This window comes from Aminivibrio pyruvatiphilus, assembly GCF_004366815.1.
Taxonomy (GTDB): Bacteria; Synergistota; Synergistia; order Synergistales; family Aminobacteriaceae; genus Aminivibrio; species Aminivibrio pyruvatiphilus.
In genome coordinates, this window is sequence record NZ_SORI01000002.1 from 1 (window position 1) to 115343 (window position 115343).

110 protein-coding genes, 1 CRISPR repeat array and 1 riboswitch (1 of these 112 running past the window's edge) are annotated in these 115343 nt (G+C 59.5%); of the genes, 36 read left to right on the forward strand and 74 right to left on the reverse strand.

What is annotated here, in order from left to right; all coding sequences use genetic code 11:
- Positions 1-227 precede the first annotated feature (227 nt).
- Positions 228-3026, forward strand: coding sequence for a UPF0182 family membrane protein (locus C8D99_RS01825; RefSeq protein ID WP_133955788.1), 2799 nt, complete (start codon positions 228-230; stop codon positions 3024-3026).
- Between the two features lie 164 nt (positions 3027-3190).
- Here the strand turns inward: C8D99_RS01825 and C8D99_RS01830 are convergent, their stop codons facing one another.
- The gene (locus C8D99_RS01830; RefSeq protein ID WP_133955790.1) at positions 3191-3655 is read right to left on the reverse strand and encodes a type II secretion system protein; all 465 of its coding nucleotides are present in this window, start codon (positions 3653-3655) and stop codon (positions 3191-3193) included.
- A gap of 377 nt (positions 3656-4032) precedes the next feature.
- Between C8D99_RS01830 and C8D99_RS01835 the strand changes: the two genes are divergently transcribed.
- Together C8D99_RS01835 and C8D99_RS01840 are read left to right on the forward strand one after the other, a co-directional pair.
- Complete coding sequence (locus C8D99_RS01835; RefSeq protein ID WP_243833819.1) at positions 4033-4734, forward strand: transglycosylase SLT domain-containing protein; 702 nt, start codon at positions 4033-4035, stop codon at positions 4732-4734.
- 111 nt (positions 4735-4845) lie between these two features.
- Positions 4846-5295, forward strand: a complete 450-nt coding sequence (locus C8D99_RS01840; RefSeq protein ID WP_133955794.1) for a hypothetical protein — start codon at positions 4846-4848, stop codon at positions 5293-5295.
- 64 nt (positions 5296-5359) lie between these two features.
- Here the strand turns inward: C8D99_RS01840 and C8D99_RS01845 are convergent, their stop codons facing one another.
- Positions 5360-6538: a M20 metallopeptidase family protein gene (locus C8D99_RS01845; protein WP_243833809.1), complete on the reverse strand. Its 1179-nt coding sequence runs from the start codon at positions 6536-6538 to the stop codon at positions 5360-5362.
- Positions 6539-6650: 112 nt separating this feature from the next.
- Positions 6651-7022, reverse strand: coding sequence for a DMT family transporter (locus C8D99_RS01850; protein WP_166669953.1), 372 nt, complete (start codon positions 7020-7022; stop codon positions 6651-6653).
- A gap of 154 nt (positions 7023-7176) precedes the next feature.
- Between C8D99_RS01850 and C8D99_RS01855 the strand changes: the two genes are divergently transcribed.
- The 7 genes from C8D99_RS01855 to C8D99_RS01885 all read left to right on the forward strand — a co-directional run bounded on the left by C8D99_RS01855 (position 7177) and on the right by C8D99_RS01885 (position 15000).
- Positions 7177-8829, forward strand: a complete 1653-nt coding sequence (locus C8D99_RS01855) for a glycosyltransferase family 39 protein (RefSeq protein WP_133955800.1) — start codon at positions 7177-7179, stop codon at positions 8827-8829.
- 97 nt (positions 8830-8926) lie between these two features.
- Positions 8927-9865, forward strand: coding sequence for a glycosyltransferase (locus C8D99_RS01860; protein ID WP_133955802.1), 939 nt, complete (start codon positions 8927-8929; stop codon positions 9863-9865).
- Complete coding sequence (locus C8D99_RS01865; protein ID WP_133955804.1) at positions 9858-10778, forward strand: formyltransferase; 921 nt, start codon at positions 9858-9860, stop codon at positions 10776-10778. Before C8D99_RS01860 ends, C8D99_RS01865 begins: the two co-directional genes overlap by 8 nt.
- Before the next feature lie 129 nt (positions 10779-10907).
- On the forward strand, positions 10908-11918 hold the full coding sequence (locus C8D99_RS01870; RefSeq protein WP_133955806.1) for a bifunctional UDP-4-keto-pentose/UDP-xylose synthase: 1011 nt from the start codon (positions 10908-10910) through the stop codon (positions 11916-11918).
- A gap of 13 nt (positions 11919-11931) precedes the next feature.
- Complete coding sequence (locus C8D99_RS01875; protein ID WP_133955808.1) at positions 11932-12858, forward strand: polysaccharide deacetylase family protein; 927 nt, start codon at positions 11932-11934, stop codon at positions 12856-12858.
- Positions 12855-14174 (forward strand): UDP-glucose dehydrogenase family protein, encoded by a 1320-nt coding sequence (locus C8D99_RS01880; RefSeq protein ID WP_133955810.1) that lies wholly within the window; start codon positions 12855-12857, stop codon positions 14172-14174. Before C8D99_RS01875 ends, C8D99_RS01880 begins: the two co-directional genes overlap by 4 nt.
- A gap of 61 nt (positions 14175-14235) precedes the next feature.
- A complete protein-coding gene (locus tag C8D99_RS01885; RefSeq protein ID WP_133955812.1) occupies positions 14236-15000 on the forward strand; it encodes an LmeA family phospholipid-binding protein in 765 nt (254 codons plus the stop codon).
- Here C8D99_RS01885 and truD read toward each other — a convergent pair.
- The 7 genes from truD to C8D99_RS01920 all read right to left on the reverse strand — a co-directional run bounded on the left by truD (position 14982) and on the right by C8D99_RS01920 (position 21497).
- Positions 14982-16160 (reverse strand): tRNA pseudouridine(13) synthase TruD, encoded by a 1179-nt coding sequence (gene truD, locus C8D99_RS01890; protein ID WP_166669954.1) that lies wholly within the window; start codon positions 16158-16160, stop codon positions 14982-14984. The genes C8D99_RS01885 and truD overlap by 19 nt on opposite strands.
- A gap of 2 nt (positions 16161-16162) precedes the next feature.
- Positions 16163-16663, reverse strand: a complete 501-nt coding sequence (locus C8D99_RS01895; protein WP_133955816.1) for a hypothetical protein — start codon at positions 16661-16663, stop codon at positions 16163-16165.
- 20 nt (positions 16664-16683) lie between these two features.
- The gene (locus C8D99_RS01900) at positions 16684-18060 is read right to left on the reverse strand and encodes an NAD(P)/FAD-dependent oxidoreductase (RefSeq protein ID WP_133955818.1); all 1377 of its coding nucleotides are present in this window, start codon (positions 18058-18060) and stop codon (positions 16684-16686) included.
- Positions 18061-18124: 64 nt separating this feature from the next.
- On the reverse strand, positions 18125-18478 hold the full coding sequence (locus C8D99_RS01905) for a hypothetical protein (protein ID WP_133955820.1): 354 nt from the start codon (positions 18476-18478) through the stop codon (positions 18125-18127).
- Between the two features lie 24 nt (positions 18479-18502).
- Positions 18503-19156, reverse strand: a complete 654-nt coding sequence (locus tag C8D99_RS01910) for a deoxynucleoside kinase (RefSeq protein ID WP_133955822.1) — start codon at positions 19154-19156, stop codon at positions 18503-18505.
- Between the two features lie 10 nt (positions 19157-19166).
- Positions 19167-20936 carry a sensor domain-containing diguanylate cyclase gene (locus tag C8D99_RS01915; protein WP_133955824.1) on the reverse strand — a complete coding sequence of 590 codons (1770 nt, stop codon included), beginning with the start codon at positions 20934-20936 and terminating at the stop codon, positions 19167-19169.
- A 42-nt stretch (positions 20937-20978) separates the two neighbouring features.
- On the reverse strand, positions 20979-21497 hold the full coding sequence (locus C8D99_RS01920) for a DUF2179 domain-containing protein (RefSeq protein WP_133955826.1): 519 nt from the start codon (positions 21495-21497) through the stop codon (positions 20979-20981).
- Between the two features lie 182 nt (positions 21498-21679).
- Between C8D99_RS01920 and C8D99_RS01925 the strand changes: the two genes are divergently transcribed.
- Positions 21680-22906 (forward strand): GGDEF domain-containing protein, encoded by a 1227-nt coding sequence (locus C8D99_RS01925; RefSeq protein ID WP_166669955.1) that lies wholly within the window; start codon positions 21680-21682, stop codon positions 22904-22906.
- Between the two features lie 67 nt (positions 22907-22973).
- On the opposite strand, the gene C8D99_RS01930 is transcribed toward C8D99_RS01925, so the two are convergent.
- On the reverse strand, positions 22974-23921 hold the full coding sequence (locus tag C8D99_RS01930; protein WP_166669956.1) for a peptidylprolyl isomerase: 948 nt from the start codon (positions 23919-23921) through the stop codon (positions 22974-22976).
- Between the two features lie 145 nt (positions 23922-24066).
- Positions 24067-24234 carry a hypothetical protein gene (locus C8D99_RS15115; RefSeq protein WP_166669957.1) on the reverse strand — a complete coding sequence of 56 codons (168 nt, stop codon included), beginning with the start codon at positions 24232-24234 and terminating at the stop codon, positions 24067-24069.
- A gap of 315 nt (positions 24235-24549) precedes the next feature.
- Here C8D99_RS15115 and C8D99_RS01935 point away from each other — a divergent pair, with 315 nt between their 5' ends.
- Both C8D99_RS01935 and C8D99_RS01940 read left to right on the forward strand, forming a co-directional pair.
- Positions 24550-25257 carry a response regulator gene (locus C8D99_RS01935; RefSeq protein WP_133955832.1) on the forward strand — a complete coding sequence of 236 codons (708 nt, stop codon included), beginning with the start codon at positions 24550-24552 and terminating at the stop codon, positions 25255-25257.
- Entirely contained in the window at positions 25254-26552 is a 1299-nt protein-coding gene (locus C8D99_RS01940) for a response regulator (protein ID WP_133955834.1), read from the forward strand. Before C8D99_RS01935 ends, C8D99_RS01940 begins: the two co-directional genes overlap by 4 nt.
- Before the next feature lie 10 nt (positions 26553-26562).
- Here C8D99_RS01940 and C8D99_RS01945 read toward each other — a convergent pair whose 3' ends face one another.
- On the reverse strand, positions 26563-27390 hold the full coding sequence (locus C8D99_RS01945; RefSeq protein WP_243833810.1) for a HesA/MoeB/ThiF family protein: 828 nt from the start codon (positions 27388-27390) through the stop codon (positions 26563-26565).
- 110 nt (positions 27391-27500) lie between these two features.
- Positions 27501-27611, forward strand: a riboswitch (molybdenum cofactor riboswitch).
- Positions 27612-27683: 72 nt separating this feature from the next.
- On the opposite strand from C8D99_RS01945, the gene C8D99_RS01950 reads away from it, so the two are divergent.
- The 3 genes from C8D99_RS01950 to C8D99_RS01960 all read left to right on the forward strand — a co-directional run bounded on the left by C8D99_RS01950 (position 27684) and on the right by C8D99_RS01960 (position 31854).
- Complete coding sequence (locus tag C8D99_RS01950) at positions 27684-29483, forward strand: aldehyde ferredoxin oxidoreductase family protein (RefSeq protein ID WP_133955836.1); 1800 nt, start codon at positions 27684-27686, stop codon at positions 29481-29483.
- A gap of 89 nt (positions 29484-29572) precedes the next feature.
- Positions 29573-29845 carry a MoaD/ThiS family protein gene (locus C8D99_RS01955; RefSeq protein ID WP_243833811.1) on the forward strand — a complete coding sequence of 91 codons (273 nt, stop codon included), beginning with the start codon at positions 29573-29575 and terminating at the stop codon, positions 29843-29845.
- Positions 29846-29904: 59 nt separating this feature from the next.
- Positions 29905-31854: a S9 family peptidase gene (locus C8D99_RS01960; RefSeq protein WP_133955838.1), complete on the forward strand. Its 1950-nt coding sequence runs from the start codon at positions 29905-29907 to the stop codon at positions 31852-31854.
- 56 nt (positions 31855-31910) lie between these two features.
- On the opposite strand, the gene C8D99_RS01965 is transcribed toward C8D99_RS01960, so the two are convergent.
- The 6 genes from C8D99_RS01965 to C8D99_RS01990 all read right to left on the reverse strand — a co-directional run bounded on the left by C8D99_RS01965 (position 31911) and on the right by C8D99_RS01990 (position 36307).
- Complete coding sequence (locus C8D99_RS01965) at positions 31911-32435, reverse strand: chromate transporter (protein ID WP_133955840.1); 525 nt, start codon at positions 32433-32435, stop codon at positions 31911-31913.
- A 60-nt stretch (positions 32436-32495) separates the two neighbouring features.
- On the reverse strand, positions 32496-33023 hold the full coding sequence (locus C8D99_RS01970; RefSeq protein WP_166669958.1) for a chromate transporter: 528 nt from the start codon (positions 33021-33023) through the stop codon (positions 32496-32498).
- Between the two features lie 374 nt (positions 33024-33397).
- On the reverse strand, positions 33398-34312 hold the full coding sequence (locus C8D99_RS01975; RefSeq protein WP_133955844.1) for an acetamidase/formamidase family protein: 915 nt from the start codon (positions 34310-34312) through the stop codon (positions 33398-33400).
- A 188-nt stretch (positions 34313-34500) separates the two neighbouring features.
- A complete protein-coding gene (locus C8D99_RS01980) occupies positions 34501-35067 on the reverse strand; it encodes an MBL fold metallo-hydrolase (RefSeq protein ID WP_133955846.1) in 567 nt (188 codons plus the stop codon).
- Positions 35068-35286: 219 nt separating this feature from the next.
- On the reverse strand, positions 35287-35856 hold the full coding sequence (locus tag C8D99_RS01985) for a nucleoside deaminase (RefSeq protein ID WP_243833812.1): 570 nt from the start codon (positions 35854-35856) through the stop codon (positions 35287-35289).
- 124 nt (positions 35857-35980) lie between these two features.
- Positions 35981-36307 carry a hypothetical protein gene (locus C8D99_RS01990; RefSeq protein WP_133955848.1) on the reverse strand — a complete coding sequence of 109 codons (327 nt, stop codon included), beginning with the start codon at positions 36305-36307 and terminating at the stop codon, positions 35981-35983.
- Between the two features lie 126 nt (positions 36308-36433).
- Here C8D99_RS01990 and C8D99_RS01995 point away from each other — a divergent pair, with 126 nt between their 5' ends.
- Positions 36434-36862, forward strand: a complete 429-nt coding sequence (locus C8D99_RS01995) for a 4Fe-4S dicluster domain-containing protein (protein WP_133955850.1) — start codon at positions 36434-36436, stop codon at positions 36860-36862.
- Positions 36859-38595 carry an aldehyde ferredoxin oxidoreductase N-terminal domain-containing protein gene (locus C8D99_RS02000; RefSeq protein ID WP_133955852.1) on the forward strand — a complete coding sequence of 579 codons (1737 nt, stop codon included), beginning with the start codon at positions 36859-36861 and terminating at the stop codon, positions 38593-38595. The genes C8D99_RS01995 and C8D99_RS02000 overlap by 4 nt, the downstream gene beginning before the upstream one ends.
- 97 nt (positions 38596-38692) lie before the next feature.
- Here C8D99_RS02000 and C8D99_RS02005 read toward each other — a convergent pair whose 3' ends face one another.
- From C8D99_RS02005 to C8D99_RS02060, 12 genes are all read right to left on the reverse strand, one after another.
- Positions 38693-39460, reverse strand: coding sequence for an SDR family NAD(P)-dependent oxidoreductase (locus C8D99_RS02005; protein WP_208321036.1), 768 nt, complete (start codon positions 39458-39460; stop codon positions 38693-38695).
- 40 nt (positions 39461-39500) lie between these two features.
- The gene (locus C8D99_RS02010; protein ID WP_133955857.1) at positions 39501-40163 is read right to left on the reverse strand and encodes an RraA family protein; all 663 of its coding nucleotides are present in this window, start codon (positions 40161-40163) and stop codon (positions 39501-39503) included.
- Between the two features lie 42 nt (positions 40164-40205).
- The gene (locus tag C8D99_RS02015; RefSeq protein ID WP_133955859.1) at positions 40206-41330 is read right to left on the reverse strand and encodes an enolase C-terminal domain-like protein; all 1125 of its coding nucleotides are present in this window, start codon (positions 41328-41330) and stop codon (positions 40206-40208) included.
- A gap of 73 nt (positions 41331-41403) precedes the next feature.
- A complete protein-coding gene (locus tag C8D99_RS02020; protein WP_133955861.1) occupies positions 41404-42450 on the reverse strand; it encodes a substrate-binding domain-containing protein in 1047 nt (348 codons plus the stop codon).
- Between the two features lie 43 nt (positions 42451-42493).
- The gene (locus C8D99_RS02025; RefSeq protein ID WP_133955863.1) at positions 42494-43567 is read right to left on the reverse strand and encodes a mandelate racemase/muconate lactonizing enzyme family protein; all 1074 of its coding nucleotides are present in this window, start codon (positions 43565-43567) and stop codon (positions 42494-42496) included.
- Positions 43568-43641: 74 nt separating this feature from the next.
- Positions 43642-44661, reverse strand: coding sequence for a zinc-binding alcohol dehydrogenase family protein (locus tag C8D99_RS02030; RefSeq protein ID WP_133955865.1), 1020 nt, complete (start codon positions 44659-44661; stop codon positions 43642-43644).
- Positions 44662-44710: 49 nt separating this feature from the next.
- Complete coding sequence (locus C8D99_RS02035) at positions 44711-45997, reverse strand: TRAP transporter large permease (RefSeq protein ID WP_133955867.1); 1287 nt, start codon at positions 45995-45997, stop codon at positions 44711-44713.
- Positions 45994-46527, reverse strand: a complete 534-nt coding sequence (locus C8D99_RS02040) for a TRAP transporter small permease (RefSeq protein ID WP_208321037.1) — start codon at positions 46525-46527, stop codon at positions 45994-45996. The genes C8D99_RS02035 and C8D99_RS02040 overlap by 4 nt, the downstream gene beginning before the upstream one ends.
- Before the next feature lie 102 nt (positions 46528-46629).
- The gene (locus C8D99_RS02045; protein ID WP_133955872.1) at positions 46630-47613 is read right to left on the reverse strand and encodes a C4-dicarboxylate TRAP transporter substrate-binding protein; all 984 of its coding nucleotides are present in this window, start codon (positions 47611-47613) and stop codon (positions 46630-46632) included.
- Between the two features lie 135 nt (positions 47614-47748).
- A complete protein-coding gene (locus C8D99_RS02050; protein ID WP_133955874.1) occupies positions 47749-48939 on the reverse strand; it encodes a UxaA family hydrolase in 1191 nt (396 codons plus the stop codon).
- Complete coding sequence (locus tag C8D99_RS02055) at positions 48936-49307, reverse strand: UxaA family hydrolase (RefSeq protein ID WP_133955877.1); 372 nt, start codon at positions 49305-49307, stop codon at positions 48936-48938. The genes C8D99_RS02050 and C8D99_RS02055 overlap by 4 nt, the downstream gene beginning before the upstream one ends.
- A gap of 171 nt (positions 49308-49478) precedes the next feature.
- Complete coding sequence (locus C8D99_RS02060; protein WP_133955879.1) at positions 49479-50786, reverse strand: acetamidase/formamidase family protein; 1308 nt, start codon at positions 50784-50786, stop codon at positions 49479-49481.
- Between the two features lie 183 nt (positions 50787-50969).
- Between C8D99_RS02060 and C8D99_RS02065 the strand changes: the two genes are divergently transcribed.
- From C8D99_RS02065 to C8D99_RS02085, 5 genes are all read left to right on the forward strand, one after another.
- Positions 50970-51527, forward strand: coding sequence for a nitroreductase family protein (locus tag C8D99_RS02065; RefSeq protein ID WP_133955881.1), 558 nt, complete (start codon positions 50970-50972; stop codon positions 51525-51527).
- 164 nt (positions 51528-51691) lie between these two features.
- Positions 51692-52087: a type VII toxin-antitoxin system MntA family adenylyltransferase antitoxin gene (mntA, locus tag C8D99_RS02070; RefSeq protein ID WP_166669959.1), complete on the forward strand. Its 396-nt coding sequence runs from the start codon at positions 51692-51694 to the stop codon at positions 52085-52087.
- Positions 52080-52502: a type VII toxin-antitoxin system HepT family RNase toxin gene (gene hepT, locus C8D99_RS02075; RefSeq protein ID WP_133955885.1), complete on the forward strand. Its 423-nt coding sequence runs from the start codon at positions 52080-52082 to the stop codon at positions 52500-52502. The genes mntA and hepT overlap by 8 nt, the downstream gene beginning before the upstream one ends.
- 202 nt (positions 52503-52704) lie before the next feature.
- Positions 52705-54189 (forward strand): MocR-like pyridoxine biosynthesis transcription factor PdxR, encoded by a 1485-nt coding sequence (gene pdxR, locus C8D99_RS02080; RefSeq protein WP_133955887.1) that lies wholly within the window; start codon positions 52705-52707, stop codon positions 54187-54189.
- A 4-nt stretch (positions 54190-54193) separates the two neighbouring features.
- On the forward strand, positions 54194-55411 hold the full coding sequence (locus tag C8D99_RS02085; protein WP_133955889.1) for a class-III pyridoxal-phosphate-dependent aminotransferase: 1218 nt from the start codon (positions 54194-54196) through the stop codon (positions 55409-55411).
- A gap of 67 nt (positions 55412-55478) precedes the next feature.
- Here the strand turns inward: C8D99_RS02085 and C8D99_RS02090 are convergent, their stop codons facing one another.
- From C8D99_RS02090 to C8D99_RS02130, 9 genes are all read right to left on the reverse strand, one after another.
- Entirely contained in the window at positions 55479-56402 is a 924-nt protein-coding gene (locus C8D99_RS02090; RefSeq protein WP_133955891.1) for a ketopantoate reductase family protein, read from the reverse strand.
- 111 nt (positions 56403-56513) lie between these two features.
- Positions 56514-57848: a hypothetical protein gene (locus C8D99_RS02095; RefSeq protein ID WP_133955893.1), complete on the reverse strand. Its 1335-nt coding sequence runs from the start codon at positions 57846-57848 to the stop codon at positions 56514-56516.
- Between the two features lie 40 nt (positions 57849-57888).
- Positions 57889-58623, reverse strand: a complete 735-nt coding sequence (locus C8D99_RS02100) for an ABC transporter ATP-binding protein (protein ID WP_133955895.1) — start codon at positions 58621-58623, stop codon at positions 57889-57891.
- Complete coding sequence (locus C8D99_RS02105; protein ID WP_133955897.1) at positions 58611-59390, reverse strand: ABC transporter ATP-binding protein; 780 nt, start codon at positions 59388-59390, stop codon at positions 58611-58613. Before C8D99_RS02105 ends, C8D99_RS02100 begins: the two co-directional genes overlap by 13 nt.
- Positions 59387-60250 carry a branched-chain amino acid ABC transporter permease gene (locus C8D99_RS02110; RefSeq protein ID WP_133955899.1) on the reverse strand — a complete coding sequence of 288 codons (864 nt, stop codon included), beginning with the start codon at positions 60248-60250 and terminating at the stop codon, positions 59387-59389. The genes C8D99_RS02105 and C8D99_RS02110 overlap by 4 nt, the downstream gene beginning before the upstream one ends.
- Positions 60251-60260: 10 nt before the next feature.
- Positions 60261-61154 (reverse strand): branched-chain amino acid ABC transporter permease, encoded by an 894-nt coding sequence (locus tag C8D99_RS02115; protein WP_133955901.1) that lies wholly within the window; start codon positions 61152-61154, stop codon positions 60261-60263.
- A gap of 154 nt (positions 61155-61308) precedes the next feature.
- Positions 61309-62472 carry an ABC transporter substrate-binding protein gene (locus C8D99_RS02120; protein ID WP_133955903.1) on the reverse strand — a complete coding sequence of 388 codons (1164 nt, stop codon included), beginning with the start codon at positions 62470-62472 and terminating at the stop codon, positions 61309-61311.
- Positions 62473-62502: 30 nt separating this feature from the next.
- The gene (locus tag C8D99_RS02125; RefSeq protein WP_133955905.1) at positions 62503-63858 is read right to left on the reverse strand and encodes an oxidoreductase; all 1356 of its coding nucleotides are present in this window, start codon (positions 63856-63858) and stop codon (positions 62503-62505) included.
- A gap of 157 nt (positions 63859-64015) precedes the next feature.
- Entirely contained in the window at positions 64016-64759 is a 744-nt protein-coding gene (locus tag C8D99_RS02130) for a FadR/GntR family transcriptional regulator (protein ID WP_133955907.1), read from the reverse strand.
- Between the two features lie 145 nt (positions 64760-64904).
- Here C8D99_RS02130 and C8D99_RS02135 point away from each other — a divergent pair, with 145 nt between their 5' ends.
- Genes C8D99_RS02135 through C8D99_RS02145 form a run of 3 tightly spaced genes read left to right on the forward strand, consistent with a single transcriptional unit; the run spans position 64905 to position 68138 of the window.
- On the forward strand, positions 64905-65279 hold the full coding sequence (locus C8D99_RS02135) for a cupin domain-containing protein (RefSeq protein ID WP_133955909.1): 375 nt from the start codon (positions 64905-64907) through the stop codon (positions 65277-65279).
- A gap of 38 nt (positions 65280-65317) precedes the next feature.
- Positions 65318-66097, forward strand: coding sequence for a 3-ketoacyl-ACP reductase (locus C8D99_RS02140; RefSeq protein WP_133955911.1), 780 nt, complete (start codon positions 65318-65320; stop codon positions 66095-66097).
- Positions 66098-66101: 4 nt separating this feature from the next.
- Positions 66102-68138, forward strand: a complete 2037-nt coding sequence (locus tag C8D99_RS02145) for an FAD-dependent oxidoreductase (protein ID WP_133955913.1) — start codon at positions 66102-66104, stop codon at positions 68136-68138.
- Between the two features lie 190 nt (positions 68139-68328).
- On the opposite strand, the gene C8D99_RS02150 is transcribed toward C8D99_RS02145, so the two are convergent.
- From C8D99_RS02150 to C8D99_RS02180, 7 genes are all read right to left on the reverse strand, one after another.
- A complete protein-coding gene (locus C8D99_RS02150) occupies positions 68329-69306 on the reverse strand; it encodes a 2-hydroxyacid dehydrogenase (protein ID WP_133955915.1) in 978 nt (325 codons plus the stop codon).
- Between the two features lie 30 nt (positions 69307-69336).
- Positions 69337-70326, reverse strand: a complete 990-nt coding sequence (locus tag C8D99_RS02155) for a beta/alpha barrel domain-containing protein (protein ID WP_133955917.1) — start codon at positions 70324-70326, stop codon at positions 69337-69339.
- A 60-nt stretch (positions 70327-70386) separates the two neighbouring features.
- Positions 70387-71430 (reverse strand): Ldh family oxidoreductase, encoded by a 1044-nt coding sequence (locus C8D99_RS02160; protein WP_133955919.1) that lies wholly within the window; start codon positions 71428-71430, stop codon positions 70387-70389.
- A 40-nt stretch (positions 71431-71470) separates the two neighbouring features.
- Positions 71471-72985, reverse strand: a complete 1515-nt coding sequence (locus C8D99_RS02165; protein ID WP_133955921.1) for a tripartite tricarboxylate transporter permease — start codon at positions 72983-72985, stop codon at positions 71471-71473.
- Between the two features lie 15 nt (positions 72986-73000).
- Complete coding sequence (locus C8D99_RS02170; RefSeq protein ID WP_133955923.1) at positions 73001-73444, reverse strand: tripartite tricarboxylate transporter TctB family protein; 444 nt, start codon at positions 73442-73444, stop codon at positions 73001-73003.
- Positions 73445-73521: 77 nt separating this feature from the next.
- Positions 73522-74490, reverse strand: a complete 969-nt coding sequence (locus C8D99_RS02175; RefSeq protein ID WP_208321038.1) for a tripartite tricarboxylate transporter substrate binding protein — start codon at positions 74488-74490, stop codon at positions 73522-73524.
- A 181-nt stretch (positions 74491-74671) separates the two neighbouring features.
- Positions 74672-75553: a MurR/RpiR family transcriptional regulator gene (locus C8D99_RS02180; RefSeq protein ID WP_133955927.1), complete on the reverse strand. Its 882-nt coding sequence runs from the start codon at positions 75551-75553 to the stop codon at positions 74672-74674.
- 430 nt (positions 75554-75983) lie between these two features.
- On the opposite strand from C8D99_RS02180, the gene C8D99_RS02185 reads away from it, so the two are divergent.
- Positions 75984-76253, forward strand: a complete 270-nt coding sequence (locus C8D99_RS02185; protein WP_208321039.1) for a tellurite resistance TerB family protein — start codon at positions 75984-75986, stop codon at positions 76251-76253.
- A 74-nt stretch (positions 76254-76327) separates the two neighbouring features.
- On the opposite strand, the gene C8D99_RS02190 is transcribed toward C8D99_RS02185, so the two are convergent.
- Positions 76328-76750, reverse strand: coding sequence for a type II toxin-antitoxin system HicB family antitoxin (locus tag C8D99_RS02190; RefSeq protein ID WP_133955932.1), 423 nt, complete (start codon positions 76748-76750; stop codon positions 76328-76330).
- 48 nt (positions 76751-76798) lie between these two features.
- Complete coding sequence (locus tag C8D99_RS02195) at positions 76799-76990, reverse strand: type II toxin-antitoxin system HicA family toxin (RefSeq protein WP_133955934.1); 192 nt, start codon at positions 76988-76990, stop codon at positions 76799-76801.
- Positions 76991-77596: 606 nt separating this feature from the next.
- On the opposite strand from C8D99_RS02195, the gene cas9 reads away from it, so the two are divergent.
- From cas9 to cas2, 3 genes are read left to right on the forward strand one after another with little or no spacing between them, the layout of a single operon-like run.
- Positions 77597-80800: a type II CRISPR RNA-guided endonuclease Cas9 gene (cas9, locus tag C8D99_RS02200; RefSeq protein ID WP_133955936.1), complete on the forward strand. Its 3204-nt coding sequence runs from the start codon at positions 77597-77599 to the stop codon at positions 80798-80800.
- Complete coding sequence (gene cas1, locus C8D99_RS02205; RefSeq protein ID WP_133955938.1) at positions 80787-81686, forward strand: type II CRISPR-associated endonuclease Cas1; 900 nt, start codon at positions 80787-80789, stop codon at positions 81684-81686. Before cas9 ends, cas1 begins: the two co-directional genes overlap by 14 nt.
- A gap of 10 nt (positions 81687-81696) precedes the next feature.
- The gene (gene cas2, locus C8D99_RS02210; protein ID WP_208321040.1) at positions 81697-82005 is read left to right on the forward strand and encodes a CRISPR-associated endonuclease Cas2; all 309 of its coding nucleotides are present in this window, start codon (positions 81697-81699) and stop codon (positions 82003-82005) included.
- Positions 82006-82068: 63 nt separating this feature from the next.
- A CRISPR array of direct repeats spans positions 82069-83424; the repeat unit is 36 nt; unit sequence ATTGTAGCATTTCGGAGTGCGGCAGGGAGCTATAAC.
- 165 nt (positions 83425-83589) lie between these two features.
- Here cas2 and C8D99_RS02215 read toward each other — a convergent pair.
- From C8D99_RS02215 to C8D99_RS02250, 8 genes are all read right to left on the reverse strand, one after another.
- Positions 83590-84417 (reverse strand): cycloisomerase, encoded by an 828-nt coding sequence (locus tag C8D99_RS02215; RefSeq protein WP_133955942.1) that lies wholly within the window; start codon positions 84415-84417, stop codon positions 83590-83592.
- A 98-nt stretch (positions 84418-84515) separates the two neighbouring features.
- The gene (locus C8D99_RS02220; RefSeq protein ID WP_133955944.1) at positions 84516-85463 is read right to left on the reverse strand and encodes an aminopeptidase; all 948 of its coding nucleotides are present in this window, start codon (positions 85461-85463) and stop codon (positions 84516-84518) included.
- A gap of 36 nt (positions 85464-85499) precedes the next feature.
- The gene (locus tag C8D99_RS02225; protein WP_133955946.1) at positions 85500-86174 is read right to left on the reverse strand and encodes an AroM family protein; all 675 of its coding nucleotides are present in this window, start codon (positions 86172-86174) and stop codon (positions 85500-85502) included.
- Positions 86125-87018 carry a sugar phosphate isomerase family gene (locus C8D99_RS02230; protein WP_133955949.1) on the reverse strand — a complete coding sequence of 298 codons (894 nt, stop codon included), beginning with the start codon at positions 87016-87018 and terminating at the stop codon, positions 86125-86127. The genes C8D99_RS02225 and C8D99_RS02230 overlap by 50 nt, the downstream gene beginning before the upstream one ends.
- A 5-nt stretch (positions 87019-87023) precedes the next feature.
- Positions 87024-87971: a DUF1177 domain-containing protein gene (locus C8D99_RS02235; protein ID WP_133955951.1), complete on the reverse strand. Its 948-nt coding sequence runs from the start codon at positions 87969-87971 to the stop codon at positions 87024-87026.
- A gap of 14 nt (positions 87972-87985) precedes the next feature.
- Positions 87986-89059 carry an S-methyl thiohydantoin desulfurase domain-containing protein gene (locus tag C8D99_RS02240; RefSeq protein WP_133955953.1) on the reverse strand — a complete coding sequence of 358 codons (1074 nt, stop codon included), beginning with the start codon at positions 89057-89059 and terminating at the stop codon, positions 87986-87988.
- Between the two features lie 17 nt (positions 89060-89076).
- Entirely contained in the window at positions 89077-89724 is a 648-nt protein-coding gene (locus tag C8D99_RS02245; protein ID WP_133955954.1) for an aspartate/glutamate racemase family protein, read from the reverse strand.
- Positions 89724-91376 (reverse strand): OPT/YSL family transporter, encoded by a 1653-nt coding sequence (locus C8D99_RS02250; RefSeq protein ID WP_133955956.1) that lies wholly within the window; start codon positions 91374-91376, stop codon positions 89724-89726. The genes C8D99_RS02245 and C8D99_RS02250 overlap by 1 nt, the downstream gene beginning before the upstream one ends.
- A gap of 307 nt (positions 91377-91683) precedes the next feature.
- On the opposite strand from C8D99_RS02250, the gene C8D99_RS02255 reads away from it, so the two are divergent.
- From C8D99_RS02255 to C8D99_RS02275, 5 genes are all read left to right on the forward strand, one after another.
- Complete coding sequence (locus C8D99_RS02255; RefSeq protein WP_133955958.1) at positions 91684-92238, forward strand: hypothetical protein; 555 nt, start codon at positions 91684-91686, stop codon at positions 92236-92238.
- Positions 92239-92710: 472 nt separating this feature from the next.
- On the forward strand, positions 92711-93601 hold the full coding sequence (locus C8D99_RS02260; RefSeq protein WP_133955960.1) for an NAD(P)-dependent oxidoreductase: 891 nt from the start codon (positions 92711-92713) through the stop codon (positions 93599-93601).
- A complete protein-coding gene (gene serC / locus C8D99_RS02265) occupies positions 93598-94677 on the forward strand; it encodes a 3-phosphoserine/phosphohydroxythreonine transaminase (protein ID WP_133955962.1) in 1080 nt (359 codons plus the stop codon). The genes C8D99_RS02260 and serC overlap by 4 nt, the downstream gene beginning before the upstream one ends.
- 76 nt (positions 94678-94753) lie before the next feature.
- Entirely contained in the window at positions 94754-95728 is a 975-nt protein-coding gene (locus tag C8D99_RS02270; protein WP_133955964.1) for a TAXI family TRAP transporter solute-binding subunit, read from the forward strand.
- Positions 95729-95828: 100 nt separating this feature from the next.
- Positions 95829-97772 carry a TRAP transporter permease gene (locus C8D99_RS02275; RefSeq protein WP_133955966.1) on the forward strand — a complete coding sequence of 648 codons (1944 nt, stop codon included), beginning with the start codon at positions 95829-95831 and terminating at the stop codon, positions 97770-97772.
- A gap of 63 nt (positions 97773-97835) precedes the next feature.
- Here the strand turns inward: C8D99_RS02275 and C8D99_RS02280 are convergent, their stop codons facing one another.
- From C8D99_RS02280 to C8D99_RS02355, 16 genes are all read right to left on the reverse strand, one after another.
- Complete coding sequence (locus tag C8D99_RS02280; protein ID WP_208321041.1) at positions 97836-98717, reverse strand: DMT family transporter; 882 nt, start codon at positions 98715-98717, stop codon at positions 97836-97838.
- 99 nt (positions 98718-98816) lie between these two features.
- Positions 98817-100268, reverse strand: coding sequence for a decarboxylating NADP(+)-dependent phosphogluconate dehydrogenase (gene gnd, locus C8D99_RS02285; protein ID WP_133955968.1), 1452 nt, complete (start codon positions 100266-100268; stop codon positions 98817-98819).
- A 46-nt stretch (positions 100269-100314) separates the two neighbouring features.
- Positions 100315-101394 carry a sugar kinase gene (locus tag C8D99_RS02290; protein WP_133955970.1) on the reverse strand — a complete coding sequence of 360 codons (1080 nt, stop codon included), beginning with the start codon at positions 101392-101394 and terminating at the stop codon, positions 100315-100317.
- A gap of 198 nt (positions 101395-101592) precedes the next feature.
- A complete protein-coding gene (locus C8D99_RS02295; protein ID WP_133955972.1) occupies positions 101593-102354 on the reverse strand; it encodes an SDR family NAD(P)-dependent oxidoreductase in 762 nt (253 codons plus the stop codon).
- 70 nt (positions 102355-102424) lie between these two features.
- A complete protein-coding gene (locus C8D99_RS02300; protein WP_133955974.1) occupies positions 102425-103228 on the reverse strand; it encodes a 5-deoxy-glucuronate isomerase in 804 nt (267 codons plus the stop codon).
- A gap of 90 nt (positions 103229-103318) precedes the next feature.
- Positions 103319-104083 (reverse strand): SDR family oxidoreductase, encoded by a 765-nt coding sequence (locus C8D99_RS02305; protein ID WP_133955976.1) that lies wholly within the window; start codon positions 104081-104083, stop codon positions 103319-103321.
- A 39-nt stretch (positions 104084-104122) separates the two neighbouring features.
- The gene (locus C8D99_RS02310) at positions 104123-105370 is read right to left on the reverse strand and encodes an enolase C-terminal domain-like protein (RefSeq protein WP_133955978.1); all 1248 of its coding nucleotides are present in this window, start codon (positions 105368-105370) and stop codon (positions 104123-104125) included.
- Between the two features lie 95 nt (positions 105371-105465).
- Positions 105466-106743, reverse strand: a complete 1278-nt coding sequence (locus C8D99_RS02315) for a TRAP transporter large permease (RefSeq protein ID WP_133955980.1) — start codon at positions 106741-106743, stop codon at positions 105466-105468.
- A complete protein-coding gene (locus C8D99_RS02320; protein ID WP_243833813.1) occupies positions 106740-107225 on the reverse strand; it encodes a TRAP transporter small permease in 486 nt (161 codons plus the stop codon). Before C8D99_RS02320 ends, C8D99_RS02315 begins: the two co-directional genes overlap by 4 nt.
- A 151-nt stretch (positions 107226-107376) precedes the next feature.
- Positions 107377-108378 carry a TRAP transporter substrate-binding protein gene (locus C8D99_RS02325; protein WP_133955984.1) on the reverse strand — a complete coding sequence of 334 codons (1002 nt, stop codon included), beginning with the start codon at positions 108376-108378 and terminating at the stop codon, positions 107377-107379.
- A 178-nt stretch (positions 108379-108556) separates the two neighbouring features.
- Positions 108557-109219 carry a FadR/GntR family transcriptional regulator gene (locus tag C8D99_RS02330; protein ID WP_208321042.1) on the reverse strand — a complete coding sequence of 221 codons (663 nt, stop codon included), beginning with the start codon at positions 109217-109219 and terminating at the stop codon, positions 108557-108559.
- Between the two features lie 203 nt (positions 109220-109422).
- Entirely contained in the window at positions 109423-110070 is a 648-nt protein-coding gene (locus C8D99_RS02335) for an RraA family protein (protein WP_133955988.1), read from the reverse strand.
- Positions 110071-110120: 50 nt separating this feature from the next.
- Positions 110121-111395 carry a TRAP transporter large permease gene (locus tag C8D99_RS02340; protein WP_133955990.1) on the reverse strand — a complete coding sequence of 425 codons (1275 nt, stop codon included), beginning with the start codon at positions 111393-111395 and terminating at the stop codon, positions 110121-110123.
- A complete protein-coding gene (locus tag C8D99_RS02345) occupies positions 111392-111895 on the reverse strand; it encodes a TRAP transporter small permease (RefSeq protein WP_133955992.1) in 504 nt (167 codons plus the stop codon). Before C8D99_RS02345 ends, C8D99_RS02340 begins: the two co-directional genes overlap by 4 nt.
- 112 nt (positions 111896-112007) lie before the next feature.
- Positions 112008-112988, reverse strand: coding sequence for a TRAP transporter substrate-binding protein (locus tag C8D99_RS02350; protein WP_166669961.1), 981 nt, complete (start codon positions 112986-112988; stop codon positions 112008-112010).
- A 105-nt stretch (positions 112989-113093) separates the two neighbouring features.
- Positions 113094-113762: an RraA family protein gene (locus C8D99_RS02355; RefSeq protein ID WP_133955996.1), complete on the reverse strand. Its 669-nt coding sequence runs from the start codon at positions 113760-113762 to the stop codon at positions 113094-113096.
- Between the two features lie 155 nt (positions 113763-113917).
- Here C8D99_RS02355 and C8D99_RS02360 point away from each other — a divergent pair, with 155 nt between their 5' ends.
- On the forward strand, positions 113918-114805 hold the full coding sequence (locus C8D99_RS02360; RefSeq protein ID WP_133955998.1) for a LysR family transcriptional regulator: 888 nt from the start codon (positions 113918-113920) through the stop codon (positions 114803-114805).
- Positions 114806-114819: 14 nt separating this feature from the next.
- On the opposite strand, the gene C8D99_RS02365 is transcribed toward C8D99_RS02360, so the two are convergent.
- Positions 114820-115343, reverse strand: the 3' end of a protein-coding gene (locus C8D99_RS02365) for an ATP-binding protein (RefSeq protein ID WP_133956000.1). Its footprint extends 2368 nt past the window's final position; only the last 524 of its 2892 coding nucleotides appear in the window; its start codon lies beyond the right edge, outside the window — the gene reads right to left on this strand; it ends in the stop codon at positions 114820-114822.

Genomic DNA, 115343 nt, shown 5'->3' on the forward strand with positions numbered 1-115343 from the left:
GCGAAGGATGTTATGCCGCTTTCACCGCTCTTCAGTTCGATATGGATTTTCTTCGCCTTTTCCGTCATAATGAACGCACCTCTCTGGTGAAGGGTTGTGTCGTCGTAAACACTACCTTAACACTGTTCTCCGAACAGTCCAGAGAGGTTTTTTATTTTTCAGGGTGCGGATTTAGGTCCGCCATCTTTATTTTGACATCCCGGGAAAGTACTATAGAATGAAGTATTATGACAAAAAACGACTGGTTTCCCAACAACGAATGGTTTCCCGGGGAGGACTCCTCCCCGAAGCGCCCGTTCCCTCCCTTTCCGTTCCGCATCAACAAGGGGCTTCTGCTGGCGGGAGGAGCCGCTCTCCTGTTCTTTGTGCTTCTGCCTGTCCTTGCGGAATTCTATACGGATTATCTCTGGTACGACACCGAAGGATACAGCTCCGTCTTCTGGACCCGTCTCCTTGCCCGCCTTCCCCTCTTCGGGGCCGGGTTCCTGCTCTACGCCGCCTTCCTCTGGCTGAATCTCTCCGCAGCCAGGAGAAACCTGCGGGCCCTCTATCCCGAACAGGAGGGGCTTCTGGGAGCCAGGGCGGCAGGATTCGCCGTCGCTGCGGCCGCGCTGTTCCTGGGCTTCAGCAACGGTGCGGCCATGACCGGGGAGTGGACCATGGTCCTCCGGTATTTTCACGGCACACCCTTCGGCGAGGCCGACCCCATTTTCGGTCAGGACATCGGCTTCTATGTCTTCGGCCTTCCATTCTGGAGATTTCTCCACGCGAAAGCGCTGAACATCGTCTTCCTGTGCCTTGTGACGGCAGGCGGCGCCTATGCGGCCTTCCTTCTGCCGAGGAACAGGGACCTGGCCTCCCTTGTGGTGCCGGCAAAAATGCGGAACCACCTTGCCCTCATCGCCTCCGCGGGAGCGTTCCTCTGGTCCGCCGGCTATCTTCTGGACAGATACGACCTGCTGTTCTCCCCCACGGGAGTGGTTTTCGGCGCAGGCTATACGGACGTCCATGCAGAACTCCTCGCCCTGAACGTTCTCGCGGTTCTCTCGGCGCTTCTCGGACTCTCCCTTCTCGTGAGCCTTCTCCGGAAAACCTGGAAATTCTCCCTGGGCCTGGCAGGGCTCGTCCTGGTCACCGGAGTCCTGCTCCGGGGCGTCTACCCTGCCGTGGTGCAGAAGTACTTCGTGGAACCCAACGAGTTCGACCGGGAGAAGCGGTTCATCGAGTACAACATCGAAGCGACCCTCAAGGCCTACGGCCTCTCGGACATCACCCTGAGAACGGTCACCCCGGACGATTCCATCACCTGGGAAAACGTGGAACAGAACAGGGACACTATCGACAACATCCGCCTCTGGGACCACGCCCCCCTTCTCAGGAGCTACAAGCAGCTCCAGGAGATCAGGACATACTATGACTTCTCCAACGTGGACATCGACCGATACACCTTCGACGGGAAGTACCGGCAGGTCATGCTCTCCCCGAGGGAGCTGGACCTCAAGGGCATGCAGAACCCCACCTGGATCAACACCCGCCTCGAGTTCACCCACGGTTACGGCATCGTCATGAACCCCGTCAACGAAGTCGCCGGCTCGGGACTGCCCAGGCTCTGGGTCCGGGATCTTCCCCCGAGGACGGAGGTACCCCTCTCCATCACCAGGCCGGAAATCTACTACGGAGAGAAGCCGAGTTCCTACATTTTCGTGGGCACCACCGTGAGGGAGTTCGATTATCCCATGGGAGACTCCAACGTGCGCACCACTTATGAAGGCAAGGGCGGCGTCCCCATGGGCACCCTGTTCCGGAGGATTCTCTACGCGATCAGGTTCGCCGACTTCAAGATCCTCTTTTCCGATGTCTTCACCGAAAACAGCCGGGTGAAATACCATCAGAACATCCGTGAGAGACTCACACGGGTGGCGCCTTTTCTCTATTTCGACAGGGATCCCTACCTCGTGGTCTCCGAAGGACGCCTGGTTTGGATGCAGGACGCCTACACGGCCGCCGACAGGTACCCTTACTCCCAGCCCGTCTCCCTGGGCCGGGGACAGGGGATCAACTATATCCGGAACAGCGTGAAAGCTACGGTGGACGCCTATGACGGCACCATGAAGTTTTTCGTATCCGACCCCGACGACCCGGTGCTGAAGGCATGGAGCGGCGTTTTTCCGGGCCTCTTCCGCCCCCTGTCGGAGATGCCTTCGGGGCTGAAGGCCCACCTCCGGTACCCCCAGGATCTTTTCAGCATCCAGAGCGAGATCTACAGGATCTACCACATGTCCGACGCCAACACCTTCTACAACAAGGAGGACGTGTGGGACCGCAGCAGCAGCGGCGATAAAAAAGGCATCCTCGAGGCCTACTACGTGAACATGCGCCTCGTCGGGGAGGAGAAATCCGAGTTCGTCCTCATCACCCCCTTCATGCCCGTGAACCGGGACAACATGATCGCGTGGATGGCGGGACGGTCCGACGGAGACAATTACGGTCAGCTGCTTGTCTACCAGTTCCCGAAGCAGAAGCTCATCTACGGCCCGTCCCAGGTGGAGGCCCTTACGAACCAGAATTCCGAGATTTCCGCCCAGCTCTCCCTGTGGAGCCAGAGAGGATCCGCCGTCATACGGGGCAACATGACCGTCGTGCCGGTGGGCAACGGCATCCTCTACGTCCAGCCCCTGTACCTCAGGGCCGAGAACAGCGAGCTTCCCGAACTGCGCCGGGTCATCACGTCCACCGGAGGCAGGGTCGTCTGGGGAGAAACGCTGGAAGAATCTCTGCTCCGCCTTATCGGCTCATCTGACGGCCGGCCTTCGCTGCCCCAGCCCCCGGCGGGCATGGCAACGCCCCGTCCCGCCCGCCCCGAAGGAGAATCCCCCGCCCTCTCCCTTCTTGCCAGGGAGGCTTCTGATGCCTGGGATGCGGCAAGGAAGGCCCTCCGGGAGGACGACTGGGAGAAATACGGACGGGAAATGAAAAAGCTGGAGTCGGTTCTGAAGGAAATGCTGGAGATTTCGGCACAGAACTGAGGAAGCAAAAAAGAGAAGGTGAGTTATGCCGGGCCGGTGCTGTCGGGGACAATCCTCCCGAAAAAGCGCCGGCCCGGATTCTATCTCAAGGCCGAAAAAACAGGAGGAGAAAGACCTCTGTCCCTCTCCCCCCTGACGAACCGAATTCCAAAAATCCCCCGGAATCAGTGGACCTTCATCTCCACAATGGTACCACCGGTGTAGGGCTGGGGGGTTGCAGGAGGTTTTGAGGTGTTTTCCTGAAGCAGACCTGACGAATCGGCCATGAGGGCCAGCTTTTTCTTTACGCCGGCCGACTTGCCTTTGTTTTTCGTCAGGTCGTAAAGGACATAAGCGTATGCGTCTCCGCTGGAGACGAGGTCGAAACCTTCCAGGGAGGCGCCCCCGAAGAGTTTTTTGATCTCCGTTTCATCGGATGCCAGATCCGGCCACCGCCCCTTTTCCAGCTTGAAAATGACCATGGCGGATTTCATGGACCGCATGTCGCTGAGTATGGCGGTCGCCTCCGCCTTGTCCTCGGCCGAGCCCATGAGAAGGAGCATGGCTGAGGTGAGAATCCCGACGATGATAATGACAATAAGAAGCTCCACCAGGGTAAATCCTTTTCTCTTCCTTGCGTATTCTGCCACGAAGACCCCTCCAGAGAAATGGGATAAAAAGCTGTCCGGTTTCCTATTCTAAAGATTCGCATCTAATTTGACAACACAAAAAGGGGCTAATCCTCTTTGTTGTTTTTTTATTTAATTGCATTCAATGCTAACGCGAGTTCAGGAAGATCTTCAGAAATGATAAATCAGGGGGGATTTTCCACTTTTCGTACACAATTTTGCTGTTATTTTTCAGATACCCTTTTCCAGTATGAACTTTTCCGAGGTGATGGTTAACTTTTTCGGACAATAATTGCCAGAAAACACCTTTGAGTTATAATCAAAAACCCTTCCGGCAGGTTCTTTTCCTGCGGAAGGAACTCTTTTCTCCTGAAAAGGGAGGGAGCTCCGTGAAACACATGATACGAAAAAGCATGGCCGCCCTTCTGATCCTTTCCGCGGCAGGCTTTCTAGTGACAGTCGCCAGGGGACAGCACGGCACCCCTCTCTTCACTGCACGGCACCGGCACGTGTCGGGGAATTGGAGCGATGATCCTGAAACAGCGGCTCTCGTGCGGGGAACGGTATCCGCCGCGGCTTCTTCAGCCCTGACGGCAGCCGGAGCCGCTCTGGATGCCCACGGGGCGGCATGCACAACCTTTGCGACAGCCACGGAAAGCATTGGTTCCCTGTCCCGGTTCATCCAGTCCCAGAACGGCGACGTGAGCCGCGAATCCGCACTTCTGCAGGCCAACGCCTTCTGGAAGTACTCCCTGAAGTACAATGTTCCCCTGGACCTGATTGTGGCAGTGGCCAACACGGAAAGCCATTTCCGGCCCGAGGCCCGGAGCCCCGCCGGGGCGGCGGGTGTGATGCAGGTCATGTGGAAGGTCCATGCGGGACTCCTCCAGGCAAACGGCATCATGACGGAAGAGGACCTCCACGACCCGGAGATGGGCATCGCGGCGGGAAGCCTTCTCCTCTCGCGCTATCTCAAGGCCTACGGCGACACGAAAGCGGCATTGGGACGCTACTACGGCGGGTCGGCGACAGTGTACTGGAACCGGATCTCAAGGAACCTGGCGAAGGTGAAGAACGCAAAGGTGGTTGCCGCTTTTTGACCGGTGAATGGACTGAGTATGACCGGTTTTTAATTTTTTTATGCCCCTGCTGTGATAGAATCCCTCCAGGATAGCTTCCGGAGGGATTCTATAATTTAAGGGGGAACGGAAATGAGAGGTCGGAAGGCCATTGTTGTGGGGGCGCTGTTTGCGCTGCTCTGCTGCCTGGCATCCGCGGCGGCGGCCGCGGAAACCGGGGGTACGGCGCCTCTTCCCGAAAACGCGCACGTGGTTGACGGTCACATGACATCCGCGATGAAGGACGGGAAACCTCTTGACAGGCTCATTGCCTACACGCAGGAGTCACCGGCGTTCTATGCCGTGGGAACGCTGCTCTCGGCACCGCCCCACACAAAAATCCGTTTTTCGTGGTTTTTCGTCACGCAGAACCAGCATATCACCGATGTGGATCTGAACACTGAAGACCACGGTTCGGACATCTTCGTCTACAGCACCCTCAACAACGGCGGGGATCCCTGGCCGAAAGGCGCTTTCAGGGTGGAGATTTTCGTTGATGACAGAACCGACCCCGACCAGATCATAGACTTCGAGGTCGAATAGGACTGCAGCCTTCACACCGTGGCACCAGGGGAATTCCCCTGGTGCCACGGTGTTTTCGTCGCCGCTAGACGGAACGTTCGTTCATCCGGAAGGCGAAGGCCGCAAGGATGGCTGCACCGGAGGGAAGGACGTCGTCGTTCACGTTGAATCTGGGATTGTGGTGCTGGTTGCCCGTTCCCTTCGTCTCGTCCGCTATGCCCAGGAAGACGTAGGCGGCGGGGACCTTTTCGCCGTAGTAGCTGAAATCCTCGGACCCCATGGCCACGGGGACTTCCTCGATGTTTTCCTCTCCGAGCATCTCGACGGCGGCGGAGCGCATCACCGCCGTCACTTCCGGGTCGTTCACCGTGACAGGGTAGATAGGCGTATAGGTCAGTTCCGCGGTGCATCTCATGGCGGCGCAGATGCCGTCTGCTACCCGTTTCATGATGCCCTCCATCTGGGCCCGCACTTCCCGGCTGGTGGTCCGCACGTTTCCGGCCACTCTCGCCGTATCGGGGATGATGTTGACCGCCGTACCCGCTTCCATTTTGCCCACGCTGAGAACCACCGTCTCCTGGGGATCCATCTCCCTGCTCACCACCGTCTGGAGGGTCGAGATCACCGTGGCGGCCGTCACTGTGGGGTCAACGGCCTTGTGGGGCATGGCCCCGTGGCCGCCCTTCCCCTGGATCTTGAGGTCCCAGATGTCGGCGGAGGCCATGACGGGCCCCACCCGGCAGCCCAGCGTCCCCGCCGGGAGCAGGGACCAGACATGGAGCCCTCCCACTGCGTCGACGCCATCCAGGGCGCCTTCCTCGATCATTTTCGGGGCGCCCGAGTTGTACCCCGCCTCCTCGGCGGGCTGGAAGAGAAAGCGGACCGTGCCGGAGAGCTCGTCCTTCATGGAGGCGAGAATCTCCGCCGCGCCCAGGAGGATGGCGGTATGGGCGTCGTGGCCGCAGGCGTGCATGACGCCAGGACGGGTGGAGCGGTAGGGAAGGTCGTTTTCTTCCTCGAGGGGAAGGGCGTCCATGTCGCCCCTCAGGGCAACGCACGGCCCCGGCTTCGCACCCCGGAGGTCCGCAGCTACGCCGCATTCCGTGCCGCCGAAGCCTCTCCGGATGTTCTCAAGGCCAAGGTCCCGGAGGTATTTCTCCACGAAGAGAGATGTCTCCTTTTCCTGCCAGGGGAGTTCGGGGTTGGCGTGGAATTTCCGCCTCAATTCCGTGAGCTTCCCGGAAAGGGAAGCAGCTTTTTCCATGATCGGTGAAACAGTCATAATGACGGTTCTCTCCTTTCTCATTGTACCGTTCGCTGTTTTCATCCCTTCGTTCAGGCGGAGAGGCTCCTCCGCCGAATTTCTCCCTTGCTGTTCAGCCCTTCACCGAAATGAGCCAGATTCCCGCCAGGATAGCCGCCATGCCCGCAAGGCGCCAGAGGGTAACCTGTTCCGAAAAGAAGATCACGGACACGCCCAGGACCAGCAGGAACACCAGCCCGGCCATAAAGGGATAGGCCAGGGAAAGGTCGGTCCTCGTCAGCGCCGCGCTGAGAAAGATGAAGGATATGCCGAAACATCCCACCCCCGCCACAGCCCAGGGATTGAAGACGATGCGGAGCACCGCGTTCACCGCCCCGCCGTCGAGAAGGTCCTTCTGGTGGCCGAAAGCCAGCTTCATGAGGGTATTCGCCGAGGCGTTGAAGACCGCCGATCCGGCAAGGAGCAAAAACGTCAGCCTGTCCATGGACATACCTCTCTTTCCGGTGCATTGAAGGATTATACTCCATGATGCTTCCAAAAACGGAGGGACTTCGTGTAGAATTCTTCCACATCGGGAAGAGTATCATGTAGAATTGAAAAATTCCCAGCTTCAACTTATTCTCCGGAAGGATGGTTCGATGAATTTCTCTCGCCCCGGCGCCGCCGCAAAGCTCCTGCTTCTCGTTCTCCTGTCTGTTTCTCTCTATTTCTGGGGGCTCGGCAATCACGGCCTCCTCGAGCCCGACGAGGGACGGTACTCTGAAATCCCCCGGGAGATGCGGGAGACAGGGGACTTCATCACCCCAAGGCTTAACTATATCAAATACTTCGAAAAACCGGTGCTTCACTACTGGCTCACCGCTTCCGCCCAGGCCGTTTTCGGAGAAAACGAGTTTTCAGGCCGCTTCTGGCCCGCTCTGCTCGCCCTCGGGGGCGTTATGTTCACCTACCTGCTGGCACGGTCCATGTTCGGCCGCGAAACGGCCCTCTACTCGTCGGCCATTCTGACCACGAGCCTGGTCTATTTCGCCATCTCCCGGATCAACATCACCGACATGCCTCTCTCCTTCTTCCTCACCGCGGCCATGGCGGGATTCTGGTTCGGCCTGGAAAAGGACAGGCGCTTTTACCTGCTTTTCTATGCGGGAGCGGCCCTCGCCCTTCTCACCAAGGGCCTGATCGGCATCGTCCTGCCCGGCGGGATTATCTTCTGGTACATGATCCTCACCAGGCGGTGGGACATCGTCCGGTCCGCCCTCTACCTTCCGGGCATCATCCTCTTCTCAGCCCTCTCCCTGCCGTGGTTCATCGCAGTCTGCGCGGTCAACGGCGATTTCTTCTACTTCTTCTTCATCCAGGAGCATTTCCTGCGGTACGCGACCACCATGCACGGCCGGTACGAGCCGGCGTGGTTCTTCATTCCCATTCTGCTCGCCGGACTTTTCCCGTGGACGGGCCTGCTGCCCGGAGCGGTCAGGTCAGCCCTGCCCTCCCGTATCCGCGCCCTCGGAAATGAAAAGAGGGAGGAACTCTTCCTCTTTCTCTGGTTTGCCGTGATCTTTCTCTTTTTCTCCCTTTCGAGCTCCAAGCTCATCCCCTACATCATTCCCGTCTTCCCTCCCCTCGCCGTTCTCATGGGACGGGTCTTCCAGAAGATCGTCTCCGAAAGCGACGGCCGGGGGATGAAACGGTTCCTCCTCTGGAACAGCGCTTTTCTGGTCCCCTTCATCCTGGCTCTCCTGGTGTATCCCTTCTTCAACAGCCGGATTTCCGCAGGAAGGCTGCTGCCCTACGCCCTTCCGGTAGCCCTCGCCCTCTCGGCCTTCGTCGCCGCGGGGTGGTACTTCTACAGGAAGAGCCGGTTCCGTCTTCTGGCCCTCTCCCTGTGCCTTCTCGCCTTCCTCTCCATGTTCTCCTTCAGGCGGGTGTTCACCCTCTATGACGGCCTCATTTCCGCCAGGGACCTGGCCGGGATCGTGGCCGAACTCCGCCGCCCCGGGGACGTGATCGCCCAGTACGGAAACTACGACCAGGGACTCCCCTTCTACCTGAAGCAGCGCATCGTCCTCGTCAACTATCTCGGCGAGCTCGAGTTCGGGGCGAAGCAGGAAGAGGATCCCTTCTGGTTCATAGGTACGGAGCAGCTCCTGGAACTCTGGAAGAGCGACCGGAGGGTGATCCTGGTGATCAACACGGGCCACGAGGAGACCATTTTCTCCCTGCTCGATCCCAACGTCTCATCCGTCGCGGCGAAGACGGAACGGCGGATCATCCTGGTGAACCGCCCGTAGGAACCGCCAATTTTTTCGAATGCGCCGGCGGCCGGTCCGCCTGACACAAATTTAACTGCGTTCCGGGGAAGCGCCCCGGAAAAAGGAGATGTCCGTCATGCCTGAACCAGGCCTCGTTTCAGTGGTCATTCCTGTGTACAACGAGGAAGAATGCCTGCCCCACCTATTTCCCCGCCTCCGTTCCGCCCTGGAGGGGATGAACCGGCCCTATGAAATCATCTTCGTGAACGACGGAAGCAGGGACAGGTCCCTCCAGCTTCTGTACGAATTCTACAAAGCGAACCCGAAAAGAGTCCGCATCATCGACTTCAACGGCAATTTCGGCCAGCACATGGCCATCATGGCCGGTTTCGACCACTCCAGGGGGGATATCATCATCACCCTCGACGCCGACCTCCAGAACCCGCCGGAGGAAATCCCCCGGATCGTTTTGAAGATCGACGAGGGGCACGACGTGGTGGGAACGGTCAGGCAGAACAGGCAGGACCCGAAATTCCGCAAGATGGCCTCCAGGATCGTCAACTCCATCACCAACAGGATCACCGGCCTGCGCCTGAACGATTACGGCTGCATGCTCCGGGGCTACAGGCGGGACATCGTCAACATCATCAACCAGAGCTGCGAGAGCACCACCTTCATACCCGCCCTGGCCCAGAAATTCGCCGTGAATCCCGTGGAGATCCCCGTGGGGCACAACGAGCGGGAGCACGGCACGTCAAAGTACAGTTTTTTCCGGCTCATCCGCCTCAATTTCGATCTCATGACGGGATTCTCCCTCTTTCCCCTCCAGGCCGTCACCATGATCGGCATGGCCGTGTCGGCCCTGAGCTTCCTTTTCGTCCTCTTCCTTCTCCTCCGCCGCCTCATCGTCGGCCCCGAGGCGGAAGGAGTCTTTACCCTGCTGAACATCAACTTCTTCCTCATGGGGATCACCATGTCCTGCGTGGGCATCATCGGTGAATACATCGGCCGGATCTACTCCGAGGTGCGCAAGCGTCCACGGTACGTCATCCGGCGGGAATGGGACCATGACTGATCTCCGGACGGCGGTCTTCGCCTACAGCGAAGTGGGGTACGTCTGCCTGGAGGAGCTGCTCCGCCGGGGCGTGACGGTGGTTGCCCTTTTCACCTGCGAGGACGACCCCGGCGAGGAGATCTGGTTCCCCTCCGTGGCGAAGCTGGGCCGCGAGGCAGGAATTCCGGTCCATACCCCCGCTTCCCTGGGGGACGCCGAATACGAGCTTCTTCTCTCTCTCCGCCCCGACGTGATCTTCTCCTTTTACTACAGGTCCATGATTCCGGAACGGTTCCTGCAGATCCCGCCCCTGGGGGCCTTCAACATGCACGGCTCCCTGCTGCCGAAATACAGGGGCAGGGCCTGCATCAACTGGGCCGTCCTCAGGGGAGAGCGGGAGACGGGAGCAACCCTGCACCGGATGGTCAGGCGCGCCGACGCCGGGGACATGGTGGACCGGGAGCGGGTGCCCATTCTCTTCGAGGACACCGCCTTTGACGTGGGAAAGAAGGTTGCCGGGGCCGCCAGGCTCCTGATCGCCAGAAATCTTGACGCCATCGCCGCCGGAACGGCGCCCCGCATCCCCCAGAACGAGGCGGAGGCCACCCTCTTCGGACGGCGGACCCCAGCCGACGGAAAAATCGACTGGAGCGGGAGCGCTCCGGAGATTTACAACCTTGTGCGGGCCGTGACCCACCCCTTTCCCGGGGCCTTCGCCTTCCGGGAAGGGAGAAAGCTCTTCATCTGGGAAGCCCTGCCGGAGGAGTGCCTTGATGACGGGACACCCCCGGGCACGGTCCTCTCACGGTCACCCCTGAGGGTGAAAGCCGGAACAGGCTGTCTCCGTATCCTCCGCGCCCAGTTCGACGGAGAACCGGAGCAGGACGGCGGATCTCTCGGAGAAACTTTCGGCGAAGGTTCCCTGCTGGAATAGCCGGAGGAAGCCGCCAGGCGGGGTAAGATTTCCCCCGGCCCCAAGGGGCGGGGGAACGTGATATACTGCACGGGGCGAAGTCTGCCCTTCGTTCACGGAACGAAAGAACAGCGTTGGGAGGTTTCAATAGTGAACATACTGATTCTCGGGGCCAACGGCTTCATCGGATCCCACCTCATCGAAGGCATTCTGTACAGCACGGACTGGAAGGTGAACGCCTTCGACCTTTCAGGAATGAACCTCGAAAAATATGAAGGACACCCGAACTTCTCCTTCACCCAGGGGGACATCTTCACCGCCGACGACTGGATGAGAAAGGCCATCGCGGAAAGCGGCGCGGTCCTCCCCCTCGCGGGAATCGCCAAGCCGGCCTACTACCTCAGCAAGCCCCTCTGGACTTTCGAGCTCGACTTCGAACAGAACCTGAAGATCGTCCGCATGTGCGCCGACGCGAAAAAGCGGGTCATCTTTCCCTCCACCTCCGAAGTCTACGGCATGAGCACCGACACCGTCCTCAAGGAAGACGAAAGCCCCCTCATCGTGGGACCCATCTGCAAGATGCGCTGGATCTACAGCTGCGGCAAGCAGATGATGGACAGGGTCATCGCCGCCTACGGCCAGGAAAGGGGTCTCCGGTACACCCTCTTCCGCCCCTTCAACTGGATCGGCCCCAGGCTCGACACCTTCAGGGACGCCGAGGAGCGGACCGCCAGGTCCATCACCCAGATGGTCTTCGACGTTCTGTCCGGCCGCCCCATCACCCTCGTCAACGGCGGCGAGCAGCACCGGAGCTTCACCTACGTCTCCGACGGCATCGACGCCCTCCTGGCCATTCTCGCGGACGAAAAGGCCAGCGACGGAAAAATCTTCAATATCGGCAACCCGGGCAACAACGCATCCATAAAGGAACTGGCCCACCTGGTCATCGACATCATGAAGGAGATACCCTCCTTCCGGGAAGCCGCCGAAAACGCGCAGGTCACCGTCATGCCGGCGGAACAGTACTACGGCAACGGCTACGACGACATGCAGAACAGGGTTCCCTCTATCGAGGCCATCGGGAGAGCCCTGGGCTGGGCTCCGAAAATTCCCCTCCGGGAGGCCGTGGAGCAGACCATTCTCAGCTACGTCGAAGGATAGGAGGGATTATTCCGTGGCGGAAACCATTCTCGTTCTCAAGACGGACGTGGACACCCTCAAAGGGTACCGGGAGGGTGTCCCCAGGCTGCTCGAAATCTTCCGGGCCAGGAAGATCAAAGCATCCTTTTTCTTTTCCTTCGGCCCTGACAACTCAGGCAGGGCCATCCGGCGCATCTTCCGGAAAGGCTTCCTGAAGAAGATGCTCCGGACCAAGGCGCCGTCCACCTACGGATTCCGCACCCTTCTCTACGGCACCCTGCTTCCGGCCCCCCTCATCGTCCAGCCCGAACCCGGCGTCTTCATCCGGGCGGTGGAGGAAGGTCACGACTGCGGCATCCACTGCTGGGACCACGTGAAGTGGCAGGACCGGCTTCCCCGTCTCACCCCTGAGCAGATCCGGGAGGATTTCCGGAAGTCCATGGAGCTCTTTGAACTCTACGCCGCCAATAAGGCCAAAAGCTGCGCCGCCCCGGGGTGGCAGGTCACCCCTGAAAGCCTGGCGGTCCAGGACGAACTGGGCTTCGACTACTGCAGCGACATCCGGGGATCGGGCTACGCCTTCCGCCCCCGCATGGGAGGAAGGACCTTCAAAACGCTCCAGATTCCCACCACCCTGCCGACCCTGGACGAAGTCTACGGCAGAGAGGACATTCCCGGGGACGGGATCGTGGACTACTATCTCGACCAGCTGCAGCCAGGCCTCAACGTCCACACCATCCACGCCGAAATGGAGGGGCGGGCCCAGAGTCCCATCCTCGAGCAGCTCCTCGACCGGTGCGCGGAACGGGGAGTGACCTTCCGCACCCTCAACGACGTCGCCTTCGAGATCTCCGTCCGGAATCCCCTCATCCACGTGTGCGATGTGGTCCCCGGCGAGCTCCCCGGCAGGTCGGGAACGGTGGCCGTCCAGAAATGCGCCCGTGAGGAGGAGAAAGAATGAAGCTCGCCGTGGTGGGCACGGGATATGTCGGCCTGGTGACCGGCGTCTGCCTCGCAAAATTCGGGAACGACGTGGTCTGCGTGGATACAAACACCCAAAAAATCGAGGCTCTCTCCAGGGGGACCGTCCCCTTTTACGAGCCGGGGCTCGAAGAGATCATCCGGAACAACCTGGAAGCGGGACGGCTTTCCTTTTCCACCGATCTTCCCTCCGCCCTCGACGACGCCCTCATGTGCTTCATCACCGTAGGGACCCCTTCCCTCGAGGACGGGAGCGCCGACCTCTCCGCCGTCAGGTCGGTGGCTGAGACCATCGGCCGCTCCATGAAGGAATACAAGCTCGTGGTGGTCAAGTCCACCGTGCCGGTGAGCACCTGCGACTTCGTCCGGCAGGCCGTGGCCGCGGAGCTCGCGAAGCGGCGGGAGGACATCCCCTTCGACGTGGCGTCGAACCCGGAATTCCTCCGGGAGGGCGCCGCCGTGCGGGACTTCCTGGAACCCGACAGGGTAGTGGTGGGCGTGGACTGCGACCGGTCCGCCGACATCATGAAGGAGCTTTACAGCTTCCTCCCCCCTGAAAAGGTCATTTTCATGGACATCCGCTCGTCGGAAATGACCAAGTACGCCGCCAATGCCATGCTCGCCACCAGAATTTCCTTCATGAACGAGATCGCCGCCGTGTGCGAGCGGCTGGGTGCCGACGTGGAGAAGGTCAGGATGGGCATGGGCTCCGATTCCCGCATCGGCTACGCCTTTCTCAGCGCCGGGTGCGGCTTCGGAGGATCGTGCTTCCCCAAGGACGTCCGGGCCCTGAAGGAGTTCGCCCGGAAGGAAGGTCTGGAAATGCAGATCCTCCAGGCAGTGGAGGAAGTCAACGAACGGCAGAAGCACGTCCTCTTCGGCAAGCTCCTCCGCCACTTCGGCTGCATGAAGGGCAAGACCATCGGCATCTGGGGCCTCTCCTTCAAGCCGAAGACATCGGACGTCCGGGAGGCCCCCGCCCAGGCCCTCATCGCCGACCTCGCCGCCGCCGGGGCAAAGGTTCAGGCCCATGACCCGAAGGCCATGGATGAAACGAGGGAGGCCCTGGGTGACCTTCAGGGCGTTCTTTACGTCAACAATCAGTACGACGCCGTCAACGGCGCCGACGCCCTGGTCCTGGTGACCGAATGGGACATCTACAAGCAGCCCGACTTCAAAAAGATACGGTCCCTTCTCGCCTCTCCAGTGATCTTCGACGGGCGGAACCAGTACTCCCCGGCGGAGATGAAACGGCAGGGCTTCGTCTATTATTCCATAGGCCGCGGAACGGCCTGATCCCCGCCCTTCCGCTGGCGATGCTATAATTTTCACACCACAACCAACAGGAGGGACTATCGTGCGTAAACTACTGCCTGCGCTGCTATGCGTCCTGCTTCTGTGCACCTCTTCCGCCGCCGCGAAAAAAGAATTCAGGGGCGGCTTCACCCCGGAGACCAACGGCGAGCGGCTGCTCTCCCTTCTCGTCTCCCTCACGAACCCCGAGGTGCTCGAACTCCGCATGGACGAAGAACCCGACGACCAGGGGAATGTCCGCAACATCCATTTCCTCGTGACAGGGGCCACCATCGGAGGCTTCCGGGTGGAAAAGCTGGCCCTGGAGGCATCCTTCGTGGAGCTGAACGCTCCGTCGAAGTGGGACCCGAAGGCGAAGGACCCCATTGAGGTCAAAAATGCCCTCCGGAGCAATCTCGAGGCGGTCATCCTGGAAAAGGACATCAACGCCGCCCTCAGCGGGTATGCCGGCAGCGACTGGAACAAAATTTCCGTGGACCTCAGGCCGGGAATCATCGGCGCCAGGGGGTACTACCACGTGAAAAACCCCGGCCTCACTCTCCTGGCGGAGGTGAAGACGGGGCTCGAAATACGGCAGGGCAAGGAACTCTGGCTGAAGGACGTGGAGCTGAAGATCAACCACGACGAGCAGACCGATGCCGTCAGGCAGGCCATACGGGACATCCAGCCCGTGGTGGACATCCGGGATTTTCCCTTCCCGGTGACGCTCGCGGTGCTTTCGGTGGACGACCAGAAACTCAGGATCTCCACCCGGACCCCGCCGAAACCCTTCGAGGGAATCCTCCTCCGCTACGTCCGGGGTTCCTGAACCCTCCCCGCCGACTTCAGCAGCATGGTTGCATAGCTCCCCCTCGGCAGGAAAAACCGGAGCCGAAGAGCGACTTTCCCGGGGAAGAGGCCGTCCTCTTCCCTTTTCCATTCCATATCCTCAGGCAATACGGCGCACTGCCTGGGGAAAGAAGCGAAATAGGCCTGGGAGATCTCTTTCATGCGGAACTTGGAGAGCCGCACGCCCCGCTCGCCCAGGAGGCGGGAAAAAACCCCGTCCAGATCGGGGGGAAGAGGAGGCATGTCCGGCCCCACAGTGTGAAGGGGTTCCGACAGGAGCCTCCGCTGCAGGTCCTCCGGAAGACCGGCATACTGGTACACCTGACCTGTCCTGAGCTCAACCGGGAAAAGCTCCCCGTCCTCTCCCTGAAGGAACCGTGAGAGGGTTTCATTCCAGAGAAAGCTCGAATAGGCTGAGAAATACATGCCCATCTCCTCGGCCGGTATGAGCCTGAGACAGGCAAGAACCCCTTCCCGCCCCTTCTTCTTCAGGAGGGACAGCATCTTCTTCAGCAGGGGCTCCGTGCAGAGGGGTTCCATCTCCTCCCATTTTCCCCATTTCTCGGCGAGAAGAGCTTTCCGTTTTTTCAGGTAGGCCGGAGCCTCGGGGTGGCAGAAGGAGAAATACTTCCTGAGGGCGGCGTCGAACCGTCTCTTCACCACCATCTCCCCGAAAAACTCGCCCTTGCTCCCCACGTTGCCGAAACGCTGGTCGTCGAAATAATTGGCGAATCCCCTGCTGGAGATCTGCTCCAGCCGGATCTCCGTTCTTTCCGCTTCACGGTCGTCCATGCCCCGAAGGACGAGAGAAAAGCGGTTGCCCTTCAGCACGGCAGGCTCGAGCTGTTTCAGGCTGTACCCGGCACTCCGGACTGAAAAGCCCTCCCCCTCGCAGGCGAGGTCGTACTCCGCCGGAACAGAAAGAAACTGGACCGTCCTGGCGTGGCGGTCCTTCCTGCCGAGAGACCTGATTTCGCCGAGGGGCACCTTTTTCCGGACTGCCGCCTCGCGGACGGCGTCGGATGTGTTCCACCCCTCCTTTTCCAGCAGGAAAAGCCGGAAGGGCATTTCCTTTTTCGCCGGGGCAAAGTGGAGCACTTCTTCAACACAAAAATCGTCTGCCTTTGTTTTTATGCGCATATTTACCGTACCAATCCGGCGAACCCCTTCAGGTTCACCTTTCCGAGGAGCTTTTCGATTTCTGCCCCCGTCATTCCGTCTCCCCCGAGAAGAAGCCATCCCTTCCCGTCCAGGTCGACCCAGATTGTGGCGCCGCTTTCGTCCTTCAGTTCCACCTTCACGGCGGAAAATCCCCCCAGGCTCAGGAAGGAAAACACCGCCTCCTCCGTTTCGGCCCTACCCGCCGCCCTGTCCTGTTCAAGCTCTTCCGGCAGGGGCCCCGCAGAAGGGGCCTCCGGGCCGGCGATCACCATGAACTGAAAAAAACGGTCTCCCTGGTAATAATCGGCACCCACGGTGACGAAACCGTCCTCGGGCATGGAAAAGGGTGTCTCCATCTTCCATCCATCGAACCGGGGAAGGGCCTTTGTGAGACTCTCCACCGTCGGGGCGCCCGAAAGCCGGCCCGCTCCCGCAAACAGCAGCGCCAAGAACAGTGCCGCCGCACACAGACCTTTCTTCATTTTCCGTCATCTCCGCCCCGTCAGCCGAGAATCGCCCGGGCGGCCACCACGCCGCTGGCCGCGGCCTGGATGATACCCCGGCTTACCCCGGCACCGTCTCCCGCCATGAACAGCCTTTCGATGACGGGAACCTGAAGGTTTTTCCGCAGTTCCAGCCTCAGGGAATAGAGCTTGATCTCCACACCGTAGAGCAGCGTGTCGTTCTGGTTGACCCCCGGCATGATCGTGTTCAGGGCATCCAGAAACTCCACGATGTCCGTGAGATACCGGTGAGGGAGGACAAGACTCAGGTCGCCCGGCTGGGCGTTCGCCGTGGGGGTGATCATTCCCCTGTCGATCCTCGACTGGGTGGAGCGCCTGCCGTCCCGCAGGTCCCCAAGCCGCTGGAGGAGGATGCCTCCGCCGGCGAGCATGTTCGCCAGCTTCGCCACGTGAGTGGCGTAGCCTATGGGGTCGTTGAAGGGCTGGGTGAAGTTCTTCGTCACGAGGATGGCGAAGTTGGTGTTCCTGGATTTCACGTTTTTCAGGCTGTGGCCGTTCACCGTCACCAGGTCGTGGGACTTGTTGTACTCATACACCACGAATCCCGACGGGTTCATGCAGAACGTGCGGCACCGGTCGTCGAAGGTGGGGGTGTTGTAAAGACATTTCACTTCGTAGAAATGCTGGGTCAGGTCTTCGCAGACGCTGTCGGGCACTTCCACCCGGACGCCGATATCCACGGGCATGGAGGCAATGGGAATGTTCAGTTTCTCCACCACGCCGGCAAGCCATGACGCTCCTTCCCTTCCCGGGGCGGCGATGACGTACTCACCCCGGCGCTCGGTCCCGTCGGCGAGGCGGATGCCCACTGCCCGGCCGCTCTCGACAATGATGTCCTCCACGAAGGTGTTCATGAGGATGTCGCACTTCTGCAGCAGATCCTCGTACATATTGTTGAGCACTTCCCGGGAAGCGTCCGTCCCGATATGCCGTATACGGGCGGGGAGGATCTTGAGCCCCACGCTGGAGGCCTTCCGGATGGTGTCCTTCACCACGGCTCCCGAGGGCTCGTAGGAGTTGTTGTCGGCACCGTACTCGACAAAAGCTTTGTCCACGTAGGCGATCATGTCGTGGAGCGCTTCCTCGCCGATGTTTTCTTCGAGGTTGCCGCCGAATCCCGTGGTGAGGGTCAGCTTCCCGTCCGAGGCTGACCCGGCGCCGCCCCAGCCCGACACGATGCTGCAGGACTCGCAGTTGAGGCAGGTCTTGCTTTTCCCCTCAACGATGGGGCACTTCCGCTCCCGGATCACCCGCCCCTTGTCCACTATCAGGACTTTCTTTCCGTGCCGCACGAGCTCCATGGCGGCGAAAATTCCGGCAGGACCGGATCCGACGATTATGGCATCATATATCATGAGTATTCCGCGCCCCGCGGGGCGCGCTGTTCCCTCCCGTCTGTCGTGTGCGGAGAGAGGGCCGCTACCGGCGTCCTCTCCGCTCCCTGCCGCCGCCCGGCAATCCCCGCCTCAGCGCCTTCAGCGTCTCCAGGTCCTTCCCGGAGGCTTTTTTTGACGCCGAGGCGGATGTCTGGATGCGGTCCATCTTTACAAGCACTTCGATGCTTTTCACGTCCACGCCGAGTTCCTCTGCCAGCCGGGCAGAGGTTACCCTCCTGAGCCTGCCGTCGGCGGAAGAATGGTCCCGAAGCCAGGTCCATGCCTGCCGGTAGAGAGCTTCCAGGTACTCGGCGCAATCGGGGCACAGGGGAGTCTTTTCTTCCTCCCCGCCGTCAAGATAGGCCCTGGAGCAATGATCGCATATTTTCAGTGCCACGGACGCTCCTCACTCCTCTGCATTTCATTTCTCTCCCGGCGGCGGTTCTTCCAGTCCCAGCCGTTCTTTCACTTCTTCGACAAAACGCTCGACTCTCGAGGGCGTGGTGATGAACGCCGGGTCGGAGAGATCCAGGGTCATGAGCCCGCCGTTGGAAAGCCCCGTCTCGGAGCGGACAAACTCCCGGAAGGAGGAATAGGCATCGTAGAGGGACTTCCAGTAGGATTCCCCTGCGGCCAGTTCATCCTCCCGGCCCCTGGCCCGTATACGGCGCATGATCTCTTCGAAGGGGCAGGACAGCACGATCATCAGCCTGGGCATGGCAAGGTGCTTCAGCAGCGAATCATAGAGCATGAGGTACGTGCCGAACTGGCTGTCCCGGAAATAGCCCAGCCGGTAGTACAGCGTCGCGTATATTTTGTCGCCGAAGACACTCCGGTCAAGAATGTAGTTCTCCGATTCGGAGGCGCAGAGATACTGGGCAAACCTGGTTACAAGGAAGTTCAGCTGCATGGGAAACGCCCACCGCCGCTCGTGGTGGAATCTCCGGAGAAGATCGTACTGGTCCCTGAATTCCTCGGGCATAACCTGCAGGCCGAGACGCTCCGAAAGCAGGTTCACCACGGTAGACTTCCCGCTTGCCGTCATCCCTTCGACAATGACCTGAACCCTTCCCATGGGATGCACCTCAGGGAATGGGCGGTGCGAGAACAGCCCGGTTCCCCCCGGCCCTCTTCGCTTCCCGCAGGGCGATCCCCGCCCGTTTCAAAAATTCTTCATTGGACATTTCCCTGCGGTATTCGCACACGCCGAAGCTGCAGAAAACCCCGCGCCCCGTAAAGAAATGGGAATGGCAGACCATGTCCCGTATCTTGTCCGCCATCTGGTGGGCCATGTAGCCGCTCATGGGCGTCAGGACGGCGAATTCGCCCCCTCCGAGACGGGCGAGGAAATCAGTGGGGCGGATGCGGCCTTTTACCGCGGTGCAGAAGTCCCGGAGGAATTTTTTCCCCCCATCTTCTCCCGCCTCCTCCATCAATTCCCGAAATCCGTCGATATCCATCAGGATGACGGAAAGGCTTCCGCGGTACCTGGCGGCTCTCTCCGTCTCGGTGGACAATAACCTCCCGAACCCCTCCCTGTCGGCTATCCCGAGGAGTTTGTCAGTGCCTCCGCTCCTCGCCTGAGAAGTCTTCTCACCGCCGGACGGGGCAGGCGCTTCAGGCAGGGGTGCCTCCGCAGCCGGTGCGGTCATTTCCCGAAGGGACAGCAGAAGGACCTGCCTGCCGCCCCGTTCGAGGGGAATGGCGGAAAGGAGAACGGGAACGGTCTCGCCGGAGGGGAGCGTGACGCTCTGTTCCATCTCCCGGACGGAGCCTTTTTCGCCGATTCCCGAGAAAAGGGCGTTTTTCAGAGATCCGAAGGGAAGGAACCCCAGATCGCCCAGGGTCTTCCCCTCGGGCCTTTCTCCCGAAAGGCCCGTTCGTTCCAGGAACGCCCTGTTGCATTCCATGATCCGCCCGTCGTCCCTGCCGACGATTACTCCAAGGTCGGACACCAGGGAAAACAGCCTGCGGAATTTCTCCTCCTCGGCACGGATTTTTCTCTCGGCAGCCCGCTGTCCAGTCTTCTCGCACAGCACCAGCGAAATGCCCGATATCTGCCCCTCCGGGGAAAAGACCGGGGCGAAGGAGATGGAAAAAAACTTTTCTCCGGCCTCCTGGCCTATCTCGGCCCCTTCTCCGGCAAGGGCCTTTTCTACGGCCAACCGGAAGGGAAGCCCCCTGTCCCCTTCGGGAAGCAGTTCCAGCATGGAGCGTCCCGCTTCAGGGGGATCTTTCCACATGGAGACGGCTTCTCTCCGGAAGCCTTCGGTCATGAACTGCAGAACGCAGTCCCTGTCGGTAACCGCCGCCAGGAGGTTTTCCGCGGACCAGGGAATTCCGGCTGGAGCATCCGCTTCCTCCGCGGGGTCATTCCGCCCCGGTGCCGGAATCTCGCACCCCACGGCGAGCATTGACGGTTCACCCCTGTATTCCATCGGGGTGACGGCCATATCGAGCCACCTCTCAACTCCCCCTTCGGAAACCACAGGGAAGGACCCGCGCCTTTCCCAGAGTTCGGCTCCGCCGCCCTGTTCCAGAAATTTTTCCACCTCGACGCAGTATCCCGGCGCCACGTAGTCCGTCAGGAGGAACCTCGGGCGTTCCCTGAGGGGAAAACCGAAGAAGGCTTCTCCCCTCCCGTTGAGATAGGTCACCCTTCCTCCCGAGAGGATCATCATGAGGAAGACCGGGTTTTCCGAAAGGGCGAGGTACCGGCGCTCCATATCCCGGAGAGCCGCCTCCTCGCGCTTCCACCGGGCGGAGTCTTTCTCCAGCCGGATGGTCTTCTGGATCAGGAAGTTGATTTTATCGGTTCCTTCATTGCCGAGGGGCTTTTCAAAACTCTCGTTCATCGGGTTTTACCCCTTCCTTCCAAAGAAAGATGCTCCATGAAATCACTTCCGCTGCAGGCGGAAATATCCGCCCGTGCAGCCCTTGACATCGGTGATGCAGATGAATCCCCTGTTTTTCGTGTGGGCAGTGATGACAGGGATGTCGCTTCGCCTGCAGATTATCTTGATGATCGTCCTCACGCCGTTGCGGCCCCGGCCGTAGAGCACCGTGGCGCCATAGCCGTCCTGCCGGATGTTTTCGATCATTTCCTTCGTTTCCGGGGTTCTGTCCATGATGAGCTCAAGAAGTACATAGGCGTTCAGCAGCCTCTCCTCAAGCATGGAGCCGATGAAGTTCCCGGACGAAAAGCCGGCGCAGTAGACCACCATCTGAAGCAGGCTCATTTCTCTTCCGCCGCCGAGGATGTGTCCCAGGGCCGTCAGGTACACCATCACTTCCACAAAGCCGATGGCGGCCGCAAGAGCTCTCTTTCCCCTCACGAGAAACAGGATGCGGACCGTGCCGCAGCTCACATCCACGATCCTGGCGCAGAAAATGAGAAGAAGCCCTACAAGGTCCATTGTGTCCGTCCGGGATGATGTGTTTTCTTCATTGAAAAACCTCCTTGCAAAACATCCATATTATCCTACCATAGAGCGAAAAAAGAAAAAGGGTCCCGATACGGAAAGGGTTATACCATCGTATAATGGACAAGTCCCTGCAGGGGCGTCGAAGCCATCATCCCGGAGAGGGGTGGAGCGAAATGGATATGGAAAGAACCATAATGCTTCTGGAAGAACGGGTTTCCTTTCTTTCCCTGGAAAGAAAGGCGGCCCTTCATGCCTTTGAAACGGCCCTCGACCTGAACGCCTTCACGGTGTCGCTCACGGGGCTCGACTCCCTCCAGGAAGTCCTCCGGGAGACGGCATCGAAACTGCGGTCCATGGAGCGGTTCGGTTCCCTGGCTTTTTTTCTTGCCGGCGAAGAGGACGGAACCCTCTACCCTGCCTTCGCAGACCCTCAGGGTGAGGAACAGACCCTCGAACGGGAACTCCTCCCCCTTATCGAAGACAGGACCGTGGCCTGGACCCTCAGAAGGAAAAAACCCATTCTTGTTTCCCGGCCCGGCGGACAGGGGAAACTTTTCCTCCATTCCCTCTCATCACCGTCGAAAGTGCTCGGGCTGTTTCTCGCCGTCATCGAAAAGAAAAACGAAGACGAAGACTACGAACCGTCTTTTCCCGATTTTCTCTCCATCGTCCTCGCCACCGCGGCGGGACTGGCGGACAACCTTCTCCTCAGGGCGAGGATCGACGAGCTGAACATGAGCCTCCAGGAGAAAGTCTACCACCTCGAAAAATCCAGGGAAGAGCTCTCCATCTACCGGGACAACCTGGAACGTGAGGTGGATATCCGGACCAGGGAGCTGGAAACAGCGAACGAGGATCTCAGGAAGGAAATCGAGGAACGGCGGCGCATGGAGGCCGAGGTGCGGTACAGGGCCTACCACGACGCCCTGACCGGGCTCGCCAACAGGGATCTTTTCTCCGCCCGCCTCCAGGAGGCCCTCGACAGGGATGAGCCCGTGGCCGTGCTTTTCATGGACCTGGACGGATTCAAGGGCGTCAACGACACCCTCGGCCATGACATGGGCGACAGACTGCTGCAGAAAATCGCCCGGAGGCTGAAACTGGAAGTGAGCGACAGGGATACGGTGGCCCGTATGGGGGGCGACGAATTCACCATCGTCGTGCCGTCGCCCCCGTCACGGAAAACCGTGGAGGATCTGGCGGCCCGCATCCTCCGCCGAGTGTCGAAAAAAGCGCTCCTTGCGGGAAAGGAGATCTCCGTAACCGCCAGCATCGGCATCAGCCTCTCCCCGGACAACGGCTCCACGGTCCAGGACCTCATGAAACACGCCGACGTGGCCATGTACACCGCCAAGGACATGGGCAAGAACAGGTTCGCTTTCCGGGACAGCCTCGCCTGACCCAAGAAAAAAGGGGAAGGCCCGTTCAGGACCTTCCCCGCAGAGTTCTTTCCTCAGCCCCGAAAACCTACTTGCCTGCCTCCCGGGCCTTTTCTTCCTTCACTTCTTCCTTTGTTTCTTCTTTCTTTTCCCCGACGATCTCAACCTTGTACTTTTCTCTCAGCCTGGCAAGCTCGTCCTGGTAGATCTTTCCCTTCTTGTCGTTTTCAAGGGCTTCTACGAGTTCGGCCTTTACCTCTTCCAGGGGGCGGACCGAGGCGTCCTTCTTCTCGACGAGCTTGATCAGGTGAAGGCCGAACTGGGTTTTCACGGGCTCGGCGGAAACGTCGCCCACCTTCATGGCGAAAGCGGCATCCTCGAACTCCTTGACCATCTGTCCTTTGGAGAAATAGCCCAGATCTCCGCCCTGCTCCTTCGACGGGCAGACGGAATGCTTCTTTGCCGCATCCTCGAAGGACATGCCCGCTTTCAGGTCTTCCCTGACCTTCTCCATTTCCTGGTCTCCGCTCACGAGAATATGGGAGGCCCTCACGCTTTCAGGAACGGTAAAATTCTCCGTGTTCTTTTCATAAAACTCGGCGATCTCTTCAGGAGTGACCTTCACGTCCTTCATCACCCTGTCGATGGCAAACCTGCGGATGATATCCTTTTTCACGCTTTCCAGCATCTCGACAAAACCGGGGTCTTTCTCCACTTCGAGCTCCCTGCCGAGAAGAAGAAAAAGCTCCATGTTGACCATTTCCTCGAGAATGGCCCGGTGCCCCATCTCGTTGTCGTACATGGCGGCCCTCTGGGGATCAAGCCTGCCCAGGATTTCCCTCACGTCCTTCAGCCGGATTTCCGTCTCCCCCACCCGGGCCATAACGGTCAGGGGATCTGCGGGAGCCTTCGCCTCGGAAGGGGCGGCCTTGACTTCGGGAGCAGGATCGCCGGTCTTCGCCGTTTCGGCGCCGGCGGCAAAGACGAGAAGAAGCAGGACGAGCAGTGCGGAACTCAGAGTACGAAACACTTTCATAGAAATTCCTCCCTGGATGGTGCGCATAGTAAACAGCGTCAAAACTGGAAAAGTGTACCACAAACGGAGGGGAAAAAAACGGCAGAAATGCTGAACCTCCCGCCACTCACGGGACTTTCGGGGGCAAGGGAAAAGAAAAACGGAATCAGGGATTTCCCAAAGACCACCCCATGATGGCAATGGCCCCTGCGCCCACGATATCAATGACACCCTTGAGAGTACTTCCCAGGCGGATTCTTCTGAACCCCAGCAGAACCAGAACGGCAGAGCAGCCGTACAAAATCAGGGGAGCTACTGAACGGGCAAAAAACATTCTCTATCGTCCTCCTTCGTTTGGCCTTCATATTGCCTCCGGCCCGAAGGATTGTCAATACCGGAAAAAGGAGGAAAAAGGAGGGGTAGAAAAAAGGAGGCCCCGCAGAAACGAAGGTCTGGGGCGGACCGTTCGCCTTGCGGGACCCGTGCGTGGGGAAGTTCATCAACCGAACGAAGTGATCGTATTTTGTAGTTGTATTTTCGGTCCTGACATAAGAAAAGCCAAGACTATTGGGCATTCAGGTCATTTTGTTCATATTGTTTACGGTTTCGTGACCAGGGCCTATAATAACCCCGAAAGGGGAGGATACGTATGGATTTACAACTTCCCGTGCGGGTGCTCATCGCAGAGGATGATCCCATGGTCTGCAGCCTCCACGTACAGGCCGTCCGCCAGCTGTCAGGTTTCGCAGTCGCGGGAACCGTCAGCGACGGATTCGAGCTTCTCGAATTCTTCAAAAGAAACACCGCCGACCTTATCGTCATGGACATCTTCATGCCCCGCCTCTCCGGCCTCGAAGCCCTCAAAAGACTCAGGTCCAGGGGAAATACATCCGACGTAATCCTCGTCTCCGCAGGAAAAAAAGCCGATCTTGTCTCCAGGGCACGGACTCTCGGAGCCTTCGATTATATGATCAAGCCGTACTCCCTCCAGAGATTCAGGGCATCCCTGGAAAACTACATGGAACACAGGATGCGGCTCCGTGCCGTCAGGGATGAAACGACCCAGGAAGAAGTTGACGCCTTCTTCGAGATCGGGCATCGGTCTTCCGGCCCTGCCGGGGAAGAAGAAGTCCTTCCCAAGGGGTTCCAGAAGGAGACCCTCGCCCTGGTCGCGGGAACCCTGGGCGAATCCGGCAGCCCCACCGCCCTGGAACTGGGCGACAGGCTCTCCATCTCCCGTTCCACGGCACGGCGATACCTCGAATACCTCGCAGAAAAAGGGCTGGCGGAGATCAGTTTCGAATACCGCACCAGCGGCCGTCCTCTGAAACGCTACACTACCCCGGGCAAGAAATGACAGGACGCCGCCCTTCAGCACCGGCATCAGCGGGAATACCGGGCGCCTCCGGGCGGGAGCGCCGCGAAATCCGACGGTGCCTGGAGGAAATTCTTCTTCTCACCGGAGATGCAGAAACAAAAACCATGCCGCCCCACAGCGCCGCCGATCGCTCCGCTTCAATCAGGCGCCTGGCTGAAGAGGCCCTTTCCCTTCTCGGCGGTCCTTCCTTCCTTCCGGACGAGAAAAAAGCACCGGAGAAAGCGGCACTCTTCTCCATAACCTCGGTCTGCTTCGCAGCTGCAGGATCGGCTGCAGCGAAAGGAGCGCCTTCTGCCGCCAGGGTGGAAATCGACCCGTCGGTTCCCTCCCTCGTGGAAGGAGACCCGCTCATGCTGGAGCACATGCTGGATGAAATCATCGGGAAAGCAGCCGGGGCAGGAAACGGGAAGATCATACTTTCCGCCGTCGCCAGGCGAAACCTTCCGGAAGGTATTGAAATACTCTTCTCCGCGGGAGAGGCAAAAAACAGCCCGTCCTTTGCCATGACCTTCATCGACTCCTCTCCGGAAGAGGACGGAGGAACACCGTCCCTCGCCCTTCTGGCCGAGGACAACCCCCTGAGCGCCAGGATCATGGAATCAAACCTGGAAGCCCTGGATTTCAGGGTCATGACGGCCTCCAACGGGAAAGAGGCCCTTGCCCTCGCTGAAGAGCACAGGTTCGACATCATTCTCATGGACATCCAGATGCCCGAAATGGACGGAATGGAGGCAACCCGGGCACTTCGGCGGATGGAAAGGAAAAAGGGCCGGAGGGTTCCCGTTCTGGCCGTTTCCGCCTCCCTGGAAGAAGAGGACAGGAAGAGATGCCTCGAAGCAGGCATGGACGGTTTTTTGCCAAAATCCTCCTCACCTGAGGCCATGGCGCGGACCATCTCATCCCTTCTGCCCGGAAGAGAATTCCTGACGGCCCGGGAAAGAGAGGAAGAATCCCCGCTGCTCTCCGCAACCGGAGGAAACCGGGAAGCGGCGGCGGAAGCCGCTGCAATTTTCCTGAAGACGACCCCCCCGCTCATGGCGGAAATGAAGCGGGCGGTCGCTCATGGCGACCGCCTTCTGCTGGTATCCCATGCCCACAGGTTAAAGGGCAACCTCGCATTTTTCGGGGCGGAAAAGGCAGCCGGACTTGCGAAAGCCATGGAGGACACGGCAAAAAGCAGGGCTCTTGAAGGACTCCCTTCCCTGCTCTACTCCCTCATATCGGAGGTCAACCGCCTGCTGGCCGAATTACGAAAGGAATGGGGCCCCCGCTGAGTTTCCTCCCCTAGCGGAGCCTCAGGCGGGTGAACTCGTCATCGGCGAGGTCGATCCACAGGAGCTGTTCCGCGAGAACCGTTCCCTTCCCCGTAAGAAGCTTCACTGCCTGGGCACATTCCAGGGCTGCCACAAGGGCGGGGGTGAAGGGCGGATTGCCTGTTTCCGTCTCGACTCCCGTATCCGACTCGCCGGCGAGGTACCCTGTAAGCGTCTCGTCTCCCGGAAGTACGACACCCACCTGCCCCCAGAACCCGGCGATGGCTCCCGAAACGAGAGGAATCCCCCTGGAAGCGCACTCCGCAAACAGTACTCTCCGGGATGTGAGGCTGTCGAGACAGTCCACCGCCAGATCCACGCCCTCGAGAATTCCCTCCGCCGTGAAGGAGTCGAATCGGCACTGCCTTCCCTCGGCCTCCACGGCACCGTTGATCTCCATGGCCCTTGCTGCCGCCGTCCTTGCCTTTGATTTACCGAGCAGCTCCTCCGTTGCAAGGAGCTGCCGGTTCAGGTTCGTTTCGTCGAAAACATCACCGTCAACAAATACGAGGCGCCCCACCCCCGCCCGGGCCAGCAGGTCTCCCACGAGCCCCCCCAGGCCGCCGCAGCCTATAACGGCCGCGCAGGACGAGAGCAGGCGAAGCTGACCGTCGGGTCCGAGAGTCCCCATGCTCCGGATATATCTCGACGGAACGTAGCCGTTTTCGAGACAATAAATCTCCGCTTCGGCGGGAGAAAGTCCCTCCATGGCAGCAGCCTTCCTGAGTTCCAGAAAGGATACCATTTTCCAGGGGCCCACCGCCTCAGCGGAATACACCACAGTATCAAACCAGCTCACCGACACTCACCTCCGTTTCCGGAATTATACAGGAAAGATTACCCCAAAGAATTGACAGACTTCACAAATTGGTATAAAAAGTAACAGGGGTGAGCAGAATCATTCCCCGAAAATGAATATGCCTTCGACCTGCAAAATCTCCAGAAGATTCTGCAGGCACTGGGTCTGGAAAGCGATTTCCATTCCTGCCGCATTTGCAAAGGAGGATCAGCCGGCTTCAGCCGGTGGTCCTCCTTTTTTCATTTCACCCCTTTCAAAATACAGGATGCACAAAATCAAGGAGGCGAAGAGATATGGACAAGTTCGGCAAAGTACTGCGCGTCAATCTCTCCAACGGAACCGTCGCAAGCGAGAGTCTCTGTGAAAAAACCCTGAAGGACTACATAGGCGGCCGCGGATATGCCACGAAGGTGCTTTACGACGAGGTACCCAAAGGCACCGATCCCCTCTCCCCCGAGAACAAGCTCATTTTCGCCAACGGCCCCCTCACCGGCAAGGGAGCTCCCTCCGCCGGACGGTACATGGTCATCACCAAGAGTCCCCTCACTGGATGCATCGCCAGCAGCAACTCGGGCGGATTCTGGGGAGCCGAGCTCGCCAGGGCGGGCTGGTTCATGATCATTCTCGAGGGCAAGGCGGCTAAACCCGTCTATCTCTGGATCAACGACGACAAGGTGGAGATCCGCGACGCCGCCGCCGTCTGGGGCAAGGACAGCCATGCGGCCACCGACGCCCTTCTCGAAGCCGTGGGCGATTCCAAGGCGAAGGTCACCTGCATCGGCCCCGCCGGTGAAAGGCTTTCGAAGATCGCGGCGATAATGAACGACAAGAACCGGGCTGCAGGACGGAGCGGTGTCGGCGCCGTCATGGGCTCCAAAAACCTCAAGGCGGTCGTGGTCAAGGGCAGCGCCCGCCCGTACGTGGAAAACCAGGATGAGATGAAGGCCGTCCTCGCCGGGGCCATGGAAAAACTGAAGACCAACCCCGTCACCAGCCAGGGCCTCCCCACCTACGGAACCGCGGTCCTCGTGAACATCATCAACCAGCTCGGCGGCTACCCCAAGAACAACTGGCAGGGAGCCTACTTCCCCGAGGCTGACACCCAGTCCGGCGAAACCCTCGCCAAGGACTTCCTCACCAAGAGATACTCCTGCTTCGGCTGCCCCATCGGCTGCGGCCGGGTCACGAAGGTCGGCGACCGCGAGGGCGAAGGCCCTGAATACGAGACCATCTTCGCCTTCGGCGTCTGCTGCGGTGTCGAACGTCTCGAGCCCATCATCGAGGCCAACTATCTCTGCAACGAATACGGCCTCGACACCATAAGCGCCGGTGTCACCATCGCGGCGGCCATGGAGCTCTACGAAAAGGGACTGATCAAAAAGGAAGAACTGGAAGGCGGCCCCGAGCTCCGCTTCGGCAGCGATGACGCCGTCACCTACTGGACGAAAAAGATGGGGCTCGTGGAAGGCCTCGGCAAGAAGCTCGCAGAGGGCTCCTACAGGCTGTGCGAAATGTACGGCCACCCCGAGTTCTCCATGACCGTCAAGAAGCAGGAGATGCCCGCCTATGACGGACGGGCCATCCAGGGAATCGGCCTGAACTACGCCACGTCGAACCGGGGAGGATGCCACGTGAGAGGCTACACCATCTCCCCCGAAGTCCTCGGACTTCCCGAGAAGCTCGACCCCGTGGATATCAGCACAAAGCCCACATGGGTCATGATTTTCCAGAATCTCACCGCGGCCATCGACGCCTCCGGCATGTGCCTCTTCACCTCCTTCGCCCTCGGAGCCGACGACTATGCAGCGTTCCTCAAGGCAGCCACGGGCTTCGACTATGACGGCGCCGCAGCCCTGCAGGCGGGAGACCGCATCTGGAACATCGAGCGTATGTTCAACCTCCGCGAAGGCCTCGATCCTGCGAAGGAAGACACCCTTCCCGACAGGCTGCTCAAGGAGCCCATTCCCGACGGTCCTTCCAAGGGAATGCTCAGCCGCCTTCCCGAAATGCTGCCCGAGTACTATAAAGCCCGCGGATGGGATGAAAAGGGCGTTCCCACCGATGCGAAACTCCAGGAACTGGGACTGAAGTAAGACCTGCTGCCGAAAGCCCCTCCCCTGAACCCGGGGAGGGGCTTTTTTGCGCTCTGGAAAAAGAGCCGGTTTTCGGATATGATGTTTCCATGATAAAAGTTTTGTTTTTCGCCACCATCCGGGATCTCACCCGGGAAAAAGAAACCGCGGCAGAAGGCGCCGATACCGTCATGGAACTCCTTCTTCAGCTCTCGGACCGCTACGGTCCGGATTTCCGGGAGGAAGCCCTCGATGGAGACAATATCTCCGACAGGCTCATCGTTCTTGTCAACGGACGGCACATCGCCCATACCGGAGGAGGAGAAACGCACCTCTCCGAGGGTGACACCGTGGCTGTTTTTCCCATCATCGGGGGAGGCTAGTCCGCCCTGTCCCCCGGCATGATGCCTCGCCCACAATTCCCTGAAAAGGAGTAAACCACTTGAAAAGACCAGTCGAGCTTACCGATCTCCTGCGGTACCGCTTTCTCTCCGCGCCTGAATTCTCCCCTGACGGCAGCGCCGTCTGCTTTTTTGTCCACCAGGCCGACTACGACAACAACAGCTATACATCCAACCTCTGGCTGTACGACCTGCCTTCGGACTCGCTCCGGCAGCTGACGTCCTCGGGCAGGGAGAAGGCCTTTGCGTGGATGCCCGACGGCCGTTCCGTCCTTTTCTCCAGCGGCCGGAACGACGCGAAAAAGACGGAAACGGCCCTCTACGTCATCGACATCTCCGGCGGCGAAGCCACGCATCTCCGTACCCTCCCGAGGGCGCTTTCCTCCCTTTCCCCCATGGCCGACGGTTCCCTGATCGCCCTTGGCGTGGACGAACCTTCCTTCGACAACCCCTACGACGCGGACATGATGTTCTTTGACCAGGTCCCCTTCTGCTCCAACGGCAAGGGCTACACGGGCCAGAAGAGGAAGCGGCTGTACCGCTACGCCCCCGACGGAACGGAACAGCAGCTTACCCCCGATCTTCTGGACGCTGAGAATTACACCCTGTCCGAAGACGGCAAGAAGGCCCTGGTCTGGGGTCCGGTCTTTACGGACGTCAGGGGGCAGTACAGCGCCCTGGTGGAAATTGAAACGGCCGGCGGCGGAGTGGTGCGGGAAATCCTCCCCGGAACGGGCTTCTCCTGCAGGTGGGCTGGCTGGCTGGACGGGCAGATCCTGGTCACAGGAAGCAACTACGCCGCCCACGGAGTCAACGAGAACGTGAAATTCCACCTGGTCGGCGACGGAAAAACCCTCTGCATCACCCCCGGGCTCGACAGGGGACTCAGGAACTCCGTCGGCTCCGACTGCCGCTACGGCTCCACCGACCTGAACCTTGCCTTCTCCGCTGAAGGCGGCAGGGCCTGGTTCGTCTCCACTGACAACTTCCGCTCCCACCTCCACACCGTGGACGCATCAGGAAAGGTGGAACAGTTCACCTCGGAGCTTTTCTCCGTGGACGACTGGAGAATCCGGGGAGGCAGGGCCGCCGTGGTGGGCATGAAGGGACTGCAGCTCCAGGAGCTCTATCTAGCAGACGGCCGGGAAGAGCGGCAGCTCACCCATTTCAACGACTGGGTCGCCGAAGAGTGCCTTCTGTCCGTCCCCGAGCATGTGACGGTGGACAACGGCACGGAAGAACCCCTCGACGGCTGGTATATGAAGCCGGTGAACTTCGAGGAAGGGAAACGGTATCCCTCCATCCTCAATATCCACGGGGGCCCGAAGTTTGTCTACGGCGACGTGTTCTTCCATGAAATGCAGTATTGGACCTCAAAGGGCTACGCGGTCTTCTTCTGCAACCCCAGGGGCAGCGACGGCAAGGGCAACGGCTTCGACGACATCAGGGGAAAATACGGCACCGTGGACTACGACGACCTCATGACCTTCACCGACTGGATCGTGGACAACGTACCCTTCGTGGACGGAGACAAACTGGCCGTAACGGGCGGATCCTACGGCGGCTACATGACCAACTGGATCATCGGCCACACGGACCGCTTCAGGGCCGCCGCCTCCCAGAGGAGCATCAGCAACTGGATCTCCAAGATGGGCATCTCCGACATCGGCTACTACTTCGTTCCCGACCAGCAGGGGGCCGACATCTGGAGCGACCATGAAAAACTCTGGCAGCACTCTCCCCTGAAATACGCCGACAGGGCGAAGACCCCCACTCTCTTCATCCATTCCGAGGAGGACCACCGGTGCGAGCTCACCCAGGGACTCCAGATGTTCACCGCCCTCAAGCTCCACGGCGTGGAGACGCAAATCTGCGTCTTCCGGGGCGAAAACCACGAGCTCAGCAGGAGCGGACGTCCGCGGCCCAGGCTCACCCGCCTGCGGAAAATGACCGAGTGGTTCGACCGGTTCCTCACCGCCGGGGAAGAATAGCGAAAGGGGCAGGCCAGAAAAGGCCTGCCCCTTTTTCATGTGTGCGGCAGCTCTGCCTACAGCCCGAGCAGCGCTCCAGCCACGGCCCCGGCCACCACGAACAGGGCGGGGTGGATCTTCGTAAAAATCATCAGGAGCAGGGTCACCCCTCCGATGATCCAGGTCAGAACCCCCGTCAGTGAGCCGAAGGACATGTCGTAGGCGGCATAGGCCAGCAGGGCCACCACCACGGGGCGGAGCCCCTTCAGCATGCTCGTGACCCTGGGGTTGCCGCTGATCATGGCCACAAACCTCAGGAGCAGGATCAGGACGATGACGCTCGGGAGCACCGTTCCCGCCAGGGCGGCAAGGGCGCCGGGAGCCCCGCCGACGTCATACCCTATCACCACCGACATCTTTGTCGCTATGGGGCCCGGAAGGGCATTCCCTATGGCGAGAATATCCACAAAGTCGGTGACGGACATCCACTGCTGGATGTTCACCACTTCCTCCTTGATGAGGGGAACCATGGACGGTCCGCCGCCGTACCCCACGCACCCTATTTTCAGAAAAGACCAGAACAACGCCAGAACCGCGCTCATCTCACACTCTCCCCTTCCGGGCAGGCATTTCCCTGCTGATAACCATCATGGCCCGCCCTCCTACAGTTTCAGCGCAATACCCGCCACGGCACCGGCAACGATGATCAGGGCGGGGTGAAGGGGCGAAAAAATCATCAGGGCCAGGGAAACGGAGCCGATGACCCAGGTGGTCCGGTTTTTCAGCGCATTCGGCCCCATGTCCCAGGCCGCGTAGGCAAGCATGGCCACCACCACGGGACGGAGCCCCCGCAGCATGCTCGTCACGAGGGGATTGTCCTTCACAAGGGAGACAAACCCCATCAGGACCAGCAGGGCAAGGGCACTCGGCAGAATGATCCCCGCAAGGGCCACCAGTGCTCCCGGCCACCCGGCCTTCCGGTATCCGATGGCGGCTGCCATCTTGGTGATAATGGGCCCGGGGAGGGCATTGCCTATGGCCAGTGCATCCATGAAATCCTCCGTGCCGATCCATTTCCGGCGCTCGATCACCTCGGCCTTCAGCAGGGGCACCATGGACGGCCCTCCGCCATAGGCTACGGACCCGGTCTTCGCAAAGGACACGAACAGGGCCAGAAGATCTTTTCCCAAAACAACTCCTCCTTCATTCCGTTTCCTGATGTACGGCAAAAACGTTCCTGCGAAGGGATCTTCGCAGGAACGCCGAATCTCGAACCATCTTCCGTGTACGGTGCATTTTCGATTTTAGATGATTCTCCGGTTTTTTTCAATCGCACCGGCCTTCAGCCTAAATCCGCAGGCAGCGGGGAGCGTCACCGGTGCTCGCTTGGGCCGCCGGTGCAGATTGTCGTCCTTGACAACTGCACCTGAAACCGACATCCTTGTCGGTTTCTCGGCCCGGGCGCTGTGCCCGGCGACACTCCCTCTGCCAGGAGAAGCTGCGGATTTAGGTTCAGGACGACACGAGGGGGAACGTTATCCCGGGAGAGGGATTCCCCGGTACTTCACCGTCCGGCAAGAGCGGCCTTCGCTTTTTCCCAGGGCAGGACGGACAGGGGCATGGCCGCCCTGACGGTCTTCTTCGGGTCCACTACCTGGCTGATCCTCAGGTCCATGGAAAGGGAGCACAGAATGAGGGCATCTTCGAAGGAAAGGCCCAGAGCTTTCCGCACCAGGTCGGTCATGGCCTCGCTCGCTGAAGTGACGGCCCGCTCGATGGATTCTTCCGAAGCGATGATGACGATCTCTTTCTCCGTCACGGCAATGGGCCACGGAGCGGATAACCCCTTCAGCAGGTCCAGGACGACGGTGACCCTGGCGGGTACTTCCGCTCCCGAACAGCCGATTTCACCGTCCCCCATCACCGCGTGGCAGTCGCCGAGGGCAAGCATGGCACCGCTCCGGCGCACGGGAAACCAGACTGTCGTTCCCTTGCGGATATCGGTGGTGTCCATGTTTCCTCCGTGGGCTGCCGGGGTACCGGTGGGGAAGATCCCTTCCTCAGGAGCCACCCCGATGACACCGATCATGGGCTTCAGGGGCAGGGTAATGCCTGCAAAGGTGCAGGTGCCTTTTTCCCGGTCAATCATGACCACTCTGGTAACAGGCTTTTCCACTTTTCCCGGAAGGGCGCCTTCTCCGGGAATGACCACTGAAACGGCCTGCTCTTCCACCCGGATATCCTCTATGAACACGCCGAGGAGGTCTCCTTTTTCCGCCCCCCTGACGGCCACAGGTCCGGTGGCCGGGTTGATGTAATCGAAGTTGATTTCAGTGCACAGGTCGTTTTCCGACCCGATCTGCCCGGCAAAACAATCATTCGTCTCGAAGAGGATCCTCTCCCCGGGAGAAACCTCAAGGACGGGCTTCATCTCTGCGCTGAAGGCGTAGATGTTGTTATCTGACGTGACGATATTCATGGACATTCCCTCCAATTCTCCGTTTGCTCCGTGAATTTCCACTTAACCGAACCAAGAGTACCATATTTTAAACAGGGGGCAATCGCGGGAGAAAAAAAGAGCCTCCGTTCACCGGAGGCTCTTGGGGCATCATTGACTGCGCTGCCGTTTTCTCTCAAAAACCCCGCACGGGGGTTTGCTCAGCTCCCTCAGCTGCCGCCCGGCTGGGGTGCAGGCCGGGGCTGCGGACGGGGCTTGGTCTTACCGGAAGATGAACCGGTGCCGTCCTCTTCCATGGCAAAGGAATTGATCAGGTCCATCATGGCGGATTCATACTTGTTCATGGCGCTTTCTTCGCCGATGGAGAACATGAAGGCGATGCTCTCGCCTTTTCCCGCCATAAGTACGACGCTGACGAACACGTCCGTTCCGTCGGATGTCCCCGAACCGCCGAATTCTATGGCCCGTATGCCGTTCAGGTCAAGTTCGGTGCCGTCGTCGAGTTCGAGATCAGGCACCACCTCTTCAGCCACGTCACCCACCATTTCCATGGCCAGCTCGAAGGCTTCCTCTCCCTCGGTTTCGCCGAAAATGAGCATCACATCCCCATCCGGAGGGGTGAACATAGTTCCCATTTTCGAATCCTTCGCTTCCCATGAAGCCGGAAGAGAAAAGGAAATCCCCGATGATTTGAGGACATAGGATTCCGCGAAGGAGGGAGCCGAAAGCGAAAAGGCCAGAAGTACCGCGATTGCTGCAATGACAAGTTTTTTCACGAGTTTCATCCTCTCTGGAAAGGGTGTGGAAAAGCGGGGGCCTGCAAGCCCGGAATGAGTGACACTGCTTCTTGCTTTGTGTTATAGACTATACTGCTTATCACTAAAAAAATAAATAGCCTTTACTATAACTTTACATTTCTCGCTTTCATTCAGCATCTTCGGAACGATCACCGAAAAAAAGCCGCCCCCGAAGGGGCGGCGCTCGAACAGGATCTCCTACTTCAGCACCATTTTCTTCTCTCCGGCCTGGTAGACCGCGGAGAGTCCGGCATAGATCTCCCGGATCTTCGCTATGCGCGCATCGGCCTTTTCCGGTTCCTGGAGCCCCTGGGCGATGTCCAGCAGCGACCGGCTGGTGTAGTAGATGTTTTCCTTCGTGGGGGAGACACAGCCGAAGACCTCCCGAAGCATTCTCAGGTCGTGGGGGATGTTGAAAACGTCCTGGGTCTGCTCATAACCGAAGAAATAGTAGATTTCCCGAAAACCCGCCCATGCGAGAGCGGAGATGCACATGGAGCAGGGTTCATGGGTGGAGAGGAAAATGCACTCCGACGGGTCCGGGTGCCCCTGGAGCTCGTAGAACAGCTTGATGGTATACACCTCTCCGTGCCAGAGGGGCGAAAAGGCTTCGTGATTCGTCCCCGCCACCACCAGGGAGAGGTCGTCCTTCCGGAGCACCGCCGCGCCGAAGACCTTGCAGCCGATAGCCACTCCGCGGGCGGTCAGGGGCACGATATCCCCTTCGATCACATCAAGCATGCGGTAAAACAGCTTTTCCTTCTCCACACCATCATCCCCTTTCGGCGTATTATTTCTTTTCCGGCAGAATGCTGAACACCACGGCGATGATCTTTTCCTGGACGGATCCTTTCTCAACGGGCCTCCACGAGGCCCACTCAGGAAAGATCGTTCACTGGTCCACCAGTCCCTTCGTGTCAAGGGCATAGTCAAAGGAATCCTGGACACGGTACTCGCTTCCGTCGAGGCGAATGTTCCACTGCAGTATCTCGATCAGGTTCTGCCCCGGGATCACCAGGTGAACATAGGTTTCCGCCACCTGCTCCGCCCCGGGGACGCAGTCGTCCACCAGCCTCGTGCGGTCGGCGTAGAGTGAATACACTACGCCGTCAACCTCGGCAATTTTCCGCAGGTCCCCCTTCCATGCCGGATGCCCCCAGGCGGCTGCACTGCCGAGGAACACCAGCAGAAAGGCGGTAAAAAACAGCCTTCTTCTCATAACCATTCACTCCTTCTCTTCCGGATATACCGGTTCTCGTGCGCTCCGGCTGTTATTTTACCAGTTGACAGGGATAAAACTACAGGGGATTATGGCGGAGAGTGAAAAAACGGAGAGGTGACATGTATGGCAATTCAATACCTGAGAGTTGTGAACCGGGACCAGTGCATCGGCTGCTTCAGCTGCATGTACGCCTGCTCCCGGATGGTCCGGAATGCGGGCGGCAGCGGCAAGGCGGCCCTCAGGGTCAAGGGGTACGCCGGAGTGGAGGGGGCCTTCTCCATCCGGGTCTGCGCCCGGTGCGAAGATCCCGACTGCGCAAAAGCATGCCCGACAGGAGCGCTGACCGCAGCCCCCAACGGCGGGGTGCGGCTGAAAAAAGACCTCTGCATCTCCTGCGGCGCCTGCGTGAAGGCCTGCGCCATCAGCGCCCTTCAGTGGGACGAGGAGGAACGGCATCCCATTCCGTGCATCTTCTGCGGCCAGTGCGTAAAGTACTGCCCCAACAACGTACTCGCCATGACCGAAAAAACGGAAGGAGGCGACCGGAGATGAAGGGAAGAACCCTGCACGTGGACCTGGCCTCCGGGACAGACCGGCTGCTCGACGACAACCGGCTTTTCTCCGAATGGCTCGGCGGATCGGCTGCCGCCACGGAACTCCTTTTCCGGTACGGAGCCCCGAAGGGCGACCCCCTGGCCCCGGAAAGCCCTGTGATCTTCGCCATCGGTCCCTTCAGCGCCCTGTACCCTGTGGCCACGAAGACCGCGGCCCTCTTCAAGTCTCCTCTCTCCGGAGAGCTGGGAGAATCCCACGCCGGGGGGCGGCTGGCCATGTCTTTCCGGGAGGCGGGCATCGCCGCCCTTGTCATCACCGGCAGGGCGGAGCGCCCCTCTTACCTGGCCATCGAAAACGACACCGTCGCAGTCAAATCGGCCTCGACTTTCTGGGGTCAGTCGGCCACGGCCACCGACCGGATTCTCCGGGAAGCGGAGAGCAAAACGGGACGAAAAATTTCAGTTGTCCGCATCGGTCCCGCCGGGGAACGGCTCTCTCCCATGGCCTGCGCCACCGTGGACGGCTCCCGCCATTTCGGCCGCCTCGGCCTCGGCGCCGTCCTGGGGAGCAAGAACCTCAAGGCCATAGTCGTCAGCGGGACGAAAACCCTGCCCCTGGCGAAACCGAAGGAGTTCAAAGCCGTTTATGACATACTGTACGACCGGGTCGTCAGGTCGAAGGAAATGAAAAAATACCACGACCTGGGCACCGCCGCCAACGTCCGTCCCCTCTCCATGATACGGGGGCTCCCCACACGGAACTTCTCCCAGGGCAACTTTGAAGGGGCCGATGACATCTCCGGGGAACGGTTTGCCGGGGAATTCCTGGTGCAGCACACGGCCTGCGCCCACTGCCAGTGCGGCTGCATCCACCTCGCCGAACTGCGGGAGGAGTTCGCCCCGTACCACTACAGCACGAACAGGGTCTCCTACGACTACGAGCTGATCTACGCCATGGGAAGCATGCTCAGCCTTTCCTCCCCCGAGGACGTTCTGAAGCTCCTCCTGGTTACGGAAAAGCAGGGGTGGGACGTCATTTCCCTGGGCTGCACCCTTGCCTGGGCCACGGAATCCTTCCTCCGGGGAACCCTTTCCCTCGCCGAAACGGGAGATCTGCCCCTCTCCTTCGGAGACGGTGCGGCGTATCTCGAAATGCTGGAACGCATGGCAAAAGGACAGGGAGAATTCTACCGGGACCTGGAGAAGGGGTGCGCCTTCTGCGCCAGGAAATACGGCGGGGAGGAATGGGCCGTCCAGTACGGCGGCGTGGAGCCGGGGGGATACATGACCGGTGAGAACTTTGCCGTCACCTGCATGATGGGGGTGCGCCACTCCCACCTGGACGACACAGGATACTCCATCGACCAGAAGCTCCTGAACGCCGCCCAGCCGCTGGAAGACCAGGTCCGGGCCCAGGTGAAGGAAGCCCGGTGGCGCATGGTACTCAATTCCCTCATGATCTGCCTCTTCGCCCGGGGCGTCTACGATGAAGAGATAATCCTCAGCGGACTGGACGCCCTCGGCCTGGAGTGGGACGCAGAAAAACTGCAGGCCATGTCGGAAAAGGCCCTGCTCCGAAAATACGAATGGAAGGCTCTCTGCGGCTTCGATCACAGTTTGGTGAAGATTCCGAAAAAAATGTACTCCGTCCAGACGGCCACGGGGCTTATCGGACGAGAATCCCTGGAGGAAAGGCTCCGGCTGTACCGGAAGTACGCCGGGCTGCTGTAAACCCAGGGAAAGCGGGAGTTGTGCCGGAGGAGCGGATGAAAACAGGGGAGCCCTTTCGGGCTCCCCTTCGCTGTTCTTTTTGGTCGGTGCCGTTCCCTCAGAATCCTGTCACCGCACCGCCGTCCACCGGGAGAATCACTCCCGTGACGAAAGAGGCCGCAGGGCTGCTGAGGTAGACCGCCGCGTCGCCGATGTCCTCCGGGTCGCCGAAACGGCCCATGGGGGTCCGCCCGAGGATCTTCGCCTTCCGCTCCGGGTCGCTGTTCACAGCCCTGTGCATCATCTCCGAGTTGATCCACCCCGGGGCGATGGCGTTCACCCTCACTCCCAGAGGGGCCAGTTCCGCCGTCAGTGCCCGGACCATGCCTCCCACGGCGCTCTTCGCGGCCGTGTAGCCGATGACCTGGGGCATGCCGATGAAGGTGGTCATGGAGGCGATGAAGAGGATATGTCCATGCTTCCGGGCAGCCATGGACGGCGCGAAGGCTTTGGACATGACGAAGCTTCCGCTCACATGGGTCCGCAGGACCTTGTCGAAGTCCTCGTAGGCCGTCTCCAGAAAGGGCTGCTTGTGGTGGATTCCGGCGTTGTTCACCAGTATGGACACGGGGCCGAACTTTTCTTCCACTGTCCGGGCGAACTCTTCCGCCCCCCGGGTATCCGTCACGTCCCCGACGATATATCCGGCCCTGTCTCCCAGCTTATCCGCAGCCGTGCGCAGCAGTTCTTCCCGGCGCCCGGCAAGCACCACACGGGCGCCTGCCCGGATCATGGACTCAGCTATCCCGAAGCCGATCCCCGTACCTCCACCGGTGATGAGGGCCCGTTCTCCTTCCAGGGAGAACCGGCTGTACTTTCCCGTCATTGTCATCCCTTCTCTCTTCTCAATGCCCTGCCGTCGATCCTCAGAGGATCCCGTAGGTCTCGAAGGCCTTCGTGGTGCTCATTCCGGCCTCGATGGCCTTCCGGACCGTCTTTTCTCCCGCCGCCTTCTCCAGGGCCTTCTCCACCGCTTCGTCGGCGACCTTCGAGGGGATAATAAGCACACCGTCCACGTCGCCGAAGACGATGTCCCCGGGAAGAACGGTCACGTTCCCCACTTCGAGCCTGCACCGGTAGTCCGCCACCTGGGTCCGCACCGAAGAATCCTGGGCGTAGCAGCCCATGCTGAACACCGGCCAGTTCTGCTCCAGGACCTGGGGCGTGTCCCTGTGCCATCCGTCCACCACGGCACCCACGGCGCCCCGCGTCCTGGATGCCGCCGTGAGCAGCTCGCCCCAGTAGGCGCATCGCCTGCCGCCTCCCGAGGCAAGGTAGACTTCCCCTTCCTCGAGCTGGTCCAGGGCCTCGGTGAGAAGGCCGAAGGGCTTTTTCTGCACGCCGAAAACATCGATCATGAGCACCGTCATGGCCCGCCCGGCAAGTTTCATGTCATCCCTCAGGGGGCGGATCGCCTGGGGCAGGAACTGGTGGTAGTATCCCATGGCGTCCAGGATGTCCCCCACCACAGGCGTATACAATTTTTCCTTCATCAGGGCGAAAAGTTCCCTGTCGCTGTTCCACTGCATGGCACGACCTCCCGCTTTCGTTGTTCCGGCCCGCTTCCGGGCTCAGCCTGAAAAGACGGTCTCCCTGCGGGAGACGCACATCCTGTCTATTCCGTCCCAGTCCACTTCCACGCCGAGGCCCGGCCCCTCCGGCACCTCGATGAAGCCGTCCTCCGAAATCGTCAGGGGTTCCTTCATGGGGAAGCGGAAGTTCTCCTCCGGCACGAAATACTCGAAGAACTCGCAGTTCCGGACGGCGCAGGAAACATGAAGATTGGCCACGTCCATGAGGGCCATGGTGGTGGTGTGGATCTCGCAGTTGATGCCGAAGGCCTCCGCCAGGTGGGCGATCTTCAGGGTACCCGTCACGCCGTTCTTCCAGGAGACATCCGCCCGGACAATATCCACCCCGCCGAGGGCGATGGCCTGGGCCACTCCCCAGTGGGCCCCCCTCGTGGTCTCCGTGGCCGCCACGGGAATGTCCAGGGTCTCGCAGAGCCTCCTGTACTTCGACAGCTCGAAGTCCCGGAAGGGCTCCTCCAGCCAGCGGTAGTCCAGTTTTTCCAGGTGGCGTCCCACTCTCACGGCCTCATCGAGGGTATACTCCGCCACGGGGTCGGAGAACAGGGTCACGTCCTTCCCCAGGGCGTCCCGGAGGGCCTGGTGGATCTCCATGTCCTTCTGCCACGGACCGCCGGGATGGGCCTTGTAGGCCCGGATTCCCCGGTCCCGGTAGAATGTCCCCTCCCTGACGTAGTCCTCCGCCGCATCGTGGAACAGGCCGCTGGCGTACACAGGCAGGCGCTTCCTGTATCCTCCCAGGTACTTGTAGAGAGGCAGCCCCGCCCGGAGAGCCGCAAGCTCCCAGAGGGCCACGTCCACCGGGCCCGGCAGGTAGACAGGGAAAAACGTCAGGTGACGGTCCACCGTCCAGTACTCGTGCCAGACGGCTTCCCGGTCGTGCACGTCCCGTCCGAGCACCACGGGAAGGATGGTCTCGTGGAGATAGTCCTCCACCACCTTCCCCGACCGGGCGGCAAGGCACCCCACCGTGCTCGAAAACCCCTCGTCCGTGGTCAGGCGGAGCACCACCACGTCCCACGGCATGGGGGCCCCCACCGTTCTTTTCCTGTCGAAATACGAGGCCTCGCGCCTGCACAGCCATGTCTCGGCCCTGACGACCTTCATTTCCACCACTCCCGATCCCGTTATTTTTCGGAAAAAATCGGCGCCGGCCGCCTTTTCTGAACTGCCGCCGAACCTACAGGTAATCCTCCAGGTTGTTCCGGAGCACCACCCCGATGCCGATGGGTTCCCATTCTGCCTGCCGCCCCGTCAGGTACCGGTAGAGCGCGAGGACGGCCCGCTCCGCCTGGGCCTGCTGGTTCTTCCACACCGTCGCCCGGAGGATGCCCTGCTCAAAAAAGGGAACGAGCTCCCGGAATACGTCGCTGCCCACAAGGCGCACCCTGTCATCAATGCCCCTTTCCTGTATTTCCCTGCATGCGAGAAGGGTGTCCCGGGAAGAGATGGCGTACACGCCGCCTCCGTCTTCTATCCCGTCAAGGGCCCGGCTGAAGTCGTTCCTCACCCGCCCCGGGTCGCCGTCGCCGTCCACTTCCGCTATGGGAAAAGAGTATCCGGTCTCTTCCATGAAGGCCCGGAATCCCCGTCTGTGGGCGTTGTGAATCTCCACGCCGGGCCGGCCTCCCACCATGACGATCTTCCCCCCGCCGGGAAGAAAAGCTCTCAGAAGCTCGGCGGCAAGCCTCCCGATCCTTTCGTTGGGGCCCGATACGCAGGCGATGCGTTTTGATCCCACGGCGTCGGAATTTGCCGTCACCACCGGGATGCCCTGGTCGTACAGGCGGTCGATGACCCCATTGAGCCGGGTTTCATCCCAGCACTGGATCACCACGCCGTCGATGTCCTTCCGTTCGGCAATCGAGGCGAGAATTTTCTCCTGGCTCACCCAGTCGTCGCCGCACTCGAAGCGGGTAATCCTCACCCTGTAGTCGAGAAGGTCCCGCTCAACCTTGTCTATTCCGGCCCACATGCTGCGGAAGAAATAATTCACCGGGTTGGAGACGCTCTGCAGAACCACCGCAATGTGCAGAGCCCCCCGCTTGAGGGACGACGCGGCGGCGTTCACCGAATAGTCCATGGCCTCGGCGAGCCTCAGGATTTTCTCCCTCGTCTCGCTGCTCACGCCCTTTTTCGAGTAAATCGCCTTGTGGACCGTCACGGAAGAAACCCCCGCCGCCCTGGCGATGTCCTTCATGGTCGTCCGCGCCTTCATGCCGCTCATTCAGCCACACTCCTCCGAATTCCGAATGTCCGTCCGAAGCCCTCTACTCCACGGGCGTCAGGCTCTCCCGCCTGAAGGTGAATCCCCAGCCAGGACCGGTACGGGGATAGGCGAACCCGTCCTCGATCCTCATGGTGTTGTCGATGATGCCGTCGATCCAGTCGAAGGACTCCGCACCCACGCCGTTGGGGATGGTGCACAGCAGGGGGACGTCGTAATCCTTGTAGTAATGGGGCAGCACGGGGACGGAATAAGCCCCTGCGAGGGCGGCCGAATTCCGCCATTCCTCCACGCCGCCGATGCGGATCAGGTCAGGCTGCCAGAGGTCGATCCCCCGCCGCCCGATGAGCGCCTTCAAAGCCTGGGTATCGTACTCCCGCTCGCCCATGGCCAGCGATATGGAGGTCCTGCTCCGGAGGACGGCATATCCCTCGTAATCCCGGTGGTCGATGGGTTCCTCGAACCAGAAGATGTCCAGATCCTCCGCCTTTCTCGACAATGCGAGGGCATCCTGGAGGCTCATTCCCTGGTTGGCGTCCATCATGATCTTCAGTCCCGGTCCCACGGCCTCCCGGACCTTCCGGAGCCGTTCCAGGTCCCGCTCCAGGCCGCCGCCCACCTTGATTTTCACCGCGTTGAACCCGCGCCGCCGGTACTCCGTGACCTCGCCCAGAAGTTCCTCGATCGTGTAGGAGAGCCATCCTCCGCTGCCGTAGACGGGAACCCGGGACACGGTGCTCCCCAGCAGCTTCCACACCGGCGCCCCGAGCATCTTTCCCCGGCAGTCCCACATGGCCACATTCGCCGCCGCAAGGGCCCATTTCTGGAGTCCCTCGCAGCCGAAATACTCATGCTCCGCCGCCGCCCGATGTGCTAGCACTCCCGTCTCGTGGGGCTCGAGGCCGAGCACCAGGGGACGGATGTCCTTCAGGGCGCCGGAGATGGCATGGGGCGAATAATGGAAGGACAGCAGGTATCCCTGCCCCGTTCCGCCGCTCTCCGTCTCAACCTCCACCACGTAAAACGAAATTTCCGTCAGGGAGTGGGTGGCATCGGCTATGGGGCGGCTCAGCGGAGACACTGCCCGGAATATGCGCACATCTGTAATGGCCGGCATTCTCTTCTTCCTTTCCTTCTTTCAGCGGGGAAGGCCCGCTTCTTTCCCTTCCCGCAGGCTGTCCCGGAAATCCCCTAGTCGAGGGAGATCATCATCCGGGAGACCGCTCCCGGATTGGCGTTCCACTGCTCCATGGCCTCTCCGGCCTTTTCGAAGGGAAACTCCGCCGAAATGAGCCTGTCCACGGGAAAGGCTCCGGACTCGAGCAGCGCCACGGCCTGCTCGAAGTCGGGACGGCCCGACCCCCTGGACCCCCGGATGGAGATCTCCTTCAGGATGAAATACTTGGTGTCGAAGGTCACGGGGGCTTTCGCGTATCCCACGAAGACCACCCGCCCCGAGTAGGCGGCGAGGTCCACCGCCTGGACGAAGGTCTCCGGCAGACCGATGGCCTCGAGAACCACCGCCGGTCCGTGGCCGCCGGTGATCTCCAGAACCCGCTCCTGCAGGTTTTCCTTCTTCGAATTCACCGTGAAGGCTGCGCCGATGGAACGCATCATTTCAAGCTTTGAATCGTCCACGTCCACGGCGATGACCTTCGCCCCTGCCCTGATTCCCTCGGCGACGGCGCCTATGCCGATCATGCCGCAGCCGAAGACGAGCATATGGTCCCCCTCCTTGGGGTCGCACTGCTTGCCGGCATGGATGCCGATGGCCAGAGGTTCCACGATGGCCAGTTCCCGGAGACCCAGCCTGCCCCCGTGGACGATCTTTTCCCAGGGAAGGACGATGAACTCCGTCAGAGCCCCCTCCCGCTGAACCCCAAGAGTCTCGTTGTTTTTGCATGCGTTGGGCCGCCCGCTCAGGCACGACCAGCATTTCCCGCAGCTCGTGTAGGGCATGGCGGTGACGATGTCCCCCACCTTCACGCCGGCGGGAACGCCCCGTGTCACCTGCTCCACCACACCGCTGATCTCGTGGCCCGGAATGCGGGGATACTTCACCAGGGGGTTCAGGCCCCGCCAGGTGTTCAGGTCGCTGCCGCAGTACCCCACTTTCTTTATGCGGAGAAGCACTTCTCCGTCCCTGGGCACGGGGACGGGAATGTCCCTGAAGGAATACTTGCCCGGTTCGTCGATGCAGAACGCTCTCATTGTCTTCATCTCCTCGATGGTTGTCACAGCCGGAACGCAGGTCCGGAAATCAGTTGAACAGCAGATTAGGGAGGAACAGGGAAATCTGGGGGATGTAGGTGATCAGCAGAAGACAGAACAGCAGCACCAGGTAGAAGGGCACCGACTCCCTGATGTAATCGCCGATCTTTGCCCCCGTGATGGAGCAGGTGGTGAACATCACCGTTCCCATGGGCGGCGTGAGGGATCCCACCGCCATGTTGAAGATGAACACCATGCCGAAGTGGACATCGTTTATCCCCAGGGCCTGCACCATGGGCATGAATATGGGTATGAGCACCAGCATGGCGGCGTTTCCCTCGATGAACATGCCCACGATCAGCAGGAAAATATTGATGAGCAAAAGGAACATCCCGGGGCTTGAGACTATGGACAGCACCCAGTTCGCCGTGATCTGGGGCACCCTTTCCCAGGTAAGGATCCACGCGAAGGATGATGCCGCCGCGATGATGAGCATGATGGAGGCAGTAGTCGTCACCGTCTCTATAAGACCCGTTTTCAGGTCTTTCAGGGTCATCTCCCGGTAGACGATGGTCCCCAGCACCAGGGCATAGAGAATGGCAATGGAGCCCGCCTCGGTGGGGGTGAACACGCCGAACCGGATGCCCCCCACGATCACCACTGGAAGGAAGAGGGCCCACGACGCCTCCCGGAACGCCCGGAAGACCTCCCGTATTCCCGCGCGTCTTTCGTAGATGGGCAGATAGCCCCGTCTCTTCGAGATAAAGTGAACGACCACCATCATGAAAAGGCAGGTCATCACTCCGGGCACCACTCCGGCGAGGAACAGCCGCCCGATGGACACGTTGCCCACAAAGCCGTAGATGATCAGGGCGATGCCCGGCGGGATGATGGGAGTGATGAGGGCCGAGGCCCCCGTCACCGCAGAGGAGAACGCCTTGCCGTAGCCCCGCTTCTCCATCTCGGGCACAAGGATCTTGGACTGCATGGCCGCGTCGGCCAGGGACGACCCCGAAAGGCCGCCCATGAGGGTGCTCAGCACCACGTTGGTCTGGGCCAGGCCGCCGGGCATGTGACCGGTCAGCACCTCGGCAAATCGGATCATCCTGCTGGTGATGCCCGTGTAGTTCATGAACACCCCCGCCATGACGAAGAAGGGAACGGCCAGGAGCGGAATGGACTCAAGTCCGCTGATGGTCCGCTGGACCACCATCATCCACGAGAGCGAATTGTTGGCCACGAAATAGAAAATGGAACTTCCCAGGATGGCCACGAACACCGGCGCGTTGATGAAAAGCAGCACCAGGAGCAGCACGAAGGTCAGGCCGACGATCATGATGCCGCCTCCTTCTCCCGGGAGAAGAGGGCCTTCCAGTTCCGCCTGGTTCCCAGGGCCAGGTGGATCATCATGAGAATGCACCCCACGGGAACGGCCAGGTCGATATAGGTGTAGGGAATGCGGAGCATGTTGGTCACCTTGAGCTGTGCCTGCAGGCCAAGCAGCCATCCCCACCAGGCCATGAAGGAAAGGACGGCGTAGCACATGGCCTGCACGAAAACGAAGGCCGCCTTCTGAACGAAAGCGGGAAAGAGGGCGATGACGAAATCGATGCCCACATGGCCGTTTCTCTTGGTGGCAGAACTGCCGCCGATGAACACGAACCACACCACGCAGAGGAGGCTGACCTCCTCCACCCAGTCCAGGGGGTCGCTCAGGGCGTACCGGTAAAATACCCCGAGGATGGTGCTGCCGACCAGTATTATGAGCGCCGCGGAGGCAACGATGTCATCCGCGTGGTAGAGCAGTTTTTTTATCATTTTCACCTTGGCCCGAACCTCCAGGTCGAAAAGAATGAAAATCTTCACAGGCCGCGAAAGCACACTTCCGGGGGAATAGTCCGCCGCTGCGGCCGAAAAGGGACCCGGCCGGGGGGAGAGAATCCCCTCCCGCCCGGCGGGTTCTCTTTTCTACTTCGTCATGTTCTTCTTGACTTCTTCGTACAGCTCCTTGCCCCAAAGCTCTTCGTAAATGGGGAACACGGCCTTCCTGAAGGCTTCCATATCGGGCTCCACGATCTCCACGCCGGCGTTCCGGAAGTTCTCGATGGCCTTGATGTCGTCCTTCTTCACGTTCTCGTTCACGAAGAGGCAGGCCTTCTCGGCGGCTTCCCTGATGTATCCGGCAATCTCCGGGGGAAGGGAAGCAAAGTACTTGTGGCTGCCCAGCCACATGGACACGTTCTTCACGTGTGCCGTGGGGGTCAGGAACTTGGCCTTCTCGTACAGCTTGGCGCCCCACAGAACGGGATAGGGGTTCTCGGCGCCGTCGATCACGCCCTGGGCGATGGCGGGGTACACTTCGCCGAGGGGCATGGGAGTGGGGATGCCGCCCATGTATTCGATGGTCTTGGAGAGGATCTTCATGTTGGGGGTGCGGATCTTCAGCCCGGAAAGGTCCTTGGGTGTCTTGACGGCCTTGTTGGCCAGAAGGTGCCGGTCGCCGTAAATCCACTTGGCGGTGACGATCTCGAACCCGTGGCCCGCCACTGCGTCCATCTGCTTCTTGAACCAGGGCGAATCCACGAGGGTGAAATACTCGTCGTAGGTGTCGGTGAGGTAGGGGGCATACATGATGCCGATATCGGGCACGTAGTCCATGAGGAACCCGGCGTCAGCGATGGTGATCACGTTGCTTCCCATAAGGATCATCTCGAGGACGTCCTTCTTCGCGCCGAGCTGGGAGCTGGGGTACAGAACCGCCTCGACCTTGCCGCCGCTGATCTCCTTGAGGATCCGGGCCCATTCCTGGACGCCCACGTCGGTGGGTTCGCCGGGGTTGTTCTCATAGGCGATCTTGATCTCGTACTCTGCCGCCAAAACCTGCTGTGCGCCCGCGAAAAGGGTGAAAACCAGGGCGAGGCACAGAGCGATTCGTGTCATTTTTCCGAACATGGCATTCCCTCCTGAAGTAAGTGATTAACATTTCGTCTCTCGTTCCCCGGAAGTGTGCATGCGCCTTGAAACCTTGGCTGTGGATCCTCTTTTTTTCCGTCATCACATCCCTTCCCCGGAATTCCCGGCGCTCTTTCAGCAGCGCCGGGGACGGCCGGTATCCTGGAATTTGCAGTCTATGGCATATTCCCTGTGGCCCAGGATCTCGCTCTTCGAGCGCTCTCCCCGGCAGATTCTTTCCACAAGGCTCTCCAGTTCAAGGACCGCTTCATCGAAGCCCGTTTCTCCCGAAAGAATGCGCCCCGCATCGAAATCCATGTCCTCCTCCATCTTCCGGAAGGTGCCGCTGTTCCCCGTGATCTTCACCACAGGCGCCAGGGGCGCCCCCACGGGGCTTCCCCGCCCAGTCACGAAAAAAAGCACCTGGCATCCCGCCGAAAGAAGGTCCATCAGCCCCTCGGTGTCGTGGGGGTTACTGTACCCGAACTGCATGTGATGGGGATCGGGCAGGCTGTCCATCAGCCAGAGCCCTTTTCCGGGAGGCCGCTCTGAAGCCCGGATCACGCCCCGGATGGGGCGGGTTCCGGACTTGGCGTAGGCGCCGCAGCTCTTCTCCTCTATGGTGGAAAGCCCCCCGGCGAAGTTTCCCGGGGAGATGGAATACTGACGGACGGACGTGCAGTAGCGCACCATGTTCTCGTAGGCGGCCCTGATCTCCTCCGCCGCTTCCGGGGTCTCCGCTCTCCGCAGAAGCTCCGGAAGGAGTCCCACGAGTTCGGCCATTTCCTCGAAAACGGCCGTTCCTCCCCGGTCCACGAGCCTGTCGAAAAAACGCCCCGCCAGCGGGTTGCCCGCAAGGCCGCTCGTGGCGTCCGAACCGCCGCACTCGCACCCCACCGCCAGGTCCTGCCATCCCATGGGCACGGGTTTCCTGTTCCTCTCCACCCGCCTCCTCAGGGCCGCCAGCCTCCGTTTTCCCTCGGCGACCGCCGTGGCCGTGCCTCCCGTGTCCTGGATGAAAAACCAGTCCGCAGGCCGTCCCGAGGCCGCAGTGACCTCCGCGAGCCGTCCCGGCTGGGTATACTCGCACCCAAGCCCCACGAACAGGGCGCCCCCGGCGTTAGGGTGGCGTGACAGCGCAAGCAGAAGGCGGATGGCGTAATCGTTGTCGTTGCAGGGCTCGTAGCCGATGCAGCAGACATCATCCTCTCCGGAGGCAATTCGTTCCGCCACGAACCGGGAGCATTCCACCGTATGGACGACGAGAATCCAGTCCCGTATCCCCTTCGATCCGTCGGACCGCAGAAACCCTGTCCAGAAGGTCATTCGTACTGCCTCCCCGTATCCACCCCCGTATGAAGGTCCAGGGAAGACGATTTTTCGTCGAGAAAGCTTTCGAGGTTGTGCAGGTGGACCCAGGCGCCGGCGGGAATGTCCTGCCTGGCGCGGCCGATGGCCACGCCGTACTTCAGGACGGTCTCACCCCGGGAAACGGACCGGAGGGCAATTTTGTGATACAGGGGAATGGCATCAGCAGCCCGAAGAACCCGGCCGCCGGACATGATGCAGACAAGGGCGCCCTTTTCAGCCGAAGAAAGAAGGGTCGCCACGTCGTCAGTTTCCGAAAGAAGAAGGGCGGGAATGTGGTCTTTATCCTTGCCCGTACCGCTGGTGGTTTCCAGTATATCTTTCATGACAGCCGGACCTCCGCAGGAGAGGGTAATCGTTTTCTATTATCCGTCATGCGGGACTTTTTTGCAAGAAAGGAAGGATTGCAGGCTCTGACAGCACTGCCTACCGCCGCAAAAAAAGCGCCGGAACCTCCCGGCGCTTTCCGCTCCCGTTCCTCGTGAACGGTGAACTCCTCAAAGGCTGTACTGCTGCTTCACGAAGGGCATGAGGCCGATGCGCTCCAGCCTGTCCACCGGACAGCGGAAGGTCACCATCACTACTCCCGGTGCCCGGCCGATCTCGATGGCCCCGGCCACGGTGGCCCTGTTCTTCACCTCCGGCAGGGGCATGTCCAGTACGGAGGACGCTCTTTCCAAACCGTTGTCGATGGCCTCGTTCATGGACGCCCCGGTGCCGATGAAGCAGACGGGGGCATCCTCCTCCATCTTCGCCACGCCCCACTTCTCCGCCAGCGATTTCAGGGCATGCTTCTCCGCGCAGGTCAGGGGCTTCGCCAGATGGGGGAGGTCCTCCTCCACGGGCAGCAGGACAGGACCGTCGATCTTCAGCCCCTTGATCACGGAAACCTGCAGGGTCACCACTCCCGCCACGTCGGCGGTGTGCCCGGCGATCTCGCCGTTTCCCTGGAAGGCGTGCATGTCACCCACATAGACGCCCCCGCCCGGCACCTTCACGGGGCAGATGAGCACCGCCCCGGCCCGGACGGTGTTCACGTCCATGTGACCGTCGGTGCGGCAGGCGAGCTCCTCCTTTTCCCTGGCAAACTCATGGGGAGCTCCCACGAGGAAGGCGCCGAAGTCTCCCGCGTTGTGGGAATCGGGGAACGGCAGGGACGGAGTGGTCCCAAGCTGGCCAAGGAAGGGGCGCATCCGGGTCGCCACCCCCACGAGGTCCGCCGGGGCGAAGGCGAGGATGGGATTCTGGATGGAATGATCCGGCTTGGCGGAGTAATGCTGCGAGTCCCTCGCCACCTTCTCGGCTCCCTGCTTGTCCAGGGTCACGGCCAGCTTCCGCTCGTGGTCGAAGACGATGGTGTAGCCGCTGGTGAAGGCGAAGGGGGAAATCTCGGCGCCGCAGGAGGCGCACCGGACGGCGCCCTGGCCGATTCCCTCCAGCACCGTCTTCGGATGATAGGCTCCGCAGGAGGGGCACTGCTTGGCCACGTAGGGGTCGCCTTTGAACCGGCTCGCGTCCGGCGTGGTGTCGTTCCCTGACGCCGTGGCGATGGACGTCACCAGCACGTCCTTGATCCTTATGGCGATGGCGTCGCCGGGTTCAGCCCCCGCCACCGCCACCGGCACCGTCACTTCGTGGCCGCCTTTCAGCTCCGGCGTGATCATGGGCCCCCAGCACCCGGGCGCCGTGTTCGCCACGATGAAACCTCCGTCCTTCACCGGCCCGAGCATGGGCTTTGAAGGATCGAGCACCCCGTCGGTGAACCTGTCCACAAACACCGTTCCTGAGCCTTTTTCGAGACTCATGGATCAACACTCCTTTCCCGGGCATGAAAGCCGCCGGCTCCCGTTTCGCCATTTTTTCCGAAAAAGCAGACTATTTATAAGTGTAGCAGATATTCTCCGGCATGGGTCAGCGGGGGAATCAGTGATACAATCCGAAAAACGCCATGAAAGTCCCCGGGTTTTTTTGAGAAGGAGGAATCAGGAATGAACGACGTACTGCGTGCAATCATGGAGCGGCGGAGCATACGAAAGTACAGCGACCGTCCCGTGAAGCGGGAGGATATCGAAACGGTCCTGCAGGCCGGGCTGTACGCCCCCACCGGCGGCGACGCCGAGCCGTGGCATTTCGGCGTGCTCAGCGACAGAGAAATGATCGACGCCCTTGACGAAAAGGCCCGGGCCGCCATGAGGGCATCAGGCATCGATCGGATCGTGGCCATGGGGGAAAACCCGAAATACAGGATCTTCTTCGGCGCCCCGGTGGTAATCATGATTTACGGTGAGAAAGTCCTCAGGAAGACGGGAACCCACCTCTCCGCCCTGGCCGACTGCAGCGCCGCCATACAGAACATGCAGCTCGCGGCCTTTTCGCTGGGACTGGGCACCTGCTGGATCGGCCTGATCCGCTACCTCTTCCCCGCCGACCGGTGCATGGCGCCGGAAGGGTACGATCCCCTCTATGCCATGACCCTGGGCTACTCCGCAGGCCCTGAGGCTATACGGCCCCGTTCGAGGCGGGAAGGGACGGTGACCTGGTTCTGACCACCCCGTGCCGGAGGGTCCCGGGCACGCTGTTTTGATTGGTGAAGTCCCGCACCGCTGTTCCGGAGGCAATTCTGACGTATTCGTTCCGTTTTTTGTGCTCCGTCGCTGATGTGGTATCCTTACGAAAGAGGCGGATATGCCCGGGAGGGGGAGGAATGGGGATGCAGGAAAGCAGAGTGCAGAAGCTCCAGATGTTCTTTGCGGGCGAAGAGAACGTCCGGCTCGCGTTCCTCATAGGCTCCTTCGCTGCGGGAACGGCCCGTCCCGACAGCGACGTGGATGTTGCCGTCCTCTTCGGCCGCGTTCCGGATTACATGGATGTTCTCGACCTCCGGGACAGGCTGTCCGACCTTATGAAGCGGGAGGCCGACCTGGTAGTGCTGAACGATGCCGGCCCCGTCATCCGCATGCAGGTACTGAAGACCGGCATCCGGCTCCGGGCGGAACAAGGAGCCTACGAAGAATTTTTCGTCCGCACAGTCAACGAGTATGACGACCTGAAGCAGATCCGCGCCCCTATCGAAGAGGCCGTGCTGAGGAAGAAAATCTATGCATGACAAAGACATAATCCTGGCGAAAGTCGCCTCCATCCAGAGATGCCTGTCCAGGATAAAAGAAGTGACGTCTCTCGATCCGGGAAGCCTAGAAAATATCGACATCCAGGACATCTTTCTCCTCAACCTGCAGCGTGGAATCCAGGCCGCCCTTGACCTTGCGGCTCACGTGGTCGCATCGGAGGGGCTCGGCCTTCCGGAACGGGCGAGAGACAGCTTCTCCCTGCTGAAGGCGGCCGGAATTCTCGACGGGGAGACTGCCTCCAGGATGGAGAAGATGACCGGTTTCCGAAACATCGCCGTCCATGACTACCAGTCCCTGAATCCGGACATCCTCAAATCCATCCTGACGTACCGGCTGAAAGATCTCGAAGATTTCTATTCCGCCGTGCTCCGCCATTTCCCCTGCAAAAGATAAAGGGCGCCCGGAAGTTCCGGCTCATCCTGAAGCGCTTCGCAGGATAATATCCGCTCCCATCGTAAAACCATTCACTGAAATACGGCTTTTCGCCGGATAACCCACAAAAGTGGCATGATAAAAAGTGCAAAAAGTGGCAGTTGTGCTCCTGCCACCTGAGATGTAGTGTAATGGCCGGAATGTCCCCGAAAGGAGAACGGCCATGATCCTCTTTGAACTGGACGAAAACTGCGGGAAGCCCAAAAGCAGGCAGATCTCGGACCTCCTGGCGGACAGGATGAAAACCGGCCTCCTGAAACCCGGCGACCGGCTGCCCTCCACGAGAAAGCTCGCGGACCTGCTCCGGGTCCACCGCTCCACCGTCGCCCTGGCCTACCAGACCCTCTGGTCCCTGGGTTTTGTGGACCTGCAAAGGGGCTCCGCTCCCGTGGTGCGCAGCCGGGCGCCACTGCCGGAGGCTTCGGAACGGGAACGGGAAAGCGCCCTCGACTGGGACCGGGTCTCCTCCCCCGCCACAGGTGACCTGTACCGCCATGCCCCTCTCCGGACCGTTCAACGCAGCCCCTCTCCCCCCCGGGGCTGGATCTCCTTCGAATACTTGCGGATGGATCCCCGCCTTTTCCCGATGGAACACTTTCGGACCTGCCTCGGAAGAGCCTTCCGGGAAGAGGGAACCTCCCTGCTGGGGTACGGTGATCCCCGTGGCCATGAAGGCCTTCGGGAGGCAATCGCCGCCCGCATGGGAACCCACGGCATCTCCGTGACGGCGGACGAGATCCTCATCACCAACGGCGCCCAACACGCCCTCGACCTGGTGCTCCGCATGATGGCCGAACCCGGAAAAACAGTGGCCGTCGAATCCCCCACCTACGGCGACATCCTCCCGCTTCTCCGCCACTACGGCCTGAACATTGCCGAAATCCCCCTGAAGGAGGACGGCATGGACCTGGACACCCTGGAAAACATCTGCCGGAAGGGTCCCCTCCACCTGGTCTACACCATGCCGAACTTCCAGAACCCCACAGGGATCACCACGGACCAGCCCCACCGGGAGCGGCTGCTGGACATCTGTTCGCGCTTCGGGGTGCCCCTCCTGGAGGACGCCTTCGAGGAGGAAATGAAATACTCGGGCAGGGTGGTGCTTCCCGTCAAGTCCATGGACACCGGGCACCGGGTGATCTACTGCGGCACCTTTTCAAAGGTGCTCTTCCCCGGGGCCCGCGTCGGATGGCTGGCGGCCCACCCGGAATGCATCCGGCGCCTGGCCGTGCTCCGCCGGTACGGAGAGCTGTCGCCCCCGGTGCTGCTCCAGGCCGCCCTGGCCCGCTTCTGCTCCGAGGGGCATTTCGAACGGCACATCTCAAGGATGCACCGGGTCTACAGGAAACGGATGCAGACCGCCCTGGCCGCGCTGAAGCGCTCCATTTCCCCGGAATGGGCAGCCTGGACCCGGCCGGACGGAGGATACCTCATCTGGCTTTCCATGGCTCCCTCCCCGCCGGCGGACTGGGAGGACATCCTGGCGTCGGAAAAGGTCAGCGCCGCCCCGGGGTACACTTTCTACTCCTCGGAACCGACAGGGGTCCATTTCCGCCTCTCCATCTCGTCCCTGGACGAGGAGGAGATCGAAGAAGGCATCCGCAGGCTCGGAAGGGCCTTCGGCAAAGTCTACGAAAGGAAGGGATGAGGAGATGAAACTCTGGAACACGAACCCCCTGCACGGCATCCGCCTGACGGGAGGCAGGGGAAGCACGGTCTTCGACGATCGGGGCACAAGCTACACCGACATGTGGTCGGGCACATGGTGCAACGTCCTCGGGTACGGCCATCCACGGCTGGCCCGGGCCCTCGGGGACCAGGCAGGGGGGCTTCTGCAGGCGGGGGCATCCTTCGGGACTCCCGAGATCGACGACGCCCTCCGGCAGCTCGCCGACATTCTACCGCCGGAACTCGACCGGGCCGTTTTCCTCAACTCCGGCAGCGAGGCGGTGGAGCTGGCCCTCAAAATGGCCATGGCCGCCACGGGGAGGCAGAAAATCATCGCCGCGGAAAAGGGATACTACGGGGGCACGATCTTCGCCCTCTCCATCTCCGAACCGGGCCGGACGGCGACCTGGCTTCCGAAACCCGGCCAGGTCGTTCGCCTGCCTGCGCCCCACTGCGCCCGGTGCCCCTCTTCACCCGACTGCGGCGGAGGAAATTTTCCCTGCCTGGCCGCCCTTCAGGAAACGCCCCCGGAAGAAGGGGCGGCGGCGGTGATCTGGGAGCCCGTCCTCGGGGGAGGCATCCTCGTACCCCCTCCCGGCTACGGAGCCCGCCTCCGAGAACTGGCGGCCGCCCAGGGAGCCCTCTTCATCTCCGAGGAAATCACCACGGGCATGGGGCGGACAGGACTGTGGTTCGGCTTCTCCCATGAAAACCTGGTGCCGGACATCCTGGTCATCGGCAAGGCTCTCGGCGGCGGCCTGCCCGTCTCGGCGGTGGTCACCACGAAAGAGGTGGAAGAGCGGGCGGTTTCCGTTCTGGGGCGGCACGTCCAGTCCCACCAGAACACGCCCCTTTCAGGACGAATCGCCGCGGAGGTCATCGGTACCCTGCGGGACGAAGGCCTCGTGGAACGGTCGGAGAAAATGGGGGCAATGCTGCTCTCGGGGCTCAAAGAACTCCAGACCCGCTTCCCCTGCATCCGGGAGGTGCGGGGCAAGGGACTCATGGTCGGCGCGGAGCTCACCCCGGAAACCGCCGGAAGAGGGCCGGACATGTCCAAACGCCTGCTGGAAAAGGGCTATATCCAGGATTTCCACCAGCTGACGTCCACCTTCCGCCTCTTTCCACCCTTCGTCATCACAAGGGACGAAATGCAGGGCTTCCTGGCGGCATTCGGGGACGTGCTCGGTGAAATGGAGTGAAAGGAGAAAAAGCCTGCCGGAAAGATCCGGCAGGCTTCGCTTTGCATTTGCATTCGGTTTTCGGGCTTTAATCCTGCCGTGAGGCAAACCGTTCGTAGGCAATCCTGTGGTACGGGGTGGGCACGCCGGTCTGCCGTCCCATCTCCACCATTCTTCCGATGATATGGTCGAGTTCGGTCTGGTTCACCGGTTTGCCGCTGCTGAGGTCCCGGTAGAGAGAGGACATGGCGTCCGGCTCCATCTTTGAAAAAAAAGCCGCCGCTTTGTCCGCCGTATCCGCCGGCAGCGTTACTCCCTTTGCGGCCGCCACCGCGACCAGTTCGCCCGTTACGGCCCGAAGCACGCTTTCATGATGCGGGTCCTCGCGCACCGTGCCTGCGGGGCCGTCGTAGTAGCAAAACATCACACTGTTGCCGCACATCAGGGCATACTTGGACCAGCTGTCCACAAGGATATTCTCTGATACTGCCGTCCTGATGCCTGCGGTGTTGAGCACAGAGGCGAGTTCATCCAGCCGTGCCGGTCTGCTGCCGTCCTTCATGCCGAAGGCGATACTGCACATTTCCATGCTTTGGATGATGTGCCCCGGTTTCTCCAGGCGGCTGAACACGCGGATCGTCCCGTCGGCAAGGATGCAGGGGGGCAGCAGCGGCTCCATGATGTCGGAGACGATGACTCCGTTGAGCAGCGGGATCACCGCCGTTTCGGGGCCCACCACGGGGGAGATCGCCCCGCAGGCCTCTTTCAGGCTGTATCCCTTGCAGCAAACAAAAACGGCGTCCATTATGCCGAACTCTTCAGCCCTGTCGGAAGCACGTTTCGGCCGGGCCACAAAATCACCAAGCACCGAGGATTCGACCCTCAGCCCCTTCGCACGGATTGCCTCCAGGTTTTCCCCCCGGGCGAAGAAGCAGGTTTCGGCATGGCTTTTCGCCAGCGCGCCCCCTACGAACCCCCCGACACCGCCGATTCCGAACACTGCGATTTTCATTCCCCCACACCCCCGACTATTTCAGTACATCCCGGACGGACCGGAAAACCTTTTATTCTCATTTTTGCCCTTCTACCATTCCTCACCAGCACTCCCCGCAGAAGCCCCCCGTCAAAGCAGGGCGACATCCATACCCAGACGATCCTTCATGAACCGGGCCAGAGCGTCGCCGTGCCTGCCGAAGACGACCATGTGATGACAGCCCAGCATGGCGTCGAAGCAGGCCTCCCAGCTCTTCAGTCCGAAGCGGAACTGGGTCCGGCAGGTGTCGAGCCGCGGGTTGGAGAGCAGCGGAGCCTCGAAGAGCACGGCCTTCCGGAACTCGCCGCCGACGCGGAATATGGTCGCATCCAGCGTCCCCTCCACTTCCACCCGCTGGGAGACGGAGAGTCCCGTCTCGTGGTGGGAGCGGATCTCGTAGGGCTGATTGTTCCCGGAAACGAGCTTCCGGGGGGAGGTGCAGTGGACGATATCCAGCGTATTGTCCAGGTTGTAGACGGGGTTTCCCATGAATACAGGTATTCCCGTGACCGCTTTGCCGACGGCCATGGACACCGCTGCGTCAAGATCCCCCTCGCAGGCGGCCACGGTCTCCGGCTCGTCGTTGAGCATGGAGAGGGCGACGCAGGCCGTGACGCCCAGCGTCTTCGCAAGGGAGAAGCACGAGATGGCGAGGGCGTTGCAGCCGTAGCGGGCGAGCAGGTTCTTCAGGGCCCTGTACATCCGGAAAGCATGTTCGATCTGCTCTATGTTCGGCTCAAGGCAGGCACGGGCTCCCTGGGCGAACTCTCTGGCGAGGGAGGCCGGAGCGGAATCCTTCCTGCAGGCCTCAAATTCAGCAAAAAGTTCTTCCAGGCCGATATGGACCGACGAGATGCCCAGCATGCGTTCCATCTTTCTCGTGTCCACGCTCGCGGAAACGACCCATTCCTGGGTGTACCCCACCAGCAGAATCCGCGTGTTCCGTACCCTGTGGGCCGCCGCCAGGTCCTTCGCAGCTGCGAGCCAGGAGTCCCCGTGATAGACCTTCGTCACCCTTCCGCCGCGGCCGCGGATGGTGCCCCAGACGTCGGCAACCGCGGGGAGGGCGTTTCTGGACACGATGCGGAGGACAGTCTCCCGCTCCTTCTCCCCGTAGATGCCATCGTTGGGAAAGAAGCTCCAGAGCAGGCTCTCGGAGGCGGCATCCGCAGCGGCCAGCATCCGTTTCTGTACGCCGCCCGAAAGGGGCACGAGCAGAGGAAGCGCTCCGCCGAGGGAAGAGAGCGCGTCGTCGAGGCCGGCGTCTCCGGCCACGATGCGGGCGGGGCGCATGAGCGACGTTGGTGCGTCCATCGCCTCAAGCATCCCGGCCAGGGTTTTTCCTGCGGTGTCAAGTTCATTCCTGTCCGGCCAGTAGACCGGAGAGGCGAAAAGAAGAGGCTGTACGGCGAGTTTTCTGACCATAATCCTTCCTCCTTCGAAGATTTATCTGATACTCCGTCCCTTACGCTTCCTGGGCCCCTCCCAGGTATGCGTCTTTCACGGCGGGGTCGCAGAGCAGCGAACGGCCCGCACCCTCGAGCACCACGCGGCCGTTCTCGAGAACGTAGGCATAGTCCGCGATGGCAAGGGCCTGGTTGGCGTTCTGTTCCACCAGCACAACCGTTATCCCCTCGTCGCGGATGCGCCGAACGGTATCGAAGACTCCCTTCACAATGATCGGGGCGAGGCCGAGGGACGGTTCGTCGAGAAGGAGCACCTTCGGCTCCGCCATCAGGCCCCTGCAGATGGCGAGCATCTGCTGCTCCCCTCCCGAGAGGGTTCCTGCCTGCTGGCGTGCCCTCTCCTTCAGGATAGGGTACATTTCGAACATGCGGTCGAGGTTTCTCCGGACGCGCCCCGCATCGTTCACGGTGTACGCTCCCGCCATCAGGTTCTCCCGGACGGTGAGCCCGGCGAAGACCTGCCTTCCCTCGGGTACCTGCACCACGCCGAGCTTGACCACCCGGTAGGGCTCCCGGGGCAGCAGCTTCGCCGTGTCCGGGCCGGTTCCGTCCCACAGGAAGATCTTTCCCCGCTCCTGCTTCACCAGGCCCGATATGGTGTTGAGCAGGGTGCTCTTCCCTGCCCCGTTGGAGCCGATAATGCTCACGATGCTCCCCCGCTTCACTTCGAGGGAGACTCCGGAAAGGGCCTGCACGTGGCCGTAGGAGACCCACAGATCCTCTATACGGAGCATGATCCATCCTCCTTGCCGATGTAGGCTTCCGTCACTTCCTTGTTTGCCCGGATTTCGGCGGGTGTTCCCGATGCGAGCAGCTTCCCGAAGTTGAGCACGTAGATGCAGGAAGAGAGCGTCATGATAACCTCCATCCGGTGCTCGATCACCAGCACGGCGAATCCGAAGCGCTCCCGCAGATCCCCCACCAGCCCGATAAACTCCCGGACCTCGCTGGGGTTGAGCCCGGCGGCAGGCTCGTCCAGCAGCAGCACCTTCGGTCCCGTGGCCAGGGCCCGGGCGATTTCCAGCTTCCGCTGCAGGCCGTAGGGAAGGTTGGACGGCTTCTCGTCGGCATACCTGTCCAGCCCCACCAGGGAAAGATATTCCCGGGCCGTCGAGCGGACCTCCCGTTCCCGTCCCCGGAAGGCCGCCCCGAAGGTGAAGAGGGAGAGGAGGCCGTACTCCGAATAGGGGTCGGCGGCTGTCATCACGTTCTCCAGCACCGAGAGTCCCCGAAACAGCCGGATGTTCTGGAAGGTGCGCCCGATGCCGCTCCGGGTGATCTCGAACTGCTCCTTCCCCGCCAGTTCCGCTCCTTCGAGGAGAATGCTCCCTTTGTCAAGGGGATAGACCCCCGTGATCAGGTTGAACGCGGTGGTCTTCCCCGCGCCGTTGGGGCCGATGATCCCCACGATCTCTCCCTTTTCCGCGCTGAAGGAAAAATCATCCACCGCACGGACGCCGCCAAAGGACTTGGTCAGGCCGCGCACTTCGAGGAGGCTCACGGCCGCACCCCCTTCATCCGGCTGAGAAGCCGGCGCACCGACTTCGGGGAAAGCTCGTGCTCGCCCATGATGCCCGCGGTGCGGTAGTTGACGATCAGGAGGACGATCACGCAGTAGATGGCCACCCGCCACTCCGAGGCGAAGCGGAGAAATTCGGGAAGCCCGGTGAGCAGTATCGTGGCCAGCACCGTTCCGGTAAGGCTGTTCACGCCACCCACAAAGACGATGATGGTCCACTCCGCCGAGATGATCCAGTTGAAGGCGGCGGGTTCCAGGTAGGTGGTGTAGAAGCCGAAGAGCACTCCCGAATAGCCCGTGAGCGCCCCGGCGAAAAGGAACGTGACCAGCTTCAAGCGGTAGACGTTGATCCCCATGGACTTGGCGGCCAGTTCGTCCGACCGGAGGGCGAGGCACTGCCGGCCGTACTTGGAGTTCTTGTAGAGAATGACGAGCGCAAGGCAGACCGCGACGCTCGCGAGAACCACCGGAAGCGTCGTGAGCTGCGGAATGCCGGAGATGCCCATGGCCCCTCCGGTGATGTTTGCCGAGTTGTTGAGCAGCGCCACGATGGCTTCGCCGAAACCGAGCGTCACGAGGGAGATGTAGTCCCTTCTGAGGCGTACCGTGGGCAGCCCCACGAGAAGGGCGGCCAGCATGGCAGCGGCGATGGCGAGGGCAACGGCGGGAACGACGGGCACGGAGTAATTGCGGATGAGAACCGCCGAGACGTAGCCCCCGATGGCCATGAAGGCGGCCTGGCCCAGGGAGAAAAGCCCCGTGAGACCCGTGATGAGGTAGACCCCGAGCACCCCTATGAGGGCGATACCGGTGAAGATGACGGTGGAGATGAAGTAATCCATCGTGTTCCTCCTACGCCTTTTCCTGCACGATGACCCCGGCGATTCCCCGGGGCCGCACCAGCAGGAAGGCCAGCATCACGACGAAGATGAAGACCGGGGCCCAGCCGGCCCCTACCCACGAAATGAAGAAAATTTCGAGAACACCCAGGAGCACCGCGCCGATCACGGCGCCATGGATGCTCCCCAGGCCGCCGAGAACCGAGGCGACGAATCCCTTCACCACCATCTGTCCGAGCTGGGGGTAAAGGGTGTAGTTCATGCCGAGAAAGACGCCGCTGACGCCCCCCAGCGTACCGGAGATCATCAGGGCCATGGTGACCAGGAAATCGGGGTTCATCCCCATGAGCTGCACCGTGTTCACGTCGAAACAGGCGGCCCTGATGCCGAGGCCGATCTTCGTCCTGTACAGGATAAAAAGCAGGGCAAGCAGCGCGGTGATCGAGAGGGCGAACATCATCATGTCCGTCACCGCCACGTTCACCCCGAACAGGGGAACGGCGGAAGTGGTGAAAAACCGGGGATAGGAGTAGAAATTGCTGCTGGCGTAGATCGTGATCAGGTTCTCCAGCAGAATGCCCATGGTGATCGACGAGATGAAGTAGTAGACCGGCTCGCTCTTCGTCCGGCGAAGGCGCCGGAAGGCCAGCCGCTCGACTGCGGCGGCGATGAGCGCCCCCGAGAGTGCGGCGGCGGCGAGGACGGCTGAAAAAAGGACAAGGGAGGAATCAAGATGCTCTGAAAGATACCGGGAGGCTACGTATCCCGCATAGGCGGTGACGGTCATGACGCCGCCCTGGGAAAAGTTCGAGAACTTGAGGACATTGAAGATGAGCGCGAAGCCTACCGCGATGAGCGCGTAGACCGATCCGAGGGAGATTCCGTTGAGGATGTTCTGCACCAGCATGAGACCAGCTCCTTTGCCCTTCCGGACTGCGGCGCCTGCAGGGAGTGCTCCGGCCGGTACCGCGTATCCGCCGCGCCGGGGAAGGGAGGGAAGAAATGAGAGGTCGCCCTGTTCCCGGAAGAGAAAGGGCGACCTCGGGAGACACTTCAGAAGTCTATTTCTTGTGCTTCTCGGGCACGTAGCGTCCGAGTTCGGCGTACGCTCCCTTTTCGATCTTGTACATGACCATGGACAAACCCACCGGCTGATGCGTTTCGGGGGAGATTGTCAGGACACCCGTGGTTCCCTGGAGATCCTTCACCTGCGGCATGCCCGCCATGACCTGGGCCGCCGAGGTTCCGCCGCCGAGCTTCATGGCTTCCCGGATAAGAAGGATCTTGTCATAGCCGAGGAAAACCTTGTTCACGGGATTCTCGCCGTACTTGCCCTTGTAGATGTCCCAGACTTCCTTGAGCTGGGGCTCTTTTTCGGAGAAGTTGTTGGCCAGGTAGATGTTGTCCGCCGCCTCGGGGTCGTTCACGAGGGAGGCGAAGGGCGGGGCGAAGTCGAGGCCGCCGATGATGGGAATGTCGAGGCCGACCTGCTTGCGCTGGTTCGTCACCAGCACGGCTTCCTGGATGTAGTTGGGGAAGTACAGGCAGTCGGCGCCGGCTTCCCTGATCTTGGCGAGCTGGGTCTTGAAGTCCTTGTCGCCCTTGGTGTAGACCTGTTCGGAGGCGATCTCGCCGCCGGCCGCCTTGATGTACTCCACGTAGGGCTTCATCAGGGAGACCGCGAAGGCGTTGGACTGGTCGTAGAGCACGCCGACCTTCCTGAGGCCCAGGACGTCGATGGTGTAGCTGGCCATGATCTCGGAATACTGGACGCTGGAAGGCTGCATAAGGAACATGGCCGCCTGGGGCTTGCCGTCCTCTCCGACGGTGACCCGCGGGTCGATGAAGCTGCCGACCACCGGCACGCCCGCCTTGCCGGCGATGGGGGCGAGGGCAAGGCCGATGTTGCTGACGGGGGGTCCGACGACCGCCACGGCACCGGAACTCACGAGGCTGTTATATCCCTTGATGGCTTCCTGGACGTTGGCCTTCGTGTCCATGGTGACGAGCTTCAGCATGGCGCCGTCGATGCCGCCGGCCGCGTTGATCTTCTCGATGGCGATCTCGGCGCCCCTGGTCACCGCGTTCCCCCACACCGACGTGGGGCCGCTGATATCCTGCATATTGCCGATCAGAATCTCCTTCGCCGACGCCGCTCCGGCAAAACCGGCCAGCACTGCGACGAGCACCGCACAGAACAACCACTTTCCCATTCCGTTCTTCATGCCATTGTTCCCTCCAATGTGAATATGTTTTCAGTGCGTTTTCCGGGAAGCCCTGTGCTCCTTCAGAATGGGGCCGTAGACATCCCGGTCTTTCGCGTAGCACCCGGTGGGACCTCCCTGGGACATGACCTCGCTGCACAAACTGCACGAAACGCACACCTTCTTCGGATCGACCGCCCCCTTCTCCAGCACGTCTTTCGGCAGACCGGGGTACGCAAACCCCGTCCGCCCGAACCCCGCAAGCGTTACAGCCCTCCGCGCCACGTTGGCGGCGGCGGCAAAAACTCCGAACTGGCGAAGCCACGTATACCCCGGGCCGGTCACCGGAAGATCCCGGTATTCCCGCTGCACCTTCTCCGTCAGGGAGAAGAGGCGGGCGACGCCTTCTAGGGGGTGCTCCGGCGCTTCGATGTTCCCCGGAATGAGCCGGTCGAAGGGACGCACGAGCCAGGGATTATAGTAGGGGGTTCCGGTGGAAGTGGTCAGCAGGTTCAGGCCGAGTTCCCTCAGAATGCCGACAAGCTTCAGGGGTTCGGTCATATCGGGGGCAGGCGGATCGGACCGGTCGCAGCCCCAGCCGTAGGGGTACGGAAAACCGTCGAAGAGATTCATGCGGCTGGTTACGAGGAAAGAAGGGTTCTTCACGGCCGACCGAATGCGTTCCGTCATCTCCCGCAGGAAACGGGTCCTGCCCTCAAAGCCGCCGCCGAATTTTCCGGGGCGCAGGTGAGCCGCGAGAAGCTCTGAACCGAGATAGCGATGGCAGCTCTTGATGTCGATACCGTCGAAACCTATTTTTTCCGCCCGGACCGCCGCCTCGGTCATGCGGTCCTGCACCGCTTCGATGTCGGCATCGGAAAGGGGCGCCACATCCCCGGGGACCTTTGCACGCCGGTCGAGCAGCTCATAGGGGACGGTCAGGCCCGGAGTCGTTCCCGTGGCGTGGCGGTACCGGCCTGCGTCCTGAAGCTGGAGAAGGCACAGGGGAGAGTGGGAAGGACCGAGGGATTCGCGGGCGGCCGAGCGGGTCGCTTCAAGAAGAGAGGCGATCGCCTTCTCCGTGGATGCCTCGATGCACATCTGGCGGTCGCTGCTGCGGCCTCCCTGCCAGACGGCGCAGGCTTCGAACTGGATCAGCCCCCACCCGCCGGCGCCGTAGCGCCGGTAGCGTCGGAACGTGAACTCACCGGGCGAGCCGTCGGGAAGGGAATCGCGCCCCTCCATGGGAAGAGTCGAAAAACGGTTGGGAATGGTCCGGTCTCCTGCCGCCGCAGGTGCGGCAAGGACGGAAAGATCTTCACTGAAGGAAATGTCGAGACCGAGCGTTTCGATTTTTTGACTGAGCTCGTCAAGCGTGGCGAAGCTGAAAGATTCGTACTGTGCCATGGGCCTCCCTCTCGCTTACGGCGCTTCCTATACGGAGACGCCGGGGTAAATTCATGGGTTGACCAAGGACAACCAAACAACTGACGAAATTATATCATTTGGGCTTCCGGCTGGGAAGCCCTGTCCCGGAACGTCAGTTTCCTTCTCCCCGCCCTTTTTAGCCGGCGGGAAAACCCAAAAGGGCAGACTCCCTGTCCTGGCAGAGCTTCTCAAGGTTGGCCGCGGAAATTTCCAGGTGCTTCCGCATGGCCTCCCGGGCTCCTGCCTCGTCCCGTTCCCTGATGGCCCGGACGATCTGTTCGTGCTCTCCCAGAATCCGTTCCGGCCACTGGGGCCGGGGCGTCGTCAGGCCGTTTCTGTTCAGCGATTCCATAGCCCGTTCGATGATCGAGGAGAGGCCCTCGTGCATCCTGATGAGCACCTCGTTGTGGGAGGCGGCGATGACGATGCGGTGGAAGATATCGTTCCAGTGTGCTCCCTCGCGGCCCGCCTCGGGGCCTTCCGCGGCGAAGATTCGGGAGAACTGGGCCAGGCATTCGTTCATTTTCGCGAGGTCTGCGTCCGTCCTGTTGAGCGCAGCCAGTCCCGCAGCCGGACTTTCCATCATGATGCGAACCTGGAAGACCTTGGGAATGACGTCCGCCGGCCACGTGGCGTACAGGTCAAGGCTCTGGGTAAGCCTGCCCATGCCGGGGTCCTTCACGAAAAGCCCCTGCTTTCCCCGGACCTCGATAATCCCCAGGGTCTCCAGCACGATGAGGGCCTCCCGCATGGAGGTCCTGCTGGTGGTCATGAGCGCGGCCATTTCACGCTCGGTTGGAAGCTTGCCATCATTGACGATGGAGCCGTCCTTGATGGCGGCGTACACCTTCTCCACGAGAACTCTTCTCGACTCGTTCATGTGTTTTCTCCGCTCCCGGTACCCGTCGTCCGGTTCGAAATGCTATCATAAGGGCAGGACAGACGGGTAATGGTCCTGATTACGGTTGTCCATGGACAACCGCATTATACACGACAACCCCTTCTTTTGAGGAGGCGACTTGGGAATGCAGAGGATTCACATTGACGATGCGGAGGGAACGCTCTTCCCTGCCGGACGCAGAACCCGGGTGCTTGTCGGGAAGGACAGCCCCCTCCAGGCAAAGGGCTTCGTGATGGGGCGCGTCCGTATCTTTCCGGGAGGGAGCATCCCCCCGCACGAGCATTTCAACGAGGAGATCTACCACATCCTCTCCGGCTCCGGGGAGATGGAGGCGGGCAACGAGACGGAGACCGTCCGCGCAGGCGACACGGTCTACCTTGACCCGAACATTCCCCACACGCTCCGCAATACCGGCGGATCGGACATGGAAATCCTGTTCGTCTACTCACCCGCGGGCGTGGTGGAACACTGGCAGGAGGAGCTTGAGGGAAAGCGCTGAAAGCATCCTCCCGACAACATGAAAGGAGACTCGATATCATGACCCAAAAAGTCATCCTGGTGACGGGTTCCTCCCGCGGCATCGGCCTGGGGGTGCTGAAAAAGCACGCGGCCCTGGGATATGCCGTGGTGATGAGCAGCTCCTCCGGCGGGGAAAAGGCGGCGGAGGCCATGGAAGAGCTCAAGGCGTACGGCGTTCCGGCCGCCTACGTGAAGTGCGACATCTCGAAGAGCGCCGACAGGCAGGCGGCCCTCGACTTCGTCCTCGGCCGGCACGGGCGGATCGACGTCCTGGTGAACAACGCGGGCGTCGCCCCCCTGGCCCGGATGAATATCCTGGAAACCACCGAAGAAAGCTTCGACCGCCTGATGGACATCAACCTGAAGGGAACCTTCTTCATGAACCAGCTTTTTGCCAACGCCATGATCTCCCTCCAGCAGCAGGGGCTTCCGGACTACTCCCCCAGGATCATCAACATCGGCTCCATTTCCGCCTACACGGCTTCCACGAACAGGGGAGAATACTGCATCTCCAAGGCCGGCATCGCCATGGTGACGGCCCTCTTCGCCGCCGAACTCGGGGGGCACGGCATCCCCGTCTTCGAGATACGGCCCGGCATCACAAAGACCGACATGACCAGGACCGTGGAGGGCAAGTACAACAAGTTCATCTTCGAGGACGACGGCATACCCACAAAACGCTGGGGCCTGCCCGAGGACATCGGGGAAGCGGCGGCAGCCCTCTCGGGCGGCGCGTTCGACTACTCCACCGGCCAGGTGATCAACGTGGACGGCGGCTTCCACATCCGGAGGCTCTAGGGCCATGCCCCGCTCCAGCGGCCGGGAGCCCCGGCGAAACATCATCACCGTCGCGGGGCTCGATCTGCCGGTATACAGCTTCAACACCGTCGTCGTCGGCACGGGGTGCGCCGGGTACAACGCCGCGGACACCCTCTTTTCACTGGGCCGGGAGGATGTGGCCATGGTCACCGAAGGGGTGAACATGGGAACATCCCGGAACACCGGTTCGGACAAGCAGACCTACTACAAGCTCACCCTCTCCGGGAGCGAGCCCGACTCCGTCCGCAGCATGGCGGAGACCCTCTTCTCCGGCGGGTCCATGCACGGGGACATCGCCCTCGTCGAAGCGGCCATGAGCGCCCGGGGCTTCTTCAAGCTCGTCAGCCTCGGCGTTCCCTTCCCCCACAACGGCTTCGGCGAATACGTCGGCTACAAGACTGACCACGACCCGCGGCAGCGGGCCACCTCCTGCGGCCCCCTCACCTCCCGCCTGATGACCGAGCATCTCCAGAAGAGCGTGGAACAGAAAGGAATACCCGTCTTCGACGGTTTCCGCGTCGTCGCCATCCTCACGGAAGGAGAACCGAAGCGGGCCGTCGGCCTTGTCGCCCTGGACACATCATCCTTCGACGAAACCACCTTCGGCCTCACGGTCTTCAACTGCACCAACATCGTATACGCCGTCGGGGGCCCCTCCGGAATATACCGCTCCTCCGTCTACCCCGGAAGCCAGACCTGCGCCACCGGCATCGCCCTGGAGGCGGGCGCGCGGGGCATCAATCTCACCGAGTCCCAGTACGGCATCGCTTCCACGAAATTCCGGTGGAACCTCTCCGGCACCTACCAGCAGGTGATCCCCACCTACATCTCCACCGACCGGGACGGAGGCGGCGCCCGGGAATTCCTCGGCGACTACTTCGAGACACCCGGCGACATGATGAACGCCACGTTCCTGAAAGGATACCAGTGGCCCTTCGACCCCCGAAAACTCCACAAGGGAGGCTCCTCCATCGTCGACATGGCCGTCTTTACCGAGACGCGCGTCAAGGGACGGCGGGTCTTCCTCGACTTCCGGGTCAACCCCGCGGAGGGGGGCGACGAAAAAGGCCTCAGGATCGGGCTGCTGAACGACGTCACCCGGGAATACCTCGAAAAATCCCATGCCCTGCTCGACACGCCGCTGAACCGGCTGCTGAAGATGAATCCACTCGCGTACAGGCTCTACCTCGACAACGGCATCGACCTGAAAAACGAACGGCTCGAGATCGACGTCTGCGCCCAGCACAACAACGGCGGCCTCGCAGGAAACCTCTGGTGGGAGAGCAACCTGAAACATTTCTTCCCCGTGGGGGAAGTCAACGGAACCTTCGGCGTCTACCGCCCCGGAGGCTCGGCCCTCAACTCCACCCAGACGGGCAGCACCCGGGCCGCCCAGTTCATTGCCGCCAGGTACGGCGAAGAGCCCCTGGATATCGGCTCCCTGGCCAAGGCGGCGGAACCGGCCATGGAAAAGGTCATCGGGCTGGCAAAAACCTTCCGGGAAAACGCGGGCCGCGCCGGGGCATCGGAACCGCTTGCCCTCCGGGAACGGTTCCAGCGGAGGATGGACGCATGCGGCGCCATGATCCGGCCTGCCGGTACCGTCAGGAAGGCCATCGGGGAATGCCGCCGCGACCTCGAATCCCTGGCTTCCGAGACCGGGGCAGGCGACGCCCGCCAGATGGCTGCGGCCTTCATCAACCGCGACATCCTGCTGACCCAGCTCGCCTATCTCTCCGCCATCGACGAGTACATCCGCAAGGGGGGCAAAAGCCGGGGATCGTACCTCATCTGCGGTGAAGAGGGGCTCGCCGCCGACGCGGACGTCTGCGCCGCCGGAGGTGTCCCCGTCGAACTGGACGAAGGCGCCTTCTCCGACCGGGTCTGCGAAACCGCGCTGGACGCCGGTACGATGCAGTGCAGCTTTGAATGGAAGCCCGTCCGGCCCATTCCTTCGAACTACGACGACTGGTTCGAAAACGTGTACAACGCCTATGTCCGGGGAGAGATCGTGAAGTAGGGAAAAATCAATAAGCGCCAAAGCATAACGACAACACGGGCCTTCCCGTTTCCGGGGGCCCGTGTTTTTTTCGGCCTGTATTCCGGGGAGCGCCGGAACGGATTTCTAACGGCCAGGCCTTGTTCCTGACCGCACATTTCCTTCTTTCCGCTGGAGACAGTCCGGCCGGAGATCCCCTCACCTCATCCCGTCATGAAGCCGGATGTTCCTTGTTTGCCCGGGGGTTCACCACGTACCGCACTTCTTCACCCCGGGCGAGACGGAGGATATTGTCCGCGATCATGGGAATCATCGCGTCCGCCAGGTCGGAAGTAGCCCCGCCGATATGGGGGGTGATGATGATATTGGGCTGCCGGAGCATGGGGTGATCAGGGCTCAGGGGCTCCCGCTCCGGGCAGTCCAGGCCGGCGCCCGCAATCCGTTTCTCCAGGACTGCCGCAAGAAGGGCATCGTCGTCGATCAGCCCGCCCCGGGCCGTGTTGATGACGAAGGCTCCGGGCTTGAGCATGGCCAGTTTTTCCGCGTCCAGCAGATGGCGCGTCTCTTCCGTCAGGGGAACGTGGAGGCTCACCACGTCGCTTGTCCTCAGAAGTTCCTCAAGGGGGACGTAGGCCATCCCGCACTCCCTTTCGAGCTGCTCCGGAAGGCGGAACGTGTCGTAATACCGCACCGAGGCTCCGAAGGCCTGCACTTTCGCCGCAACCTGCCGTCCGATATTGCCCCCGCCGATGAGGCCGACGATTTTTTTGTTGAGGGTGAAGGTCTGGTCCAGAAACATGGTCCTGCTCCAGACGCCCGAAGCTATGCTCCTTGTGTGGGCCTGGAGGTTCCTGCCCAGGGCGAGCATGAGAAGCAGTGCAAGTTCGGAGACGGCGTAGGCGTTTGCTCCGGGAGTATTGGCCACGAGCACGCCGTGTTCCGTGGCGGCCTCCACGTCGACTGAATCGACCCCTGCCCCCCACCGGTGAATCAGCCTGAGCTTCCCGTTGTTTTCGATGGTGTTCCTGTAGGCCTTGAAGATGCGCAGCACGATGACTTCGGCATCGGAGAGCTCTTCGTATTCTTTCTGGCCGGTGACCGGCACCAGTTCAAATTCCTTCCCCGGCAGTATTTCCCTGAACTTTTCCAGGGTTCCCGCGGGGTACTCCCCTGCAAACACGATTTTCACGGCCTGCCCGTCTCCTTTCGGACGCCCCGTCTACAGGGCATCAGCCGCGGCCCGGATCTCATCCTCCGACGGCGATTTCTGGTTTTTGCCGGTGACCACGGCTATCAGCCGGAGCAGGTCGACGTTTTTCTCCCGGGCTATATCGCGGAAAAGCTTCAGGAACCCCGAATGACAGCCCGAATACCCCAGGATGAGGTCGAGGGGGGGTATGGCCGTGTGATAGCCGTGCCGCTCCATGGCCGGGATCAGCCGGTCCTCGAGGAAACGAAGAAGGCCGAAGAGGTTCACTTCGGGCAGTTTGCCGTCCCGCTGCAGCACCGCCGCAATAACCTCTGTGGGGGTGTTTCCGGCACTGCGGGCCATTCCCAGCAGCCCGCAGTCTATAAGCTCCGCTCCGCTCCCGACGGCGGCCAGCACATTCGCCACGGAGAGCCCCAGGTTGTTGTGCCCGTGAAAACCTACGGGAATTCCCACCGCATTCACCAGGGCTTCTGTATAGCGGGATGTCTGGTCAGGGGTCATGAAACCCGCAGAGTCCATAATGGTAATTTCATGAACTCCCGCGTCTTCGAGTTTTCTGGATTCCTCGGCCAGAGCGGCAGGGGAAACAATGTAGGCCTTCATGAGGGAGTAGTACACCTTCATACCGTGGCGTGCCACAATCCTGACCGCATCCATGGCAATGGCCGAGTCCCCGGCATCCGCCCCCACCCGCAGGAAGGCCAGCCCCTTTTCGGCAGCGAGCACCACATTCTGCTCCCTGTAGCGCTTCGCGTTGAGGAACATTCCTATTTCTGCCTTACCGAGATAGGGCTGGACCAGGTCAAGGTACTCCAGGTCCGTGAGGGGGGCAATGGAGTTGGACACTTCATAGGCCCCTATGCCACCCGCATTTCCGTATTCAATAGCGGTAATCCCGTTTTCGATCAGGCCCTGCAGCATCATCTCCGTCAGGTCCGCGGGAAACCCTTTCCCGAGAACATTTGCACCGTCACGCAGCGTACAGTCGAAAAGCTTCACTAAATTTCACTCCCTTTTCAGTATCAGTGCCAAGAGCCTTCACTCGCCCCATTCCCCGGGTCACCCCGGAAAACTCAGGCCATACGCCGCTCCCAGTTCCTGCAGTTCCTTCACCACGTCCTCCTCGAGGGGAATGCCGTTTTCCGTCCGGTCCTTTTCCGTCATCGCCTCGATTTCGCCCGGGAGGAAGACCTTCTCGTTGCCTCCGGACGGCGGCAGGGCTTTTATCTCCGCGACCATGGCCTCCATTCTCTTCCCGAAATCGAGCCCCGGTGCAAGAACGCCGGGAGCGGCGGCAATAAAGAAATGGCCGAGATTCTGCTCCCTGTCGAAGTCGTTGTACATGCTCCCGAGGGAGGGACCGAAGGCAGCTCCCGTCAAAACCCCCGCCATGGCTTCTATGAATAGGGCAATGGCGGAACCCTTCGGGCCTCCGAAGGGAAGGACATACCCCTCGAGCGCTTGTTCGGGATCCTCCGTCGGATTGCCGTCTTTGTCTATCGCCCAGTCCGGCGGGATCTTTTCCCCCTTTTTCCATGCCCTGCGGATCTTTCCCCGGGCTACGATGCTCGTGGCCATATCCAGCACCAGGGGCTCGTATTTCCCGGCAGGAATGGCGTACGAGAGGGGGTTTGTCCCCGTGTAGGGCTTGCCGGCGCCCCAGAGAGCCATGGTGGTGGGGGCGTTGGACATGGCGAGGGCAATGCAGCCTTTCTGTGCCAGCGGCAGGGTATAAAAGCTGGCCGCGCCGAAATGGTTGGACCCCCGGACGCCCACACAGCCGATCCCGTTCTCTTCCGCCAGTTCAGCCGCCAGCTTCGATGCTTCGGAAGCGGCAAACTGCCCTATGGTATTCCCCGCGTCCATTACGGCCCCTGACCGTCCGCCCCGTTCAATTTTCAGGGCAGCGTTCGGCCGGACCATGCCTGACGTTATTCTTTTCAGGTAAATTCCCGTTCTGCTGACCCCGTGGGATTCAACTCCCCTGAGGCTCCCATGGACCATGGAGGCGGCCAGGACATCCGCTCTCTCCTTCAGAACTCCCGCCGCCTGATAGACGGCAGAACAAAACGACTCCAGCGTCTCCTTTTTGAACAGCTCCATTGATTTTTCCTCCTCGCCGGACCTTGCCGGAATTCTTCCTTCACGCCTTCGTTCCGCGGGCGGCAAGACGCGCTTTGAATACAGGGTAGAACAGGCTGAGCAGCGTCAGAAGGAACAGGAAAAACGAAAGGGGGCGCGTGAAAATTTCGATGGGAGAGTCCGCAATCATCAGCGCTCTCCTCAATTCGGTCTCCGCAAGGGGTCCCAGGATTATCCCAAGAACCGCCGGAGCGATGGGCAGCTTCATTTTCCGCATGACAAGCCCGACCACGCCGAAGCACAGCATTGAATACACGTCGAACATGGAGTTGTTCAGGCTGTAGGTTCCGACGGTGCTCAAAACGCCGATGGCGGCGGCAAGAATCACCGTGGGCATCTTCAGGCATTTTGCAAAAAAACGGGAACCGAAATATCCCAGGGCGAGCATGATGAAATTCGTGAGAAGCATTCCCCACATGAGCCCGTACACTATCCTCGGTTCCTTGATGAAAAGATTGGGGCCCGGGTGAAGCCCGTGGATGAGCAGGCCTCCGACCATGATGGCCGTCACCACGTTTCCGGGAATTCCGAAGGTCAGCATGGGGATCATGGCGCTGGCAGTGACCGCATTGTTTGCCGTTTCCGACGCCCGGATGCCCTCGACCTCACCTTTGCCGAAGTTATCGGGATTCTTCGATTTCCGCTTCGCCTCCTTGTAGCTGATGAAGGCGGCAATGCTCGACCCCGCGCCGGGAATCATCCCTATCACGATTCCGATGATGGAAGAACGGGTCCAGGTGGGGAGTGAAGACTTGAAATCCTGACGGAAGGTCCACCGCTTCTCCTCTTTGTACCGTGTCTGATCGAGCATGGCATTATTTGCCGCAGCGGTTTTTCCCGCGGCAACATCCTCCAGCATGGTAAAGACTTCCGGGATGGAATACAGGCCGATGAGCACCACTATTTCAGGAAAACCTTCCATAAGATACATATTGTCGAAGGTAAAGCGGAAAACGCCGCTGATCTGGTCGATGCCCACGGTGCTTATAAACAGCCCCGCAAAGGCGCAGAAAAGCCCCTTGACCGTCGAACCGGAGAGAAAGCTCGCTATGGTCGACAGCCCGAGGACGGAGATCCAGAAATACTCCGCCGGTCCGAACTTCAGAGCCAGCGCGGCCAGGTAGGGGGCGATGAACATGAGGGCCAGGGCACTCGCGGCCCCCCCGACGGTGGAACAGATCACCGCCGTTTCCAGGGCGTACCGGCCTTCACCCTTCTTTGCCATGGCGTTTCCGTCGAAGGTCGTGACCACGGCTCCGGGAGTTCCGGGAATGTTGATGAGAATCGCAGCGATCGAGCCGCCGTAAATGGCCCCGTTGTACATGCCTGCCATGCACAGAAGCCCCGTCAGCGGATCCATGCTGAACGTGAAGGGAATGAGGAGGGCGACGCCCATGGAAGCCGAAAGTCCGGGAAGAGCCCCGACCATGATTCCTGCCGCGGTGCTGACGACCATGGCCACCAGATTTGCAAAAACCAGGGTTCCGGATAGAGAGGACACCAAATGTTCGAACATCATTACCCTCCTAGCTCAAAGTAAAAAACCTTTCGGGAGAGGAACCGTGAAAATTTTGACGAAGGTAATATAAAGAAAAACGGTAAACAGGGCGGCAAAGAGCAGGGAAAAACGAAGGGAAACCCCTTTTCCGAATCCGCCCCACAGCATGGAAACCGCCATCACGAAAAAGAAGGACGATGAAAAGAACCCCGCTTTTTCGATGGAAAGAACGTACAGAAGAAGCACCACTCCGAACAATGCGGCTGAACGCAGGTTGATCCCCTCGACCTTGCCGGTCGCCTCTTTGTTTCGTATGCCCATCGCCAGGATAGCCAGGCTGCAGACGAAAATTCCCGATGCGGAAAGAAGAGGGAAAAGCGCTGAATCCGACGGATATTGTACCGACAGCCACAGGACTACCAGAGAGATTGCCGTTCCGGTCGCCCCGAAAATAATGTCCTGCTTTCTTTGTGTCATTCACAGTCCCTCCCGGAAAAGGAAATGGGGAGATGCCCTCAAGGCTCTCCCCATATTCGGCTAAGGAGCAGAAATAATCAGTCTTTAATCCAGGGATCTTCCGCCCACAGTTTTGCCAGCCTGTCGCTCAGGTCCTGGAGATGCTTCTTATATTCAGCGGGATTCATGTACACCAGGGGAAGATAGGCATCTTCGCACTTCTTCCGGAATTCGGGATTCTCGACGACTTTTCTCATGCCCTCCGCAAACTTGTCGACGATTTCAGACGGCACTCCCGCAGGCATGGCAATACCCCTCGAGCTTCCCATAACCACGTCGTATCCCATTTCCCTCAGCGTCTCAACCTCGGGGAACAGGGGATCCCTTTCCTCGCCCATCTGGGCCAGCACCCTGATCTGGCCGGTTTCGGTGTATTCCTTCGCCTCGCTCACATTGAAAAGGGCGATGTCGATATGCCCGCCCAGAAGAGCCGTTCTGTTCGGGCCGGCGCCGGTGAAGGGAACGACCTTCGCCTTGAAGCCCGCGGCCCTCTCGAGGAACAGCATGGCCATGTGGTCGTCCGAGCCGATGCCGCTCACGCCGTAGGTCAGCTTCTCCGGGTTGTCCTTCGCATACTGGATGACGTCAGCCATGGTCTTGAAAGGACTGTCGGGCCGGACCAGCACCGTGCCCGGGTCATCCATCAGGCAGGCCACCGGAACAAATGAATCAAGGGTGAATTTTGTCTTCTTCCGTATGGGAAGGGCGACAATGCTCGGCGTGTTCAGGAAACCCACCGTGTACCCGTCGGGCTTCGCTTCGCTGACGAGGGTATAGCCTATTTCCGCCCCTGCCCCAGGCTTGTTCAGGACGACGACCTTCTGCCCGATATAGGGCTCGATATAGTTTGCCACGAGCCGTGCCATAATATCCGTCGACCCGCCCGGTGCATAGGCGACGATCATGGTTATCTGCTGGTCCGCCGGCCACTCGGCGTTTGCCGGCACCGAAGAGAAGATCAGAAAAGAAGCGCACAGGAGCATCATCAAACCGGTCATTTTTTTCATCATGCCTTACCTCCCCCAAAAAGTGTGATTCCTCAAAGGTTCTGCATTGCTTTCGAGAAAAACGGCCTTCCGGATTTCTGTTTCATCCCCTTCAACTGCCTCCGCTTTCTTTTCTGCCGATCACTCCTTTCACGACGGTTTATCCCAAAACGCGCATTTGGACCGATAAAAGAGGGCAGTCTCATGGTTCGGGGAGATACCCCTGCACTCCAAGAGAGAGCTTTGACGACCAGTCTTTCATGGCATTGCTGTGTTTTTCGAGGCGTTGTACCCCACCCTGCCCCAGGTGCTGAAGCACTCCGGAAAGAAGGGCATTAATGATTGCCTGCGCTGCAATATTGGAGTTGAAGAAGCTCGCCGATTCATACCGGCAGAAAAAAGCGATGTCGGAAGCGATCGCCAGGGGGGACAATTCACTGTCCGTGATTGAAACAACCCGGCAGCCGGTTCTCCGGATCTTCTCCGTCACTTCAAGGACAAACTTCGTGTATCTCGGAAGGGAAACAACAAACACCACATCATCCTGCCCGATGTCAAAAACGCTTTCCGTCAGCTGCCCGTCATCGATGGAAATATGGTGCACATTCGGCCGGATCTGGAACAGCAGCAGGTTGAAGAAAAAAGTGAGGGGATAGGAACTGCGGAGAGCCAGGGAATACACATTGGGGGCAGACGCAAACAATTCAACGGCCTTCTGGAATTTTTCCCCGGAATTCAGGGACAGCAGGGTGTTCAGCGATTCCTGGTCCCTCAAAATGGAACTCGTCCAGATCGGCGTGCTTTCGTCGGCCGGAGTTTCTTTGAGCCGTTCAACAGGGGTTATGCCTATTTTCAACTGTGACCGTATCTGCTCCTGAAGATCCGGATACCCGCTGAAGCCCATCTCTACGGAAGTCCTGCTTATCGTCGCAGGGCTGACGCCGATGCGTTCCGCAAGCTCGCCCAGATTCAGGAAAGCGGCCTCCTCCGGAGAACATGCAAAAAAGCTGGCTACCGTCCTTTTCGCCTTGGAAATAGCGTTCCTTCTGAAGTAGGCACGAATTTTTTCCCTGAAGTCATGCACAATCCCTTACCTCCGGAATGATTGAAAGGATATTATCATGACTAGCTTTTTTCTGCAATTTCTTTTTCAAATGAATCACATTTTCAGATTTCTACACTGACAATCGGGCAGACAGAAAGAAGATTAAGGAAGGGCCGGAGATGATGAGCTGTTTTCACCCCGACAGCAGGGTACCCGAAATCCGCCGGGGCCTCCCCTCTTCAGTAAAAGGGAAGAACCCCCGCAGATTCTTCTATTCCTTTTCGTATGGCCTATGAAAAAACATCTTTACTGGGATGATGCAGAATGATTACCGGCATACCCCCGGGGAAGAAATTCTTCCAGGAATAGGCGCCAGAACGAGGAGGATGGATCATGAACATTATGGATATACTGGGCGGCCTCATGCAGGCCAAGACGGCTCCGTCGGCGAGCTCCCCTGCTCGCGGCCATGGCCATGAACGCCCTGCAGAACAGCGGCAAGAGCACCGGGAAGGTTCCCCTGGGCCTTCTGGCCCCTGAGACCGAGGAACAGCAGCGCGACCTTGAAAGCGGAGCGGAAGTGGTGGTCGCCGCCATGAACAACTCCGCCACCCCCATGACCATCGAGGTGGACACCCAGGCTGAAAAGACTTACCTTCGGGAACTGTCCTCCGGCATGGGCCTCTCCCGGGACGTGGTGAACAACATCGAGCACATGGTGGGCATGCAGGGGGTGTAACAGCGCCGCCCCCCGCAAAACCAAAACCGCATTGTGATAAGGCCCGAATCGGACAGCCGATTCGGGCGACATGTTCAAAATGACACCGGTTCCTTGATCTTCAGTTCCTTTTTCAGGGCCTCCTGCAGGATGAGGGAAACGTTGACATCCTCCCGCTTTCGAAGTTCTTCTTCCATCCAAGCGGGGATGGTCAGCGTCTTTTTGACGGCCTTCCGGCTCCATGCGCGACGGACCGGAGGCATCACCGCAACGACAACCTGAACAAAGCTTCCTTCTTCCAGGGCAACGTTCTCCATAGGCGTCGGCTCAGGGATCTCATCTTTCTGCTCCTCCCGGAAGTACATGCAGTCCTGGAGAACAGCCTGGGCTTCAACGATGGCTTCTTCCACGGTATCGGCTGAAGTGAAGCAGTTATCCAGGTCCGGGAACCGGACGGTCCACCCGTCACCGTCCGGAGAAAAAACCGCCGGATATTTGTAGTAGTTAGGGCGATTCATTGTGTTCACCTGCCTTTATGTGATTGGGGAAGACAGTTTCTCTTTCACCTAATCATCGATCTGGAGCATTTTTTTGAGAGAAGCGAGAAGGCCGGGCTTTATTTTTCTCGGGATCGGGAAGGGCCGTTCTCCTGCTTTCATTGCCAGAACGTGACTTCCCTTTCCTCTCGTTTCATCAATCTCCCAACCTCTTTCTTTCGCTATTTTGATGAGCTCTTTCTGGCTATATTGCCTTCCCAAACCCTCACCTCCCGTGGAACCATATTATAGCGAATAAATCAACACGTGTCGATACGTTTTTCCATTAAAAAACTTGATCCTGCCAAACGGAAAAATGATTGTCATTGAAAATCCTTTCCCTTGGAACGACAGCCGAAAATTGACCACTTGGGGGTGCGATTGATTCACCCCCGCAAGTGTCACTCCCCTATATCTTTCCCATCTTTGGGGAGGTGAGAGTCCAGAATGGTCTCAAAAGTTTCGGGAGTTTTGCTTCTTTGAGGTTGATCTGTCCCGCAGTTCAGCATATAACGCATGCTGATTTTTCATAACAATAAGACAAAAAGCAATGCTTCGCTTCACCTCCGATAAACAAACAAAAGAAAATTGGACTTGACAATCGTAAAATTTGGAGATATCTTTCTTTTGCGGGTGCTTTTAGGCGACTTGTAGCATTTCGGAGTGCGGCACGTTGCTATAATAAGAGCTTTGCTCGCAAGGTTAGCCCTGGTTGTTTACAACCAGGGTATCCTTTTGTAAAAATCGCCGTCGATAAAGCCTTCTCTTCGCTCTTCATTTCATCGATAAAGCGCAAGGTTTTCCCAAAATCAGGGGGGAGGATAGACGATGAAGCATACTATCGGACTTGATATAGGAATTGCGTCTGTCGGATGGAGCGTTATTAACCTCGACAAAAACCGGATTGAAGACCTTGGAGTCAGGATTTTCCCCGCCCCTGAACATCCAAAGGACGGATCCTCCCTCGCAAAACAGCGCCGAGAAGCCAGCGGAACACGGAAACGCAATCAAAGAAAGACGGCACGCCTCCAGAAGATTCAAGCCCTTTTCCGGGAAGAAAAAATTCTCACTTCCCTCGAAATAGAAAACCTCCTGAATGCACATTCAGAAAAATCCCCTTACGAACTCAGGACCGATGCCCTCTCCCGCGAATTATCAGCACCGGAATGGTTCCGTGCCCTCTACCACATAGCCAAACACAGGGGATTCCAGTCAAACAAGAAAATAAAGGCCGGATCAAAGGAAAAGGAAAAGGAAGAAGGAGCTCTCCTTGAAGGAGTGAAGACCAACGCCCTTCTTATGGCTGAGAAGGGCTACCGGACAGTAGGGGAGATGTTTTTCCTCGACCCGAAATTTACTGACCACAAACGGAATAAAGGCGGCGATTATGCTCATACAGTCTCTCAGGAACTCCTGCGGGAAGAGGTTGAACTCCTGTTTGCCGAACAGAAAAGGTTAGGAAATCCCCACACCTCCGAAATATTTCGAAAATCATTCATCGAGGCTTTCACAAGCCGCCTCCCTTTCGCCGCTCCCGGCCAGATAGAATCAAAAATCGGCTTCTGTACCTTCGAAAAAAACGAAAAGCGTGCTCCACGGATGAGCTGGAGTGCTGAACGCTTCATCCTTCTGGGCAAGGTAAACAATCTTCGAATCCTTGACACATTCAAGGGGGAACGCCCTCTCACTCCGGAAGAGCGGGAAAACTTGATCAATCTGGCCTATAAAAAGGCAGAAGTTAAATATAAGGACATACGAAAAGCCTTCTCGCTGGAAGAATCCTCCTACTTTTCCGGCATCCGGTACAGCAAAGAAGACGCAAGGGAAGGCAGCGAGAACGGTAAGTTTATCGCACTGAAGGGAACCCATGAACTACGGAAGGAAATAACCGAAAGGCTTGGCAAAGAAGCCTGGGAAACGTACGAATCAACACCGGCCATTCTTGATGAAATTGCGCTTACCCTTACACTCCTAAAAACAGAGGAGGACATCCGGAGCGATCTTGAAAGCAAAAAAATACCTTCCGTCCTCATCGATGCCGTTATCGATCTCGACTTCAAGTCCACAATCAACCTTTCCTTCAGGGCGCTGCGTAAAATACTCCCGTTCATGGAATCCGGGTTTCGATACGATGAGGCATGTGAAAAGGCCGGGTACCCGTACGAAAATGCAGAAAGAACGAAATTGCTCCCCCCGGATGATTTTGACGACATCACCAATCCCGTAGTCAAACGATCTCTTCATCAGACCCGGAAAGTGCTGAACGCCATTATCAGAAAATATGGTTCGCCGTGGTCCATCCACATTGAACTGGCCCGGGAAATGGGAAAGAGCTTCGATGACCGAAAGAAAATCCAGAAAATGCAGGATGAAAACAGAAACGAAAGAGAACGGCTCAAAGCAGATTTTATTTCCAACTTCCATCGCGAGCCCTCAGGTACCGACCTTCTCAAATACAGGCTCTGGAAAGAACAAAATTGCTGTGATCCTTATGTTCAGCTTCCGGTGGGACCTGGAATATTCGAACCCAAATATATCGACCCTATCCGCCTCTTCCAGCAGGGAGACGGCACCTATGCGGAAATCGACCACATAATCCCTTACAGCAGAAGCCTCGACAATTCATACACGAACAAAATCCTTGTGCTTGCTGAAGAAAACAGGAACAAAGGAAACAAAACCCCCGGTGAATATTTATTTTCAAGCACAAATCCCGAATGTTGGGATGCCTTTGTTGCATGGGTTCAGTCGAACATACGCAACGGCAAGAAAAGAAGGAACCTCCTCCGGGAATCCTTCACTCTTGAAGATTCCAGGGAAATGACCGAGCGGAATCTCACGGATACCCGCTACATCACCAGGTATCTCGCGAACTATCTGGAAAGCCGCCTTCAATTTTCCGATCCCTCCCCTTCAAGCAAAAAGGTGCACCGCGTCAACGGGGGAGTCACCGCGGCTCTCAGAGGACTGTGGGGCCTGCCGAAAGACAGGGAAGAGAGTCATCTTCACCACGCCCTCGACGCCGTTGTCGTGGCCGTTACGGCACCGCATCTCATAGAAAGAATGACGGAATACGACAGAATGCGTAAAGCAGCAAACTTCGGCACCGGACAAGACCGCTCATCCAGGAATGCCCCCCAGCCATGGGCAGGGTTCCGAAAGGAACTCCTCGCCCGCATTTCGGAAAACCCGGCCGAAGAGATAGGCAAGATAGCGCTGCCTTCCTACAAACAGGAAGAAATTGACTCACTTCGCCCGATATTCGTTTCCCACATGCCGGTGAGAAAAGCTACCGGAGCTGCCCACAAAGAAACAGTGCGAAGCCTGAAACTGGCAGACACTTTAGGCGGGACATTTGTCCGGACGCCTCTAACCAAACTCAAACTTGCGGACCTGGAAAATATGGTCGGCAAAGAACGTGACCGAAAACTTTACGATGCCCTGAAAGAGCGGCTTTCAGCTAACGACGGCAAAGGAGAAAAGGCCTTCGGGACTTCGGCACCTCTTTTCAGAAAACCTACCAGAGAAGGAAATCCCGGCCCCATCGTCCGTTCAGTCAAAATTTTCAGCCCAGGCACTTCCGGGGTAAGAGTCCGGGGAGGCATTGCGGACAACGACAATCTGGTTCGTGTGGATATTTACTCCTATAAAAACAAATTTTCGCTCGTCCCCCATTACGTGGACGATATTGCTCGAGGAGTTCTGAGAAGAAAGGGTATCCTCGCACACAAGGACGAAAACAACTGGGAGCCTATTACACCTGAGCATAAGTTTCTTTTCTCTCTTTTCCCGAACGACTTGGTTGAAGTCCTCCAAAGGAACGATGACAGTGTTTTAGGCTATTATAGAACTGTAGATAGAGATAATGGACGGCTCACTCTTGCCTCACATGACGGAAAAGAAGAAGATATACGGGTTTCCATGAGAACGTGCAAATCAATTCGGAAATTCCAGGTTGGCCTCCTAGGCGACTTTCACGAAGTGAAGAAAGAAAAACTGCCTTCGGGAAAACCCGTTCATGAGCTGGCGTAGCATTCTGATCGCTTCACCGGCAAAACTCAGCCTGGCCCAGCAGCACCTTCACATCGCTATCGGTGATGAAGAAATTGATGTGCCCTTGGAGGACATCGCTGTTATCATCATCGAAAACCTGCAGACGCTCCTGACCGGACAGATAATCAGCGAACTGGCTCAAAGAGGGATCGGTCTAATCATCTGTGACGAAAGACATCTGCCCTGCGGAGAATTACTGCCGTTTCATCAGCACAGCCGAATGAGAAAAGCGCTTTCATTTCAGTTGGAAATGACTGAACCGTTTCGAAAAAACTGCTGGCGACTGATAATCCGCCGAAAGATACTGAACCAGGCTATTTGCCTTGATCTGCTCTGGAAGCCGGACGGAGACAGCCTGCGAAGCCTCGCCTCCGGCGTCAGGAGCGGAGATCCGGACAACAGGGAAGCTCAGGCAGCCCAGATTTTTTTCTCGCGGATCATTCCCGGCATTACACGACGAACCCCTGATCCCTTTAATGACACTTTGAATTATGGATATTCCGTCATGAGGGCCGCAGTTGCACGGGCTTTTTCTGCTCACGGATTTCTCCCTGCCCTGGGGCTCCACCACAGGAACGAACTCAACCAATTCAACCTGGCCGACGATTTCGTTGAGGTTCTGCGTCCTCTTGTCGATCTTTGGGTAAGCAGCAACCTGGGAAGGGAGGAAATTTTTAATTCTCTCCACAGGCAAAGCCTGGCATCGCTCCTCTCGAGCGATATTTCAATCGATGGGGAAAGAAACACGGTACTGCGCTCAACGGAGATCATGGCTGCCAGTTTTTTTACTGCTTGCAGGGAAAAAGCTCCTGCCCTGATACGCTTGCCGGAGCTCCTTCCTCTGACAGAACACCGGTATGAGTGAATGCCGCTTCATGAGGCTGCTCGTATTCTTTGATCTACCGGTAGTCAGCAAGGAAGACAGGCGGATTTACCAGAGATTCCGTAAATTCTTGCTTGCTGACGGTTACGACATGCTCCAGTTTTCAGTGTACAGCAGAATTGTCAACGGGGAAGACGGCGTTGACAAACACTTGAAAAGACTGGGGAAGAATATTCCAGGCAAGGGATCCGTCCGGTTTCTCCAGATTACTGAACGCCAGTATGCTGCAATGAAACTTCTCGTCGGCCAGAGAACAATCAAAGAAAAAAAGGTCGGAACAAGCCAGCTCCTGATCTTTTGAGGCAATTTTTTCGACGATGAAGGGGCTTGAACTTCAGTGTTCAAGCCCCTTCATCGTTAGGATATTGTAGCATTTCGGAGTGCGGCAGGGAGCTATAACGGCGAAAAAGGAGCCGCCTCCCGTTGGCAGATTGTAGCATTTCGGAGTGCGGCAGGGAGCTATAACAAGACAAACGACATATACGCCGGAGCAATAATTGTAGCATTTCGGAGTGCGGCAGGGAGCTATAACGGTCGGGGTGTTCTCCGAGAACTGCAAGATATTGTAGCATTTCGGAGTGCGGCAGGGAGCTATAACTGGCGTACTGCCGGACAAATACCCTGTTGTATTGTAGCATTTCGGAGTGCGGCAGGGAGCTATAACCGTAAATGACGCCGACCTGTTCGCGTCGTGATTGTAGCATTTCGGAGTGCGGCAGGGAGCTATAACCGAAAGGAGTGATCCCCATGAAACGCCTCGATTGTAGCATTTCGGAGTGCGGCAGGGAGCTATAACCAGAAATGCTCCACCATGTAGCGCTGGAATATTGTAGCATTTCGGAGTGCGGCAGGGAGCTATAACCTGCACCAGGACGGTAAAACACAATGTTTGATTGTAGCATTTCGGAGTGCGGCAGGGAGCTATAACGGTGCAGGAAAAACGGAGTTGGTGGGCACGATTGTAGCATTTCGGAGTGCGGCAGGGAGCTATAACTTGATTATCCTTGGTCTTCGACATTTAACGATTGTAGCATTTCGGAGTGCGGCAGGGAGCTATAACGTAAATGTGCGGCTGGACAACGTATCGGGGATTGTAGCATTTCGGAGTGCGGCAGGGAGCTATAACATCGCTCCGGATCTTCGCCGCGTAATCCGCATTGTAGCATTTCGGAGTGCGGCAGGGAGCTATAACCATGGAATTGCCCTCCACATATATGGAGAGATTGTAGCATTTCGGAGTGCGGCAGGGAGCTATAACTAGATTCTTGACACGCCCCCTACCCCCGGCATTGTAGCATTTCGGAGTGCGGCAGGGAGCTATAACCTGAACTTTCCCGCCTCCGCCAAGGTTTGCATTGTAGCATTTCGGAGTGCGGCAGGGAGCTATAACACCCTAACGTGCTTCGCCTGACCGATCCTTATTGTAGCATTTCGGAGTGCGGCAGGGAGCTATAACGGTGAACCCGGTGCGGAGATATACAGCGCAATTGTAGCATTTCGGAGTGCGGCAGGGAGCTATAACGGACAGGAAGGCGGCACGGAGCCGGGCACTATTGTAGCATTTCGGAGTGCGGCAGGGAGCTATAACAGATAGAGGCTCTCAGGGAAGCGGCGAGAGATTGTAGCATTTCGGAGTGCGGCAGGGAGCTATAACAAGCTCAGCTTCGACGAGTCGAACCGCACGATTGTAGCATTTCGGAGTGCGGCAGGGATCTATAACCGATAGTACCATCGCCCCTTCAATGAACCCGGCGGCCTTTCCGCAATAAGCTCAGATAGGCCGCCGGGCAGTTTTTGCATTCATTCTCAGTTTCCAAATCGCGGCACGGTCAAAGAAAGACGCTTTTCACGCCGACCTCAAAAAAACGGGATTGTCGCTCCCTTTCTACTGTAGCTTGGAGACGATGACCCTGTTGGTGATGCCCTTTTCCTTTTCCTCCTTGGTGGCCCTGATGATGCCGTAGAGTACGCCGGTTTCGCTTCTGTCCCATGCGATGCCCTGGCCACGGATGTTTTTCGGCAGTATTTCCACCAGCTCGATGACGGAACCCATTTTGGGAAGCCTGCATTTGTAGACTTCCGCAGGGTCGTGGCCCGACAGGTAGAGGAATCCGTCGGCTCCCCAGGAGCCTCCCGAATTGCTCATATCCTCCAGCCGTTCGAGTATTGCCTTGGGGAGGGTCCACGCTTCGAGCCACTGCCAGTTGTCGGCGAACTTGACTATGGTGGTGCATATCTTGTGCCCGTAGGGCGTTTTGTTGGGGCCGTAGGGCCTGTCGTAGTTGGCGAAGGCCACCCACCAGTATCCGTCGTGCCGGTCCACCCAGGTGGCGGATCCCCAGTGTATGCCGAAGCTGTGGTTGGCCACGTGCTCCAGGGTTGCGGCGTCCCACACCTCGATGGAGCTGGTCATGGGCCATTCGCTCCAGTTGGAATGGGCGCAGTAGATTTTTCCGTCGATGACGGCGGCGCTGTCGAGGTGAATGATGGGCCCGTCCTTGGGTCCTTCCCATTTCTTGACGAGCTTTCCGGTGGCCTTGTCGTACTTGGCGACGACCCGGTTGTCTATGGCATAGAAGTGGTGTTCATCCACTCCGATCCCCTGGTTCGCTTCCGGGACGTTGAACTCCGCGGTCTGCTTGAATTCGGCCGCTCCCGCCAGCGAAGCGAACAGCAATACAAGCCCCAAAGAAAGCAATACTGTCTTTTTCATTTTTTCTTCCTCCCCGAACCGCTCATGGTTTTTTCGGACATGGTTTCCCCTGACCGTGCCGTCAGTCAATAGGGTGAAGCTCCGGACAGGCGCCGGGGTTACCCCGCGTGGACCTTGCCTTCCTCCACCACGGTCTTTCCGTCAAGGAGCAGCCTGGGCCTGGTGATGATGCCGTCCACGTGGACGCCTGCCGCCACGGTGCCGCCGAAGGTGTCGTTGCTGCCGAGGGCGATGTGGACGGTGCCGTAGATTTTTTCGTCCTCCAGGATGACTCCGGTGACCCGGGCTTTGTCGTTGGTTCCTATGCCGAGCTCCGCCAGGTTCCGGGCCCCGGGGTTGTTTCCCAGCATTGTTTCCAGCCGTTCGGCGTCCGGCCCTTCCGCCCTGACGAGGAGGCCCTTCCGGAAGACAAGGTGCAGGGGTGCGCTGAGGACGCCGATGCCGGCGAAGGACCCGTCCACCAGGACTTCCCCTTCCGCCGTTCCCTCCACGGGGGCGATGTAGGATTCCCCCGTGGGAAGGTTCCCCGACTCTCCCCTGTTCCGGTAGATGCCGGTGCTCGGCACGCCGCTTCGGCCTTCGAGGGACATGCGGAGGACGTAACCTCCGGAGTGGAGTTCGGCGGCTCTGGCCTCCGAGAGCAGGGCCGTGACCCTGCCGGTGAGTTCGGCCACCTTGCCGTAATCCGCGGTGATGGGGCCGTGAAAGAACATGTCCTCGGTGATTTTGGGCATGGTGGCCACCCTGGCACCGGCGGCGCAGGCCCTTTTCTTCGCCTGGGTGTGGGTCAGGGACGTTCCGGTGGCGGCGATGACCACATCGGCATGCTCCATGGCGGCGGCTGCCGGGGCGAAGGGTTCTTCGCCGTTTTTGGACAAAAGGGGCATCCTGAGGGCGAGGGCTTTGGCGCCCAGGGTTCCGGCTGCCTCGAACAGGCTCTCGCCGATGCGAAGAGTGGTGTGGTCGTACAGGACCAGGAAGGTTTCACCGGGCTTCAGCCCCATGTTGTCCTCAAGAATGCGGCGGGCGACTTCCACAAAATCCATTATTCCGCCTCCTCTCCCCTTCAAACAGGGGTGTCTTTAGCCTATGAGCTCTTTTACCATGCTCGCGGCGACGCCCCTGGCGAGGAGGGCGGGCCTGTCCGTTATCTCCCGGACCAGGGAGCGGATGGCCAGGGTGTACCCTATGCAGTCCAGGACGGTGATTTCCGCCTTCCATTCCTTGAGTTCCTCCGCCGCTGCCCGGGCGGCCTCCATGGCGTTGACGTAGGGCGATGACGGCACCGCCCGTACGAAGGGGCTCAGGCTGCCCCACCGGTGTTCCGACTGCTCCACCTGCTCGGGGGAAGGGGTGAGGATGCCGATCCGCATTCCCTTGGCCACGGCCGCCACGGCGTTGAAGAGCACTTTCTGGGGGCGGATGAGGAGGCCGCCGGTTTCAAAATCGGGGAATTCCCCGGTGCACAGGAGCAGGACGACGGGAATGCCGCCGGTGAAGTGCTCCGCAATTTTTTCGTGGATCCTCGGCGTGATGTGCCGCTCGGCCACCTGGACGGATGAGCCGTCAGCGAGTCTCGTCACGAGGACGTAGTCTCCTTCCCGGGGAGCGAAGGAGGCGATTATTTCAGGGGAAAGACCGTCCAGGGCGCCCGCTTCCCGTATTTCGATGTCCGGGCCCAGGATGGAGGCCACGTCGGGAATGACGTCAGTTCTCGGAGACTGTCCTATGGTCACCGTTCCAATCACTTTTTTCATCGGAATCCCTCCCGAATTGAGTGTTCCGCCCGTAGACGCACCCGAGGTGCCACGGACGGCCCGGGCCGCACCGGAGGCATTCTTCCATGGATGACGGTATTCCGCTGGTTACGGCCCCCTTTATGTTCCGCAGCAGCCCGAGGAGGGCCCGGATGGTTTCCTCCGAGCCGTCCTCGACTAAAAAGGTGGAAGCACCCTCGGCCCCGGAAATTCCCCCTCTCCCCACGAGCCACCTTCTGGGCCAGCCGAGCAGGGCGAGGGCGTCCAGTTCCGTCACCACCCTGCCGGGGACGGGCACGAGGCCGACTGCCATGCCCATGGCCCATACGGAGGCTTTCCGCCCCGCGTTCCCGCAGGCTTCCCTCAGGGGGACGGGAGAGAGCTTTTCAAGCCCTGCGGCCACATAACACCGCACGCCCTCGGATTCGAGGGCAGGTATGACGCTGCCGGGTTCTCCGCAGAGGTCCTTCCCGGCCATCATGGCGGCGCCTCCCCAGGGATCGATGAGGTTGGCGCCGCAGACGCACACATCGTCAGGGCCCATTTCCCGGGCGATCTCCGCCAGCCTTCCGTCCGCCTTTTCGGCCATACCCCTTCTGAGCAGAAGGGAATGGGCGCCCTCCGGCTCCGCCGCCCCGGAGGAAACCGTTCCCCTGGGAGTCACCCTGCCGGAAATCCTCAGGGGCTGCCCGCAGAGTTCTTCGGACAGGGCGGAGACCGTGGTACCCCCCTTCAGGAGGATCATCCCGTCCGACAGGGCCTTCCGGACCTCGGGCAGGGACGCTATGGCTTTGGCTATGAGCCGCTTCCCCTCGGATACGGTGAGGGTGAACTGGCACTTCATGACGGTCAGCCGGTGGTTCTGCCCATGGTCTGGAGATGGACCATGGACCCGTACAGGTCCACCATGCGCCTGAACTCCTCCTCGCTGCAGAAGCTCAGCTTTCCTTCGCCGAACTCCTTGGCGGCCTCGATGACGAACCGCACCGCCGCCTCGATATCCACCACCTGGGACGATCCCGTGGCGCACCCCGGTACGGCCGTTTCCGCCGTCAGGGCGATCCCCACCACCGGCGCCTTCGTGGCGGTGCAGGGCTGCAGTATGCTGTTCAGGTGGTAGAGGCCGTTGCCGTAGGGCGTTATGTCCTGGGTGGTGATGGGGAACACCACGGGGGCCCGGCCGGTGACGCTTGCCATCAGGGAGAGAAGGTCTTCGCTCACCCTGAGGATATACCCCTCCCTCACCGTGGGGGAGAGGGCGAACCCCCTGCAGTTGATCACCCGGTTTCCCCTGGTGGTGTCGATGGAAAGCACGGCGTCGAGTTCATCGCTCATTTCCTCGCCGTTGGCGATGGCCATGTTGATGGGCGAGTCCATGAAGGGGACCGGGTCGTGGGGCCGGGTGGGGGCGTTGGGGCAGATGTGGGTGGAGATGAACACGTCTCCGGCCAGGACGTCCCCCAGGCTCGCCATCCGGCCGAGCTTCATGGCCGCCGCCACCGCCGCGACGGCGCCGTCCCCGTCAGAGACGAGGCCTATCCGCTCCGGCCGGGCGCCGATTCCTCCCAGGCGACCCACGATGCCGAGGGTGGGAGCTTTTCCCCCTCCCCGTTTTCCGCTCTTTCCGGAGAACCAGACCTTGATGAAGTCCGTGTGGCCTTTCGGTCCCTCCACTTTTTTCACGGTGATGCTGCCGGCGCTGACGCCTGCGGCAATCAGGGCCTCCCGCACCGACTCCCCCGACGCCGACGGGCTGTCGAGGAGTTCGTAGGCTTCAATGGCATATTTCAGGGACATGGGATCTTCCCCTCCTATCTGATGTATTCCACTATTTTCTTACCCACCACGGGCTCGATTTCCTCCATGAGTTCCATGCACCGCATGCCCTCACCCAGGATGAGCCGGTCGGCGGGGACGACGAAAAGAATGACGGTCTGCCCTTCCTTTACTTCCGCCGTGGTGACGGGAAGCCCGGACCCGGCGTCGAGGGTCATGATGAGGTCGGGAAAGGTGGCAAGCCGTTCGCCCCTGCTCTCCAGCGTCATGTATTCGTTCCAGAAGGTGGTTTCGAAGTCCCCCACGATGACGGAGCCGCTGTCGAACCCGCCCCTGGTGACGATCTCCTTCCGGGCCACCGCCCCGGTGACCATGTGCTCACCGCCGAGGAAATTCAGGATGGAGGCGAGGACGACATCCCCGCCCCGGGGCATGGCCTTTCTCATCCGCTCCCCCAGGTCCATGGCCTGCCGGAGGGCGCCGCAGGCGCCGTGCGCCCTCGCGTAGGACGCCGCCACCGGGTTCCGGGCCACGGCGACGAGGCCGCCGGATTTGTCCGCCGCCGCCCGGATCATGGAGGACGCGCTGCCGAGCTTCCCCGCCACGTGCAGTTCCAGGTAGAGCCCCTTCTCCCGGTCTCCGCCGGCGGCGGACTGGCGGGAGACGTACCCGGGGTCCCTGTGGAGCCCCATGGAACCCATGACTCCCGTGGGATGGGCCCTGCCGTTGCAGAGGGCGTCCACCACCGGCAGGCCCATGAGGGCAGCGGGAACCCATCCGTTGGTGATGGAGCTTCCGCCGCACTCGTTGGGTATGAACCCTCCCGGCGCCGGGCAGCCGTTTTCTTTCAGTATTTCCACGACCCGGACATAGTCCTTCGGCTCCACCCGCGCTTCCGCCGCAGCGGGGGCCCCGACGGCCGATCCGGTGATGAGCACCGTGTCCGGAGGGATGTCGTCGATATCGGCCAGGACCACCTCTCCGGCCTCCAGGGCGCCCCTGAGGTTGAGGCGCCCCTTCTCCATGCTGCCCCCTCCGCCGCCTCCCAGGACTGCTCCGCCCAGTATGGCGGCTTCTCCCGTTTCTTTCGTTATGGGTCTTTTCGCCACCGGCTCTCTCCTCCTCTTCAGCCCAGGACGGTCCACGCCGCAGCGGCCTGGGCCCTCACGGGATCGATGACGGGCATGCCGGTTTTTTCCCTGAGGATCCCGGCCGCCCCGATGGTGGACATGCCGGTGCAGGCAAGAACGAGCATCCTCGCTCCCCTTCCGGCAAGTAACCGGCCTGCGGCGACCAAAGCCTGCATGCCTTCGGGCTTCATAAGGTCCAGCGTGGACTCCACCCCTTCGGGCACCGCATCCGCCGCGAGGTTTTTTCCCAGAATGCGGCTCATGGCCTCCGGCACAATCTTCGTAATGCCAAGAACGCCCACCGGCAGGCCGGTGATCAGGGCGGCCGATGCGGCCGCCCTTCCTGCGCCGATGACGGGAATCCGGAGGGACCGGGAGGCCTCCTCCACCGCCGGGTCGCCTGCACAGCTCACGATGACCGCATCCATCCCTTCCCGCTCCATTTCCTTCGCGAGGGCGAGCACCTTGGGGACGGCGATCCGCTCCGTCTCCCCGTCGTGAATTCCTTCGGGCTGGTCGGGGATGCAGCGGGAAACCACGTCGAAGCAGGGGAAATACTGCATAACGAGCTCGCCGTGAAGGTTCAGGAGCTTTTCATCCGGCGTGGTCAGCACGCGGATGAGGCCGATCCGTTGTTTTGTCATTACAGGAAGCTCCTTATGAGGGCGTTCACGAACCCGTAAATGCCGTCGCCCGCCACGAGGCCGCCGCCGTAGATCTCAAGCTCCGGCTTGAAGTTCTTTTCAAGGGGAAGCCTGATGAGAAGGGCCACCAGGAGACCGACGCCGTAAATGGGGTTGCGGATGAGCAGCCCCGTGGCGAAGAGGATCCCCAGGGCTTTTTTCGCCCCACCCGCGAACTGCAGTGCCGCGCCGAAGACGCTGGCGATGACGAGCTGCCTGAGAATTTCCGGGTTCAGCCCCGCCTTGACCGTGGCGGCGAAGACCTTGCTGACCGGGGGTACCATGTCGAGCTTGAAGTGCATGTTCATCAGGAGGGCCGTCACGCCCACGGCGATGAAGGCGCCGATCAGCTCGGAGATGACCTGCTGCCGCCGTCCGTCCATTTCGTATGCGGGGTCGCTTCCCCTGCCCCGGACGATCCAGCCGGTCTTGAGGTCATAGCCCATATCGGCGAAACAGGGGCCCGTGCTGGCCACATACCCGGTGAGAAGGATCAGGGCGTGGGGAGGGAACCCCATGAACACGCCGAGGCTCAGGAAGATGATCGTCACGGCGAATCCGGGGAACCATCCGGAGTGCATGGCGGAAAGGCCCACGAGGATGGGCGCGACGATGGCCGAGAAGGTGCACCACAGTACCCAGATCACGAGCTTCTCCATGGGCATTTCGGTCCAGATTCCGCTCATGACCGCCAGCACCACCGCGCCGAGGGCGAAGAGGACGATGTGGGCGGACAGGGTCTTTTTCACCGTTTCGGGCGAAACGGTGTACTGTTCGGCGGCCTCTTCCCCCGCAGGAGCGGACGGCTTCCTGTGCCGGAAAATAATCACCATGGCCTGGACCAGGGAGATGGCTCCGGCGCCGATCATGACGCCGTGGGGAATGTAGGTCTTGCCGAGGTCGGTGACGTTTTCAAAGCCGATGCCCGCAAGAATGGGTCCGGCCCAGGGAGCGATATGGTGAAAATATCCCCGGACCAGGAGGCCGATGGCCAGGGCCAGCATGGCGTAGACGTTGGCTATGAAGGCTATGCCGACACCCGCCATGGGAAGGCCCGCTATGCCCAGCGCCGGGAAGGTGAAGAGCTTGCTGCTGCCGAGGGCGCCGAGGAAGACGCCGAGAAGAAGGTGCTTCCCCTTTCTGCCGCCTTCATCCCCCGCGATGAGGGCCTGGGCGGTGGCGATGCCCGGAGGCCAGGTGCCCGTGGCGGGAAAGAGTTCCGAGTCGAAGAGGCGGTACACGAGGTGCATGCCGATGAGCGTGGCAAGGCCCGACCCGAGGAGCATGGGTATGACGAGGCTCAGGTCGCCGTAGGCGTAAAAGATGGCCACGGCGAGGAGGGTGCAGTTCGCAGCCGCGAAGCCTGCTCCGGACGTCATGGTCTGGACAAGGTTCTGGCGGTCCAGGGACCGGAACTTGTGCATGGCCTGGAAAGGCATCCTGGCAAGAGACATGGCGATAAGGGCTCCGATGATGGAGGTATTCGGCGTGATCCCTATTCTGGAGATTATCTGCATGCAGATGACCGCCGAGAGCGCAGAAACCAGAAGGCTCAAGATGAGCGTTTCCTTTTCAAGGGCCTTCACATGCTGCCTTTTTTCCGTGCTTTCCATTTCTTTCATCCCCTCTCCTCGATTTGCCTGAAACTTCCACTTCCTCTGAAACGCATTTTTCAAAAAACCATGCAATAATTGTACAAGCCCCGCCCGGGTTTTACCAGATGCATTATGCAAATCTTCCCCACTTTCAAAAATTTTCCTCCCGGCCTTTCAGGTTTTCAAAGGCTCCCCGGCCGGCTATCTCCGCCTCCCTTTCACCGCAAAGAAAATGCGGCTTGTTTAAAAGGCGGCAATCTTATATAAACTTTCATCAGAGGAGTCTTTCAGTCTGCACGTCGAGTACCGGAAGGAGGAAAGCCCGATGAGAAGAACAATGGTTTTTTTGATTGCCGCCGCTCTGGCGGCGGGGTTTCTGTCAGTTCCTGCCTGGGGTGCGGAGGTTCCCGGCCCGTGCGGGCTTTTTGCGCAGGCGGATGCGGAGGCGCTGTTCAGCGAGCCCGTGTCGCCGGGGGTTTCCCGGGAAACGGTTGCCCCGGCGGGGAAGAGCTGCAGGTATTCTTTCAGGAAGGACGGGTCTGTGTACGGAGTGACGCTCAGGGTCTGCACCACGGAGGAGATCGCCGCCGAGGGTATTTTCGGCTCGGCGGGGGATGTGTTCAGCCGCCAGATCGGAGCGCGGACCAGGCACGAAGAAGCCTCGAAGACGTTTCTGGAAGTGGGGGTGCCGGGAGCGGAAGCTTTCTGGGAGGGGACTGCACTGTGGGTGCTGAAGGGAGAGGTGCTGTTTCTTCTGACCGTTCATTCGCCCCTGGCGGGGTCCTTCAAAACCATGGATGAAATGAACGCCGCCCAGGAGGAACAGAATCTCGCCCTGGCCCGCAAAGCCGCCGTAGTCATCGCGGGAAGGCTGAAATGAGAGAGGAAGGGCAGGGGGATTTTCTTCTTTTTTCTTCTGGAATATTGCTGAAGGAAAAGAGGCTTCTTCTTCAACATTCATGGTAAAATTGTTACATTCAATTGTTACATACAATTGCACCATACATTATATCTTCGGCACCTTGACAACCGGGTCCTTGATTGCACGAAACTGCAGGCCCCCTGTTGTATACCCGTACGGCTCACCGCCGAAGGGCAGGGGGTCTTTCTGAACACACAGTTTTTTTCAGATGTCTTTGCTCCTCCGGAGTACCAGAAAACATCACCTGCAGGTCAAGCAAACAGCACCGGTTCTTCCCCAAGAAACACAATCACAACCGAATACCGCACCTCCAGCCCCCTGTACCTCCGCTTCACAGGACAAAAACCCTCAAGGTCTGCTGCCGGACCTTTCTTTCCGACCTCACCCGTTTTTATCAGAAAGCAGAATACTCACGAAAGGGTGTCATTGTATGCTGATTTTGATTTCCGATGCTTTTGATCCCAGCCTGCCTGAAAGACTTTCGGTCTTCGGAGAAGTGACGGAAGACAGGAATCGCCTTGCGGAAGCGGATGCCGTTCTGGTCCGGAGCAAGACGAAGTGCACCAGGGAGTATATCGACGGCGCTCCGAACCTGAAGCTGATCATCCGGGGAGGGGTGGGCACCGACAACATCGATACAGCCTATGCCCTCGGGAAGGGCATTGTCGTTAAAAACACGCCGAAGGCTTCCGCCATTTCCGTGGCCGAGGTCGCCTTCGCCCTGATGATTTCGGTCCCGAACCAGCTGGTCACGGCGCACGTCGCCATGACCGAGGGTCGGTGGCTGAAGAACGAGATAAGGAGAACCGAGCTGTTCGGAAAAACCCTGTGCCTGGTGGGCATGGGCAACATCGCCCGGGAGATGGCCCTCAGGGCCAGGGCCTTCGGGATGAAAACCATCGCCTGCAGAAAATCGGGGCTTCCGAGCGATTTCGCGGAAGTGCGGGGCTCCCTGAAGGAGGCCTTTTCCGAGGCGGACTACATTTCCCTCCACGTTCCCCTGACGGACGAAACACGGAACATGATCAACCGGGAAAGCATCTCCTGGATGAAGGACGGCGTTGCAATAATCAATACGGCGAGGGGAAAGTGCGTGGTCGAGGAAGACCTGGCGGCTGCCCTGGAGAGCGGCAAGGTAGGGGCCTATGCCTCTGATGTCTGGTTCTCCGATCCCCCTTCCCCGGACTGCCCCCTGCTGAAGGCGCCCAACGTGACCATGACCCCCCACATAGGGGCGAACAGCGAGGAGAACCTGCTTCGAATCAGCGATGAAGTCTGTGAACTGATACATCATTTCGTCAAAGGAGACCTGAAAGGATGAGAAAATTTAATTTTTCGGCCGGCCCGGCGGTTCTGCCCCTGCCGGTGCTGGAGGAAGTAAGGGATACGCTGGTTGACTACAGGGGGAACGGCTTGTCCCTCCTCGAGTGCAGCCACAGAAGCAAAATGTACGAAGACGTGCACAACGAGACGATTTCCCTGTTTCAGGAACTGCTCGGCCTGCCCGAGAGCCACAAGGTCATTTTCCTGGGGGGCGGCGCAACGCTCCAGTTCTCCATGGTCCCCATGAACTTCCTGACGCCCGGGAAGGCCTGCGACATGGTGGTCAGCGGCGCGTGGGCGAAAAAGGCCCTTTCCGACGCCAAAAAGATCGGCGACGTGAAGGTGGTCTTCGACGGCGCCGAAACGAAGTACACCACCCTTCCGAAATCCGATACCATCTACAACCCGGACGCGGCCTACGTCCACATCACGTCGAACGAGACCATCGGGGGCCTGCAGTGGAAGACCTTCCCCGACACGGGCGACGTTCCCCTGATAGCGGACATGTCGAGCGACATCATGAGCACCCCCCTTCCCGTGGAGAAATTCAGCATGATCTACGCGGGCGCGCAGAAGAACCTGGGCCCTTCGGGAGTCGCCGTGGCAGTCATCCACGAGAAGCTCCTCGAACGGTGCCCCAAGTCGCTGACCGCCTATCTGAACTACGGCATCCACTCCGAGAAGAATTCGCTCTACAACACTCCCCCCGTGTTCTCCATCTACATCATGATGCTTGTCCTGAGATGGGTGAAGGCCCAGGGCGGGGTGGCGAAGATGAGCGAGCTTTCGTCCCAAAAGGCGGGGGCCATTTACCGGGAGATTGATTCCAGCGGGGGCTTCTATTCCTGCCCCGTGGAGAAGGAGAGCCGTTCCGTGATGAACGTCATTTTCCGCCTGCCCTCCGAGGAACTGGACAAGAAATTCCTGAAGGAGGCGGAGGCACTGGATATGATCGGGCTGAAGGGGTACCGTGATGTGGGAGGATGCAGGGCATCCCTCTACAACGCCATGCCCCTGGAAGGAGCCCTGACCCTGGCCGGCTTCATGAAGGACTTCGCGGCGGCCAACGGGTAATACAAGGCGTTTACGGCGTTCCTCAAGCCGGTTTAAAGAGCGGCGCACAAATAAATCACGAAAAGGAGATGGAAAAATGAAAAAAGCGATCCTGGTTCTCATGATGTTTCTTTTCTGCGTAACGTCTGTTGCGGCAACGAGCGGCGAGGCCCTCGCCTCGGCATCGTATCTCATGGCCACAAGCAGCGCCACGGGCAACTATTACCGGTTCGGCAGCGTCCTTGCCCAGATCATCAGTGCGAAGGCCGGAGTGAGCATCACCGTCACGTCCAGCGGCGGCTCCATCGAAAACGCGCGGCTCCTTGGAAGCGGGGAGAACGAGTTCGCCCTCATCCAGACCGACGTGAACCACTATGCGCTGACGGGAACCGAGCAGTTCGCCGGCAAGCCGATCAGGGGCTTTTCGGCCATCACCGCCCTGTACCCCGAGATGGTGCAGATCGTGGTTTCCAAGAAGAGCGGCATCCAGAGCGTTCTTGACATGAAGGGCAAGAGGATCTGCGTCGGCGCCGCGGGAAGCGGCTACGAAGTGGCGGCCCGCCAGGTGCTGCTGGCCCACGGCATGACCTACGACGACATCGACGAGCGCTTCCTTTCCGCTTCCGAGGGCAAGAACGCCCTTCAGGACGGCCAGATCGACGCGTTCTTCATGTGCTCGGGCTATCCGAACTCCAACGTGGTGGAACTGGGCCTCACCGGCGGCATCGACGTGATCAGCATCGCCCCGGAGTATGTGAAGAAGCTCACGGAGATGTACCCCTTCTACTCTCCCTACACCACTCCCGATGACGACCAGTACAAGATCGGCCACACCGTGGACAGCGTGTCCGTCATGGCCATGCTCGTGGCCCGGGACGACGTTCCGGAAGATGTGATCTATAACGTCACAAAGGTGCTCTATGAGAATCTCGACGAGATCAGGCTGCTGAACAGCAGAGGGAACTACATGACCCTCGAGGGAGCCTTCAGGGGCATCGGCGGCAACGTCCATCCGGGAGCGGCCCGCTTCTACAGGGAAAAAGGGATGACCGTGCCCTCCAAGGACCTGTAAACCCTTTCGTTACACCGCTCCGGTTATCCGCTTCTCTTTAATCCGTGCCATGCGGGGGAGGGAAACCTCTCCCGCATTCTTCAGATGGAGGATACCGCCCATGGGTCTGAATTTTTTCAAGAACCGCGATACAGTGCTCGAGAACGTCGACCTCTCCGAAATTGACAGGGAGTCGAAATTCAAGCATTTCAGGGGAAGGCAGGAAATCCTTCTCACGATTCTTCTGACGGCCTTTTCATGCTTTCAGCTCTACGCTTCCATCACAAACCGATTTCCCCAGCAGATCGTCCGCTACTCTCACCTGGGCTTCGCCATATGCCTTGCCTATATCATGTACCCGGCCACGTCGAAGACGGACCGGAGCAGGCACAGCATTTTCGACCTGGTCCTGGCGGCGCTTTTCGCCGCGGTGACCTTCTATTTTCTTTACAACTACAAGGACCTCCAGCTCCGGGCAGGGGCGTACACCCAGCTTGACGTGATCATGGCAGGCATCGGCATTCTCTTCGTCCTCTTCGCCTGCTGGCGCGTCGTCGGGCCTCCCATCGTCTGCGTCGCTTCGTTCTTTATCATTTACGGATTTATCGGCCCCTATCTCCCGGGCTTCCTTCACCACAGGGGATACTCCGTCCAGCGGGTCATCACCCACTTGTTCATCACCACCGAGGGAATCATCGGGAACCCCCTCGGAGTGAGCTCCACGTTCATTTTCCTGTTCATCTTCTTCGGAGCCTGTCTCGAGAAAACGGGTATCGGCAAGTTTTTCATCGAGGCGGCCACCAGCGCGTCCGGCTGGGCGGCTGGAGGTCCGGCGAAAGTGGCCGTTCTCACCTCGGCCCTCACCGGTACTATAAGCGGATCCTCGGTTTCCAACACGGTAAGCACCGGGAGCTTCACCATCCCCATGATGAAAAAACTGGGTTACAAGGCAGAATTCGCGGCAGCCGTTGAAGCCGCCGCGTCCACGGGAGGGCAGATCATGCCGCCCGTCATGGGGTCCGCGGCATTCCTCATCGCCGACGCCATAGGCGTGCCCTACCCCACCCTCATGAAGCACGCTCTCATCCCGGCAATGCTGTATTTTACCGGCATTTGGGTCATGGTCCATTTCGAGGCCAAAAAGAGCGGGCTCCGGGGGCTGCCCCGGGACCAGCTTCCCCCTCTGTGGCCCCTCATCCGGGACCAGGGTCACCTCATGCTTCCCCTCGCGGCCATCATCTACTTCATGCTGAGCGGCTTCACCATCACGCGGAGCGCCCTGTGGGGCATCTGCGTCGCCGCCTTCATCCCGTACCTGCGAAGGGGAACCTTCGTTCCCTTCAGGCAGATACTCACCGCCCTGCCGGCGGCGGCGAAATCCATCGTCAGCGTCGCCACTGCCTGCGGCACCGCGGGCATCATCGTGGGAATGGTGACCCTTACGGGGCTGGGGCAGAGAATCGGCGCCGGCATGTTCGAGCTTGTGGGCGGTTCGCTGATCCTGGGGCTCATGGTGGCCATGCTGACGTCGCTGATCCTGGGTATGGGGGTTTCGACCACGTCCAACTACATCATCACGAGCACCATCGCCGCGCCGATTCTTATCCGGATGGGCGTTCCCGTTCTGGCGAGCCATCTCTTCTGCTTTTACTTCGGCATCATCGCCGACATCACTCCTCCCGTGGCCCTCGCGGCCTACGCGGGGTCGGCGATAGCGAAGAGCAATCCCTTCAAGACCGGGGTGATCGCGTCAAAGATCGCCATAGGGGCTTTCATAATCCCCTACATGTTCGCCTTCAACCCGAAAATGATCATGATCAACGGGAATTTCTGGGAGGCCCTTCCCATGATCGTAACGGCGGTCATAGGAATGATCGGCATCGGTGGCGGGCTGACCGGCTATCTCGACGGCCCGGTGAACAGCTTCTGGAGAATTCTGATGATCATAGGCGGTTTTATGCTGATAATTCCGGATTTCGGAACCGACATCATCGGCGCGGGCATCATATTCGGCATCCTTCTGCTTCACCGCCTGTACATCTACCCGAAGACAGGAAGCAAATAACCGGAGAAGAGCATCCGTACAGAGTTGTTGTCAGGGGACGGCATACGGCCGTCCCCTGTTTTTTTACCCTCCGTTATGATGCCGCCTGCCCAGGTTGAACAGGGCAAGGCCCGAAAGGATGACCGCTCCGCCGATCAGGGTGGCCGTATCGGGCAGTTCGCCCGCGAGCAGAAAGCCCAGCAGACTCGAGAGCAGAGGGGTCACGAACATGTAGTTGCTCACCGAGGATGTGTTTCCGGCCTTCTCGAAAGCTTTCGACCAGGCGACGTAGGCGATGGCGCTGGAAAAGACGGAGAGCATGGCGAGGTTGAAGAGCTGGGAAGGAGGCGCTGATGCCAGTTCCAGAAAGGATTGGGGCGCAAAGACGGCGAGCATGGCGGTTCCGGCCATGATGCTGTAGGTGGCGGTCTGCAGCCCCGAGTATCTTTTCGTCAGCCCCTTCTGGAGGAGGTTGTAAACGCTGAGGACCAGCGCGGCCATGAGCAGCCAGAGGATCCCCCTGTTTACGGTGAATGCACCCTTCATGAGCGAAAGGATCAGGATGCCGCCGAACTCCACGGCAAAGGCTGCCCATTGGAGCATTCCCACCCTTTCGCCCTGGAACAGGACGGCGAGGAGTGCGGTGATCACCGGAGCGGAGGAAATGATAATACTGCTGGTGGCCGAGGTGACGGTGAGCGACCCCTGGTTGAAGGCCCCCAGGTAAAGAAAGAAACCCGCGGCTCCGGCTGCTGCGAAGTACTTGAGGTCTTCCCTCCGGGGGAGCTTCATTCCGGTGCGGAAGCCCGCCGCGCCGAGGATGCAGGAGGCTATGAGGCAGCGCAGAAAACCGAGGGAGAGGGGCGAAAAGTGCCCCAGGGCCAGGCGGGTGAAGACATAGGCCAGGGACCAGCAGAAAATGGCTGTAAATGCGTAGGGGTGGTAGCTTCGCAGAATGTTCAGCAACGGCACCTCCCCGGACGGGACAAGCCCTGCGGAGGGCGGCAGGTTCTCCGCAGGGCTTCAGGGTCAGGATAGAGGATCGTCGTTCCTGAAGCGGGGGAATCAGAGCACATAGGTTCCCGAGACGGTGTTCCCTCCCCGCTCCGTCCAGTTGGTATGGAAAAATTTGCCTCTTTCGGCGTCGAGCCTCTGGTACATGTGGGCGCCGAAGTAGTCCCGCTGGGCCTGCAGCAGGTTCGCGGGAAGGAATTCGCTGGTGTATCCGTCGAAGTAGGCCAGGCCGGAGCTCATGGAGGGGATGGGGATGCCGTGCATGATGGCGGCTGCGGCCACCTCCCGCCAAGCGGGAAGGAGTTCCTTCATGAGATTCTTGAAGTAGGGGTCGAGGATGAGGTTGGTGAGGCCGGGGTCCCGGTCGAAGGCATCCTTGATCCTGCCGAGGAAGACGCTGCGGATGATGCACCCCGCCCGCCAGAGAAGGGCGATGCCGCCGTAGTTGAGCTTCCAGCCGTAGGTCTCCGCCGCGGCCCGGAGGAGCGTGTACCCCTGGGCATAGGAGATGATCTTGGACGCGAGGAGGGCCTTCCGGATCTTTTCAAGAAATTCGGCCCTGTCGCCGATGAAGGGTGTCTTTTCTCTGGGGAATTCCCCGGCGGCGGCCACCCGCTCGTCCTTCATGGCGGAAAGGCATCGAGCGAAGACGGCCTCGCTGATGAGGGTGAGGGGAACGCCCTCGTCCAGGGCGGAGACGCTCATCCACTTGCCTGTCCCCTTCTGCCCGGCGGTGTCGAGAATCTTGTCCACCAGGGGCTGCCCGTCAGCGTCTTTGTAGGCGAGGATGTCCCTGGTGATCTCGATGAGGTAGCTGTCCAGGTCAGTCTCGTTGAACCCCTTGAAGGCTTCGTGCATTTCCTCGGCGGACATGCCGAGCACGTCCCGCATGAGGTGGTAGGCCTCGCAGATGAGCTGCATGTCGCCGTATTCGATGCCGTTGTGGACCATCTTGACGAAGTGCCCTGCGCCGTTGTCGCCCATCCAGTCGCAGCAGGGGGTGCCGTCCTCCACCCTGGCGCTGATGGACTGGAAGATGTCTTTGACATGGGGCCAGGCTGCTGCCGAACCGCCAGGCATCATGGAGGGACCCTTGAGGGCCCCCTCTTCTCCGCCGCTGACCCCGGTGCCGATGTAGAGAAGGCCCTTGCTTTCCACGTAGGCCGTTCGCCGGATGGTGTCGGAGAAGTGGCTGTTGCCTCCGTCGATGAGGATGTCACCCTTTTCCACGAGGGGCAGGAGGTGCTCGATCATTTCGTCCACGGCCTTGCCGGCCTGGACCATCATCATGATCTTCCGGGGGCGTTCGAGGCTCTCCACAAGGTCCTCGAGGAAATAGGTGCCGAGAATGTTCTTTCCCTTCGCCCTGCCTTCGACAAAATTGGAAACCTTGTCCGCAGTGCGGTTGAACACGGAGACGGTGTACCCCCTGGATTCCATGTTCATGACAAGGTTTTCACCCATGACCGCCAGGCCGATGAGGCCGATGTCTGCTTTTTTCATGGCATAGCTCCTTATCGTCGAGATAGCCGCTCCTGCGGGCGGACCTCTACCGTTTCACCCTGGCGTTGCCTTCCCACACGCTCCAGACCTGCTCCTCGCTCGCGGGAAGGGCAAAGTCGTAGATCATGGTGGTGGCCATGGCGCCGGTGGCCCAGCCGAACTGAAGGGCCTTCTCGGGCTCCCACCCCTTGTTCAGGCCGTAGAGCAGGCCGCCGACGAAGCCGTCGCCGCCGCCGATGCGGTCGAGGATGTGGATGGGCCGGGGCGGGGCCTCGAACCATCCTCCGCCGGAGTGAAGGATGGCCCCCCACAGGTGCTCGTTGGCGTGGACCACCTGGCGGAGGGTGGTGGCAAAGACGGACGCATTGGGGAAGGCTTTCCGGGCGTTGTCGATCATGCCCTTGAAGCTGTCCATCTTGCCGGAGATGTCCGAGCCTCCGGCCTCGGGTCCCTGGACGCCCAGGGCGAGCTGGAAGTCTTCCTCGTTGCCGATGAGGTAGTCCGTCAGGGAGGCGATTTCGGCGAAGAGGGCGGAAAGCTCCTGTCCCCTGCCCTTCCAGAAGGATTCCCGGTAGTTCAGGTCGAAGCTGATGAGGGTGCCGTGGCTCTTGGCGGCCCGGGCCAGCTCGATGCAGAACTGCCCCGTCTCGGGCGAGAGGGCGGCAATGAGGCCGGAGACATGGAGCACCCGGACTCCTTCGCGGCCGAAGAGCCGCTCGAGGTCGAAATCCCTGACGTTGAGGGTACGGCCGACCTCTCCTGCGCGGTCGTTGGTCACCCGGGGTCCCCGGACACCGAAGCCCGTGTCGGCGATGTTGAACTGGTGCCGGTAGCCCCACGGACCTCCCTGGGGCACTTCCTTTCCCTCGAACTCGATGCCCCGCTTACGGAGATCGTTCTTGATGAGAAGCGCTATGGGGCTGTCCTTCACGAAGGTGGTGAGTACCTTGACCCTCTCTCCCAGGGCGGCGCTGACGGTGAGGACGTTGCTCTCGGCGCTGGTGGCCTGGAGAAAGAAATGGTCGCTCACGTGCACCGGCTGGTGGTTGACGGGGGTGATCCGCACCCCCATGCTGGTGGGGCAGACAAGCGAATAGGTCCAGCTTTTCCTAACGGTCGGTTTCATCATGTCCTCCTTCTCGGCAGGAATCGGCCTGCGGCGGAATTGAAAACAGACTTTTCCGTATTGACGGAAGCGGGCGGGAAAAAGAGGATTCCTCTTCTTCTCCGCACCGCCCGTTCTATTTCACAATATATCAGAAAACGGGGGAACGGGGTTCCCCCTTCTGCACAAATTTCCCCTGAAAAGAGAAATCATCACCCATTAACGGACAAGGTACCCTCCGTCCACAGGAATGACGGCTCCGTTGAGATAATCCGAAGCAGGGGAAGCCAGGAAGAGCGCAACTCCCTGCATGTCTTCAGGAGTCCCCCACCGGTGCGCGGGGATCCGGTCGGTAATCTCCTTGTAGCGGGGATTGGCGGGATCGAGAAGGGCGGTGTTCATTTCGGTGGCCATGTAGCCCGGGGCGATGGCGTTCACGTTGATTCCGCAGCCGGCCCATTCGTTGCAGAATGCCTTGGTGAGCTGGGCCACTCCTCCCTTGCTTGCCGCATAGGCAGGGATGGTGAAGCCCCCGAAGAAGCTGATCATGGAGGCCACGTTGATGATTTTCCCGCTGCCCTGTCTGATCATTTCCCTGGCGGCCATCTGGCACATGCGGAATGTCGCCGTCAGGTTGACTTCAAGAACGTCATTCCAGTCTTCCAGGGGAAATTCTTCTGATTTGTGGCGGCGCTGTATTCCCGCGCTGTTGACAAGGATGTCGATTTTTCCGCCAAGCATTTCGAGCGCCTGCTGAAAACCGGCCTGGCGGGAAGCCTCGTCTGCGAGATCCGCGGCGACGCCGTGGCACTTGAATCCCTTGTCCCTGTATTCCCGGGCCATGGTCACTATTTTTTCCGTAGTGGCAAAGAGAACCGTTTCCACACCGGCTTCCATGAACCCTTCAGCCATGCCTTTGCCGAGTCCTCGTCCGGCACCCGTTATCATAGCTTTTTTTCCGGACAGATCAAACCATCTCATTGAAGCCCCTCCTTGCCATGGTTAGCACCAGCGGACGAACGGCCCGCCATTCTTTCAGACGAAACCAAACTCAATTGCTTCCCGCATACTCCGGGTCGATGACCGCGAGGTCGTAGCGGCGCTGCTCCGGAGAAAAGGACGCCAGGGCCCAGAAGTAGGCGTTGCGTGTTCCGGGGCTGGCCACCGTGGGGTGGTAGCCGCAGGGCGCCTCGACCATCGTGCCCGAATGAACGGGATGAGCGACGCAGTCCATGGTGCCTCCGGTTTCGAGATAGCTCAGATGAAAGCCGAATTTGGGGGCCGGCATGTCGAAGTAGCAGTACACCTCTTCCAGATCCTTTTCATGCTGGTGGGGCGGCCAGCTTGTCCATGCGCCGTTGCCGCCCCATGTCAGGCCGCAGATCAGCCTGGAAGCGGGGGTCTTGGGGGCAAGGGTGAACATGACCTCCCGGCGTCCGACCCCTTCACCGTGGATCTGGTGGACATCACCGATGGGAAGGGTGGGATCATATTTCCGGAAGCTCACCTCGCCTATGTTTTCATAGGGAGCGCCGGCGATGTAGAAAAACGAGTCCTCAAGGGAAGTGATTTCCACACTTGCCCGGGCGGGAAGGTAAAAGGAGTCGAATCTGTCCATGGACATGTCAAGGGCGGAGTTTCCGCCCAGCTGTACCCTTCCGTTCATCAGGACGGCATGCATTTCCAGGTCTCCGGTCTCCAGAAGAAAGCGCTCCCCGCGGGGAAGGTTCAGGCGGTAGATCCGGGCTACCCTGCATTCGCTTTTTTCAGGAGAGATGACCGTATGAAAACCCGGCTCTTCCGGCGACTGGACCCGCCACTTCTCCATCCTGGCCTTGCTGTTTAGTGAACTCATGTGAATTCCTCCGATCATAGTGTGTCATTTTCCGGTGCAGAGAAAACTTCCTCCCGTCCTGCAAAAAAGATCCGGTGCAGCGGATTCCGGCTACTTGACCAGGTATCCTCCGTCAACGGGGATGATCGCCCCGCTGACATAGTCGCTCGCCCGGGAGGCGAGAAAGATTACAGCGCCTTTCATGTCATCCCCCGTTCCCCACCGGTGCGCCGGGATGCGCTCGGTAATCTGCCGGTTTCGCGTTTCATCGGCAACAAGGGCCGCGTTCATTTCCGTTGCCATGTAGCCGGGTGCAATGGCGTTGACGTTGATTCCCCGTCCGACCCAGTCGTTCGTCAGTTCCTTCGTCAGCTGCGCGACGCCGCCCTTTGCCGCGGAGTAGGCGGGAACGGTCTGCCCGCCGAAGAAGCTGGCCATGGACGCGATGTTGATTATTTTGCCGCAGCCCTTTTTCAGCATTATTCTGCCTGCGAGCTGGCATTGAATGAAAACGGCGTTGAGGTTGACGTTGATGACTTCGTCCCATTCTTCCACGGGGAAATTTTCTGCGGAATGGCGTCTCTGGATTCCGGCAGCGGTCACCAGTATGTCCAGGTCGCCTCCGAGGGCGCCGAGAGCTTCGTCAAAGGACCGGTACACTTCATCCCGGTTTCTGAGGTCCGCCCTGACGCCGTGGCATTTCCACCCTTTGGCGCGGAATTCCTCCGCCGTGGCGAACACTCCGTCGGAAGATCCTATGATGGCGACTTCGCACCCCGCCTCCAGCAGGCCCTCGGCCATTCCCCTGCCCAGCCCCCGGGTTCCTCCCGTTACGATCGCCTTTTTTCCCGTGATATCAAACAAATCGTGTGTCATTCAGTTTTTCTCCTTTTCCTTCATTTCCCGTCCTCCCGGCTAGGGCCTCTGGAGCGTGCCGTCGGGGAGCCTCGTCTGTGTCCAGGTGGTAACGGTGTTTTCGCAGGGATACTTCGCAGCCTCCGCCTCATCCAGGTCGACACCGAGACCGGGGCGGTCGTTGGCGTAAACATAGCCCCGGCGGAGTTCAGGCAGTCCGGGGAAAACATCGAGCAGGGCATCCCGGGGACCCTTGAGGTCGTGGAGAATGAAATTGGGAGGTTCCGTTCCGGACCACTCCTGAACGCCAAAGTTGTGGGCGGCAAGATCGAGGTGGATATTCGCGGCGTGGCCGAGGGGAGACATGTCGCCCGGACCGTGCCAGGCCGTCCTGACACCGAACTGCTCGGAAAAGAGCTGGAGTTTCCTGGCCGGGGTAATTCCGCCTATCTGGCTGATGTGAACACGGATAAAATCGATCAGGCGGTTCGTGATGATGTCCTTCCACTCGGAGGGATTGCTGAAAAGTTCGCCCTGGGCCAGGGGAATGGTCGTATGGGAGCGCAGCAGACGCAGCCACTCGCCCTGTTCCAGGGGAACGGCGTCTTCGAGGAAGAAGAGGTCGAAGGGCTCCAGGGCCTGGGCGAAACGAACGGCGTCCATGGGATGAATGCGCTCGTGCACGTCATGGCAGAGAGCCATGTCAAAGCCGATCCGCTCCCGTATGCCCTCGAACAGGGCGATGGTGTCCCTCATGTATTTCCGGGGCTCGAGGTAGACTCCCTTCGGCGCTCCGGCGGGCGCTCCGGACGGAGCGTTTCCGAACCCGCCTCCGCCGTATCCTCCGCACTGACACCGGACGCAGGTGATACCCTGCTCCTGCCGCCGGAGAATGTCCTCGCAGATCTCGGAAAGATCCTTTCCCTCCACGTGACGATAGACCGGCACCGCCTCCCTGCATTTTCCGCCGAAGAGCTGGTACAGGGGCATGTCCGCCATTTTTCCCTTGATGTCCCAGAGGGCCATGTCGACTCCGGATACGGCGTTGTTCTCGGCAGGTCCGTTCCGCCAGTAGCCGTTCTGGTGCATCATGTGCCAGAGATCTTCAATGTTCTCCACAGGCCGCCCGATCAACAGGGGCCTGAGGTATTCCTCCACCAGGCATTTCACCACCAGGTGCCGGTAGGCGAAGGTGGCGCAGCCCAGGCCGTAGAGTCCCGGTTCGCTTGTGTCAATCCTGACCGCCGTGAGGTTGATGCCCTCAGGGGCGGTGCAGATGACCCTGACATCCCTGATATATACTGTCACGGCACTTTTCCTTCTTTCCGCAGTCGCATGGCGTCGTATCGTGCCGGGGCGAAAGCTGCAATATTATCCTTTTTCTCCGGAATACCCTGCACGGCCTACTTGAGTATGAATGTGCTGAAACCGGGAATCAGAACCGCCGCAATAAACACCGCAAGGTAGCCGATGAAGAACGGAGTCTGGGCTTTTGCGATATCCCCCATTCTGAGTTTCGAAACGGTGGTGGCGGCAAATATGTTTACGGCGACAGGCGGTGTCATGGTGCCGATGACATTGGCCACGCAGACGATCATCCCGAAATGGATCACGTTGATGCCCATGGACTGGGCTATAGGCCAGAGGACCGGAACGAGCAGCACGGCAATAGCTATGCCCTCCATGAAGGTACCGAACATGAGCAGAATGCAGGCCACGGCGACACAGTACAAAATGGGGCTGAGATTCATAGCCATAACAGAAGAAACCATGGCCCTGGAAAGACCCGAAAAAGTAAACAGCCACGAGAACGCCGTGGATGTCCCTATGATGAAGAGCACCATGGCCGAACTCTTGGCGGAATTCAGGATGATCGGCACAAGATCCGAAAGGCTGAGTTCCCTGTAGATGAACATTCCGGCAAAGAGGGCCCACACAACGGCAACGGCAGAAGATTCCGTCGGCGTCAGAAGACCGCTGTATATGCCGCCGAGAATGATCAGGGGAAGCATGAGCGCCGGTATGGCCTTTACCGCGGAGACGAGGAATTCCCTGAGGGTATATTTCTCCGTGGACTTCGGCCATTTTTCCTTGTAGGCGAAGTAACCGCCGACGACCATGAGAACCACCATGATCACCAGACCGATCACCATGCCGGCGCTGAACATATCCCCGACGGACGCTCCCGTGAGGGTGGCATAGATGACCATAATGATGCTGGGCGGGATGATGGGACCGAGTCCTCCTGAAACGACCAGCAGTCCTGCCGTCCTGTCTTTCGGATAGCCTATGCGGATCATATCGTCGTAGAGCATTGCACCTATGGCGACCACTGTCGCCGGTGCTGAGCCGGACAAAGCGGCAAAAAACGCGCAGGCAAGGACAAGGGCGAGGGCCATTCCTCCCCTGACGCCTCCCACGATGGAGTTTGCGAAATCGACGATGCGCCTGGAAATGCCGCCCCTCGTCATGAGGTTTCCCGCAAGGACGAAAAAGGCGATGGCCATGATGGAGGTCGATTCAAGCCCTCCGTAGATCCGCTGGGCCACGGTGGAGATGGACACAGAAATATCAGGGCTTGTCACTATGGTAAACATGGTCGCCGCCCCGAGAGAAAGAGCGATGGGTACGCCGAGGACAAGGAGCAGCGCGAAACTCCCGAACAGAAGAAACCCGGTCATGAGTCCGCCCTCCCGTCTGCGGCACAGGTCATCCTGCCTCCGCCGTCCCCCGAGACGAAATCTTTCAGCATGGCGAAAAGCATGGCGCTCTGAACAAGTGTGATTATGGAGAAGCTCAGAGTGAGAGCGAAGTAGGGAATAAACATGGGAATGTGCATAGCGGAAGAGGTCTGCCCGCTTAACAGCTGGACTCGAAGAAGCCTGATGGTGCTGAAGGCAAGGACACCCGAGAAGACGATCACTATCAGCTTGGACACCATCTGGATGATCTTCTTTTTCTTCCCCTGGAATCTGTCCACCACTGCAGTCACCGAAACCTGCGTTCCGTCCCGAAGCCCGATCTCCGTACCTATGAGTACCATGTATATCTGGCAGTAGGTGGCCAGTTCCTCGAACCAGGAAAAACCGGGAGCCTGGAAAAAATTCCTGTTCAATACCTGGGCGAAGAACGTGGCGACCATGGTCACAAAAGTGACCACCATGATTGCGTTTTCGATCTTTTGACATATGGATAGTATTTTTTTCATACCCGACCCGCTTTCCCAGGAAAAAAACACCGGAAGGCACATTCAACAGTGACTTCCGGTGCCTTTCGAGTTCAGTTCTTATAAACTCTCGTTTTGGATGACGCGGTTATTTCACGGTGGCGATAGTCTGGTCAACCGCAGCCTGCCACGCAGGATCGAACTTCCACCCCTTCTCAGCGGCGGCTTTCTGGTAGGCTGCCTGCAGAGCGGAATTGTCGATATCATGGAAAACGACGCCGACTCCCTTGAGCTTCTCGGTGGCTTCCTCGTTGGCATCGACAAGATACTGGCGCTGTGCCTCGTAGCCTCTCTTGACCGCTGCCAGGAAGGGCTCCCGCAGATCTTCGGGGATCTTGTTCCAGGCGTTGTCGGACATGCAGAGCAGAATGTAGACGAACGCGTGGTTGGTGTAGGTGATATTCTTTGTGACCTCGTAGAATCCGTTATTCCAGCAGTTTGCGATGGCATTCTCAGCAGCGTCGATCGTTCCCTGCTGAAGGGCCGTAAACTGCTCGCCGGCGGCCATGGCTACGGGCATGGCGCCGAAAGCGCTGAAAGCGGCCATGTGATACTGGTTCTGCATGGTACGGATCTTGACGCCCGAGAAATCTTCGATCTTCTGGATGGGCTTCACGGAAAACACGTTCCTGAAACCGGACTCCATGTATCCGATGACGTTAAGGCCGAGCCTCTTTGCCTTCTCCTGGATCAGGGCGCCGACGGGGCCGTCGACGGCAGCGTGAGCCTGCGCGGCGTTTGCCCAGAGGAAAGCCTGGTCGAGAATGCTCATCTCGGGAATAAAGTTGGTCATGACGGAGTTTGCCGCCGTTGCGATGTCGATGTCTCCCGTCATGGCGAGCTCAACGGTATCCCTTTCGCCTCCGAGGGTTCCGCCGGCTACGATTTTAATTTTGATTCTTCCGTCGGTGGCCTTTTCAACTTCTTCGGCAATCTTGGCAGCCCCTTTGTAATAAGGGGATGTCTCGGGGTCAACCATGGCGAAGGTAAAGGTAATCGGGTCCGCGCTCTCCGCAGGAACAACCTGTACCGATGCCGCCATTCCGAACGCCATTGTTGCAATCAGCAGTGCAGTTGCCAGTTTCTTCATTTCCTGTCTCCTCCTCGAAAATAGATTTCGGTGCTCCATCAACGGGCCGGATTCACGGCCTGTCAAACCCTGTTTTCAAGTACATCCGATGGTTCGGATAAACCGCTTCTGCGTTCCGTCTCACCTCTTGGGGAGGCCGAATGCCGGCAGTTGCAAGCTTGTCATACAAGACGGGGTCTTAAGGGGTTTCCGGTACGAGACGTTCTATCGCTGACTGAAGGTGCTCGGACATAAGGCTGCGAACCTGCTTTGCGTTGCCGTCGCGGAATGCCTTGAGGATAATGGAGTGGTAGTAGATTCCGTCTTTGTATCCCAGGACGGCGTTCATCTTTGCATGGGTACGGACCGTTTCTTTAAAAATCTCTCTCAGGCTTTTTTCCAGGAGAGGGTTTCCTGATGCCCTGGCAATACACTCATGAAACAGGATATCTTCCCGGACGAACTCTTCAGGTTCCCCGACGCTGCCTATCATGTTCTCCAGGTGCAAAGCAAGTTCTTCCAGCAATCCTGAAGGCATGCACGAGCATGCCAGGTAACCCGCCTCCGGTTCGACGATTCTCCGGAATTCCATAACCTTCCTCATGTCACGGCAGTCCTGGGACGTAATTCCGGTAATCTCTCCGCCGAACAGGGAAAGGTCGGCGTTCTTCACAAAAGTCCCTTTGCCATGAACGCTCTGGAGCACGCCGAGGCCCACAAACTGCTGTATGGCAACCCGAACGCTGGCCCTGCTGACACCTAGGATACGGGTAAGGCAGTTTTCGGAGGGGATTTTCCCTCCTGCCGGCCAGGTCCCGTTCTCGATGTTGTTCATGAGGTATTCGACCACTTTCTGGATCACGCTGACTCTCAACTTGTAAGACAAGCTCATCACCGTTTTCATTATACGGGGAAATGTTTGATTTGCAACCCAAAAAGAATGCTTCCTGCATTTTGTAATACAGGAAGGGCAGACCCGGGGTTCCCTGAGTGAAAGGAAATCCGCCTCCATACAAAAAAGGGCTCCCCGAACGGGAAGCCCTTTCACCAACAGCTTTGGAACTATCAGGCCCTGGTCTGGAGCGAGTGGTACTTGAACTGCTTCCGGGCCTCGTCGAGCCTCATACCCTGCTCGGTGGCGGAGCGGATCTTTTCCTCGGCGGCCTCGATCTCGAGAGCGGTGGCCAGGACTTTCTCCTCGAACTCCCTTGGAATGACGACGACTCCGTCGGCGTCGCCCACGACGATGTCGCCGGGGCGGACCCTGACGGTGGCGATGTTGACGTGGCAGTTGACGCCGTCGACCTGGACCCGGTCCTTGCCCGTCCGCATGTACCGGCCGGAACTGAAGATGGGATAGTCCAGCTCGAGGCTGCGGTTGGTGTCGCGGCACACGCCGTCGATTACGGTGCCCGCGATGCCTCTGCGTTTGGCGACGCTGGTGAGGATGTCTCCCCAGACAGTGCAGTCCAGCCGTCCCTGGTTGTCCAGCACGACAACGCCGCCCTCCGGTACGTCGTCGATGAAGTCTCCCACGGTGCCCTTCACGATGTCAACGGGACCGTACTTGACAGTGAAAGCCCTCCCGGCGATTTTCCACCCGGGGTTGAAGGATTTGATCCCCAGGCACTGTCCCGTGAGCCCGTTTTTGTCCAGGGCATCGGAAATTGTGGAGGTATCGATTGTGTGGAACTGCTCAACGATTTTTTCCATGATCTCTGCACTCCTTTTTCTGGTTTGCTTTATCCGGCGGCTGCCGGGCGTCATTTCATCATGTTCGGAAGGTAGAGGATAACCTCGGGGAAGAAGTTCAGCGCCACGACCACTACGATCATCGCGGCCACCAGCGGCATGACTTCCTTCACCAGGCTCTCCAGCTTGATGTTGCCGATGTCGCAGGCGATGAAAAGGCACATGCCCACGGGGGGCGTGTTGTGGCCTATGGCAAGGGCGATGACCATGATGATGCCGAAGAAGAGAGGGTCGATCCCGAGGCTTGTGATGATCGGGTAGAAGATGGGAGCCATGAGCACCATGGCCGCCGTATTGTTGAGGAACGTGCCGATGATGAGGAGGATCAGCACCATGATGAGCTGGACAACGATGGCGTTATTGGAAAAACCGAGGATTGAACTGGCGATGGTCTGGGGAATCTGTTCGCTCACAAGAACGAAGCTGAGCACCTCGGCGGTAACCATGAGGTACATGACCAGTGCCGTGGACTTGGCGGACTTCAGGATGAGCTTGGGAAGATCCCTGAAGGAAATCTCGCGGTGGATGAAAAGGCCGACGATAAGCCCGTACACCACAGCAACGGCCGCTGACTCAGTGGGCGTAAAGATGCCTGCGTAAATGCCTCCGAGGATGAGAACGGGCATGAAGATGGCAAATACTGCTTCCCTGCAGTATTTCAGGATCGTTTTCATGGAGGTTTTCTCTTCGCCGCGGTATCCCCTTTTCACGGAGATGATGTATTCCACTATCATCAGGGCAATGCAGATGATGATACCGGGGATGATGCCGCCCAGGAAAAGGGCGCCGATGGAGACTCCCGTAGAAACTCCGTACAGAACCATGGTGAGGCTGGGGGGGATGATGAGACCGATGGTTCCCGAGGCAGCCACAACCGCCCCGGCAAAATTTTTGTCGTACCCTTTTTCCACCATGGGTTTTATCATGACGCCGCCGATGGCGGCCGTCGTTGCGGGAGCTGAACCCGAGAGGGCGCCGAAAAAGGTGGACGCCGCGGTGGCGACGAGGGCAAGGCCGCCGCTCATCCGGCCGAAGAATGCTCCGGCGAGGTTCACAAGCCTGCGGGACACGCCCCCTTCGCTCATGATGTTCCCGGCGAGGATGAAGAAGGGAACCGCCATGAGGGCAAAGGAATTTCCGGCGTTGAACATGTTCTGCACCAGGACCGCAATATCGGCGGCTCCGGTGATGACCACCGAGAATATGCATGACAGGCCGAGGGCCACGATGATGGGCACACCGAGAAGAAGAAACCCGATGAAAAAGGCCGCCAGCAGGATACTCATTGTCTGATCTCCTTCAGCTGCGCTATGGATTTAAGAATGACTTCAAGGAGCATGAACAGGGAGAGAAAGCTGGCGACCGGCACTATCATGAATACGTGTCCCATCTTCAGCCACTCCATGGACGGGGAAACCACTTCGAAGTCGATGATCTGCAGGGCCATGGGGTAGGAGTACCAGACCACGATGGCCAGGAAGAGAAAAGACAGGAGATGGGCTACGATGACGATGATCTGCCTGACAAAGGGGTTCTTAATGGAGTCGACGAAAAGGGACATGTTTATGTGCCTTGATTCCCGGTACAGAAGCACCGCACCGAAAAAGAACACTCCCGAAAACAGGTATCCGGCAAGCTCTTCGGACCAGGAGAGGGGCTGTGCAAGAACGTAGCGGAAATAGACCTGCATGACGATAAAGACGACCATTCCCGTCATCAATAGGGTAATAAGGACTTCGAGCAGCCTGGTCAGCATGTCGTTGATATAGGTTACTGTCTTGAGCATAATGCGGAAAACCTCCCGTGGGGACAAGAATCAGCAGAACGTTCCGGCGATCCGGCACAATTCCCGATGGGTGAAGGGAATCCCGGATCGCCGGAAGTTTCTGGTGTAAGGGCTACTTTCTGCCGGTGGCCGTCAGAATCTTGTCCAGCATTTCGCCGTACTTGTCCCTGTATTTCTCGTAGACGGGAGCGACGGCCTGCCTGAAGGGTTCCTTGTCGGGGCGGGTGAAGACGACGCCCTGGTCTTCGCACTGCTTCATTTCTTCCGCGTCGAGACTCCTCTGGTTGTCGTAGGAGAACCGGCTGACCTTCTTCGCCTCTTCGATAAAGATGGCTTTGTCTTCGGCCGGAATGGAGCTCCAGAGCTTGTTGGACATGATGAGCACGCCGGGCATGTACATGTACCCCACGAGGGCCGCCGTCTTGGTGAGCTCGTAGTATTTCTGGGTGATCATGTGGGTGAGGGTTCCCTCGCATCCGTCGATGGTGCCGAGCTGCCACGCGGAATAGACGTCGTTGAAGCCCATGGGAACGGCGCTGGCGCCCATGGCGTTGATGGTGTCGATCATCTCGGCGGAGTTGACGACCCTGAGCTTCATTCCCTTGAGATCGTCGGGATGGTTCACGGGCCTGGGGGGGAAGAGGTGGCGGAATCCGCTCTCAAACCAGCCGACGACCACGAGGTTCCTTTTCGCAAGGCTTTCCGCGAATTCTTCACCGATAGGTCCGTGCAGCACTTCATAGGCTTCCTCGGAATCGTTGAAAAGGAAGGGGAGGTTCAGGACGCCGATCTTGGGGCTGTAGGACGTCAGGAGCGACCCCGTGGCCATGACCATGTCCCTGGTTCCCAGCTGGCAGCCCTCGATGAGCTGGTTCTGCTTGCCGTACAGGTCAGAATGGTACACCTCGAGCACGTAGCGGTTGTTGGTCGCCTCGGCGATCTGCTTCCCCCACATTTCAAGGTACACCTGGTAGGGGAACTGGGCGTTTCCGCTGTGCCCCACCTTGATCACCCTGGGAGCTGCAAATGCGGTTGAAGCGGTCAAAAGAACGCAGAGCAGAATTACGGTCCCGAACAGTCTTTTCCCTTTCACTGAAATAGCCTCCTTCTGTAAATCCGGATTTTTGGGAACCATACTCATTTCTGCCGTATGTTTCGGCGGAAATGAAGAAAAACAGGAATAGATTCCTGGAAAAACCTACTTTTTCATGCCCACACTTTCAGGAACTCCGTCCAGCTTGAGCAGGCTGTAGAGGGTTTCCCCTTTTTCAATCCTCTCCCTTATTTCCTTTTCCTTTTTGACCACGGCGCGGCTTTTTTCCAGTATCTCCTCCGCTTTTCCCGACGGGATGACCACGATGCCGTCGGCGTCGCCCACGACAAGATCTCCCGGAAGGACAGGCACATTTCCGCAGGAAATCGGGACATTGACGGATCCCGGCGAGGCCTTGAAGCCTCCCTGGGGAGAGACCGCCCGGGCAAAAACGGGCAGGGGGGACGCAGCCAGCTCCTGGCAGTCACGGACGCCTCCGTCGAGGATAATTCCGCCCAGCTGCTTCTGCCGGGCCATCTGGTTCATAAGACCGCCCCACAGGCCGGTGTCATATATTCCGCCGGCGTCGATGACGAGGACGTCGCCCGGCCTGGCCATTTCCAGGGCGACATGGATGGCAAGGTTGTCGGCCCGGTAGGTCTGCACGGTCAGTGCGGGACCGCAGAGTCTCATGTCGGGGTTCATGGGCTTGATCATCCAGGACATGCACCCGAACCGTCCGCGGGCATCCCCGATGTTGGCCACGGGAATGTTCCGGTAGCTCTCGATTATTTCCTTCGGTATCACGTCGCAGCAGGGATTCACTACAAACACATCGGTTCACCTCGGTCTCGAAAAAAAGAACATTTCGTTTTGATTTCCGAGCGCATGCAGTTCGGCAAAAGAACTATACTGCAAAACAGCAAGTTCGTATAACAAAGATTTTCGTTATATAATATTTAGCAAATAAATATCTTGGGGGGGAAAGAATGCTCTCCACAGGGACGGAAACCTTTCTGGCCATTATAGAAAGCGGAAGCCTGAGCAGGGCCGCGGAACAGCTTCGGATCACCCAGTCCACGGTGAGCCTCAGGCTGAAAAACCTGGAAAGCGAGCTGGGGTGCACTCTCATCGACAGACGAAGGGGAGAGCGGAGTATAGAACTGACCCCTGCGGGCAAGGCCTACCTACATTTTGCGGAGCAGATGAGGGATATTGCCCAGGACATGGACACGGAGGAGCTTTCAGGAGGTTCGCTGAAGATCGGCGGGGTGGATAGTGCCCACGTTTTTCTGCTTTCCCCGGTCTTCAGGTCGCTGATAACCCACACTCCCCCGGTCAAAATTATCCTGGAAACCCACCAGAGCTGGCAGATCCAGGATCTTGTGGAAAGGCGGCAGCTGGACGCGGGATTCGCCATTTCGGTGGAGCGTTCGCCGAACATCGTTGTCCAACAGCTTATCCGGGAGGAATATTTCCTTATGCGGCTTCCGAGAGAAGGTGAAAGCAGCGAAAAAAAAGTGGACGCACGGACACTCGATCCTCTCGAGGAACTGCACATCAACTGGGGAAGCAGCTACATGCTGTGGCACGACCAGATCTGGAATCCTCTGAAGACTGTGAACATCCAGCTCGATACCGTCGCGTGCATCACCCGTATGCTTTTTTCACCCAAGCAGTGGGCCATCGTGGCATCCTCGGTGAAGGAGCATTACGGTGACCGGTACCTCTTCCAGCGTCTTGATCCGCCGCCCCCGCCCAGGCCCCTTCATCTTCTTGTCCACCGCCATCCGCCCCTGCGGGCGGTAAGGGGGCTGAAAATACTCCGGGAAATACTCGGCGAAGTATTTCCCGGCATGGTTTCTCTTTCGGCATGAACTGAAGGTTTTTTTCAGAGGTCCGTCCCAATTTCCGCCAGCAAGGTCTCCATCTGGCGGCTGAAGGTGCCGTGAAGTTCCCGGATCTTTTCTCCGTCGGAATCCTCGAGAGCCCGCTGGAGATCCCTTGCGGTTTCGTGAAGGGCCGTCGCACCGATGCTGCCTGAACTGCTTTTCACCTTGTGGACCATCTTTGCGGCGTCATCGTACTGCCCCGCTTCCACCAAGGCGGCGAGATCCCTGACAAGGGTGCCGTTTTCCCGGGCGTATTCGGACAGCACAGTTTTGTAGAGGGCTTCGTTGCTGCCCATGAACTTGAGCCCCATGGCCCTGTCAAGAATGCCTTTTTCCTTCGGCAGGTGCAGCGGCCGGGTCCCGGCCGTTTCAACCACCTTCCTGACGAAGCCCTCGGGGTCGAAGGGCTTGCTGATGTAGTCGGTTATGCCGTGCTGTTCGCACTTCTCCCTGACCCCGTCCACCACGTCTGCCGTGAGGGCGATGATGGGAACTGCGGGGGCGGTTTCCTTGATCCTGAGTG

Bases quoted from the DNA above. Each gene is read 5' to 3' on its own strand.
- C8D99_RS01825 (WP_133955788.1), top strand. From the start codon at position 228: ATGACAAAAAACGACTGGTTTCCCAACAACGAATGGTTTCCCGGGGAG.
- C8D99_RS01835 (WP_243833819.1), top strand. From the start codon at position 4,033: ATGATACGAAAAAGCATGGCCGCCCTTCTGATCCTTTCCGCGGCAGGC.
- C8D99_RS01840 (WP_133955794.1), top strand. From the start codon at position 4,846: ATGAGAGGTCGGAAGGCCATTGTTGTGGGGGCGCTGTTTGCGCTGCTC.
- C8D99_RS01845 (WP_243833809.1), bottom strand. From the start codon at position 6,538: ATGGAAAAAGCTGCTTCCCTTTCCGGGAAGCTCACGGAATTGAGGCGG.
- C8D99_RS01850 (WP_166669953.1), bottom strand. From the start codon at position 7,022: ATGGACAGGCTGACGTTTTTGCTCCTTGCCGGATCGGCGGTCTTCAAC.
- C8D99_RS01855 (WP_133955800.1), top strand. From the start codon at position 7,177: ATGAATTTCTCTCGCCCCGGCGCCGCCGCAAAGCTCCTGCTTCTCGTT.
- C8D99_RS01860 (WP_133955802.1), top strand. From the start codon at position 8,927: ATGCCTGAACCAGGCCTCGTTTCAGTGGTCATTCCTGTGTACAACGAG.
- C8D99_RS01865 (WP_133955804.1), top strand. From the start codon at position 9,858: ATGACTGATCTCCGGACGGCGGTCTTCGCCTACAGCGAAGTGGGGTAC.
- C8D99_RS01880 (WP_133955810.1), top strand. From the start codon at position 12,855: ATGAAGCTCGCCGTGGTGGGCACGGGATATGTCGGCCTGGTGACCGGC.
- truD (WP_166669954.1), bottom strand. From the start codon at position 16,160: ATGCGCATAAAAACAAAGGCAGACGATTTTTGTGTTGAAGAAGTGCTC.
- C8D99_RS01895 (WP_133955816.1), bottom strand. From the start codon at position 16,663: ATGAAGAAAGGTCTGTGTGCGGCGGCACTGTTCTTGGCGCTGCTGTTT.
- C8D99_RS01900 (WP_133955818.1), bottom strand. From the start codon at position 18,060: ATGATATATGATGCCATAATCGTCGGATCCGGTCCTGCCGGAATTTTC.
- C8D99_RS01910 (WP_133955822.1), bottom strand. From the start codon at position 19,156: ATGGGAAGGGTTCAGGTCATTGTCGAAGGGATGACGGCAAGCGGGAAG.
- C8D99_RS01915 (WP_133955824.1), bottom strand. From the start codon at position 20,936: ATGAACGAGAGTTTTGAAAAGCCCCTCGGCAATGAAGGAACCGATAAA.
- C8D99_RS01920 (WP_133955826.1), bottom strand. From the start codon at position 21,497: ATGGACCTTGTAGGGCTTCTTCTCATTTTCTGCGCCAGGATCGTGGAT.
- C8D99_RS01925 (WP_166669955.1), top strand. From the start codon at position 21,680: ATGGATATGGAAAGAACCATAATGCTTCTGGAAGAACGGGTTTCCTTT.
- C8D99_RS01930 (WP_166669956.1), bottom strand. From the start codon at position 23,921: ATGAAAGTGTTTCGTACTCTGAGTTCCGCACTGCTCGTCCTGCTTCTT.
- C8D99_RS15115 (WP_166669957.1), bottom strand. From the start codon at position 24,234: ATGTTTTTTGCCCGTTCAGTAGCTCCCCTGATTTTGTACGGCTGCTCT.
- C8D99_RS01935 (WP_133955832.1), top strand. From the start codon at position 24,550: ATGGATTTACAACTTCCCGTGCGGGTGCTCATCGCAGAGGATGATCCC.
- C8D99_RS01940 (WP_133955834.1), top strand. From the start codon at position 25,254: ATGACAGGACGCCGCCCTTCAGCACCGGCATCAGCGGGAATACCGGGC.
- C8D99_RS01950 (WP_133955836.1), top strand. From the start codon at position 27,684: ATGGACAAGTTCGGCAAAGTACTGCGCGTCAATCTCTCCAACGGAACC.
- C8D99_RS01955 (WP_243833811.1), top strand. From the start codon at position 29,573: ATGATAAAAGTTTTGTTTTTCGCCACCATCCGGGATCTCACCCGGGAA.
- C8D99_RS01965 (WP_133955840.1), bottom strand. From the start codon at position 32,435: ATGAGCGCGGTTCTGGCGTTGTTCTGGTCTTTTCTGAAAATAGGGTGC.
- C8D99_RS01975 (WP_133955844.1), bottom strand. From the start codon at position 34,312: ATGAATATCGTCACGTCAGATAACAACATCTACGCCTTCAGCGCAGAG.
- C8D99_RS01990 (WP_133955848.1), bottom strand. From the start codon at position 36,307: ATGAGAAGAAGGCTGTTTTTTACCGCCTTTCTGCTGGTGTTCCTCGGC.
- C8D99_RS01995 (WP_133955850.1), top strand. From the start codon at position 36,434: ATGGCAATTCAATACCTGAGAGTTGTGAACCGGGACCAGTGCATCGGC.
- C8D99_RS02000 (WP_133955852.1), top strand. From the start codon at position 36,859: ATGAAGGGAAGAACCCTGCACGTGGACCTGGCCTCCGGGACAGACCGG.
- C8D99_RS02005 (WP_208321036.1), bottom strand. From the start codon at position 39,460: ATGACGGGAAAGTACAGCCGGTTCTCCCTGGAAGGAGAACGGGCCCTC.
- C8D99_RS02010 (WP_133955857.1), bottom strand. From the start codon at position 40,163: ATGCAGTGGAACAGCGACAGGGAACTTTTCGCCCTGATGAAGGAAAAA.
- C8D99_RS02015 (WP_133955859.1), bottom strand. From the start codon at position 41,330: ATGAAGGTCGTCAGGGCCGAGACATGGCTGTGCAGGCGCGAGGCCTCG.
- C8D99_RS02020 (WP_133955861.1), bottom strand. From the start codon at position 42,450: ATGAGCGGCATGAAGGCGCGGACGACCATGAAGGACATCGCCAGGGCG.
- C8D99_RS02025 (WP_133955863.1), bottom strand. From the start codon at position 43,567: ATGCCGGCCATTACAGATGTGCGCATATTCCGGGCAGTGTCTCCGCTG.
- C8D99_RS02030 (WP_133955865.1), bottom strand. From the start codon at position 44,661: ATGAGAGCGTTCTGCATCGACGAACCGGGCAAGTATTCCTTCAGGGAC.
- C8D99_RS02035 (WP_133955867.1), bottom strand. From the start codon at position 45,997: ATGATCGTCGGCCTGACCTTCGTGCTGCTCCTGGTGCTGCTTTTCATC.
- C8D99_RS02045 (WP_133955872.1), bottom strand. From the start codon at position 47,613: ATGTTCGGAAAAATGACACGAATCGCTCTGTGCCTCGCCCTGGTTTTC.
- C8D99_RS02050 (WP_133955874.1), bottom strand. From the start codon at position 48,939: ATGACCTTCTGGACAGGGTTTCTGCGGTCCGACGGATCGAAGGGGATA.
- C8D99_RS02055 (WP_133955877.1), bottom strand. From the start codon at position 49,307: ATGAAAGATATACTGGAAACCACCAGCGGTACGGGCAAGGATAAAGAC.
- C8D99_RS02060 (WP_133955879.1), bottom strand. From the start codon at position 50,786: ATGAGTCTCGAAAAAGGCTCAGGAACGGTGTTTGTGGACAGGTTCACC.
- C8D99_RS02065 (WP_133955881.1), top strand. From the start codon at position 50,970: ATGAACGACGTACTGCGTGCAATCATGGAGCGGCGGAGCATACGAAAG.
- mntA (WP_166669959.1), top strand. From the start codon at position 51,692: ATGCAGGAAAGCAGAGTGCAGAAGCTCCAGATGTTCTTTGCGGGCGAA.
- hepT (WP_133955885.1), top strand. From the start codon at position 52,080: ATGCATGACAAAGACATAATCCTGGCGAAAGTCGCCTCCATCCAGAGA.
- pdxR (WP_133955887.1), top strand. From the start codon at position 52,705: ATGATCCTCTTTGAACTGGACGAAAACTGCGGGAAGCCCAAAAGCAGG.
- C8D99_RS02085 (WP_133955889.1), top strand. From the start codon at position 54,194: ATGAAACTCTGGAACACGAACCCCCTGCACGGCATCCGCCTGACGGGA.
- C8D99_RS02090 (WP_133955891.1), bottom strand. From the start codon at position 56,402: ATGAAAATCGCAGTGTTCGGAATCGGCGGTGTCGGGGGGTTCGTAGGG.
- C8D99_RS02095 (WP_133955893.1), bottom strand. From the start codon at position 57,848: ATGGTCAGAAAACTCGCCGTACAGCCTCTTCTTTTCGCCTCTCCGGTC.
- C8D99_RS02100 (WP_133955895.1), bottom strand. From the start codon at position 58,623: ATGCTCCGTATAGAGGATCTGTGGGTCTCCTACGGCCACGTGCAGGCC.
- C8D99_RS02110 (WP_133955899.1), bottom strand. From the start codon at position 60,250: ATGGATTACTTCATCTCCACCGTCATCTTCACCGGTATCGCCCTCATA.
- C8D99_RS02115 (WP_133955901.1), bottom strand. From the start codon at position 61,154: ATGCTGGTGCAGAACATCCTCAACGGAATCTCCCTCGGATCGGTCTAC.
- C8D99_RS02120 (WP_133955903.1), bottom strand. From the start codon at position 62,472: ATGAAGAACGGAATGGGAAAGTGGTTGTTCTGTGCGGTGCTCGTCGCA.
- C8D99_RS02125 (WP_133955905.1), bottom strand. From the start codon at position 63,858: ATGGCACAGTACGAATCTTTCAGCTTCGCCACGCTTGACGAGCTCAGT.
- C8D99_RS02130 (WP_133955907.1), bottom strand. From the start codon at position 64,759: ATGAACGAGTCGAGAAGAGTTCTCGTGGAGAAGGTGTACGCCGCCATC.
- C8D99_RS02135 (WP_133955909.1), top strand. From the start codon at position 64,905: ATGCAGAGGATTCACATTGACGATGCGGAGGGAACGCTCTTCCCTGCC.
- C8D99_RS02140 (WP_133955911.1), top strand. From the start codon at position 65,318: ATGACCCAAAAAGTCATCCTGGTGACGGGTTCCTCCCGCGGCATCGGC.
- C8D99_RS02145 (WP_133955913.1), top strand. From the start codon at position 66,102: ATGCCCCGCTCCAGCGGCCGGGAGCCCCGGCGAAACATCATCACCGTC.
- C8D99_RS02160 (WP_133955919.1), bottom strand. From the start codon at position 71,430: ATGGAGCTGTTCAAAAAGGAGACGCTGGAGTCGTTTTGTTCTGCCGTC.
- C8D99_RS02165 (WP_133955921.1), bottom strand. From the start codon at position 72,985: ATGTTCGAACATTTGGTGTCCTCTCTATCCGGAACCCTGGTTTTTGCA.
- C8D99_RS02170 (WP_133955923.1), bottom strand. From the start codon at position 73,444: ATGACACAAAGAAAGCAGGACATTATTTTCGGGGCGACCGGAACGGCA.
- C8D99_RS02175 (WP_208321038.1), bottom strand. From the start codon at position 74,490: ATGAAAAAAATGACCGGTTTGATGATGCTCCTGTGCGCTTCTTTTCTG.
- C8D99_RS02185 (WP_208321039.1), top strand. From the start codon at position 75,984: ATGGCCATGAACGCCCTGCAGAACAGCGGCAAGAGCACCGGGAAGGTT.
- C8D99_RS02190 (WP_133955932.1), bottom strand. From the start codon at position 76,750: ATGAATCGCCCTAACTACTACAAATATCCGGCGGTTTTTTCTCCGGAC.
- cas9 (WP_133955936.1), top strand. From the start codon at position 77,597: ATGAAGCATACTATCGGACTTGATATAGGAATTGCGTCTGTCGGATGG.
- cas1 (WP_133955938.1), top strand. From the start codon at position 80,787: ATGAGCTGGCGTAGCATTCTGATCGCTTCACCGGCAAAACTCAGCCTG.
- cas2 (WP_208321040.1), top strand. From the start codon at position 81,697: ATGAGGCTGCTCGTATTCTTTGATCTACCGGTAGTCAGCAAGGAAGAC.
- C8D99_RS02215 (WP_133955942.1), bottom strand. From the start codon at position 84,417: ATGAAAAAGACAGTATTGCTTTCTTTGGGGCTTGTATTGCTGTTCGCT.
- C8D99_RS02220 (WP_133955944.1), bottom strand. From the start codon at position 85,463: ATGGATTTTGTGGAAGTCGCCCGCCGCATTCTTGAGGACAACATGGGG.
- C8D99_RS02225 (WP_133955946.1), bottom strand. From the start codon at position 86,174: ATGAAAAAAGTGATTGGAACGGTGACCATAGGACAGTCTCCGAGAACT.
- C8D99_RS02230 (WP_133955949.1), bottom strand. From the start codon at position 87,018: ATGAAGTGCCAGTTCACCCTCACCGTATCCGAGGGGAAGCGGCTCATA.
- C8D99_RS02235 (WP_133955951.1), bottom strand. From the start codon at position 87,971: ATGTCCCTGAAATATGCCATTGAAGCCTACGAACTCCTCGACAGCCCG.
- C8D99_RS02245 (WP_133955954.1), bottom strand. From the start codon at position 89,724: ATGACAAAACAACGGATCGGCCTCATCCGCGTGCTGACCACGCCGGAT.
- C8D99_RS02250 (WP_133955956.1), bottom strand. From the start codon at position 91,376: ATGGAAAGCACGGAAAAAAGGCAGCATGTGAAGGCCCTTGAAAAGGAA.
- C8D99_RS02255 (WP_133955958.1), top strand. From the start codon at position 91,684: ATGAGAAGAACAATGGTTTTTTTGATTGCCGCCGCTCTGGCGGCGGGG.
- C8D99_RS02260 (WP_133955960.1), top strand. From the start codon at position 92,711: ATGCTGATTTTGATTTCCGATGCTTTTGATCCCAGCCTGCCTGAAAGA.
- serC (WP_133955962.1), top strand. From the start codon at position 93,598: ATGAGAAAATTTAATTTTTCGGCCGGCCCGGCGGTTCTGCCCCTGCCG.
- C8D99_RS02270 (WP_133955964.1), top strand. From the start codon at position 94,754: ATGAAAAAAGCGATCCTGGTTCTCATGATGTTTCTTTTCTGCGTAACG.
- C8D99_RS02275 (WP_133955966.1), top strand. From the start codon at position 95,829: ATGGGTCTGAATTTTTTCAAGAACCGCGATACAGTGCTCGAGAACGTC.
- gnd (WP_133955968.1), bottom strand. From the start codon at position 100,268: ATGAAAAAAGCAGACATCGGCCTCATCGGCCTGGCGGTCATGGGTGAA.
- C8D99_RS02290 (WP_133955970.1), bottom strand. From the start codon at position 101,394: ATGAAACCGACCGTTAGGAAAAGCTGGACCTATTCGCTTGTCTGCCCC.
- C8D99_RS02295 (WP_133955972.1), bottom strand. From the start codon at position 102,354: ATGAGATGGTTTGATCTGTCCGGAAAAAAAGCTATGATAACGGGTGCC.
- C8D99_RS02300 (WP_133955974.1), bottom strand. From the start codon at position 103,228: ATGAGTTCACTAAACAGCAAGGCCAGGATGGAGAAGTGGCGGGTCCAG.
- C8D99_RS02305 (WP_133955976.1), bottom strand. From the start codon at position 104,083: ATGACACACGATTTGTTTGATATCACGGGAAAAAAGGCGATCGTAACG.
- C8D99_RS02315 (WP_133955980.1), bottom strand. From the start codon at position 106,743: ATGACCGGGTTTCTTCTGTTCGGGAGTTTCGCGCTGCTCCTTGTCCTC.
- C8D99_RS02320 (WP_243833813.1), bottom strand. From the start codon at position 107,225: ATGGTGGTCACTTTTGTGACCATGGTCGCCACGTTCTTCGCCCAGGTA.
- C8D99_RS02325 (WP_133955984.1), bottom strand. From the start codon at position 108,378: ATGAAGAAACTGGCAACTGCACTGCTGATTGCAACAATGGCGTTCGGA.
- C8D99_RS02335 (WP_133955988.1), bottom strand. From the start codon at position 110,070: ATGGAAAAAATCGTTGAGCAGTTCCACACAATCGATACCTCCACAATT.
- C8D99_RS02340 (WP_133955990.1), bottom strand. From the start codon at position 111,395: ATGAGTATCCTGCTGGCGGCCTTTTTCATCGGGTTTCTTCTTCTCGGT.
- C8D99_RS02345 (WP_133955992.1), bottom strand. From the start codon at position 111,895: ATGCTCAAGACAGTAACCTATATCAACGACATGCTGACCAGGCTGCTC.
- C8D99_RS02360 (WP_133955998.1), top strand. From the start codon at position 113,918: ATGCTCTCCACAGGGACGGAAACCTTTCTGGCCATTATAGAAAGCGGA.